Annotated in this window: 104 protein-coding genes, 1 tRNA gene, 2 pseudogenes and 1 riboswitch (2 of these 108 only partly in view); of the genes and pseudogenes, 46 read left to right on the top strand and 61 right to left on the bottom strand. The window is 74.5% G+C overall.

The features are described 5' to 3' along the window. From der to IEV86_RS02280, 16 genes and pseudogenes are all read left to right on the top strand, one after another. Nucleotides 1–620, top strand: partial view of a ribosome biogenesis GTPase Der gene (der, locus tag IEV86_RS02350; protein WP_043610026.1) — the 3' end only. The gene continues 898 nt to the left of window position 1, outside the view; only the last 620 of its 1,518 coding nucleotides appear in the window; the start codon falls outside the window, past its left edge; its stop codon occupies nt 618–620. After that, complete coding sequence (locus tag IEV86_RS02345; RefSeq protein WP_052426551.1) at nt 617–1,684, top strand: hypothetical protein; 1,068 nt, start codon at nt 617–619, stop codon at nt 1,682–1,684. Before der ends, IEV86_RS02345 begins: the two co-directional genes overlap by 4 nt. An 84-nt stretch (nt 1,685–1,768) precedes the next feature. After that, nucleotides 1,769–1,842, top strand: a tRNA-Pro gene (locus tag IEV86_RS02340). Between the two features lie 556 nt (nt 1,843–2,398). Continuing rightward, nucleotides 2,399–3,640 (top strand): annotated as a pseudogene (locus tag IEV86_RS02335) (IS256 family transposase). A 302-nt stretch (nt 3,641–3,942) separates the two neighbouring features. Beyond that, nucleotides 3,943–4,410, top strand: a complete 468-nt coding sequence (locus tag IEV86_RS02330; RefSeq protein ID WP_052426454.1) for a GNAT family N-acetyltransferase — start codon at nt 3,943–3,945, stop codon at nt 4,408–4,410. Nucleotides 4,411–4,445: 35 nt separating this feature from the next. Continuing rightward, complete coding sequence (locus IEV86_RS02325) at nt 4,446–6,113, top strand: class I tRNA ligase family protein (protein WP_161784074.1); 1,668 nt, start codon at nt 4,446–4,448, stop codon at nt 6,111–6,113. Further along, the gene (locus tag IEV86_RS02320) at nt 6,110–6,403 is read left to right on the top strand and encodes a cupin domain-containing protein (protein WP_043608710.1); all 294 of its coding nucleotides are present in this window, start codon (nt 6,110–6,112) and stop codon (nt 6,401–6,403) included. The genes IEV86_RS02325 and IEV86_RS02320 overlap by 4 nt, the downstream gene beginning before the upstream one ends. Further along, nucleotides 6,400–7,437, top strand: coding sequence for an NAD(P)/FAD-dependent oxidoreductase (locus IEV86_RS02315; protein WP_152605719.1), 1,038 nt, complete (start codon nt 6,400–6,402; stop codon nt 7,435–7,437). The genes IEV86_RS02320 and IEV86_RS02315 overlap by 4 nt, the downstream gene beginning before the upstream one ends. 26 nt (nt 7,438–7,463) lie before the next feature. Next, on the top strand, nt 7,464–8,864 hold the full coding sequence (locus IEV86_RS02310) for a SidA/IucD/PvdA family monooxygenase (RefSeq protein WP_161784073.1): 1,401 nt from the start codon (nt 7,464–7,466) through the stop codon (nt 8,862–8,864). Continuing rightward, a complete protein-coding gene (locus tag IEV86_RS02305; RefSeq protein ID WP_043608703.1) occupies nt 8,848–10,086 on the top strand; it encodes an ATP-grasp domain-containing protein in 1,239 nt (412 codons plus the stop codon). Before IEV86_RS02310 ends, IEV86_RS02305 begins: the two co-directional genes overlap by 17 nt. Continuing rightward, the gene (locus IEV86_RS02300) at nt 10,083–11,228 is read left to right on the top strand and encodes a GNAT family N-acetyltransferase (RefSeq protein WP_052426453.1); all 1,146 of its coding nucleotides are present in this window, start codon (nt 10,083–10,085) and stop codon (nt 11,226–11,228) included. Before IEV86_RS02305 ends, IEV86_RS02300 begins: the two co-directional genes overlap by 4 nt. Next, nucleotides 11,225–12,466, top strand: coding sequence for an MFS transporter (locus IEV86_RS02295; protein ID WP_052426452.1), 1,242 nt, complete (start codon nt 11,225–11,227; stop codon nt 12,464–12,466). The genes IEV86_RS02300 and IEV86_RS02295 overlap by 4 nt, the downstream gene beginning before the upstream one ends. A gap of 60 nt (nt 12,467–12,526) precedes the next feature. Further along, on the top strand, nt 12,527–13,171 hold the full coding sequence (locus tag IEV86_RS17795; RefSeq protein WP_052426451.1) for a histidine phosphatase family protein: 645 nt from the start codon (nt 12,527–12,529) through the stop codon (nt 13,169–13,171). Continuing rightward, nucleotides 13,168–14,316, top strand: a complete 1,149-nt coding sequence (locus tag IEV86_RS02290; protein WP_052426450.1) for a Rossmann-fold NAD(P)-binding domain-containing protein — start codon at nt 13,168–13,170, stop codon at nt 14,314–14,316. Before IEV86_RS17795 ends, IEV86_RS02290 begins: the two co-directional genes overlap by 4 nt. A gap of 82 nt (nt 14,317–14,398) precedes the next feature. Then, a complete protein-coding gene (gene eno, locus IEV86_RS02285) occupies nt 14,399–15,727 on the top strand; it encodes a phosphopyruvate hydratase (RefSeq protein ID WP_052426449.1) in 1,329 nt (442 codons plus the stop codon). A gap of 773 nt (nt 15,728–16,500) precedes the next feature. Then, a pseudogene (locus IEV86_RS02280) lies at nt 16,501–17,742 on the top strand (IS256 family transposase). Between the two features lie 23 nt (nt 17,743–17,765). Here the strand turns inward: IEV86_RS02280 and IEV86_RS02275 are convergent. From IEV86_RS02275 to IEV86_RS02265, 3 genes are all read right to left on the bottom strand, one after another. After that, nucleotides 17,766–18,143: a hypothetical protein gene (locus IEV86_RS02275; protein ID WP_152605702.1), complete on the bottom strand. Its 378-nt coding sequence runs from the start codon at nt 18,141–18,143 to the stop codon at nt 17,766–17,768. A gap of 332 nt (nt 18,144–18,475) precedes the next feature. After that, nucleotides 18,476–19,252 carry a formate/nitrite transporter family protein gene (locus IEV86_RS02270; protein ID WP_043608365.1) on the bottom strand — a complete coding sequence of 259 codons (777 nt, stop codon included), beginning with the start codon at nt 19,250–19,252 and terminating at the stop codon, nt 18,476–18,478. Nucleotides 19,253–19,377: 125 nt separating this feature from the next. Beyond that, complete coding sequence (locus IEV86_RS02265) at nt 19,378–20,151, bottom strand: hypothetical protein (protein ID WP_052426411.1); 774 nt, start codon at nt 20,149–20,151, stop codon at nt 19,378–19,380. A gap of 93 nt (nt 20,152–20,244) precedes the next feature. Here IEV86_RS02265 and IEV86_RS02260 point away from each other — a divergent pair, with 93 nt between their 5' ends. Further along, nucleotides 20,245–20,961 (top strand): MarR family winged helix-turn-helix transcriptional regulator, encoded by a 717-nt coding sequence (locus IEV86_RS02260; protein ID WP_052426412.1) that lies wholly within the window; start codon nt 20,245–20,247, stop codon nt 20,959–20,961. 48 nt (nt 20,962–21,009) lie between these two features. Here the strand turns inward: IEV86_RS02260 and IEV86_RS02255 are convergent, their stop codons facing one another. From IEV86_RS02255 to IEV86_RS02245, 3 genes are read right to left on the bottom strand one after another with little or no spacing between them, the layout of a single operon-like run. Then, nucleotides 21,010–21,870, bottom strand: coding sequence for an RNA polymerase sigma factor (locus IEV86_RS02255; protein WP_043608369.1), 861 nt, complete (start codon nt 21,868–21,870; stop codon nt 21,010–21,012). Further along, entirely contained in the window at nt 21,863–22,189 is a 327-nt protein-coding gene (locus IEV86_RS02250) for an antibiotic biosynthesis monooxygenase family protein (protein WP_043608372.1), read from the bottom strand. Before IEV86_RS02250 ends, IEV86_RS02255 begins: the two co-directional genes overlap by 8 nt. After that, a complete protein-coding gene (locus IEV86_RS02245; RefSeq protein ID WP_052426413.1) occupies nt 22,186–23,028 on the bottom strand; it encodes a helix-turn-helix domain-containing protein in 843 nt (280 codons plus the stop codon). The genes IEV86_RS02250 and IEV86_RS02245 overlap by 4 nt, the downstream gene beginning before the upstream one ends. Before the next feature lie 117 nt (nt 23,029–23,145). On the opposite strand from IEV86_RS02245, the gene IEV86_RS02240 reads away from it, so the two are divergent. Both IEV86_RS02240 and IEV86_RS02235 read left to right on the top strand, forming a co-directional pair. Further along, complete coding sequence (locus tag IEV86_RS02240) at nt 23,146–23,937, top strand: SRPBCC family protein (protein ID WP_043608376.1); 792 nt, start codon at nt 23,146–23,148, stop codon at nt 23,935–23,937. 10 nt (nt 23,938–23,947) lie between these two features. Then, nucleotides 23,948–24,595 (top strand): TetR/AcrR family transcriptional regulator, encoded by a 648-nt coding sequence (locus IEV86_RS02235; RefSeq protein WP_043608387.1) that lies wholly within the window; start codon nt 23,948–23,950, stop codon nt 24,593–24,595. A 19-nt stretch (nt 24,596–24,614) separates the two neighbouring features. On the opposite strand, the gene IEV86_RS02230 is transcribed toward IEV86_RS02235, so the two are convergent. The 3 genes from IEV86_RS02230 to IEV86_RS02220 form a co-directional block, all read right to left on the bottom strand. Beyond that, the gene (locus IEV86_RS02230) at nt 24,615–25,085 is read right to left on the bottom strand and encodes an ATP-binding protein (RefSeq protein ID WP_202595190.1); all 471 of its coding nucleotides are present in this window, start codon (nt 25,083–25,085) and stop codon (nt 24,615–24,617) included. Between the two features lie 252 nt (nt 25,086–25,337). Next, entirely contained in the window at nt 25,338–27,134 is a 1,797-nt protein-coding gene (locus IEV86_RS02225; protein WP_081978861.1) for a sodium:solute symporter family protein, read from the bottom strand. After that, nucleotides 27,131–27,409 carry a DUF4212 domain-containing protein gene (locus tag IEV86_RS02220; protein WP_043608379.1) on the bottom strand — a complete coding sequence of 93 codons (279 nt, stop codon included), beginning with the start codon at nt 27,407–27,409 and terminating at the stop codon, nt 27,131–27,133. Before IEV86_RS02220 ends, IEV86_RS02225 begins: the two co-directional genes overlap by 4 nt. Nucleotides 27,410–27,594: 185 nt before the next feature. Here IEV86_RS02220 and IEV86_RS02215 point away from each other — a divergent pair, with 185 nt between their 5' ends. Then, the gene (locus IEV86_RS02215; RefSeq protein ID WP_043608380.1) at nt 27,595–27,999 is read left to right on the top strand and encodes a hypothetical protein; all 405 of its coding nucleotides are present in this window, start codon (nt 27,595–27,597) and stop codon (nt 27,997–27,999) included. A gap of 64 nt (nt 28,000–28,063) precedes the next feature. Continuing rightward, nucleotides 28,064–28,969, top strand: a complete 906-nt coding sequence (locus tag IEV86_RS02210) for a DUF6910 family protein (RefSeq protein ID WP_043608381.1) — start codon at nt 28,064–28,066, stop codon at nt 28,967–28,969. A gap of 85 nt (nt 28,970–29,054) precedes the next feature. Here IEV86_RS02210 and IEV86_RS02205 read toward each other — a convergent pair whose 3' ends face one another. From IEV86_RS02205 to IEV86_RS02185, 5 genes are read right to left on the bottom strand one after another with little or no spacing between them, the layout of a single operon-like run. Continuing rightward, entirely contained in the window at nt 29,055–29,918 is an 864-nt protein-coding gene (locus tag IEV86_RS02205; protein WP_272913608.1) for an HpcH/HpaI aldolase/citrate lyase family protein, read from the bottom strand. Next, nucleotides 29,915–30,385 (bottom strand): MaoC family dehydratase, encoded by a 471-nt coding sequence (locus tag IEV86_RS02200; RefSeq protein ID WP_043608382.1) that lies wholly within the window; start codon nt 30,383–30,385, stop codon nt 29,915–29,917. Before IEV86_RS02200 ends, IEV86_RS02205 begins: the two co-directional genes overlap by 4 nt. Continuing rightward, on the bottom strand, nt 30,382–31,557 hold the full coding sequence (locus IEV86_RS02195) for an acyl-CoA dehydrogenase family protein (protein ID WP_043608383.1): 1,176 nt from the start codon (nt 31,555–31,557) through the stop codon (nt 30,382–30,384). The genes IEV86_RS02200 and IEV86_RS02195 overlap by 4 nt, the downstream gene beginning before the upstream one ends. Next, a complete protein-coding gene (locus IEV86_RS02190; protein WP_188484532.1) occupies nt 31,554–33,560 on the bottom strand; it encodes an acetyl/propionyl/methylcrotonyl-CoA carboxylase subunit alpha in 2,007 nt (668 codons plus the stop codon). The genes IEV86_RS02195 and IEV86_RS02190 overlap by 4 nt, the downstream gene beginning before the upstream one ends. Nucleotides 33,561–33,565: 5 nt before the next feature. Then, nucleotides 33,566–35,173, bottom strand: a complete 1,608-nt coding sequence (locus tag IEV86_RS02185; RefSeq protein WP_043610292.1) for a carboxyl transferase domain-containing protein — start codon at nt 35,171–35,173, stop codon at nt 33,566–33,568. Nucleotides 35,174–35,323: 150 nt separating this feature from the next. On the opposite strand from IEV86_RS02185, the gene IEV86_RS02180 reads away from it, so the two are divergent. Next, the gene (locus IEV86_RS02180; RefSeq protein ID WP_188484531.1) at nt 35,324–35,938 is read left to right on the top strand and encodes an SACE_7040 family transcriptional regulator; all 615 of its coding nucleotides are present in this window, start codon (nt 35,324–35,326) and stop codon (nt 35,936–35,938) included. 108 nt (nt 35,939–36,046) lie between these two features. Here IEV86_RS02180 and IEV86_RS02175 read toward each other — a convergent pair whose 3' ends face one another. The 3 genes from IEV86_RS02175 to pdhA are packed head-to-tail and all read right to left on the bottom strand — an operon-like array spanning nt 36,047 to nt 39,632. Further along, nucleotides 36,047–37,468, bottom strand: a complete 1,422-nt coding sequence (locus IEV86_RS02175) for a dihydrolipoamide acetyltransferase family protein (protein ID WP_229734438.1) — start codon at nt 37,466–37,468, stop codon at nt 36,047–36,049. Beyond that, nucleotides 37,465–38,487, bottom strand: coding sequence for an alpha-ketoacid dehydrogenase subunit beta (locus IEV86_RS02170; protein ID WP_043608644.1), 1,023 nt, complete (start codon nt 38,485–38,487; stop codon nt 37,465–37,467). Before IEV86_RS02170 ends, IEV86_RS02175 begins: the two co-directional genes overlap by 4 nt. Further along, the gene (gene pdhA, locus IEV86_RS02165) at nt 38,487–39,632 is read right to left on the bottom strand and encodes a pyruvate dehydrogenase (acetyl-transferring) E1 component subunit alpha (protein ID WP_043608646.1); all 1,146 of its coding nucleotides are present in this window, start codon (nt 39,630–39,632) and stop codon (nt 38,487–38,489) included. Before pdhA ends, IEV86_RS02170 begins: the two co-directional genes overlap by 1 nt. Nucleotides 39,633–39,928: 296 nt before the next feature. On the opposite strand from pdhA, the gene thyX reads away from it, so the two are divergent. Both thyX and IEV86_RS02155 read left to right on the top strand, forming a co-directional pair. Next, nucleotides 39,929–40,618, top strand: a complete 690-nt coding sequence (thyX, locus tag IEV86_RS02160; RefSeq protein WP_052426444.1) for an FAD-dependent thymidylate synthase — start codon at nt 39,929–39,931, stop codon at nt 40,616–40,618. Nucleotides 40,619–40,719: 101 nt separating this feature from the next. Next, a complete protein-coding gene (locus IEV86_RS02155) occupies nt 40,720–40,863 on the top strand; it encodes a hypothetical protein (protein WP_161784071.1) in 144 nt (47 codons plus the stop codon). A 90-nt stretch (nt 40,864–40,953) separates the two neighbouring features. On the opposite strand, the gene IEV86_RS02150 is transcribed toward IEV86_RS02155, so the two are convergent. The 7 genes from IEV86_RS02150 to IEV86_RS02120 form a co-directional block, all read right to left on the bottom strand. Then, nucleotides 40,954–42,219: a sensor domain-containing phosphodiesterase gene (locus IEV86_RS02150; RefSeq protein ID WP_043608650.1), complete on the bottom strand. Its 1,266-nt coding sequence runs from the start codon at nt 42,217–42,219 to the stop codon at nt 40,954–40,956. Between the two features lie 3 nt (nt 42,220–42,222). Continuing rightward, a complete protein-coding gene (locus IEV86_RS02145; protein WP_052426443.1) occupies nt 42,223–44,028 on the bottom strand; it encodes a M15 family metallopeptidase in 1,806 nt (601 codons plus the stop codon). 414 nt (nt 44,029–44,442) lie between these two features. Continuing rightward, a complete protein-coding gene (locus tag IEV86_RS02140) occupies nt 44,443–47,316 on the bottom strand; it encodes a vitamin B12-dependent ribonucleotide reductase (RefSeq protein ID WP_043608651.1) in 2,874 nt (957 codons plus the stop codon). 241 nt (nt 47,317–47,557) lie between these two features. After that, complete coding sequence (locus IEV86_RS02135) at nt 47,558–48,466, bottom strand: ECF transporter S component (RefSeq protein ID WP_081978876.1); 909 nt, start codon at nt 48,464–48,466, stop codon at nt 47,558–47,560. Further along, complete coding sequence (locus IEV86_RS02130; protein WP_043608652.1) at nt 48,463–50,127, bottom strand: ABC transporter ATP-binding protein; 1,665 nt, start codon at nt 50,125–50,127, stop codon at nt 48,463–48,465. The genes IEV86_RS02135 and IEV86_RS02130 overlap by 4 nt, the downstream gene beginning before the upstream one ends. Further along, nucleotides 50,124–51,236 (bottom strand): energy-coupling factor transporter transmembrane component T, encoded by a 1,113-nt coding sequence (locus IEV86_RS02125; RefSeq protein ID WP_188484530.1) that lies wholly within the window; start codon nt 51,234–51,236, stop codon nt 50,124–50,126. The genes IEV86_RS02130 and IEV86_RS02125 overlap by 4 nt, the downstream gene beginning before the upstream one ends. 1 nt (nt 51,237) lies before the next feature. Next, nucleotides 51,238–51,930, bottom strand: a complete 693-nt coding sequence (locus IEV86_RS02120) for a hypothetical protein (RefSeq protein WP_052425983.1) — start codon at nt 51,928–51,930, stop codon at nt 51,238–51,240. Nucleotides 51,931–52,279: 349 nt separating this feature from the next. On the opposite strand from IEV86_RS02120, the gene IEV86_RS02115 reads away from it, so the two are divergent. Together IEV86_RS02115 and IEV86_RS02110 are read left to right on the top strand one after the other, a co-directional pair. After that, entirely contained in the window at nt 52,280–52,828 is a 549-nt protein-coding gene (locus tag IEV86_RS02115) for a cob(I)yrinic acid a,c-diamide adenosyltransferase (RefSeq protein WP_043604078.1), read from the top strand. Between the two features lie 84 nt (nt 52,829–52,912). Beyond that, nucleotides 52,913–53,536, top strand: a complete 624-nt coding sequence (locus IEV86_RS02110) for a PilZ domain-containing protein (protein WP_043604077.1) — start codon at nt 52,913–52,915, stop codon at nt 53,534–53,536. A 6-nt stretch (nt 53,537–53,542) separates the two neighbouring features. Here the strand turns inward: IEV86_RS02110 and IEV86_RS02105 are convergent, their stop codons facing one another. Continuing rightward, entirely contained in the window at nt 53,543–55,399 is a 1,857-nt protein-coding gene (locus tag IEV86_RS02105; RefSeq protein WP_081978571.1) for a DEAD/DEAH box helicase, read from the bottom strand. Nucleotides 55,400–56,119: 720 nt separating this feature from the next. Between IEV86_RS02105 and IEV86_RS02100 the strand changes: the two genes are divergently transcribed. After that, nucleotides 56,120–57,463 carry a DUF6421 family protein gene (locus tag IEV86_RS02100; RefSeq protein WP_043604138.1) on the top strand — a complete coding sequence of 448 codons (1,344 nt, stop codon included), beginning with the start codon at nt 56,120–56,122 and terminating at the stop codon, nt 57,461–57,463. A gap of 51 nt (nt 57,464–57,514) precedes the next feature. Next, the gene (locus IEV86_RS02095) at nt 57,515–58,588 is read left to right on the top strand and encodes a threonine aldolase family protein (protein WP_052425982.1); all 1,074 of its coding nucleotides are present in this window, start codon (nt 57,515–57,517) and stop codon (nt 58,586–58,588) included. 6 nt (nt 58,589–58,594) lie between these two features. On the opposite strand, the gene IEV86_RS02090 is transcribed toward IEV86_RS02095, so the two are convergent. Beyond that, entirely contained in the window at nt 58,595–59,668 is a 1,074-nt protein-coding gene (locus IEV86_RS02090; RefSeq protein WP_043604133.1) for an App1 family protein phosphatidate phosphatase, read from the bottom strand. A 100-nt stretch (nt 59,669–59,768) separates the two neighbouring features. Here IEV86_RS02090 and IEV86_RS02085 point away from each other — a divergent pair, with 100 nt between their 5' ends. After that, complete coding sequence (locus tag IEV86_RS02085) at nt 59,769–60,746, top strand: TIGR03885 family FMN-dependent LLM class oxidoreductase (protein ID WP_043604074.1); 978 nt, start codon at nt 59,769–59,771, stop codon at nt 60,744–60,746. Further along, the gene (locus tag IEV86_RS02080) at nt 60,743–62,425 is read left to right on the top strand and encodes an alpha-amylase family protein (protein ID WP_043604072.1); all 1,683 of its coding nucleotides are present in this window, start codon (nt 60,743–60,745) and stop codon (nt 62,423–62,425) included. The genes IEV86_RS02085 and IEV86_RS02080 overlap by 4 nt, the downstream gene beginning before the upstream one ends. Before the next feature lie 29 nt (nt 62,426–62,454). Here the strand turns inward: IEV86_RS02080 and IEV86_RS02075 are convergent, their stop codons facing one another. Next, complete coding sequence (locus IEV86_RS02075) at nt 62,455–63,483, bottom strand: LLM class F420-dependent oxidoreductase (RefSeq protein ID WP_043604070.1); 1,029 nt, start codon at nt 63,481–63,483, stop codon at nt 62,455–62,457. Beyond that, nucleotides 63,483–64,142 carry a DUF4126 domain-containing protein gene (locus IEV86_RS02070; protein WP_081978570.1) on the bottom strand — a complete coding sequence of 220 codons (660 nt, stop codon included), beginning with the start codon at nt 64,140–64,142 and terminating at the stop codon, nt 63,483–63,485. Before IEV86_RS02070 ends, IEV86_RS02075 begins: the two co-directional genes overlap by 1 nt. Nucleotides 64,143–64,272: 130 nt before the next feature. Here IEV86_RS02070 and IEV86_RS02065 point away from each other — a divergent pair, with 130 nt between their 5' ends. The 9 genes from IEV86_RS02065 (at nt 64,273) to IEV86_RS02025 (ending at nt 73,476) form a co-directional block, all read left to right on the top strand. Then, complete coding sequence (locus tag IEV86_RS02065) at nt 64,273–64,887, top strand: CDP-alcohol phosphatidyltransferase family protein (protein ID WP_052425981.1); 615 nt, start codon at nt 64,273–64,275, stop codon at nt 64,885–64,887. Next, nucleotides 64,884–65,867: a DUF881 domain-containing protein gene (locus IEV86_RS02060; RefSeq protein ID WP_052425980.1), complete on the top strand. Its 984-nt coding sequence runs from the start codon at nt 64,884–64,886 to the stop codon at nt 65,865–65,867. Before IEV86_RS02065 ends, IEV86_RS02060 begins: the two co-directional genes overlap by 4 nt. Further along, the gene (locus IEV86_RS02055) at nt 65,864–66,196 is read left to right on the top strand and encodes a small basic family protein (protein WP_043604068.1); all 333 of its coding nucleotides are present in this window, start codon (nt 65,864–65,866) and stop codon (nt 66,194–66,196) included. Before IEV86_RS02060 ends, IEV86_RS02055 begins: the two co-directional genes overlap by 4 nt. Next, nucleotides 66,193–67,137 carry a DUF881 domain-containing protein gene (locus IEV86_RS02050; RefSeq protein WP_081978568.1) on the top strand — a complete coding sequence of 315 codons (945 nt, stop codon included), beginning with the start codon at nt 66,193–66,195 and terminating at the stop codon, nt 67,135–67,137. The genes IEV86_RS02055 and IEV86_RS02050 overlap by 4 nt, the downstream gene beginning before the upstream one ends. 85 nt (nt 67,138–67,222) lie before the next feature. After that, nucleotides 67,223–67,711 (top strand): FHA domain-containing protein, encoded by a 489-nt coding sequence (locus IEV86_RS02045; RefSeq protein WP_052425978.1) that lies wholly within the window; start codon nt 67,223–67,225, stop codon nt 67,709–67,711. Between the two features lie 77 nt (nt 67,712–67,788). Further along, entirely contained in the window at nt 67,789–68,502 is a 714-nt protein-coding gene (gene ftsR, locus IEV86_RS02040; protein ID WP_052425985.1) for a transcriptional regulator FtsR, read from the top strand. 131 nt (nt 68,503–68,633) lie between these two features. After that, a complete protein-coding gene (locus IEV86_RS02035) occupies nt 68,634–69,152 on the top strand; it encodes a bifunctional nuclease family protein (RefSeq protein WP_229734437.1) in 519 nt (172 codons plus the stop codon). A gap of 162 nt (nt 69,153–69,314) precedes the next feature. Continuing rightward, nucleotides 69,315–69,899 (top strand): MerR family transcriptional regulator, encoded by a 585-nt coding sequence (locus IEV86_RS02030; protein WP_043604066.1) that lies wholly within the window; start codon nt 69,315–69,317, stop codon nt 69,897–69,899. A gap of 178 nt (nt 69,900–70,077) precedes the next feature. After that, a complete protein-coding gene (locus IEV86_RS02025; RefSeq protein WP_043604063.1) occupies nt 70,078–73,476 on the top strand; it encodes a pyruvate carboxylase in 3,399 nt (1,132 codons plus the stop codon). Nucleotides 73,477–73,604: 128 nt separating this feature from the next. Here the strand turns inward: IEV86_RS02025 and IEV86_RS02020 are convergent, their stop codons facing one another. Then, the gene (locus IEV86_RS02020; RefSeq protein ID WP_043604062.1) at nt 73,605–73,868 is read right to left on the bottom strand and encodes a hypothetical protein; all 264 of its coding nucleotides are present in this window, start codon (nt 73,866–73,868) and stop codon (nt 73,605–73,607) included. Nucleotides 73,869–73,998: 130 nt separating this feature from the next. Between IEV86_RS02020 and IEV86_RS02015 the strand changes: the two genes are divergently transcribed. Then, the gene (locus IEV86_RS02015; RefSeq protein ID WP_043604113.1) at nt 73,999–74,493 is read left to right on the top strand and encodes a GNAT family N-acetyltransferase; all 495 of its coding nucleotides are present in this window, start codon (nt 73,999–74,001) and stop codon (nt 74,491–74,493) included. A 46-nt stretch (nt 74,494–74,539) separates the two neighbouring features. Here IEV86_RS02015 and IEV86_RS02010 read toward each other — a convergent pair whose 3' ends face one another. Then, the gene (locus IEV86_RS02010) at nt 74,540–75,223 is read right to left on the bottom strand and encodes a DUF8692 domain-containing protein (protein ID WP_043604059.1); all 684 of its coding nucleotides are present in this window, start codon (nt 75,221–75,223) and stop codon (nt 74,540–74,542) included. Between the two features lie 264 nt (nt 75,224–75,487). On the opposite strand from IEV86_RS02010, the gene IEV86_RS02005 reads away from it, so the two are divergent. From IEV86_RS02005 to IEV86_RS01985, 5 genes are all read left to right on the top strand, one after another. Continuing rightward, a complete protein-coding gene (locus IEV86_RS02005) occupies nt 75,488–75,838 on the top strand; it encodes a hypothetical protein (protein ID WP_043604057.1) in 351 nt (116 codons plus the stop codon). 148 nt (nt 75,839–75,986) lie between these two features. Beyond that, on the top strand, nt 75,987–77,309 hold the full coding sequence (locus IEV86_RS02000; protein ID WP_081978565.1) for an MFS transporter: 1,323 nt from the start codon (nt 75,987–75,989) through the stop codon (nt 77,307–77,309). Nucleotides 77,310–77,361: 52 nt separating this feature from the next. Then, nucleotides 77,362–77,892 carry a heme-degrading domain-containing protein gene (locus IEV86_RS01995; RefSeq protein WP_081978576.1) on the top strand — a complete coding sequence of 177 codons (531 nt, stop codon included), beginning with the start codon at nt 77,362–77,364 and terminating at the stop codon, nt 77,890–77,892. Then, nucleotides 77,892–80,033, top strand: coding sequence for an ABC transporter ATP-binding protein (locus tag IEV86_RS01990; RefSeq protein ID WP_081978575.1), 2,142 nt, complete (start codon nt 77,892–77,894; stop codon nt 80,031–80,033). Before IEV86_RS01995 ends, IEV86_RS01990 begins: the two co-directional genes overlap by 1 nt. Nucleotides 80,034–80,263: 230 nt before the next feature. Then, entirely contained in the window at nt 80,264–80,608 is a 345-nt protein-coding gene (locus IEV86_RS01985; protein WP_043604054.1) for an RNA polymerase-binding protein RbpA, read from the top strand. A gap of 191 nt (nt 80,609–80,799) precedes the next feature. On the opposite strand, the gene lnt is transcribed toward IEV86_RS01985, so the two are convergent. The 9 genes from lnt to IEV86_RS01940 all read right to left on the bottom strand — a co-directional run bounded on the left by lnt (nt 80,800) and on the right by IEV86_RS01940 (nt 92,162). Continuing rightward, on the bottom strand, nt 80,800–82,407 hold the full coding sequence (gene lnt / locus IEV86_RS01980; protein ID WP_052425976.1) for an apolipoprotein N-acyltransferase: 1,608 nt from the start codon (nt 82,405–82,407) through the stop codon (nt 80,800–80,802). A gap of 627 nt (nt 82,408–83,034) precedes the next feature. Further along, complete coding sequence (locus IEV86_RS01975) at nt 83,035–84,663, bottom strand: amidohydrolase (RefSeq protein ID WP_043604102.1); 1,629 nt, start codon at nt 84,661–84,663, stop codon at nt 83,035–83,037. Between the two features lie 70 nt (nt 84,664–84,733). Beyond that, nucleotides 84,734–87,535 carry a DEAD/DEAH box helicase gene (locus IEV86_RS01970; RefSeq protein WP_043604052.1) on the bottom strand — a complete coding sequence of 934 codons (2,802 nt, stop codon included), beginning with the start codon at nt 87,533–87,535 and terminating at the stop codon, nt 84,734–84,736. Between the two features lie 92 nt (nt 87,536–87,627). Beyond that, a complete protein-coding gene (locus tag IEV86_RS01965) occupies nt 87,628–88,545 on the bottom strand; it encodes a diacylglycerol/lipid kinase family protein (protein WP_306460058.1) in 918 nt (305 codons plus the stop codon). Next, a complete protein-coding gene (gene tatC / locus IEV86_RS01960) occupies nt 88,542–89,312 on the bottom strand; it encodes a twin-arginine translocase subunit TatC (RefSeq protein WP_043604096.1) in 771 nt (256 codons plus the stop codon). Before tatC ends, IEV86_RS01965 begins: the two co-directional genes overlap by 4 nt. Before the next feature lie 82 nt (nt 89,313–89,394). Continuing rightward, complete coding sequence (gene tatA / locus IEV86_RS01955) at nt 89,395–89,667, bottom strand: Sec-independent protein translocase subunit TatA (RefSeq protein WP_052425975.1); 273 nt, start codon at nt 89,665–89,667, stop codon at nt 89,395–89,397. 100 nt (nt 89,668–89,767) lie between these two features. Then, the gene (locus tag IEV86_RS01950; protein WP_043604051.1) at nt 89,768–90,088 is read right to left on the bottom strand and encodes a hypothetical protein; all 321 of its coding nucleotides are present in this window, start codon (nt 90,086–90,088) and stop codon (nt 89,768–89,770) included. 9 nt (nt 90,089–90,097) lie between these two features. Then, nucleotides 90,098–91,156 (bottom strand): helix-turn-helix transcriptional regulator, encoded by a 1,059-nt coding sequence (locus tag IEV86_RS01945; protein ID WP_081978574.1) that lies wholly within the window; start codon nt 91,154–91,156, stop codon nt 90,098–90,100. Further along, on the bottom strand, nt 91,149–92,162 hold the full coding sequence (locus tag IEV86_RS01940; RefSeq protein ID WP_043604049.1) for a helix-turn-helix transcriptional regulator: 1,014 nt from the start codon (nt 92,160–92,162) through the stop codon (nt 91,149–91,151). The genes IEV86_RS01945 and IEV86_RS01940 overlap by 8 nt, the downstream gene beginning before the upstream one ends. A gap of 35 nt (nt 92,163–92,197) precedes the next feature. Between IEV86_RS01940 and IEV86_RS01935 the strand changes: the two genes are divergently transcribed. Next, a complete protein-coding gene (locus tag IEV86_RS01935) occupies nt 92,198–93,340 on the top strand; it encodes a DUF3866 family protein (protein WP_043604048.1) in 1,143 nt (380 codons plus the stop codon). Nucleotides 93,341–93,346: 6 nt separating this feature from the next. On the opposite strand, the gene IEV86_RS01930 is transcribed toward IEV86_RS01935, so the two are convergent. The 22 genes from IEV86_RS01930 to IEV86_RS01825 form a co-directional block, all read right to left on the bottom strand. Further along, complete coding sequence (locus IEV86_RS01930; protein WP_229734435.1) at nt 93,347–93,844, bottom strand: PH domain-containing protein; 498 nt, start codon at nt 93,842–93,844, stop codon at nt 93,347–93,349. Nucleotides 93,845–93,860: 16 nt separating this feature from the next. Continuing rightward, nucleotides 93,861–94,709, bottom strand: coding sequence for an ATP phosphoribosyltransferase (hisG, locus tag IEV86_RS01925; protein WP_043604045.1), 849 nt, complete (start codon nt 94,707–94,709; stop codon nt 93,861–93,863). A gap of 106 nt (nt 94,710–94,815) precedes the next feature. Further along, on the bottom strand, nt 94,816–95,079 hold the full coding sequence (locus tag IEV86_RS01920) for a phosphoribosyl-ATP diphosphatase (RefSeq protein WP_043604044.1): 264 nt from the start codon (nt 95,077–95,079) through the stop codon (nt 94,816–94,818). A 62-nt stretch (nt 95,080–95,141) separates the two neighbouring features. Next, nucleotides 95,142–95,609: a 6,7-dimethyl-8-ribityllumazine synthase gene (gene ribH, locus IEV86_RS01915; protein ID WP_043604041.1), complete on the bottom strand. Its 468-nt coding sequence runs from the start codon at nt 95,607–95,609 to the stop codon at nt 95,142–95,144. Next, nucleotides 95,606–96,901, bottom strand: a complete 1,296-nt coding sequence (locus tag IEV86_RS01910) for a bifunctional 3,4-dihydroxy-2-butanone-4-phosphate synthase/GTP cyclohydrolase II (RefSeq protein ID WP_052425974.1) — start codon at nt 96,899–96,901, stop codon at nt 95,606–95,608. The genes ribH and IEV86_RS01910 overlap by 4 nt, the downstream gene beginning before the upstream one ends. Beyond that, complete coding sequence (locus tag IEV86_RS01905; RefSeq protein WP_043604040.1) at nt 96,898–97,497, bottom strand: riboflavin synthase; 600 nt, start codon at nt 97,495–97,497, stop codon at nt 96,898–96,900. The genes IEV86_RS01910 and IEV86_RS01905 overlap by 4 nt, the downstream gene beginning before the upstream one ends. Next, a complete protein-coding gene (ribD, locus tag IEV86_RS01900) occupies nt 97,497–98,723 on the bottom strand; it encodes a bifunctional diaminohydroxyphosphoribosylaminopyrimidine deaminase/5-amino-6-(5-phosphoribosylamino)uracil reductase RibD (RefSeq protein ID WP_188484529.1) in 1,227 nt (408 codons plus the stop codon). The genes IEV86_RS01905 and ribD overlap by 1 nt, the downstream gene beginning before the upstream one ends. An 89-nt stretch (nt 98,724–98,812) precedes the next feature. Then, nucleotides 98,813–98,948, bottom strand: a riboswitch (FMN riboswitch). 99 nt (nt 98,949–99,047) lie between these two features. Beyond that, nucleotides 99,048–99,722: a ribulose-phosphate 3-epimerase gene (gene rpe / locus IEV86_RS01895; protein ID WP_043610415.1), complete on the bottom strand. Its 675-nt coding sequence runs from the start codon at nt 99,720–99,722 to the stop codon at nt 99,048–99,050. A gap of 4 nt (nt 99,723–99,726) precedes the next feature. Then, the gene (locus IEV86_RS01890) at nt 99,727–101,397 is read right to left on the bottom strand and encodes an RsmB/NOP family class I SAM-dependent RNA methyltransferase (protein WP_188484528.1); all 1,671 of its coding nucleotides are present in this window, start codon (nt 101,395–101,397) and stop codon (nt 99,727–99,729) included. Further along, a complete protein-coding gene (gene fmt / locus IEV86_RS01885) occupies nt 101,394–102,338 on the bottom strand; it encodes a methionyl-tRNA formyltransferase (RefSeq protein WP_043610438.1) in 945 nt (314 codons plus the stop codon). The genes IEV86_RS01890 and fmt overlap by 4 nt, the downstream gene beginning before the upstream one ends. 9 nt (nt 102,339–102,347) lie before the next feature. Then, nucleotides 102,348–102,974: an HAD family hydrolase gene (locus tag IEV86_RS01880; RefSeq protein ID WP_229734434.1), complete on the bottom strand. Its 627-nt coding sequence runs from the start codon at nt 102,972–102,974 to the stop codon at nt 102,348–102,350. A 20-nt stretch (nt 102,975–102,994) separates the two neighbouring features. Continuing rightward, nucleotides 102,995–105,226 carry a primosomal protein N' gene (locus tag IEV86_RS01875; RefSeq protein WP_188484527.1) on the bottom strand — a complete coding sequence of 744 codons (2,232 nt, stop codon included), beginning with the start codon at nt 105,224–105,226 and terminating at the stop codon, nt 102,995–102,997. Between the two features lie 39 nt (nt 105,227–105,265). After that, nucleotides 105,266–106,468 carry a methionine adenosyltransferase gene (gene metK / locus IEV86_RS01870; RefSeq protein WP_043610147.1) on the bottom strand — a complete coding sequence of 401 codons (1,203 nt, stop codon included), beginning with the start codon at nt 106,466–106,468 and terminating at the stop codon, nt 105,266–105,268. Between the two features lie 9 nt (nt 106,469–106,477). After that, on the bottom strand, nt 106,478–107,758 hold the full coding sequence (gene coaBC, locus IEV86_RS01865) for a bifunctional phosphopantothenoylcysteine decarboxylase/phosphopantothenate--cysteine ligase CoaBC (protein ID WP_043610148.1): 1,281 nt from the start codon (nt 107,756–107,758) through the stop codon (nt 106,478–106,480). Nucleotides 107,759–107,783: 25 nt separating this feature from the next. Then, on the bottom strand, nt 107,784–108,047 hold the full coding sequence (gene rpoZ, locus IEV86_RS01860; RefSeq protein WP_043610152.1) for a DNA-directed RNA polymerase subunit omega: 264 nt from the start codon (nt 108,045–108,047) through the stop codon (nt 107,784–107,786). A gap of 142 nt (nt 108,048–108,189) precedes the next feature. Further along, complete coding sequence (gmk, locus tag IEV86_RS01855; protein WP_052426561.1) at nt 108,190–108,789, bottom strand: guanylate kinase; 600 nt, start codon at nt 108,787–108,789, stop codon at nt 108,190–108,192. A 1-nt stretch (nt 108,790) separates the two neighbouring features. After that, nucleotides 108,791–109,102: an integration host factor, actinobacterial type gene (gene mihF, locus IEV86_RS01850; RefSeq protein ID WP_034228230.1), complete on the bottom strand. Its 312-nt coding sequence runs from the start codon at nt 109,100–109,102 to the stop codon at nt 108,791–108,793. Nucleotides 109,103–109,196: 94 nt separating this feature from the next. Beyond that, complete coding sequence (pyrF, locus tag IEV86_RS01845) at nt 109,197–110,087, bottom strand: orotidine-5'-phosphate decarboxylase (protein WP_188484526.1); 891 nt, start codon at nt 110,085–110,087, stop codon at nt 109,197–109,199. Next, nucleotides 110,084–113,506: a carbamoyl-phosphate synthase large subunit gene (gene carB / locus IEV86_RS01840; protein ID WP_188484525.1), complete on the bottom strand. Its 3,423-nt coding sequence runs from the start codon at nt 113,504–113,506 to the stop codon at nt 110,084–110,086. Before carB ends, pyrF begins: the two co-directional genes overlap by 4 nt. Next, nucleotides 113,490–114,731, bottom strand: coding sequence for a glutamine-hydrolyzing carbamoyl-phosphate synthase small subunit (carA, locus tag IEV86_RS01835; RefSeq protein WP_081978893.1), 1,242 nt, complete (start codon nt 114,729–114,731; stop codon nt 113,490–113,492). Before carA ends, carB begins: the two co-directional genes overlap by 17 nt. Then, nucleotides 114,731–115,282, bottom strand: a complete 552-nt coding sequence (locus IEV86_RS01830) for a PH-like domain-containing protein (protein WP_043609091.1) — start codon at nt 115,280–115,282, stop codon at nt 114,731–114,733. Before IEV86_RS01830 ends, carA begins: the two co-directional genes overlap by 1 nt. Next, nucleotides 115,279–115,343 carry the end of a dihydroorotase gene (locus IEV86_RS01825; RefSeq protein ID WP_043609094.1) on the bottom strand. The gene runs 1,264 nt beyond the window's last position, so only the last 65 of its 1,329 coding nucleotides appear in the window; its start codon lies beyond the right edge, outside the window; it ends in the stop codon at nt 115,279–115,281. The genes IEV86_RS01830 and IEV86_RS01825 overlap by 4 nt, the downstream gene beginning before the upstream one ends.

Raw genomic sequence — 115,343 nt, 5'->3', positions numbered from 1 at the left:
CCGGCATCCGCCGGCGCGTCCACCAGACCAAGGGCGCGGACTTCTACGCGTCGCTGCGCACGCAGGCCGCGATCGAGAAGGCCGAGGTCGCCGTCGTGCTCGTCGACGCGAGCGTGCCCATGACCGAGCAGGACACGCGCGTGATCCAGCAGGTGATCGACGCGGGTCGCGCGCTGGTGATCGCCTACAACAAGTGGGACCTCATGGACGAGGACCGCCGCCCGTTCCTCGAGCGCGAGATCGAGCAGGACCTCGTGCAGATCCAGTGGGCGCCGCGCGTCAACGTGTCGGCGCGCACGGGCTGGCACAAGGACCGCCTGGTCCCGGCGATCGAGCGGTCGCTCGAGTCGTGGGACATGCGCATCCCGACCGGGCGGCTCAACGCCTTCCTCGGCGAGCTCGTCGCGGCGCACCCGCACCCGCTGCGTGGGGGCAAGCAGCCGCGCATCCTCTTCGCGACCCAGGCGGACACGCGTCCACCGCGGTTCGTGATCTTCGCGACGGGCTTCCTCGAGGCGGGCTACCGACGCTTCATCGAGCGGCGGCTGCGTGAGACGTTTGGGTTCGAGGGCACGCCGATCTCGATCTCGGTCCGGGTGCGGGAGAAGCGCAAGCGGTGACCGGGTCGCGCGCCTCGGTGGTCCGCGAGAGGCCGCTGCTGCTGCGCTGGGGGCTGCCGCGCGACCCGTCCGCCTCGCGGCACCTCGCGGGGTTCCTCGTCGCGGCGGTCGTGACCGTGCTGCTGACGCGCGCGCTGCTCGCCGCGTCGGGCTACCCGCAGCTCGGCGGCGACGGTCTGCACATCGCGCACGTGCTGTGGGGCGGTCTGCTCATGGCGGTGGCCTTCGTGCTGCTCCTGTCGTTCGCCGGGCCCGTCGTCCGTCCGGCCGGGGCGCTCGTGGGTGGTGTCGGCTTCGGGCTCTTCGTCGACGAGGTCGGCAAGTTCGTCACCTCCGACAACGACTACTTCTACGAGCCGACCGCGGCGCTCATCTACGCCACCGTGGTCGGGCTCGTGCTCGTCGGTGAGGCGTTGCACGGCCGTCGTGAGCACCGGCCCGAGGAGCGGGTCGCCGGAGCTGCGGACCACGCCGTCGCGGGGATCGTCGGCGGGATGACGGAGCGCGCCAGGACGGAGGCGCACGGCCTGCTCGAACGGACCGATGGCGTGCGCGGCGCGCGCGAGGTGCGCGCGCTGCTCGACGCCGTCGAGGAGGACGCGACCGAGCTGCCCAACCCGATCGACCGGGTCGCGGCCTGGGTGGTGCACGGTCTGCGACGGCTCGTGAGCGCGCGGTGGGTCCCGTGGGTGACCGTGGGCGTCCTCGTCGTCACGACCGCCCTCACCGTGAGCCGCGGCCTCGTGGCGTGGTTCCAGGGCGAGGACGTCCCCGGCTGGGTGGTGACGGCGCTGCTGGTGTCCGCGGCCGTGTCGGCGACGACGGCGCTCACGGGCCTCGCGGTGGTCAGGCGTGACCGCCCGCGCGCGTACCGGCTCTTCCGCCGGGCGGTCCTCGTGAGCCTCCTGGTGACCCAGGTCTTCGTGTTCCGCCTCGAGGAGTGGGCGGCGACGGCCGGCCTCGTCGCCGACCTGCTCGTGCTGGGCGTCGTCGTCGCCGAGCTGAGCCAGATGGAGTCCGACGCGCAGCGGGCGGCGGGACGGCGCGACCAGCGGAGGTCGTGAGACCTGCGGGACGGCGTGCCGCGGTCCGAGGTGCAGCGACCCGGCCTCGGTGCGGTAGAGTATCGGCGGCTCGCAAGGGCCGATCGGGATGTGGCGCAGCTTGGTAGCGCACTTGACTGGGGGTCAAGGGGTCGCAGGTTCAAATCCTGTCATCCCGACAGTGAAACAGCAGGTCAGAGGCCCGCACCGCTTCGGCGGTGCGGGCCTCTCGGCGCCCGGTAGGCCTATCGGTAGGCCTAACTACGCCCTGGACGAACATGGACGCTGACGGGCCGCCGGTGGACGGCGCGCAGGGCGGGCAGACCGCACGAGGGACCTCTTCCGTGTCAGGGCCCGGAACGGCGTTCGGTGGGGTCCGTGCTTGTCCGTCCGTACAGGTCAGCGTGTCGCGCTGATGTCGCCGGACGGGGGTGGACGCGCCCGTACACACCCGCGTTGGGGTACGGGTTGGGGTACGCGGGCGGGGACTCCTGTGCAGTTGGGCGGTTCCGTGGGTTCCTCAGGCATCGGCTCGAGTCACGGTCATGCCGATGAGCGCGCTAGGTCCTCGTGTGCCTCGCGACCAGTTCGACCATGTGATCCGGCGGCCAGAGTGGCGTCCCGCAGAGTGGTGTGCGAGCCCGGCCTTGATCGGGGCGTCGTCGTAGACGTGTAGGCGGTCACCGCGTGATTCTTCGAGAGACCTACCAAGTCGACTCGAGAGAAGGACCCGCGATGACCGCTGGACCCAGTCTGGACCCTGCCCGCTCCTTGCACGAGCACCTGAGTGCGGCTTCCCCGGATCTGCTTCGTGAGCTGCTGGGCGTCTTCATCGACACCCTGATGGGCGCCGAGGCCGACGCGATCTGCGGCGCGGAGTACGGCGCCCGGACCCCGGAGCGGACCAACACCCGCAACGGCTATCGGCACCGCGACTTCGACACGAGGGTCGGCACGATGGACGTGGCGATCCCCAAGCTGCGCGCCGGGACCTACTTCCCGGACTGGTTGCTGGAACGGCGCCGACGGGCCGAAGCAGCCCTGACCAGCGTCGTCGCGACCTGCTACCTCCTTGGCGTCTCGACCCGGCGGATGGACAAGCTCGTCGAGTCCTTGGGCATCACCCGGCTGTCGAAGTCGCAGGTCTCCCGGATGGCGGCCGACCTGGACGAGCAGGTGGCGGCGTTCCGGACCCGACCGCTCGACGCCGGCCCCTACACGTTCGTCGCCGCCGACGCCCTCACGGTCAAGGTCCGCGAGGGCGGGCGGGTGGTCAACATCGCGGTGATGGTCGCGACCGGGGTCAACGCCGACGGGCACCGCGAGATCCTCGGGATCGACGTGTCCACGGCCGAGGACGGCGCGGGGTGGTTGACGTTCTTTCGTGACCTGACCGCCCGCGGCCTGACCGGGGTGAAGCTGGTGACCTCCGACGCGCACTCCGGGTTGGTCGCCGCGATCGGCGCGACCCTGCCCGGCGCGACCTGGCAACGGTGCCGCACCCACTACGCGGCGAACCTGATGTCGACCTGCCCGAAGAGCTCGTGGCCGTGGGTCAAGACGATGCTGCACAGCGTCTACGACCAGGTCGACGTCGACGCGGTCCACGCCCAGTTCGACCGGCTCCTGGACGCCGTCGCCGACAAGCTCCCCGCCGTCGCGGACCACCTCGAAGCCGCCCGGGCCGATGTCCTGGCGTTCACCGGGTTCCCCAAGGAGGTCTGACGGCAGATCTGGTCCAACAACCCCAACGAGCGCCTCAACCGCGAGATCCGCCGGCGCACCGACGTCGTGGGGATCTTCCCGGACCGCACCTCGATCATCCGCCTCGTCGGCGCCGTCCTGGCCGAGCAGCACGACGAATGGGCCGAAGGACGCCGCTACCTCGCCCTGGACGTCCTGGGCCGATCCCGGCTCACCGCCGTCCCCCAACCGCAGGAGGTGAACTCCACCCAGCTCCCGACGCTCAGCGCCTGAACCCGAAGATCACGCGGCAGCCGTCACACACCACGTCCGGGGACTTGACCGCGACGGGGCGATGTAAAACGGTATCCGTCCCGAACGTGCCGCTCGGGAATGCGCATCCGCATTCCGGACAGATGGCCCCAAATATCACTCCGTGGACAAGCGGTCGAACTCTCCCGGAGGCCCCGCTACCGTCCGGCGAGCACACGGCCCGGCGGGTCCGGCGAGCGCGGCGATCCGCGCTCTGCTGATTCCCGGAGCGACGTTCGTGGAGCGCCTGCGGCTGTGCTGCGGGAACGAGCAGAGGGGCTTCAGTGGGGGATTGGACAGTTCGTCGTGCCATCAGGGGCGACCGCCCGGAATGGGCGCGCCTGTATGCGGGATATCTCGAGTTCTACGAGCGCGTCGCGTCGCCCGAGCACCTCGAGACGGTGTGGTCGTGGGTCGAGTCCGGCGAGATCGTGGCGCTCGTCGTCAGCGACCCGGACCGTCCTGACGCGCTCGTCGGCCTGGCGCACCTCCGCCCCTTCCTCAGGCCTGTCGCTGGTGTCGTCGCCGGGTTCATGGACGACCTCTTCGTCGACCCGGCCAACCGGGGGACCGGTGCCGTCCAGGAGCTGCTCTCCGCCGTCCGGCGGCACGCAGCCGAGGCCGGTTGGGAGCGGGTCCGCTGGATCACCGCGGAGTCGAACGACCGCGCCCGGGCGGTCTACGACCGGGTCGCCACGGCGACGCCGTGGGTCACGTACGACATGACCGACCTCAGCGCCCCGGTCTCGTGAGCGGCGGCACCGCACTCCTCTCCAACCTTGACCGGGTGGGCGAGGAGCACTTCCTCACGCCGGTCTGCCTCGTCCCGAACGGCCGGGCGCACCTCGGGCACGTCGCCGGACCCCTTCTGCGGATGGACGTCCTGCGGCGCATGCTCCGTTGGTCCGGGGCCATCACCACCATGATCGGGATGAGCGACGTCCACGAGTCCTACGTGACGCTGCAGGCCCACCGCGAGAGCTCGACCCCCCATGACGTCGCAGGTCGCTACCACCAGGCCATCCAGGCGGACCTCGCGGCGCTCGACATCGTGTACGACGACTTCCTCGACGTGCTCGACGACCCGGAGTGGCGGGACCGCTACGAGCAGCTCCAGCAGGGCCTGGTCGACGAGGTCGAGCGAGCGGGGCACGCCACGACGGTCGTCGAGCGCATGCCCCGGGTGACGAGCGCCCCGGCCGACGAGCGGTCCGTCGCGGCCATGGTCCCGCAGGCGGGCGAGATCCTGACGGGCGCGTGGCTCGCCGGCCGCTGCCCGGACTGTGGTGCGGGCCTCGGTGGCTTCTCCTGCGAGAGCTGCGGCTCCCTGACGTGGCCCGAGCAGATGCCCGACGTCGGCGCCGCCGACGAGCGGATGACGGTCGAGACGGACGACGTCGTGACGCTCCAGCTCGACATCCCCGGCGGTCCGGAGGCGGTGCTGGGCGCGGCGCATGCCGCCGGCGTGCGGCCCGACTTCCTCAGGCCGATCGAGCGCTACCTCGACCGCAACGGGGCACGCGTCCGCCTGACCGCGCCAGGGCGCTGGGGAGTCCGTCGGAGCGGACCGGGTCTCGACGACCAGCAGGTGATCTGGCAGGGTTCAGCGCTGCAGATCGGGTGCCATTTCCTGGCCGGCGAACGATGCGCGCAGATCACCGGTCGGGGGAACCCGCTCGCGGCGGGATCACCCGTCATCTCCCACATGTCGTTCGGTATCGACAACACCGTGCCGTACATGGTCGGTGGATTCGGGACGACGCTCGCACAGACGACGTTCAAGCCCGTCGACAACGTGCTGACGAACTACTTCTTCCGGCTCGACGGCGAGAAGTTCTCGACGAGCCGGCGTCACGTCATCTGGGCCGGCGACTCCGTGACGGTGGGCGGCGCGGACCCCGATGTCCTTCGCGCCTATCTCGCCTGGCGCAGCCCGGAGACGTCCTCGACGAACTTCTCCGTCGACGAGTTCCTCGCTTTCCACAACGCTCTCGTGCGCGACCTGGACGCGGTGATCGGGCGGGCGACGGCGAGCGCGGCGCAGGGCGCTGCGCTGGACGGCTCCTCGGTCGAGCGCCTGGGAGAGGCCTTGGCCCGGCTGGACGGCTCCCTCACGACCGCCGCCCACAGCCTGACGTCGGCGTACGGAGAGCTCCGCCGGTGGTTGGACGAGGCGGTCGTGCTGGCCGACGACCCCGCGACCGCCCTGGGTGCCCTGGCAGGCCTCGCGCACCTGGCCAACCCAGTCATGCCCCGGGTCGCGTCCGCGGTCTGGGAGGCCCTGACCGGCGAGTCCGAGCCCACGCTCGACGGGCTGCGGCGCTTCGTGGCGTCAGGCACGGCACCGCACCGGATCACCGTCCGCTGGCGACGCACCGCGGACCTGTCGGCCGAGACCTTCGGGCGGTGCGTCTCGCTCGCCCGCCCCGCGACCACGACTGGAGACGAGCGATGAGCGGCAGGTACACGACGAACCTCGAGATGGAGGGCGTCAGCGAGGGCATCAACTTCGGCGCCATGATGGTGACGGTCCCGCCCGGCGGGGCCACCGACGGCCACTCGCACGAGAGCGCCGAGATTTGGGTCGTCGACCGCGGCACCGGTTACGTCGAGCTCCCCAACAGGCGCATGACGCTGCGTCCTGGAACCCCCGTGGAGATCCCGGCGCGGACGGTCCACACGGCGTTCGCCGACGACGCCGAGCCGCTGGTCTTCCTCTCGCTGTGGTGGAAGCGCGTCGGATGAGGCTGGTCGTGATCGGCGGTGGTGTCGTCGGCATGGCCGTCGCGGAGGGCGCACGCAGCCGTGGTCTCGCCGACGGGGTGGTCGTCCTCGAGCAGGCGACGCTCGGTTCCGGCGCGAGCAGCTACGCGGGTGCGAGCGACCTGGCTCTCGGATGGAGCGACCGCCACCGCCGGCTCGTGGCGTCCAGCGCCGCCTGGCACGAGGCGGCCTCGCCGGCCGTGGAGTACCGGCGGTCGACGCCCACGCTCTGGGCTCTGGAGGACCCGGAGGACGCGGGGCGCCTGGCCGAGCTCGTGGACGAGGACGTGGAGCCCGCGCCCGCGGTTGGTTCCCTGCCTGCCGGGGCACGGACGCCCGGGCACGTCATCGACCCTCGAGGGCTCGTGAAGCACCTCCGCGCGGAGCTGCTCGCGGCAGGGGCGAGCGAGGTCGCCGAGGGTGAGCGGGTCACGGCGGTGCGCGTGGTCGACGGGAGCGTGGTCGTGTCGACCCCGCGGCGTGAGATCGAGGCGGACCGCGTCGTCGTGTGCGTGGGTCCGTGGGTCCTCGAAACGTGCCGTTCGTGGGGCCTCGAGCCGCCGCCCGTGCGCACCAAGCGGGTCTTCGGCTACCGGTGGCGGAGCAGGGACCGGCAGCCGGACCTGACCTTCGTCGACCTGCAGGAGGGCGTGTTCCTGTTCCCGCGGGTGTCCGAGCCGGGTGTCTACGCGATGTCCGTGAAGCACGACGTCTGGGACGTCGAGCCCGTTGAGGGCCCGTCGCACCCCACACCGGACGCCGTCGCCCGGCGCGCCGCGGAGCGCGTCCTCGGTGACGCCGAGCTCGTCGAGCGCAAGGTCTTCGTGGACACCTACACCGCCGACGACCAGCCCTGGGTGGCCCCTCTCGAGGCCACCTCGCGGGTGTGGTGCGTCACGGGCACGCACGGCTCGGGCGTGCGGCTCGGCGTCGGCCTGGCGCACGAGCTCCTGGACCTGATGTGGCCCGCGGCCGGTGCCGCGACGGCTCGCGTGGACGCCGTGCGCGCCGGATGACCACCCTGACCGGAGGAGCCGTACCTGTGGAGCACCTGAACCCGGGCTCGCCGCGCGCGTGCCATGAGGACGCGGAGCCGTTGGACCTCGTCTGCGTCGGTGCCGGCGCGAAGGGCGTCGCCGTCGCCGCCAAGGTTCACGCGCTCAACTCGTGCACGGACATGGGCCTGCGTGTGGCCGTCGTCGACGCGGTGGCGCCCGGAGCGCACTGGCGCGGGGACTCCGGGTTCACCAGCGGCCACGAGACGCTCGGCACGCGCCCTGAGAAGGACGTCGGGTTCCCGTACCGGAGCGAGCGCTCGTTCCCGCGCGTCCACGAGGCGCTCAACGACGAGATGATCCGCCTCAGCTGGGCGCGCTACCTCATCGACCGGACCGGCTACTCCGGATGGGTCGACGCCGGTGTCCAGGGGGTGACGCACCGGCGCTTCGCCGAGTACCTGAGCTGGGTCGTGGAGCGGGCCACGAACGGCATCTCGCACCTGACCGAGCGCGTCACGCGTGTGGACCGGGTGGACGACGCCCTCTGGACGGTGACGACGGTCGCCCCGGGTGGCGCGGTGCGGACCATCACGGCTCGGGCCGTGATGGTCACCGGTCCCGGCGCCGTCCGCGCCCTCGACGTCGAGCCCTCCGCGGCCCACCTCGTCCTGGACGCGCGCTCACCGCGGGACGCCCTGGCGGCCCTGGGCCGCGCCGGCGCGCGCGTCTGCGTCGTCGGTGCGGGGGAGAGCGCCTCGTCAGCCGCGCTCGCCATCGCCGCGTCCACCACGCAGCGGCTCCACATCGAGCTCATGACATCGGGCCTCGTGGCGTCGCGGGCGGAGTCGCCCGTGGAGAACCGGGTGTACTCCGACCCGGAGAGCGTGGACTGGTCCCGCCGCAGCGAGCACGAGCGCCGTCACTTCATCCGCCGTACGGACCGCGGAGTCATCAGCGGCGACGCCGTCGCGAGGCTCATGAACGACGACCGCGTCGTGCTGACGGAGGGCCGCGTGCTGTCCGTCTGGGAGCGCGACGGCAGGGCGGTCGTCCGGGTACGCCGGGGCGAGCAGATCAGTGACGTCCCGTTCGACGCGGTGGTCAACTGCACCGGGTTCGACGCCGCCGAGGGCGTACGGGCGCTCCTCGGGCCGACCACGGAGGTCGCGCTCGAGGCGATGCTGGAGGTCCCCCTCGCGGACGTCGCGGAGCACGGAGCCCTCGCGCACGACCTCGCGCTGCGGGGCGTGACGCCGCCCCTGTTCGTCCCGGCCCTCGCCGGCTTCGCGCAGGGCCCCGGCTTCGCCAACCTCAGCTCGCTGGGGCTCATGAGCGACCGTGTGGTCGCCGCCGTCGCGGCCCGGCGGGCGCGTCGCGGTGCCCCCGTAGGGGGCCTCGCCTCCGTCGACGCCCGGAGAGGGGTGGCCGATGCTGTTCTTCGTTGAGGCGGCGACGACGGGATCGGGGCTGCTCCTGGCTCGGCACGCCGAGCGCCAGGGGCATGACGTCGTGCTCGTCACGGCGGACCCGGACAAGTACGCGCACGCGCCCGGCAACGAGGTGCTGCCGATCCTTCGGGACTGTGGTCGTCTGCGCATCGAGGTGGACCTCGACCGGTACCGCAGCCCTGGCTGGCTGCGGGAGGTCGGTGCGGGACCGCACGGCGTCGTCTGCGCCACGGACCGGCACCTCCCGTACTCGGCGGGTCTCGCCGCCGAGCTCGGTGCGCCGTTCCTCTCGGAGGGTGCGGTCGCCGTGCTGCGGGACAAGCGCGAGGCGCGCGCCTGGTACGAGCGGCTCGGTCTGCCCGCCGTCCGGTGGGGCTCGCTGGACTCGCGGGAGGCGGCCGAGATGTTCGCGGCGGAGGTCGGGGGCCCCGTGGTCCTCAAGAACGTGCGCGGCACCGGCAGCATGCAGGTCCGCCTCGCGCGCTCACCGAGCGAGGCAGGGGAGGTGTGGACCGCGCTGATGGCCGGCGGACGGTACCTGTCCGGCGGTCTCATGGCGGAGGAGTACCTCGACGGACCGCTCGTCAGCCTCGAGACGCTCGTGTCGCGGGGCCGGGCGGTGCACCTCGGCGTGACGGACCGCCACCTGGGGGAGCACCCGTACTTCCCCGAGCTCGCCTACACGTTCCCCGCCCCGTGCGCGGCGTCGCACCGCGCGGACATGGAGGCGTGCGTCGACCGGATCGTCTCGGGCCTGGACATGGAGCAGGGCGCGCTGCACACCGAGTTCGCGCTCACCCCGGACGGCGTCCACCTCGTCGAGGTGAACGCCCGGCTGGCGGGCGCCCTCGTCACCCGCATGCTGGACGACTGCCTCGACGGGGGCTTCTACGGCCGGGTCGTGGACTCCGCGACGGGCGCCGAGCCACGCGCCGCGGTCCTCAACGGCGCGTACTCCTCCGGCGTCATCGTCTACGCGGACCGCCCGGGCCGGCTGCAGCAGGCACCGGACTGGGAGGCCGTGGCCCGCCTTCCGTGGGTGCGCGAGACCGTCCCGGCCGCCGCGCCGGGCGACGAGGTCGGCACGGCCCAGGACTACCGGGGCTCCCTGGGGCAGGTCCGGACCCTCGCGCCGTCGCCGTCGCTCTCGCTCGCGGCGGCCTACTCCGCCGCCTCGCGGGTGACCTCCCACGTCGACGACCTCGCGGTGGTCCGATGAGCGTCGAAGAGCTGACGGTCGCGTCGGCGTGCTCCCAGTTGGCGCAGGCCGGTCTGGCGGCGTCGTCGCTGTACGCGAGCCCGGAGTGGCTCCGTGTCTTCGACGACCCCTCCACCGCGCGGACCTCGGTCGTCGTCCACCGCACCGACGGCGTGCTGGACGGTGCTCTGGCCCGGCACCACATGCCGGACGGCTCGGCGAACAGCGTCTACGACCTCTTCGCGGTGACCCGTGGCTGGTTCTCCGGCTCGCCGGACGACTGGCGGCCGCAGACGCTCCTGGGAGCCCGAATCGGCCAGTGGAACGACGTCCCGACGGCCGGCGGTGCCGCCGGGGGGGAGGACGGGGCCGTGCTCGCCCGCCTGCTCGAGGCGGCGGCCCCGGACGGCCCGTCGGCGCTCCTGTACGCCGGCGAGGGGCTGGCTAGACGGGTCGTCGCCGCTGATCCGCGCTTCGTCCCGGTGCTCGCGGAGGTCGGGTGCGCCATCGACCTGACGTGCGAGGACTTCGACGGCTACGTGGCCGGCCTGTCGTCGTCACGCCGGGGCACGGTGCGCCGGGAGCTTCGTGATCTGAGCGGGAACCTGCGGGCGCGCTACCTCGGTCCGGACGCGCCGGAGCTCGAGCACTATGCGGAGCTCGCCGTCCATGTCCAGGAGCGACACGGCCAGCCCGCGTCGCGGGACCGGATGACGACGTACCTGCGCCGATGCGCGTCCGCGGGGCTGCCGACCGTGGCCTTCGAGCTGGTCGACGGCTCGGGCGCCGTCACGGCGTTCGCGCTCGGGATCGAGTACGGCGGCACGCTCTGGATGCGCCTCGTCGGCCTGACCTACGACGAGGTGGGAGGCACGGGCGGCGCGTACGGCCAGGTGCTCGTCTACGAGCCGGTGCGGCACGCGCTCCGGAATGGGCTGCGGACGGTGGACCTCGGTGCGGGCGTGTCCCATGCCAAGCGCCTCCGCGGTGCGGCCGCCGTCCCGCTGTGGCACCTCGTCCGCCCCCCGGACGGTGTCGCGCTCACGGTCGACCTGGACGGCCGGACCCGCGACCGCGCGCTGGAGCTGGGGATCGACCATGTGACGCGCCTGGGCACGACGCCTGCGCCGGACCACCCGACACCGCTGGAGGTGCGGTCATGAGCGGCACGACCACCGCACGGGGCGCACGTCCCCGCTCGGCGCCCCCGGCGCCCCGGTTCCACGTCTTCTGGGCCAGCCAGGCGCTCGCGCAGGTCGCCGGACAGACCGTCCTGGTCGTGATCCCGCTGCTGGCCGTGGCTCAGTTCGACGCGGGCACGCGCGAGGCAGGCCTCCTCACCTTCGCGCAGTACGTCCCGGTGCTCGTGGTCACCCCGTTCCTGGGCGCCGTGGTCGACCGGTCGCGCAAGCGTCCCCTTATGGTCGCCGGGCACGTCGGCCGGGGGATCGCGCTGACGGTGCTCGGCCTGGCGACCGGCGCCGGCGTCCTGAACCTCGCGGTCCTGGCCGCGGTCGTCCTGGTCGTCGGCGTCCTGGGGGCGGCGTTCGACGTCGCGCTCCAGGCCTACGTCGCCTCGGCCGTGCCGCGCGCCGAGCTCGTGCGCGCGAACTCCCGGCTCCAGGGAACCCTGTCCCTCGCTCAGGTCGTCGGCCCCGCCGTCGGCGGAGTGGTGGCGGGCGCGGGACAGCCGGCTCTCGGGCTGTTCCTCATCGCCGCCACGTACCTGCTCTCCGCGGCGCTGATGCGGCAGGCGTACGACGTCGCGACCGTGCAGGGCGTGACGGCGGGTTCCTTCCTCGCCCGCACGGCGGAGGGCTTCCGGTACAGCTGGGCCGACCCGCGCCTGCGGCTGCTGCTGACCGTCGGGACCTGGTTCAACCTCGCCGAGCAGGCGATGATCACGGTGTTCCTCGTGTACAGCGTCCGAGAGATGGGGATGAGCTCCGCCCAGGTGGGGACGGTCATGGGCGTCGGGGCCCTCGGTGCGGTGGCCGCCTCCGTGGTTTCCACAAGGCTGGCCGCCCGCGTCACACGGCGCACCGTGCTCGTGGTTTGCATGGGTCTGGCGTCCCTCGCCCCTCTGGGGCTGGCCGTGGCGCCACCCCGCTCGGTCGCCGGCTTTCTCGTGCTCGCCGCGGTCTTCTTCGCCTATGGCTGCGGCGTGACCGCGTACAACGTCCAAGCGATGTCCTACCGCCAGGAGCTGGCGTCGGCCGAGATGCAGGGGCGGGTCGGCGCGGTCTACCGGTTCTTCGCCTACGGCGCACTGGCGCTCGGCGGTCTGCTGGCGCCGGCTCTCGCCACGCCCCTGGGACTGCGTCCGGCCCTGCTCTGCCTCGCCGCCGTCCTCGTCACGGGCTGGGCCGCCTTCGTCGTGCGCTCCCGCGTCCTGCGCTGAGCCCTGCATCTTCCGCACTTGCTGCGCGGCCCGGTCGCTGCGCGCCCCGAAAGGACCTGCATGAGCGCCCTGCTGTACCTCGTCCGCCACGGCGAGACCGACTGGAACCGCGAACGACGTCTCCAGGGATGGATCGACGTCCCGCTCAACGACGTCGGACGCGCCCAGGCGGAGGAGACCGCGTCCCGCTTCGCGCGTCGACCGGTCGACACCGTCGTGGTCTCCCCGCTGAGCCGCGCCCGCGAGAGCGGCGCGATCATCGCGAGCCGTCTGGGTCTGGCGCTCCCGACGGTCGACAGCGGGCTCAAGGAGCGGTCCTACGGGGTCACAGAGGGACTGACCCACGCCGAGGTGGCGGCACGGTTCCCCCCACCGCAGCAGGTCCCGGGCCGGGAGACGCGTGAGCAGGTCCTCGAGCGGGCCGTCGCGGCGCTCGGCCGCATCGCGACGCGGTCCGACGGCGGCACGGCGGTCGTCGTCACCCACGGTGCGCTCATCCGCGCCGTCGTGACCGAGGTGGCCCCTGGCGTGGCGGACACCCTCGACGTGCCCATCGCCAACGGCTCCGTGCACTCGTTCGCATGGGACGCGGGCTGTGGCCGCGGCCGGTTGATCCGCTTCGACGACCCGGTGGACCTCGAGCTCGAGGAACTCGACGCCGAGGCGCTCCGGCTGGCCGAGCTGTCGACGAGCGTGCCGCGGTGAGCGCCGGACGCCCGTTCCTCTACCTCTCCCACGCGGACGTCGTCGCGGCCGGGGTGCTGGACGCGGCCAGGTGCGTCGACGTGTGCGAGGAGGTGTTCGGGCTGCTCGCGTCGGGGGACTACCTCATGGGCGGGCCCGGCAAGAACAGCCACGGCCTCGGCCTCGTGTTCCCGGCCTCGTCCCCGTTCCCCGGCATGCCGCTCGCCGGCCCGGACCGCCGCTTCGTCGCGATGCCCGCCTACGTCGGCGGCCGCTTCGACGTGTGCGGCAACAAGTGGTACGGCTCCAACCCCGCCAACCCGGGGCGTGGTCTGCCGCGATCCGTGCTCACCCTGACGCTCAACGACAAGGACACGGGGGAGCCCCTGTGCCTCATGTCCGCCAACGCCGTCAGCGCGGCCCGGACGGGAGCGATCCCCGCGCTCGCGAGCCGCTGCCTCGCTCCCGGGTCCCGCGTGCTCGCGGTCATCGGGTGCGGTGTGGTGAACCGGGCGGTCGTGGCCGCGGTCATGACCCAGCAGCCCGCTCTCGAGCACGTCGTCCTCCATGACGTCGACGCCGACGCGTCGGAGCTCATGGCCGCGTGGGTCCGCGACACGTACGGGGTGCGAGCCGACACCGCCCCCACCGCGGACGCGTGCGTCGCCGGGGCTGATCTCGTCAGCGTGGCCGCCTCGCGCCGCACGCCTCTGGAGATCGCCTCGGGGTCCTTCGCCGACGGCGCCACGGTGCTGCTCTCCGGCCCGATGGCATCCGACGACGCGTTCTGGTGCGACAGCCGGGTCGTCTACGACCACGTGCCCCTCCACCAGGAGTACGTCCGGGAGGCGGCCGCGGCGCCCGACCGCGGTGCTGCGTACGACGCGCTGATCGGCGGCCCGCTCTACCGGCTCATCGACGCCGGACGCGTGCCGCCGCTGGAGGGCTCGGTCGACCTCGGGTCCCTGCTCTCGGGACGCGTGCCCCGTCCCGTCGACCCCGACGCCCGGACCGTCGTCGTGGCCTGCGGCATGGCCGTCTTCGACGTCGCCCTCGGCCTCGACCTCTACACGACCGCTGTCGAGCGCGGGCTCGGCCGCGCCCTCGACCTGTGGGGCGACGAGCTCCCGCCGACGGCGGCCGACCTGCGCCCCACCCGCTCCTGAGCACCCGCTCCTGACAGCACCGCCTCAGACAGCGCCGCGCCCGTCCCGTCCCACCCGGCTCCCCAGAGAGGCTCACCCTTCCGTGACCAGGATCGCCAGCATCACGGCACGCCAGATGCTCGACTGCGGTGGTCGGCCGCTCGTCGAGGTGGACGTCCGCACCGACAGCGGCCACGTGGGCCGTGGGGCGGCACCGACCGGTCACTCGGTCGGTGCGCACGAGGCGTTCGTCCTCCGGGACGACGACCCCTCGCGGTACGACGGTCGCAGCGTGCACCGCGCCGTCCGAAACGTCGAGGAGGTCCTCGCCCCGGCGCTGGTCGGCAGGGACGTGTCGGACCAGGCCGCCCTCGACACGGTGATGATCGAGCTGGACGGGACGCCGCGGAAGACGCGGCTCGGCGGCAACGCGATCTACTCGGTCTCGATCGCCTGCCTGCGGGCGGCGGCGGCGTGCGCGGCGGAGCCCGTCTACCGGCACCTCGCCGCCGGTCCGCTGACGACCGTGCCCGTGCCCGCGTTCAACGTCGTCAACGGCGGCCGGCACGGAGCGCTGGTCCAGGCCTACAACGAGTTCCTCGTCGTGCCCCACGGAGCCGAGGACATCTTCGAGGCCGTGGAGATCGGCGTGCGCGTGTTCGAGGTGCTCGGCGGCGTGCTGGAGCGCAGGTTCCGGACGCGGCCCGGCGTCGGGAAGTCCTACGGGTTCGTCGCCCCGTCGTCGAGCCCCCGGGTGGTCCTCGACGTCCTCCGGGATGCGGCGGACGCGTGCGGCGTGCTGGACAAGGTCGCGTTCGCGGTGGACTGCGCCTCGAGCGAGATGTACGACAGGCCGTCCCGCACGTACGAGCTCGACGGTCGGCGCACCGACGCCGCCGGCATGGTCGAGTACGCCGCCGCCCTGACGGAGGAGTTCGCCCTCCTCTTCGTCGAGGACCTCCTGGACGAGGACGACTGGGACGGCTTCGCGCTGGCGGCCCGGGAGCTGACGCGCACGCTCGTGCTCGGCGACGACCTCGTCGTGACGAACAGCGCACGGCTGCGCAGGGCGATCGACGAGCGGGCCGTCGACGGCTTCCTCCTCAAGCCCAACCAGGTCGGCACGATCACGCAGGCGCTGGAGGCGTTCGAGGAGGCCCGACGTGCAGGGCTCGTCGTGGTGCCGTCCGGACGCTCCGGCGGTGTGATCGACGACGTCGTCATGGACCTGGCGGTCGGGCTGCAGGTCCCGTTCCTCAAGAACGGGGCGCCGCGCTCGGGCGAGCGCATCGAGAAGCTGAACTTCCTCATGCGCGCCGCGCACGACATCGAGGGCTGCCGTCTGGCCGACGTGTCGGCGATCGCGCGGTTCCCGGACCGGACGGCCGATGTGGCGGTGCGGCCGGCCGGCGACCTGGAGCCCGTCGCATAGAGTGTGCGGCGCGCGCCGGGGCCCTCGAGGGGGCGCATCGGTGAGAGCGAGCCCATCGACATCCACGCCCACCTGGGGGAGAGACCCTGCGCGCGGGCTGGTCGCCGCACGGTCGCCGACCAGACCGCCCTCGCCGAAGGCGGCGACGCCGAGAGCCGCTGGGCACGTCTCGCTCTGAGTGCCGCGACGACGGGAGGCGGGCTCTCCAGCGTCCGCCGGCTCGTGCGTGTCTTGGCAGGGACGAGAACGAGGGCGCCCGTCGGCGTGCGCCGAAGGCTTGCGGCGACGCTGATCGTGGGGTGCTTGCCCTTCACCTTCACCTGGTCCCACGTCAGGCCCGCGGGCTCGCCTGGGCGAAGTCCGAGTAGCAGCGAGATCGTCACGAGGTCGCCCAGCCGGTCATCGCCTGCGACCTCGAGCAGACGGCGGGCTTGCTTGACCGTGAGCCCGAACCGCTCCGCGGTCGGCCCCGCGAGCGGCCGGACCTTCGCGGCGACGTTGCGGTCCACGATGTCGCGGCGCATCGCGTAGTCGAGCACCCGCTCGGTCAGGTTGTGGGCGAGGCGCATGTACCGTGCCGACCGCCCCAGCTCCTGTAGGTCCAGCAGCATCTTCTCGATGTCGGTCGCGCGCCGCTGCGAGACCTGGGGAGTGGCGTCCCGCAGAGTGGTGTGCGAGCCCGGCCTTGATCGGGGCGTCGTCGTAGACGTGTAGGCGGTCACCGCGTGATTCTTCGAGAGACCTACCAAGTCGACTCGAGAGAAGGACCCGCGATGACCGCTGGACCCAGTCTGGACCCTGCCCGCTTCTTGCACGAGCACCTGAGTGCGGCTTCCCCGGATCTGCTTCGTGAGCTGCTGGGCGTCTTCATCGACACCCTGATGGGCGCCGAGGCCGACGCGATCTGCGGCGCGGAGTACGGCGCCCGGACCCCGGAGCGGACCAACACCCGCAACGGCTATCGGCACCGCGACTTCGACACGAGGGTCGGCACGATGGACGTGGCGATCCCCAAGCTGCGCGCCGGGACCTACTTCCCGGACTGGTTGCTGGAACGGCGCCGACGGGCCGAAGCAGCCCTGACCAGCGTCGTCGCGACCTGCTACCTCCTTGGCGTCTCGACCCGGCGGATGGACAAGCTCGTCGAGTCCTTGGGCATCACCCGGCTGTCGAAGTCGCAGGTCTCCCGGATGGCGGCCGACCTGGACGAGCAGGTGGCGGCGTTCCGGACCCGACCGCTCGACGCCGGCCCCTACACGTTCGTCGCCGCCGACGCCCTCACGGTCAAGGTCCGCGAGGGCGGGCGGGTGGTCAACATCGCGGTGATGGTCGCGACCGGGGTCAACGCCGACGGGCACCGCGAGATCCTCGGGATCGACGTGTCCACGGCCGAGGACGGCGCGGGGTGGTTGACGTTCTTTCGTGACCTGACCGCCCGCGGCCTGACCGGGGTGAAGCTGGTGACCTCCGACGCGCACTCCGGGTTGGTCGCCGCGATCGGCGCGACCCTGCCCGGCGCGACCTGGCAACGGTGCCGCACCCACTACGCGGCGAACCTGATGTCGACCTGCCCGAAGAGCTCGTGGCCGTGGGTCAAGACGATGCTGCACAGCGTCTACGACCAGGTCGACGTCGACGCGGTCCACGCCCAGTTCGACCGGCTCCTGGACGCCGTCGCCGACAAGCTCCCCGCCGTCGCGGACCACCTCGAAGCCGCCCGGGCCGATGTCCTGGCGTTCACCGGGTTCCCCAAGGAGGTCTGACGGCAGATCTGGTCCAACAACCCCAACGAGCGCCTCAACCGCGAGATCCGCCGGCGCACCGACGTCGTGGGGATCTTCCCGGACCGCACCTCGATCATCCGCCTCGTCGGCGCCGTCCTGGCCGAGCAGCACGACGAATGGGCCGAAGGACGCCGCTACCTCGCCCTGGACGTCCTGGGCCGATCCCGGCTCACCGCCGTCCCCCAACCGCAGGAGGTGAACTCCACCCAGCTCCCGACGCTCAGCGCCTGAACCCGAAGATCACGCGGCAGCCGTCACACACCACGTCCGGGGACTTGACCGACTGGGGTGCGTCCGATGGCACATGAGATCCGGCCGTGCAGCAGGGTCGCGTAGTTGGCCAGCGTCCCGTAGGACACGTGCCCCTCGACATCGCGGGAGAGCCACAGGTTCGCGACCTCGTCGAAGGTCACGTGACGGGAGCGGACGTCGATGCCCTGCCGGTTGGCCTCGACCAGCGCGGCCAACTTGTCCTTGACCTCCTGCCGGGTCTTGCCGACGACCTTGGGCCGGCGGCGTCGGCCATCGGCAGAGACCCCGAGGTCGACTTGCCCAACCCAGCGGCGGCGGGCGGCCTCGTAGTAGATCGCGCCGTCGCCGCGCTCGCGTTGTATCCGGACCATGTGGCCCACCGCCGTTCGCGGGGTGCCTAACCAGGCACTCTCGCGGTGGGCAAAGATGGACGCCTGTGGGCGGAAATGGACACTGACCTGCGAATACGCGACTCGGAGCGGCGCTTGGAAGCGGGGGAGCGCTCGCTGGGGGTCAAGGGGTCGCAGGTTCAAATCCTGTCATCCCGACAGTGAAAGAGCAGGTCAGAGGGCCGTTCCGCTGAGGCGGGACGGCCCTTCTGGTTGTCGTGGACGTTCAGGGGAGCATGACACACGCCCCCATGCCCGCGTCCCCAGCCCGTGCACGGCCCGGCACACGTCCTCGGCGACCATGGACGCCGAGGTCCCACAGCTCAGGCGCCCTTGACTTGTGCCGTGTGCGTGAACGTGATGAGCAGCAGGCCCCCGACGACGTTGCCGAGCGTGGAGAGTCCGAGGTTCGCCCAGAGGTCCCCGTACCCGACGACACCAGAGCTCCAGATGCCGAACAGCAGGTGCAGCGCCGACACGACGACGTGGTCGAACGGTCCGAGGGCGAGGAACACCCCGACCATGTACGCGACGAGGACCCTCGCGGCGACGCTGTCGACCGCGTTGAGCAGGTAGGAGAGCAGTGCGACGAGGGCCCCCGCCAGCACCGCACGGGCGAGGGTCGCCAGGGGGCTCTTGGCCGCGACCTCCTCCGCGACACGGTCGAGCACCGCGCCGGATCCCGCCGGCAGGGCTCCCTCGACGAGCATGACCGCGAGCAGGACGGCACCGCCGACCAGGTTGAGGACGAGCACCAGGACCCACAGCCACACGAGCCGGCCCCACACCTTCCTGCCTGGCCGGCGGACCGCGGCAGCGACCGGGTCGAACAGGTTCTCGCTGAACAGCTCCGTCCTGCCGACGACGAGGAAGACGATTCCGATGCCGAACGCCAGCGCCCCGGCGAGCGAGCCGAGCTCTCGACCCAGCGCCGGCTCCACGAGTGCCGCGGCGACCCCGAGGCCGACGATGCCGAAGACGATCGTCACCCCCGCGATGAAGGCGGTCGACACCGTCTCCAGCAGCGACATGGACAGCCGGCGCTCGCCCTCCTTCTCGGCGCGCTCGTAGATCTCCTCGGGGGAGGGTGCGACGCTCATCACCTCAACGTAGCCACCGACCCACGACGTGGCGCCCCGGGGCAGCAGCTCGGACCGGTGCCGGCCCGCGAGGGAGCGAGCGGCACCGGTCCGTGAGCCGCCTCAGTCGGCGGCCGCGCGTGAGGTCAGCGGGTGTGGGCCACTCCCGGCATGCTCAGGTCGCCGGAGGCGATGTCGAGCACGTCCTCCACGCGCAGGAGCGGGTCGTGCAGGTCGGCGTTCACCCGCAGCGCGGCGGTCACGCCGTCGAACGAGAACGTCTCGGGGAACGCGACGGCGTCGAGCGGGACGTCGATCCGCACGACGGGGCCGTGCAGGTCGACGTCGTACCCGGGGCTGTCGAGGAGCAGCGGCACACCGGGCCACGTCGCGGGGACGTCGGGCTCCTCTCCCTCGGGGATGCCCCTGACCATCAGGGCGCCGTCGCCACGGCTGTCGTCCGGCACGAGGACCACCCAGTGGGCGTGCCACACGACCCCGTCGTCGTCCGTCGCGCCGTTGCCGTCCTCGTCCTGCCGGGGCGTGTCGTCGAAGTCGGGGTGGCTCGTGGCGGCGAGGGCGAGGACTCCCGACCCGTCGGCGAACCCGACCGTGGCCGGGTCGAGCGACGTCGGCCAGACGTAGGACTGGACCGCGCTCCCGGCGAAGGAACCGATGGGCTCCGGCGTCGTGGCACCGGCCGTGCCGGTGACGCGGTGGCGGAAGACGAGCCCGTCTCCCTCCCGACGGACGGACGTCTCGACGAGGTCCGCGTCGGCGGCCACGCCCTGGTCCTTGGTGGCGGAGATGCGCGCGTCTCGGCCACTCGACGCGAGGGCGGGTCCGACGGCGACACCGACCGCGGTGACGGCGACGGCGCCGATCGACAGGGTGGCGAGGACGGATCGGCGACTGGTCATGGTTTCCTCCGTTATTTGGCAGTCCTAACTAGACTGGCGACGGTGAAACTAGTTGGCAGTGCCATAGGGTGTCAACCGACGAAGGAGAGGCCCATGGACGACGGCAGGCACGAGCCCGACGGCGGTGCGCAGGACGGCCCGCCGGGGGTCCCGGTGGCGGAGACCCCGGCGGGGGATCGGTCGACGGCGCGCGGCCCGAGCGCCGCCCAGGGGGCCGCACCGGTGCCGGGGCTCCCACCCACCGACCAGCTCCTGCTGGCCCTGTCCCGGCTCGGTCAGGCCATCCGGCTCGGGGCCTGGCGCAACGCCGGCCCGCACGGTCTCACCCCGCTGCAGGCCGACATCGTGACGTTCCTGGGCGGCGACGACCGGCCGCGACGTCAGACCGACGTCGTGCGGGCGCTGGCCTCGACCGCGCCCACGGTGAGCGACGCGGTCCGTGCCCTCGCCGCCAAGGACCTGCTCACCCGAGGCCGCGACGCGGACGACGCCCGGGCGGTGTCGCTGCGCCTCACCGATGCTGGGCGGACCGAGTACCGGCGCCTCGTGCAGGTCCCGGTCGAGCTGGCCGAGGCGACCGGCGTCCTGGGGGCCGAGGACCGCGGCGCGGTCCTCCGGTCGGCGGTCGCCATGATGGGTGTCCTGCAGGAGCGCAGGGCCATCCCCGTGTCGCGCATGTGCCCCACCTGCCGGTTCTTCCGCCCCGACGCGCACGACGGCGAGCTGCGGCACCACTGCGCATTCGTGGACGCGGCGTTCGCCGACGCGGAGCTCCGGGTGGACTGCCCCGACCACGCCACCCCCGACTGACCGTCGGATGCCGCCCGACCTCCGGCCGGTGCGGGACGTGGGCCGCCCTCACGCGCCGAGCAGGTCGGGGCACGCCGTCCGCAGACGGTGCAGCACGCCGTCGGGCGCGAGGAAGGTGGGGTCCGTCCGGTAGACCTCGGCCAACGCCTCGGCGAGGTCCAGCTGGTCGGCGGCACGGCGGACCGTCGTGGCGGGGATCGGGGCGTCGACGCCCGGGTGTCCGGCCCAGTCCCGACGAGCGGGGTCGAGGATCCCGTAGCGGATGCTGGAGTCGACCTGCCGGCTGCACCGGCACGGGTTCTCGGCGCGGACGAGCCCGCACCGGCCGGCGATGATCCCGCGCATCGTGCGGCGTGCGCGTGCGAGCCGCTGCCGGTAGGCGGCCGGGCTGATCTCCAGCGCTTCCGCGCCCTCGGTGTCCGGCAGCCCGACGAGGTCCCCGAGGAGGTAGGTGATCCGCAGGTCCCGGCTCAGGCACAGGAGCATCCCGTAGGTGCACGCGATCCGGACCTCCCCGCACAGCGCCTCGTACTCGGCCTGGTCGGCCACGTCGGGCTCCTCGGACGCCATGTTGCGGTCGATCCACTCAGCGAAGGCCTGCGGTCCGCGGACGCTGTCCTCGACCGCTCGGCGGCGCGTGGCGAGCAGGTGACGCGACGCGATCGTGTAGACCCACGTGGTCACCTTCGCGCGGCCCTCGTACGCGCTGAGGTGCGTGACCACCTTGAGCAGGATCTCCTGCGTGACGTCCTCCGCGTCCTCCCGCGAGGAGAAGAACCGCAGCGCGAGCCGGTAGACGACGTGCTGCAGGTGCCGGCAGAGCTCGGTCATCGCGTCCACGTCCCCGTCGACCGCCTGCGCGAGCAGGGCGCGCAGGCGGTCGTCCGACGGCGTCGAGTGGTCAGGCACGGACGGGCTCCTGCGCCGTCGTGCTCACGTGCGAGCCGGCCACGACCTCGCCGTGCTCCATGCCCACGACCTCCTCGATGAGCTCGAAGACGGCCGCGCACGCCGGCAGGCCCATGACGTCCTGCTGGGCGGCGAGGGCCGAGGCGAGGTCGGTCCACTCGACGACGTCGAGCCAGGTGCGCTCGTCGAGCCGGACCAGGCGCAGGCCGACGAAGCCGGGCACGTCGCGCAGGGCCGCCGCCATGGCGGGGCGCCGCGCGAGCATCTCGTCGGCGTCGTCGGGTCGGACGGTGAAGCGGGCGAGCTCGATGGCGGTCATGTCGTGTCCTCTCGGTGGGGGACGGGTCCGGATGACCCGTCCACCGAGATGAGTGCGTCACCGGCCGCCGACTGTGACATCGCCGCCGAGCGGAAGAACGCGTCGGCGTCGTCGTCGGCCGGGAAGACGAGCTCCACGCGCAGCTCGTCGAGCGTCACGTCGCGCGCCGAGCCGAAGCGCGCGACCACGCTCAGCGTGCGCACCACGGTGTCGCCGAACCGGAAGTGCGGGCACAGCACGAGCTCGTCGGATGCCTCGTCGGGCGCCTCGTCGCCGTCGCACGCGGCGCGGGCGTGCGCGAGGAGCTCACGCAGGCGGGTGTCTCCCGGGTGCCGCTGGAGCTCCGCCTCGAGACGTCGTACGCCGGCGGGGGCGAGTGCCGACCAGTTGTCGAGCAGCGGCTGCCACGTGCCGCCGTACACGAGGCGGACGAGGTTGCGCTCGCCGCCGACGAGAAGGCGACGTGCCGCGGCGTTGGCGTCCACGACGTCCCAGCGCCCGTCGACGACGAACGCGGGGAAGGGCTCGTGCTGCGCCAGGAGCCGGTCGATCGCGTCGCGGAACGGCGCCAGCTCGGCGGTGCCGAGGTCGGAGCGCGGGAACGCGGGGGCGAACCCGGCTGTCATGAGCAGGTCGTTGCGCGCGCGCAGCGGCAGGTCGAGCGCCGCTGCGAGGCGCAGGACCATCGTCCGGGTCGGTCGGGAGCGGCCCGTCTCGAGGAAGGACAGGTGGCGTGACGTCGTCGCGGCTGCGGTCGCGAGCTGGAGCTGGCTCAGGCGGCGGTGACCGCGCCACTCGCGCAGGCTCACCGAGAACGGGGCGACGTCGACCTGAGCCATGGGTGCAGTGTCCCGGCCCGCGAGGAGCCTCCGCCATTCCCTGCCGGGGAATCGACGCGCCGCGCGACGCGCCGCTTCGCTGACCTCGCCAGCAGATGCCAGAGGGAGGACGGCGCCATGAGGATCACACGCACCCGGCAGATCGACGCACCGGCCGACGCGGTGTGGCGCGTCGTCGGTCCGGGGTTCGCCGACGTCGGCGCGTGGGCGAGCGAGGTGGTCCGCTCGGCGGCCGTGCAGTCGGTGGGGCGTCCGGACGCCGTTCCTCGGGGCGCGCCCTGCGCCGGACGGGCGTGCTCGGTGACCACGCCCGGGTTCGACGGGGTCCGTGAGGAGCTCCTCGACTACGACGACGAGCGGATGTCCCTGACGTACCGCGCCGGTGGCGGGACGCCCGGCGTCGTCCGCGAGGCCCGCTCCACCTGGTCCGTGACGCGCCTCGGGCCCGACCGGTGCCTGGCGTCGATGACCACGCAGGTCGAGCTCGCGGGGGCCGGTCGCCTCGCCGGGCCGGTCCTCGCGTACCTGACCCACCGCCTCGGCCGGCGGACGCTCGCCGACCTGGACCACCACGTCACGACGGGGCGGCCCTCGCCCCGCAAGCGGCGCGCGGGACGGCGCCGCGGGACGGGGCCGCTGGGCCGGGTGGTGCGTGCCAACGCCGCCCTGCTCGTGCTCCTCGGTCGCAGCCCGATCACCGCGCGGACGGCCCGCGCGCTCGCCGCTCTCGACACCGGCTGGGTCGTGGCGAGCGGCGCCCTGCTCGCCGCCGCGGGCCGGCGGTTCTCGACGGGTGGGTGGGCCGCCGTCGTCGTGACGTCGTCGGTCGTCGCGACGTTCGGGGCGCTCCAGTGGTGGCACTCGCGTGCGGGCGGCGTGGTCACCGACCGATCAGCAACCCCCAACTAGTCTGGTGCTCATGGAACGACGTGCGGTCCGGCGCCCGCAGCGACCGCGCGAGACGACGGTGCGCAAGCGTGAGGAGATCCTGCGCGCGGCGACGGCGACGTTCGGCAACCGTGGTTACAAGAACGGGTCCCTCGCCGAGATCGCGGACCAGGTGGGCATCACCCACACCGGGGTGCTCCACCACTTCGGGTCGAAGGACCAGCTCCTGCTGGAGGTCCTCGCGTTCCGCGACCGCACGGACGTCGAGCAGCTGGAGGACGCGCACGTGCCGGGTGGCCTCGAGCTCTTCCGGCACCTCGTCGCGACCGCGCGACGCAACGCCGGTCGACCCGGCCTCGTGCAGACCTACACCGTGCTGTCGGCCGAGGCCGTCACCGACGGCCACCCCGGGAAGGACTACTTCCGCGAGCGCTACACGACCCTGCGTGGCCTGGTCGCGGACGCGCTGCGCGAGGTGTGCGCGGACGACGACCCGCCGCCGGACCGGGACGTCGACGCCGCCGCGGCCGCGGTCCTCGCCGTGATGGACGGCCTCCAGGTGCAGTGGCTCCTCGAGCCCGGGCGCGTCGACCTGCCCCACGCTTCGGCGTTCGCGATCGAGGCGATCCTCTCGGCCGCCGTGCACGGACGGCGGCGCGCGTCGCTCCTGGACCCCTGACGGCGAGGGGCCGCCGGGCTCAGCCGCCGAACTCGGCCCAGACCACCTTCTCGGCCGCGGTCCGGTACCACCCCACGTCCACGGCGAGCCGGCGCGCCACCTGGAGCCCGAACCCGCCGGCGCCGGGCGCGCGCGTCCCCGCGACCCGTGGCTCGGTCGAGGTGTCGTTGTCGGTGACGGCGAGCAGGAAGTCGTGGCCGTCCTGGCGCAGCTCGACCGTGGTGGGCGGCCGGCCGTGCTCGATGGCGTTCGTCGCGAGCTCCGACGCGACGAGCACCATGCGTTCGGCGACGGGCATCAGGGGGCGCTCGGCGTCCTCGCGCGCACGCTCGTTGATCTCGTGCCGGAGGCCCGCGCGGAAGTCGCGCAGCTCGGCGGACGAGTCGAGGACCCAGCGTCGCACGAGCGCGTAGCGCTCGGGCGGGCGCGCCGTCGGCAGGCCGGCATCCTCCTCGATCGAGGACGACTGGAGCTCGGCCGGCTGGTTCATGGTCATGACGGTACGTCCCGTGCCGTTCCTCAGCATGCTGAACGGGGGAGGGGCCGGGCGTCACGGGTCGCCGGGCGCGCACAGCCGTGTCGCACGCTGGGGCCATGACGGACGACGCACCGCTCCAGCCGCTCCCGGACCCTTGGGCGTCGGAGATGATCGACCGCCTCCAGGCACGGACGGGCCGCGGGGCCCGACGCCGACTGCGTCGCGGGGCGGGCCCTGCTCGAGGTGCCCGCCCCGCGACGCCCGTCACTCCTCCCGGGCGGCGCGGCGCGGCTCGCCGGGCGCCGCGCGGTCCGGCTCGCCGCCGCCGTGGTGGTCGGCGTGCCGGTGGTGCGGGTGGTGCTCGCCGTGCAGCGCGTCGTCCTCGATCTCGCCCGACGCGTGCGCCGCGACCAGCTGCGTGCGCCCGGGGTAGCGGACGTCCTCGACGAGCTGCTGCATAAGCGGCGTCGGCTTCTCGGTCACCTGCGAGACGAGGATCGTCACGACGAAGTTGATGATCATGCCGACGGTCCCGAAGCCCGTCTCGGCGATCCCGAGGATGCCCGCGCTGTTGCCGTAGATGTCGATGGTCCACAGCTGGTACGCGAGCGTCGTGACGAGGCCCGCGAGCATGCCCGCCGTCGCGCCCGCCGCGGTGCAGCGCTTCCAGAAGATGCCGAGCACGAGCACGGGGAAGAAGCTCGCCGCGGCGAGCCCGAAGGCGAGCGCCACGACCTGCGCGACGAAGCCCGGCGGGTTGATGCCCAGGTAGCCGGCCAGCACGATCGCACCGGCCATCGCGATCCGGCCGACGCCGAGCTGCCGCGCCTCGGTGGCACGCGGGTTGATGCGCTTGAAGTACACGTCGTTCGCGACCGATGACGAGATGACCAGCAGGAGGCCCGACGCGGTCGACAGCGCGGCGGCGAGTCCGCCCGCCGCGACGAGGCCGACGATCGGCGCGGGCAGGCCCGCGATCTCGGGCGTCGCGAGGACGACGATGTCGTTGTTGATGACGAGCTCGCTGCTCCCCGCCGCGCCGATGTCGATGACGCCGTCGCCGTTCGCGTCGTCGTGCGCGATGAGGCCGACCTCGCTCCACGACGTGTACCAGGACGGGACGTCGGCGACGGGAGTGCCCGAGAGCTGCTGAAGCACGTTGAGCTTGGAGAACGCGCCGATCGCGGGCGCCGTCGTGTACAGCAGGGAGATGAAGAACAGCGCCCAGAGCGCCGAGTAGCGCGCCGCGCGCACGTTGCGTGCGGTGTAGAACCGCACGATGACGTGGGGGAGACCCGCGGTGCCGAACATGAGCGCGCCCGTGATGAGCACCATGTTGAGCATGTTCGTCTGCGTGAACGCCTCGGTGTAGGCCGCGATGCCGAGGTCCTCCTGGAGCCCGTTCAGCTCGGCGAGGATCTGGCCGAAGCTGACCTGCGGCACCGGGATCCCGGTGAGCTGGAGCGAGATCGCGACCGCCGGGATGAGGTACGCGACGATCAGCACGCTGTACTGCGCGACCTGCGTCCAGGTGATGCCCTTCATCCCGCCGAGCACCGCGTAGAAGAACACGATGACCATGCCGATCAGGACGCCCGTCGTGGTGCCGACGCCGAGGAAGCGCTGGAAGACGACGCCGACGCCGGACATCTGGCCGGCGACGTAGACGAACGACACCGTGATCGCGCACACGACCGCGACGAGCCGCGCCGTCTCGGAGTACCGGTCGCCCACGAAGTCCGGCACGGTGTACTTGCCGAACTTGCGCAGGTAGGGCGCGAGCAGGAGCGCGAGCAGCACGTACCCGCCGGTCCAGCCCATGAGGTAGACCGACCCGGCGTACCCGTTCTGCCCGAACGCGATCAGGCCCGCCATCGAGATGAACGACGCCGCGCTCATCCAGTCCGCGGCGATCGCGGCGCCGTTCGCGGGCGCGGGGATGCCGCCGCCGGCCACGTAGAAGCCGGACGTCGTGCTGACGCGGCTCCGGTACGCGATCCAGATGTAGAGCGAGAACGTCACGCCGACGAAGACGAGGGTCCACAGCTGCACCGGGCTCACGAGTGGTGCACCTCCTCCTCGTACTCGGTGATCCCGAACTCGGCGTCGAGCCGGTCCATGCGCCACACGTAGACGGCGATGAGCACGACGAACGTGATGATCGAGCCCTGCTGGGCGAACCAGAAGCCGAGCGGCACGTCGAGGAACGAGACGGTGTTGAGCACGTCGACGAGGACGATCCCGGCCCCGAACGAGACGAGCGCCCAGATCGTCAGGAGCACGGCCATGAGCCTGAGGTTGCGGCGCCAGTAGGCGCGGCGCTGGACAGCGTCCATCCACCCCTCCCCCGGGGGTCGGTGGCTCTCCGCCCCGTCGCGGAGGGCCGAAGCGGACATGCAAGCAGCCGGGCCGGATGTGGTCAAGATCACAGTCCAGGCGGTGAACAAATCGGCTCGGGTCGTTGAGCCGGCCCGCTCGTGCCCTGGTCGCGTGGCGGTCGACGTGCCTAGAGTCACCCCCCATGACGCCGAGGACGCCGAGGCCGGCCGGTCGCCGCCGACCCGCGGGGCAGGCGCGGCTCCTCGGCGCGGCGGCGATGCTCGTGGTGGGTGCGCTTCTCCCGTGGCTCATGACCGCCGCCGGGCCCGTGGCGGGGATGCGCGGGCCGGGGGTGTGGACGCTCTACGCCGGGGTGCTCGCCCTCGCCGGTGGACTCGTGCCGCACCGCCGGGTCGCCGCGGTCCACGGCGCGGTCGTGGGCGCCGTGGGCGTCGGCCTCCCGCTGTGGCAGGTCGTCCACGTCCTCGGCCTCGTCGGCACCGCCGGCTGGGCGCCCGGGCCGGGGCTCGTCATGACGGCGGGCGGGGGCGTGCTGGCGCTGGCGGCCGCCGCCGCGCTGTGGCGCACCCCGGCCGTGACCGCCTGAGCGCTGGGCGGGTGCCCGCGCGGCGTCCGGTCTACCGTGACGGCGTCGGCGGACGGAGGTGCGTGTGCGCGTCGAGGTGCTCGAGGAGCGCGGCCTGCGTTTCACGGACGGCGTCCCGGTCCGGGCGGCGTCGGCGGTCGCGCGCCTGGGGGACGGCTGGCTCGTCGCGCAGGACGACGCCACGTTCGCGGCCTGGGTCCTGCCGCACGCGGTCGAACGCGTCCGCGTCCTGCCCCCGGTCCACGGGCTCGACACCTTCGAGGAGTCGCTCGGCACCAAGCGGCTGAAGCCGGACCTCGAGGCGGCACTCGGCTGCGAGGTCGACGGGCGTGACGGCGTGCTGCTCCTCGGGTCCGGCTCGTCGGACGCGCGCACGCGGGGCGCCGTCGTCGACGCGTCGGGGCGTGCGGTCGTGGCCGAGCTCGCGACGCTCTACGACCGTGTGGCCGACCTGCTGCGGCTCGACCGGGAGCTCCTCAACCTCGAGGGCGCGTGCCGTGTCGGCGACGTCGTGCGCTGGTTCCACCGCGGGGTGCCCGGGGCGGGCGACCCGACCCGCAGCGTCGACGTCGACGCGCGAGGCCTCGCCGCGGCCGTGCTGGGGCGGACGGACCCGGCCGGGGTCGGGCTCGGCTCGCCGCGGCGCTACGACCTCGGCGAGGTCGACGGGGTGGGGCTCGCCGTGACGGACGCCGTCCGCGTCGGCGACCAGGTCGTGGTGAGCGTCGCGGCCGAGGACACCGACGACCCGCGGCACGACGGGCCAGTCGTGGGGGCCGCGCTCGTGGTGCTCGAGGATGACCGGGTCGTGGCGAGCGCGCCGCTGCCGCACGTGCGCGGCCACGTGCCGAAGGTCGAGGGTCTCGCGCCGGTCGCGGTCACGCGGGCGTCCCTCACGCTGCTCGCGACGGTCGACGACGACGACCCGGACGCAGCGTCGGCCGCGCTCGTCCTGCGCCTCGTGCGCTGACCGCGTCCATGCGTGCACCCCGCGGGCCCGCCGTCGGGCCGTCGCCGCTCCCGCCGCGCTGCCCCCGCCGCACGCTGACGGCCCGTCAGCGAGCCCGCCGGAGGACCTCCTCCGCGTGGCGGAGCACCGGCCCGTCGACCATCCGGCCGTCGTGGCGGAACACGCCGCCGTGCTCCGCGCCGTGCGAGCGCGCCGCCTCGAGCACGTCGCGGGCCCACACCACCTCGGCGTCGTCGGGACGGTAGGCGCGCCGGACGACGGCGACCTGGGACGGGTGGATGCACGCGGTCGCGGTGAACCCGGACGCGACGGCGTCCCGCACCTCGGCCTCGAGCCCGTCGACGTCGTCGACGTCGAGGTGGACCGCGTCCACCGCCGCGCGCCCGTGCGCCCGGGCCGCGAGGAGGACAACCGAGCGCGCGTGGCGCGCGACGTCGCGGTACCGCCCGTCGGGCGTCCTGCTCGAGGTCCCGCCGAGGGACGCCACGAGGTCCTCGGCGCCCCACATGAGGGCCACGACGCCGTCGGCGGCGGCGACCGACGACGCGGCGAGCACGCCTGCCGCGGTCTCCACCAGCGCGCAGACCCGCGCGTCGGGCAGCACCTCGAGCACCGCCGCGACGTCCCGCGGTCCCGAGCACTTGGGCACCATGACGGTGCGGTACGACGTCGCGGCGAGCGCGGCGAGGTCCAGCGCACGGTCCGGCTCGGTCGCGTTGACCCGGACCACGGTCCGGCCTGGGTCGAGCCCGCTCGCGGCGACGGCCTCGCGGGCCGCAGCCTTGCTGTCGGGTGCGACCGCGTCCTCGAGGTCGAGGACGACGGTGTCGGACCGGTCCGCGGCCTTGGCGAAGCGGTCCGGCCGGTCGCCCGGGCAGAAGAGCAGCGCCGGACCGGGCAGCGCCGGACCGGGCACGGCGGGGCCCGGCGGCGCCCCGGGCTCGGTCACGGCGCGTCCCGGCAGCGCACGAGGACCGTCCGGGTCGCGGTCGCCACGACCGTGCCGTCCTGGTTGCGCCCGGTGTGCTCGAGCGAGACGACGCCCTCGCCGGGACGCGACGCGGAGAGACGCTTCGCCGCCACGACGGTCTCGGAGTACAGGGTGTCGCCGTGGAACAGCGGGTGCGGGAAGGCCACCTCGCCGAAGCCGAGGTTCGCGACGATCGTGCCCTGCGTGAGCTGGCCGACGGACTGCCCGACCATCGTCGCGAGCGTGAGCATCGAGTTGACGAGGCGCTGGCCCCACGACTGGTCCGCCGCCCAGGCCGCGTCGAGGTGCAGGGCCTGGGTGTTCATCGTCAGCGTCGTGAACAGGACGTTGTCCGCCTCGGTGAGGGTGCGCCCGGGGCGGTGGAGGTACCGCGTCCCGGGCTCGAGCTCCTCGTACCAGAGCCCCCGCTGCTCGACGTCCTTCACGCGACCCCCTCCGCGAAGCCCAGCTCACGGGCGATGATCATCAGCTGGACCTCGGTCGTGCCCTCGCCGACCTCGAGCACCTTCGCGTCGCGGTAGTGCCGGGCCACGGGGTTCTCGTTGAGGAAGCCGTACCCGCCGAAGATCTGCGACGCGTCGCGCGCGTTGGCCATCGCGGCCTCGCTCGAGACGAGCTTCGCGATGCTCGCGTCCATCTTGAACGGCACTCCCGCGACGATCTTGTGGGCGGCCTCGTAGGTCGCGAGCCGGGCGGCGTGCACCCGGGCCTGCATCCGGGCGAGGGTGAAGCCGATGTGCTGGTTGGTCCCGATCGGCCGGCCGAAGACGTGACGTCCGTGCGCCCACCGCATCGCCTCCTCGAGGCAGCCCTGCGCCGCGCCGGTGCACAGGGCCGCGAACGCGACGCGGCCCTCGTCGAGGTAGGTGAGGAAGTCCGCGTAGCCGCGGCCGCGCTCGCCGAGCAGGTTCTCCTCGGGCACCCGCACGCCGTCGAACTCGAGCGGGTGCGTGTCCGAGGTGTGCCAGCCGACCTTGTCGTAGCTGGGGCCGACGGTGAAGCCCGGGGTGCCCGACGGCACGATGATCGCGCTGAGCTCCTTCTTCACGGTGCCGTCGGGGCGGCGGCTCTCACCCGTGACGGCGGTGACCGTGACGAGGCTCGTGATCGCCGACCCGGAGTTGGTGATGAACTGCTTGGACCCGTCGACGACCCACTCGCCGTCCTCGAGGCGCGCGGTCGTCCGGGTGCTGCCCGCGTCCGAGCCGGCACCGGCCTCGGTGAGCGCGAACCCGGCGAGCGCCTCGCCGCGTGCGAGCGCGGGCAGCCACTCCTTCTTCTGCGCCTCGGTCCCGCGTCGGAAGATCGGCATGGCGCCGAGCCCGACGCCCGCCTCGAGCGTCACGGCGATGGACTGGTCCGCCCGCGCGAGCTGCTCGACGGCGAGGCACAGCGACACGTAGTCCTTGCCCTGACCGCCGTACTCCTCGGGGAAGGGCAGGCCGAAGAGGCCCATCTCGCCCATCGTCGCGATGATGTCGTAGGGCAGCTCGCGTCGCGTGTCGTACTCGTAGGCCGCGGGGGCGACGACCTCGTCGGCGAACTCCCTCACCTGGTCGCGGAGTCGGCGCTGCTCGTCGGTGAGCTGGTCGATCATGCGGGTGTCCTCTCGTGGGCCTCGGCGGTGACGGTGGCCACCACCTGGTCGAGCGCCACCCGGTCGGCCGGTCTGACCGTGAGAGTGACGACGCCGTCGGACGGGGCGAGGACCCGGTGCTCCATCTTCATGGCCTCGACCGTCAGGAGTGCCTGCCCGGTGCGCACGACGTCGCCGTCGGTGACGTCGACCGCGACGACCGTGCCGGGCATGGGGGAGCGGGCCTCGGGGACGCCGGGCCCGTCGTCGGCACGGTCGCGCACCCGGCGCTCGTCGAGCGGGCCCGCCACGGTCAGCGCGTGCGTGGCGCCGTCGAGCGCGACCCACGCGGTCGAGCCGTCGAGCGCGACGTGCACCGGACGGGTCACGCCCCCCAGGGTGAGCCCGCCCCGCGTGCCGTCGAGGTGCAGCGACGCGGGCACCGGGTCGCCGTCGCCGATCGCGACCTCGGCCGCCCCGGCCGTGCCGGAGACGCGCACGGACGTGCGGTGGTCGGGCCCGGACGCGACCGCGAGGGTGCGCGCCGCCCGGCCGCCCGGGCGCCAGCCGTCGCACCGCCACGGGTCGTGCGGCGCCGACGCCGCGCACGTGAGCAGCGCCGCGGCCGCGAGGTGCGCGTCGGTGGGCGGCGCGAGCTCGAGGCCGTCGAGGCGCCGCTCGACGAGCCCGGTGTCGAGGCGTCCCGCGCGCACGTCGCCGTCGCCCACGAGCACGCGCAGGACCTCGAGGTTGGTGCGGACACCGAGGACCGTGGTCGCGGCGAGCGCGGCGTCGAGCCGGTCCAGGGCCTGGGCGCGGTCCGCGCCCCACGCGACGACCTTGGCGAGCATCGGGTCGTAGTGCGCGCCGACGACGAGGCCCGCGCGCAGCCCGCTGTCGACCCGGACGCCGTCGCCCGCCGCCTCGGCGAGCGCCAGCACCGTCCCGGTCGTCGGCAGGAACCCGCGTGCCGGGTCCTCCGCGTACAGCCGGGCCTCGACCGCGTGGCCGACCAGGCGCACGTCGCCCTGTGCGACCGGGACGGGCCGGCCGGCCGCGACCACGAGCTGGCACTCGACGAGGTCCACGCCCGTGACGAGCTCGGTGACCGGGTGCTCGACCTGGAGCCGCGTGTTCATCTCCATGAACCACGCCTGCGTCGGGTCGTCGTCCGCGACGAGCAGCTCGACGGTGCCCGCGCCCACGTAGCCGACGCTGCGCGCGACGGTGCACGCGAGCTCGCCGAGGCGCTCGCGGTCCTCGGGCCCCAGGAGAGGCGACGGGGCCTCCTCGACGACCTTCTGATGGCGCCGCTGGAGCGAGCACTCGCGCTCGCCGAGGTGCACGACGGTGCCGTGCACGTCGCCGAGGACCTGGATCTCGACGTGGCGGGGACGCTCGACGAACCGTTCCAGCAGCAGGTCGTCGTCGCCGAACGCCGCGCGGGCGACGCGTCGCGCGGCGACGAGTGCGGCCGGCAGGTCCGCGGGGTCCCGCACGACCTCCATGCCCTTGCCGCCCCCACCCGCCGAGGGCTTGACGAGCAGCGGGAAGCCGACCGCTGTCGCCGCCTCGACGAGCTCGTCGTCCGTCATCCCTTGCCGCTGGGTGCCCGGGAGCACCGGGACGCCGGCGGTGGCGACGTGCGTGCGGGCGCGGATCTTGTCGCCCATGACCTCGAGCGCGCGGAGCCCGGGGCCGACGAGCACCACGCCGGCCCGCTCGCACGCGAGCGCGAGCGCGGGGCTCTCGGCGAGGAACCCGTAGCCGGGGTGCACCGCGTCGGCGCCCGTCCGCAGCGCGGCGTCGACGACGGCGTCGACGTCCAGGTAGCTGTGCTCGGCCGCTGCCGGCCCGATGCGCACCGCGACGTCGGCCGCCCGGACGTGCGGCGCGTCGGCGTCGGCGTCGCTGTGGACGGCGACCGAGCGGATGCCCAGGCGCCGCAGCGTCCTGATGACGCGGCACGCGATCTCGCCGCGGTTCGCGACCAGGACCGTGCCGAACAGGGGTGCTGTCGTCATCGCGCTCACATCCGGAACAGGCCGAGGCGGGGCTCGGGCAGGGGCACGCGCGAGCAGACGTCGAGCGCCATGCCCAGGACCCGGCGCGTGTCGAGCGGGTCGATCACGCCGTCGTCCCACAGCCGGGCGGTGGACCAGTAGGGGCTGCCCTGCGTCTCGTACTGCGCGCGGATCGGCGCGGTGAACCGCTCCTCGTCGGCGTCGGTCCACTCCTCACCGCGTCCCTCGGCCTGCTCGCGGCGGATCGTGGCCAGGACCGACGCCGCCTGCGGGCCGCCCATCACGGAGATCCGGGCCTGCGGCCACATCCACAGGAAGCGGGGGGAGTAGGCACGCCCGCACATCGAGTAGTTGCCCGCACCGAACGACCCCCCGATCACCACGGTGAGCTTCGGCACACGCGTCGTCGCGACGGCCGTGACCATCTTGGCGCCGTGCTTGGCGATGCCGCCCGCCTCGTAGTCGCGGCCGACCATGAAGCCCGAGATGTTCTGCAGGAACACCAGCGGGATCCCGCGCTGGTCGCACAGCTCGACGAAGTGCGCTCCCTTGAGCGCGGACTCGGAGAAGAGGACGCCGTTGTTCGCGACGACGCCGACGCGGTGGCCGTGGATGCGCGCGAACGCCGTGACGAGCGTCGGGCCGTACTCGCGCTTGAACTCGTGCAGCTCGCTGCCGTCGACGACACGCCGGATCACCTCGCGCACGTCGTACGGGGTCTGCAGGTCGACCGGGACGACGCCGTACAGGTCCTCGGCGGGCAGGGCCGGCTCGCGCGGCTCGGCGACGTCCCACACCGGGGCGGACGGACGCGGGAGCGTCGCGACGACGTCGCGCACGATGCGCAGCGCGTCCACGTCGTCGTCGGCGAGGTGGTCGGTGACGCCCGACGTGCGCGTGTGCAGCTCGCCGCCGCCGAGCTCCTCGGCCGTGACGACCTCACCCGTCGCGGCTCGCACGAGCGGGGGACCGCCGAGGAAGATCGTCCCCTGGTCGCGCACGATCACCGTCTCGTCGCTCATGGCCGGCACGTACGCCCCACCCGCGGTGCACGAGCCCATGACGCACGCGACCTGCGGGACGCCCGCGGCCGACATGCGGGCCTGGTTGTAGAAGATGCGGCCGAAGTGCTCCCGGTCGGGGAAGACCTCGTCCTGCATCGGCAGGTAGGCCCCGCCGGAGTCGACGAGGTAGACGCACGGCAGCCGGTTCTCGAGCGCGACCTCCTGGGCCCGCAGGTGCTTCTTCACCGTCATCGGGTAGTACGTGCCGCCCTTGACGGTCGCGTCGTTCGCGATGACGAGGACGTGACGGCCGTGCACGAGGCCGATGCCGGCGACGACGCCCGCCCCGGGCGCCTCGTCGTCGTACATGCCGGTCGCGGCCAGCGGCGCGAGCTCGAGGAACGGGCTGCCCGGGTCCAGGAGCGCGTCGACGCGGTCCCGCGGCAGGAGCTTGCCGCGCGCGACGTGCCGCGCACGGGACGCCTCGGGCCCGCCGAGCGCCGCGGTGCGCAGGCGCGCGCGGAGGTCCTCGACGAGCGCGCGCTGGGCGTCGGCGGTGCTGCGGTAGGTCGGGTCGGCAGGGTCCGCCGTCGTGGCCAGGAGGGTCACCGTTGACGCCTTCCGGGGTCGGTCGTGCGAGCACGATCTGAGTTAACGACTGCTAACTGAAAGGACGCTAGTGTGCGACGAGCGCCGTGTCCACGCGACGCACCCGCGCACGACGACGACCGACAGGTCGCCCGGGGAGGAGACGCACCCGTGCCCGACGCCGTCCGCGAGCGCCCGACCGCGCGCAGCCGCGCGAAGGACGACCGCCGCACCGCGCTGCTCGCGGCGGCGGCCCGGCTGTTCGCTCTACGCGGCTTCGACGGCGTCTCGATCGAGGACCTCGGCGCCGCCGCCGGCGTCAGCGGGCCCGCGGTGTACCGGCACTTCGCGAGCAAGCAGGCCGTTCTCGCGGCGCTGCTCGTCGAGGCGAGCGCGCGGCTGCACGAGGGAGGGCTCGCCGTCGTCGCGGACGCTGACGGCGACCAGGACGCGCTGCGCTCGCTCGTGCGCTTCCACGTCGACTTCGCGCTCGGCCGGCCCGACGTCATCCGCGTGCAGGACCGCGACCTCGAGTCGCTCGCCGACGACGAGCGGCGCACCGTCCGGGCGCTCCAACGCGCGTACGTCGAGCTGTGGGTGGGTGTCCTGGCGCGGCTGACGCCCGACGCCGACCCGGCGCGCCTGCGGGTCCGCGCGCACGCGACCTTCGGCCTGCTCAACTCCACGCCGCACAGCGCGGCGGGCGTCCCGGCCGCGGCCGTCCGGCCCCTGCTGGAGAGCATGGCGCTCGCGGCGCTCGGCCACGGCGGCCCGTCCGGCGGCTGATCCCGCCGGACGGGACCGCCGGTGGGCACGCGGGTGGGCCCGCGGGCCGGATGGAGGGAGGCCGGCGGGCCGGTCGGGCCCGTGCGACCCGACCGACCCACCCCGTCCTCAGACGAGCGCGAGCGTCGCACCCGGTGACGCGAGCACCGCGCCCACGTCCGCGAGGTACCGGGATGCCTGCTCGCCGTCGACCAGCCGGTGGTCGAAGGAGACGCTCAGCGTCATGACGCTGCGCAGCGCGATCCCGCCCTCGTGCTCCCACGGACGGCGGCGCACCGCACCGGTCGCGAGGATCGAGGCCTCACCCGGCACGAGGATCGGGGTCCCGGCGTCGACGCCGAAGACGCCGATGTTGGTGACCGTCGTCGTCCCGCCCACGAGCGCCCTCGGCTCGGTCGTCCCCTCCCGCGCTGCGGACGTCAGGTCGGCGAGCGCCGAGGCGAGCGCGAGCAGGTCCATCGCGTCGGCGTCGTGCACGACGGGCACGAGCAGCCCACGCGGCGTGGCGGCCGCGACGCCGAGGTGCACGTAGTCCCGCTCGACGACCTCGCCGGCCTCCTCGTCCCACCGCGCGTTGAGCGACGGGGTGCGACGCAGCGCGACGAGGACCGCCTTCGCGACGAGCGTCAGCAGGGTCACCCGGGTGCCCGAGAAGCGACGGTCCTGCCGCAGGCGCTCGAGGAGCTCGAGGCTCGGCGTGACGTCGACCGTGAGGAACTCGGTCGCGTGCGGCGCAGTGAACGCGCTCGCGACCATCGCCTCGGCCGTCCGCCGCCGCACACCCGTGACCGGGATGCGCCGTTCGCGCGCCGCTGGCTGCACGGGCGCGGTGTCACCGACGGCGTCGGTCCCTCCGGGCGTGCTGCGCCCCGCCCACGCGACGACGTCGTCGCGCGTGACGAGGCCGTCCGGACCGGAGCCCGGGACGGACGCCAGGTCGACCCCCAGGTCGTGCGCGAGCCGACGCACGGGCGGGTGGCACCGCGGGCGGCCCCCGCCGCCTGGTCGCGCGGGCGCCGGGACGGCCGGCGCCGTGGCGTGCTCGGCGACCCACCGCGCGCTCCGCGGACGGCGACGCGGACGGCCCGCGGTCTCGACCGCGGGTCCGTAGCCGACGAGGACCGAGGTCCGGGCGGCCGGTGCTGGCCGGTCGGCGCCGTCGGCGGGCTCGGCTCTCCCGACCTGTCCCGCCCCGTCGGCGCTCTCCGCCCGTGCCGCACCGTCCGCGGCCGTCGTCGCACCGTCGACACCGACCGCCACCGCGCCGTCGGGGTCCTCGACGCGAGCCGGCTCCGCGACGTCGACCGCGAGGATCGGGGCCCCCACGGGGACGACGGCCCCCTCCTCGACCTCGAGGCGCGCGACGACCCCGGCGAACGGGGAGGGCACGGACACGAGGGCCTTCGCCGTCTCGACCTCGGCGACCACCTGGTTGAGCTCCACGCGGTCGCCCACCGCGACGTGCCACGTGACGAGCTCGGACTCCGTCAGCCCCTCGCCGAGGTCCGGCATGGTGAACGCGCGGATCACGAGGCCACCCCCGCCCCGGCGGCGAGGCCGAGCCGCGAGTGCGGACGGCCCATGACGCGGTCGACCGCGTCGAGGATCCGGTCGAGGTCCGGCAGGAAGTGCTCCTCGAGCTTCGACGGGGGGTAGGGCACGTCGTACCCGGTGACCCGGACCGGCGGCGCCTCGAGGTGCTCGAAGCAGTCCTCCGTGACGCACGCGGCGAGCTCGGCGCCGAGCCCACCCGTGCGCTGCGCCTCGTGCGCGACGACGAGGCGACCCGTCCGGCGGACCGACGCCTCGACCGTGTCGAGGTCGAGCGGCGCGAGCGAGCGCAGGTCGACGACCTCGACGCTCACGCCGTCGTCGGCGGCCGCCGCGGCCGCGTCGATCGCGGTCGCGACGAGCGGGCCGTACGCGACGAGCGTGACGTCGCTGCCCGGGACGACGACGCGAGCGCGGTCCAGGGGCAGCACGTCCTCGGGGTCCTCGACGACCTCCTCCTTGACCCAGTAGCGCCGCTTGGGCTCGAGGAGGACGACCGGGTCGTCGCACGCGACCGCCTGCCGCACCATCGTGTGCGCGTCCTGGGGCGTCGCGCACGTCACGACCCGCAGGCCCGCGGTGTGGGCGAAGTACGCCTCGGGCGACTCCGAGTGGTGCTCGACCGCGCCGATGCCACCGCCGTAGGGGATCCGCACCGTGATCGGCATCGCGACGGCGCCGCGCGTGCGGCTGCGGAGCTTGGCGACCTGCGTGACGAGCTGGTCGAACGCCGGGTACACGAACCCGTCGAACTGGATCTCGACGACGGGCCGGAACCCGCGGTACGCGAGCCCCACGGCCGTCCCCATGATCCCGGCCTCGGCCAGCGGGGTGTCCATGACACGGTCCTTGCCGAAGTCGCGCTGCAGGCCGTCCGTCACGCGGAACACGCCGCCGAGCCGGCCGATGTCCTCACCCATGAGGAGCACCCGTGGGTCGTCCTCGAGCGCCCGGCGCAGGCCGCTGTTGAGCGCACCCGCCAACGTCGTCGTCGCCATCACGTCTCCTCGAACGTCGCGAGGTACGCCGCGAGCTCGCGACGCTGACGCTCGAGCGTCGGGGTCGGCGTCGCGTAGACGTGGTCGAACAGGGTGAGCGGACCGGGTGGGGTGAGCGCGTGGCACGCGTCGCGCAGCGCCGTCGCGGCGGCGTCGGCACGGTGGTCGACGTCGCCGCGGACGGCGTCGGTGAGGACGCCGCGGCGCTCGAGGTACCGCTCGACGCGGGTCAGCGGGTCCTTCTCGGCCCACCGGGCCCGGTCGGCCGGGTCGACGTACCGCGTCGGGTCGTCCGCCGTGGTGTGCGGACCCATCCGGTAGGTGACAGCCTCGACGAAGGTCGGCCCCTCACCCCGGCGCGCGCGGTCGAGCGCGACCCGCGTGACGGCGTGCACCGCGAGGACGTCGTTGCCGTCGACCCGCACGCTCGGGATCCCGAAGCCCGGCGCGCGGTCGGCCACCGGACGCACGGCCTGCAGGCCGACGGGCTCCGAGATCGCCCACTGGTTGTTCTGGCAGAAGAAGACGACGGGGGCGTGGAAGCTGGCCGCGAAGACCATGGCCTCGTTGACGTCACCCTGGCTCGTCGCGCCGTCGCCGAAGTACGCGACCGCGACGGCGTCGACGCCGTCCTTCGCGCACCCCATCGCGTAGCCCGTCGCGTGCAGGGTCTGCGCGCCGATGATGATCGCCGGCGTCGCCATCCCGACCTCGTAGGGGTCCCAGCCCGAGGCAGCGGTCCCACGCCACATGCGCAGCAGGTCGGCGGGCCCGACGCCCCGGCAGTGCGCGACGGCGTGCTCGCGGTAGCTCGAGAACACGAAGTCGTCGCGCCGCAGCGCGCGAGCGGACCCGACCTGCGCCGCCTCCTGCCCGAGCAGGGGCGGCCAGAGGCCCAGCTGGCCCTGGCGCTGCAGGGCGGTCGCCTCGGCGTCGAGGCGGCGGACGATCGTCATGTCCGCCCAGAGGCCGGTCAGGCGCTCGTCGTCGACGTCGCCGACCCAGCACTCGTACTCGGGGTCCGGTCGGCGCTCGCCGTCCGGGGTCAGCAGCTGGACGAGGCCGTCCGGTCCCTGCTCGTCGTGGTGCGAACCCTGCTCGTCGCGGTCGCGGAGAGGGTTCGGGGAGACGTCTGAACGCAACATGTATCGCTCCGTTGTCCAGCGGAGCCCGTGCTCTTGTGGAGCGTGGGCGCCGTTGCCCGATGTGCCGCCAGGCTACGACCAGGACCTAGGTCCTGCCGACCCTCCCGCCCCGGCGCGCCGCCGGGGGCCGCCGCGACGGCACCCTGCCGGTGCGCGCGGACGTGCGACGGTGCGTGCCCACGGCCTCGGTAGTCTCGTCGGGACATCCGCTCCGGCCGCTCACGGCGCCGGGGCCGACGCAGCCTGAGAGGACCAGCGTGGACGCAGAGCCGGCCGAGGTGGAGTTCCGCAGCGAGATGACCGTCGAGCTGGTCCGGCACTCGGCCGCCGACTCGGACGTGCTGTTCGCCGCACGCGTGTCGACGCAGGGTGACAAGACGCTCGACCACATCGGCGAGGACGCCGGGCGCTCCCGCGGGCTGATCAACTACCTCATGCGGGACCGCCACGGCTCGCCGTTCGAGCACAACTCGATGACGTTCTTCGTGTCCGCGCCGATCTTCGTCTTCCGGGAGTTCATGCGGCACCGCATCGCGTCGTACAACGAGGAGTCGGGGCGCTACCGCGAGCTCCGTCCGGTGTTCTACCGCCCCTCCCACGAGCGCCCGCTCGTCCAGGTCGGCAAGCCCGGCGCCTACACGTTCGTCCCCGGGTCGGCCGAGCAGCACGCGCTCGTGACGGGGGAGATCGAGACGGTGTGCCGCGACGCGTACGCGAGCTACCGGCGCATGCTCGACGCGGGCGTCGCCCGGGAGGTCGCGCGGGCCGTGCTGCCGCTGACGATCTACTCGTCGATGTACGTGACGATGAACGCGCGGTCGCTCATGAACTTCCTCTCGCTGCGCGTCCACGAGGAGGGCAGCACGTTCCCCTCGTTCCCCCAGGCCGAGATCGAGGCCGTCGCGCGGCAGATGGAGCGGCTGTGGGCCGGCCTCATGCCCCTGACGCACGAGGCGTTCGTCGCCCAGGGACGCGTCGCGCCCTGACGACGAAGATCGGCCTGAGGTGCGTCCGGCGCCGTCAGGCGTCATGATGCCGCCGTACGCACATGCGGCGTCATGCGGCGTCGTGCGAGAACGGAGATGCCATGAGCCTGCCCGACACCCAGGAGCGGTCGTCCCAGGGCCCCCGTCGGGCTGCCCGGTCCCAGGACTGGGACACGCCCGTCTACGACCAGGTCGTCGCCGAGCACGGTGAGCCGGGGGAGACGGACGCGCAGCAGGACCGCTGAGGCCTGACCCTCCTGAGCCGGACCGTCCAGCCCGCACCGTCCGGCCCGCACCGTCCCTCGGCGGTGGTCCCTGCGGATCCGGCGGGCGGCTCAGCGCCCGCCGAGCTGGCCCACGAGCGCGTGCGCGGACGCGGTGACGAGGTCGCGGTCGTGCGTGACGACGAAGTCGAAGGGCCGGTCGCCGTCGGCGCAGCCCGTCTCCCCGCAGTCCCGGGCCACCAGGGCGACGCCCTCGTGCGGACCGAGCATCACGACGGTCCACTCCGACGCGAGCGGGTCGTCCTCGCGGAGCGACCAGCCACGGACCCCGTCCGCCGGTGCGGCGGGCATCGCCACGCCGAGCGCCGCGACGAACGGCAGGCGTGAGCCGAGGGCCGAGTAGCGGCGGGCGGTGTGCGGGGTGAGTTGGGCGTGGTGCTGGAACGTGCTCGCCAGGAGCGGCGGGATGCGCGACTGCTCCGCGGCGAGCTCGACGGTCCGGGACAGCGGCAGGAGCAGCCGCTTCGGTGCGCGGTGGACGCGCAGCCGGCTGGCGACGACGTCGAAGGGCGTCGCGCACAGCGCCTCACCCACGGGGCGGGGTCCGAACCGCTCGGGCTCGTGCCCCGTGGGCCGCGGCTCCTCCGTGGGCCTGCCCCAGTGCCAGCCCTGGCCGAGCGTCGCGCCCACGACGAGGGCGCGTGCGAGGTCGTCCTCGGTCTCGACGCCCTCCGCCACCACCTCGGCACCCGTCGCCTCGGCGTAGGCGCGCACCGCACCCGCGACCGTGATCGTGGCCGGGTCCTCGACGGTCCGGAGCAGGCCGAGGTCGAGCTTGACGACCTCGGGTCGCAGGAGCGGGATGAACGCGAGCGACTCGGGCTCGACCCCGACGTCGTCGAGCGCGATCGCGCAGCCCACCTCCCGCAGGCGCTCGGCTCCGGCGAGCACCGCCGCGGGGTCCGCGGCGAGGGCTCGCTCGGTGAGCTCGACCACCACCTGGACCTGCGGCGCGCGGTCCGCGAGGACGCCGGCGAGCTCGGCGGGCCGGTCGCTCAGCGTGCTGGGCTCGACGTTGACGAAGAGGGTCGTCGGCGCGCCCGAGGCGGCTGCGGAGGCCAGCGACGAGCGCGCGGCCGCCAGGTCGAGATCGGCGGCCCGGCCGGCGGCGCGGGCGGCGGCGAGAAGGGGCAGCGGGAGCTCCCAGGCGGACCCGCGGGGCCCGCGCAGGAGCGCCTCGAGGCCGACGACGCGGCCCGAGGTGAGGTCCACGAGTGGTTGGTGAACCGTGCGGAGGGCTCCGGGGACGAGCACGGAGTCCCACGCGTCGTGCGCCCGCTGGTCCTCGGGCAGCCGGTCGGTCAGGTCGTCACGCATGGATCAGTCCGTCGTGCCGAACTCCCAGTGCCACGGCTCCTGCGGACCGCCGCCGCCGGGCTCCATGATCCGCGGGTGATACCAGCCGAACCGCTCGGAGTTGGCCTTCATCCAGCGGTAGTTCGCGGTGCCGAAGTTCCCGACGCCGCCGAAGTCGCCGAAGTCGACCGCGATGCCGAGGCCGTGGTTGGACGTCCCCGGCTGGGCCGCGAGGTATCCGCGTGCCTGCTTGGTGGTGACCTGCGCACCGTACGAGCGGTACGAGCTCACGACGTCGAGGTCACGGCCGAAGTCCGCGCGGTACGCGGCGTTGAGGGTCTCGAGCGCCGCGGCGGCGTCGCACCGCAGCTGCACGCCCGACGCGAACCCCACACCGCACAGCGCCTCCGCCGGGATCTCGCCGTTGTCGGCGGACCGGGCGAGGTCGACCTTGCGCTGGAGCTCGACCGCGGCGGCCTCGGCGGCGGCGCGTGCGGCCGCCTCCGCGGCGGCGGCGGCCTGGGCCTCGGCGATCTTCGCGTCGGCCGTGGCCTTGACCTCGGCGGAGAGCTGCGTGACCTGCTGGGCGGCGGCCAGGATCTGCTCGCTCACCTCGAGGTCGAGAGCGACGACCTCGCCGGCCTCCTCGTCGGGCAGCTCGGAGCGCTCGGCGCTGCGCGAGGAGCTCGCGCTGCGCCGGACCGACGTGGTCTCGTCACCGTCGGCCTCGGCGGCCTCGGCGGCGGAGTCCTCCGCCGCGGGCTGCTCGGTGGCGTCGGCGTCGTCGTCGGTCGGGTCAGCGGGGGCCTCGGGCTCGGTCGGCTCGGTCGACTCCACGGCCGCTCCGGTCTCCCCGGAGTCGCCGGGCTGCTCCGCCGCGGAGACGTCGTTCGACGTCGTGGTCACGTCGTCGGTCGACGGCACGGTCGTCTGCTCGTCGACGGGCACCGCGGTCTGCGCGAGGAGTGCCTCGAGCTCGGCTGCGGCCGCCTCGAGGGACGCGAGGGTCGCCTCGTCGACGACGGGTGCCGCGACCTCCTTGACGCCCTGGGCGGTCTGGACGGCGACCGACGCGGCCTCGACGGCCTCCGTGCGTCGCGCGGACGCGTAGGCAGCGGCCTGGGCGTTGAGGCGGTCCGTCGCGGCCTGCGACGCGCGGTCGAGGCGCGACTGCTCGGTCAGCGCCGCCTGCGCCTGCTCCATCGCGGTCCGCAGCACGCTCTGCTCCGCCTGCACCTGGCTCACGCCGGCGACCAGGAGACCCGCCGAGACGGCGACGACGGCCACGGGCCGCACACCCCCGCGGACGAGGGTCGCGAGCAGACCCGACGCGCGGTCGGAGAGCTGGCGCACGCCGTCGCGCGACGCGACGACGAGGGAGGGCACGAACGGCGGGCGGCAGGCAGCCGCACGGGCGAGGCGTGCGCGCTCGGCCTCGCGCTCCTGCTCCTGGCGCGCGCGCTCCTGCTCGGCGAGACGGATCTCGCGCCGCGTGAGGGGCCGGTCGCCCTGGGGCGTGCGGGGCTGGTCGTCGGCAGCGACGGGAGGCTCGACGGGGGTGCGTACGGCGTCGGCCGTCTCCGTCCGCGGGGCCGCGGCGACCGCGGGCCACGCCGGCTCGACGACGGGTGCGTCGGCGGACTCGCGCGGAGCCACCAGGACCGCGTCGCCGCCGAGGGCGGCGAGCTCGGCGAGGCGGATCTCGCGCCGCGTCCGCGGTGCGGTCGGGGTCGGGCTCGTGGCGTGCGGTGCGGCGTCACCCTGACCCCTGGGGGGCGCGGGCGCGCGCAGGGCGCGTCGCGTGAGCGGCGCCTCGACCTGCTGCGTCATACGTGCGTCGTCCTCGGTGTCGTGTGGTCGTCGGCCGGCTGCCGAGAGGGCCCGCGTCCACCAGGGCCTCCGTCTACCTGTCGGCCACCCTCACCCGAACTTGAACGGACCGGTGAACCGTGTGCACACGATCCACACACCAACCGCGCCGTTATCCGGTCGTAACCGAGTCGTCCCATGGGCCAGGTGATGCGCGCCACTCGGCGCCGTGACCTGCGACACCGTCCCGCGCCGTGCGCGGGCACCGGCGTCGGGGCCGAGCGCGACGCGATCCGGGGTGTCCGTGGTGGCCGGCATCGGCGCCCCCGGGCGGGCCAGGGATCACCCGGGTGAAACGCGTGCGCTGCGGCCGGACGGACGACGGAGCGGGCGGCCCCCCGAGGGGGACCGCCCGCTCCGTGGCGTACCGGTGGGTCAGCTGCAGCCGCTGGTGCTCCCGCAGCCCTCGCACACGTAGCACGAGCCCGACGGGCGCATCTTGATCCCGCAGTTCATGCACAGCGGAGCGTCCGCGGTCCGTCCGAGCTGCAGCTCGAGCAGCTCGGCCGACGAGTGCACGGACGAGACGTCGAGCGGAGTGACGACAGCCGTGGGCTCGGCCTCGACGGGTGCCGGCGGGGTCGGCTGCGTCGCGACGGCGGGCACCTCGGGCTCGTCGGCGTCGCCGAGCGACGCCGCCCCGCTGAGCGGCTCGTACGAGCCGGTCTCGAGCTGGCGGGCCCGCTCCTCGGTCGTGAAGATCCCGAGCGACGCACGCGTCTCGAACGGCAGGTGGTCCAGCGCGAGACGCCGGAACACGTAGTCGATGATCGACTGCGACATCCGGATGTCCGGGTCGTCGGTCATGCCGGCCGGCTCGAACCGCATGTTCGTGAACTTCTGCACGTACGTCTCGAGCGGGACGCCGTACTGGAGCGCCACCGAGACCGCGATCGAGAAGGCGTCCATGACACCCGCGAGCGTCGAGCCCTGCTTGCCGAGCTTGAGGAACAGCTCGCCGAGCCCGTCGCCCGGGTACGTGCCGGCCGTGATGTAGCCGTCCGCACCGCCGACCGTGAACGACGTCGTGACCGACTCGCGCTGGCGGGGGAGACGCTTGCGCGTCGCCCGGGCGGGCGCCGACGACTCGACGACCGGGGCCGGCGCGGGCTCGTCGGCCTTCTTGGCCTTCGCGTCGGACAGCGGCTGCCCCACCTTGCAGTTGTCGCGGTAGATCGCGAGCGCCTTGATGCCCATCTTCCAGGACTCGAAGTAGATCTCCTCGACCTCCTCGACGGTCGCCGTCTCCGGCATGTTGACCGTCTTGGAGATCGCGCCCGAGATGAACGGCTGCACCGCGGCCATCATCCGGACGTGACCCATGGGGGAGATGGCCCGCTCGCCCATCGCGCAGTCGAAGACCTCGTAGTGCTCGGACCGCAGGCCCGGCGCTCCGATGACGTGGCCCTTCTCGGCGATGAACTCGACGATCGCCTCGATGGTCTCCTCGGTGTAGCCCATCCGGCGCAGCGCACGCGGGATCGTCTGGTTGACGATCTGCATCGAGCCGCCGCCGACGAGCTTCTTGAACTTGACCAGCGAGAAGTCGGGCTCAACACCCGTCGTGTCGCAGTCCATCATGAAGCCGATCGTGCCCGTGGGGGCCAGGACGGACGCCTGCGCGTTGCGCCAGCCGTTCGCCTCGCCGATCCGGTTGCCCTCGGCCCACACCCGGGTCGCCGCGGTGTGGATCGAGCCGTCCATCGCGTCGAGCGTGCGGATGTCGTCGTTCGCGGCGGCGTGCTTGCGCATGACGCGCTTGTGCCCGTCCGCGTTGCGCGCGTAGCCGTCGTACGGCCCGACGACGCCCGCGAGCTCGGCCGACCGCTTGTACGCGGTGCCGGTCATGAGCGAGGTGATCGCGGCGGCGAGGGAGCGGCCGCCCTCGGAGTCGTACCCGTGGCCGGTCGCCATGAGCAGCGCGCCGAGGTTGGCGTAGCCGATGCCGAGCTGGCGGAACGCCCGCGTCGTCTCGCCGATCGCCTCGGTGGGGAAGTCGGCGAAGCAGATCGAGATGTCCATCGCCGTGATGACGAGCTCGACGGCCTTCTCGAAGCGCTCGACGTCGAACGTGTCGTCCTCGCGCAGGAACTTGAGCAGGTTGAGCGACGCGAGGTTGCACGACGAGTTGTCGAGGTGCATGTACTCCGAGCACGGGTTCGAGGCGTTGATCCGGCCCGACTCGGGGCTCGTGTGCCAGTCGTTGATCGTGCTGTCGTACTGCAGGCCCGGGTCGGCGCACTCCCACGCCGCCTGGGCGATCTTGCGGAACAGGCCCTTCGCGTCGACCTGCTCGATGACCGAGCCGTCTGAGCGGGCGCGCAGGCCGAACGACCCGCCGCTCTCGACGGCGCGCATGAACTCGTCGTTGACGCGCACCGAGTTGTTCGCGTTCTGGTACTGGACGGAGACGATGTCCCGGCCGCCGAGGTCCATGTCGAACCCGGCGTCGCGCAGCGCGCGGATCTTGTCCTCCTCGCGCGCCTTCGTCTCGACGAACTCCTCGATGTCGGGGTGGTCGACGTCGAGGACGACCATCTTCGCGGCACGGCGCGTGGCGCCGCCGGACTTGATGGTCCCCGCCGAGGCGTCGGCGCCGCGCATGAACGAGATGGGCCCGGAGGCGGTGCCACCCGAGGACAGCAGCTCCTTCGACGAGCGGATGCGGGAGAGGTTGAGCCCGGCGCCCGAGCCGCCCTTGAAGATCATCCCCTCCTCGCGGTACCAGTTGAGGATCGACTCCATCGTGTCGTCGACGGCGAGGATGAAGCACGCGCTGACCTGCTGCGGCGACGGCGTGCCGACGTTGAACCAGACCGGCGAGTTGAACGAGAACACCTGGTTGAGGAGCATCCACGTCAGCTCGTGCTCGAAGACCGTCGCGTCCTCGTCGGTCGCGAAGTAGCCGAAGTCCCGACCCGCCTTGGTGTAGGTGAGCACGACCCGGTCGATGAGCTGCTTGAGGCTCCACTCGCGCACGGACGACCCGACCGCGCCGCGGAAGTACTTGGTCGTCACGATCGTGGTCGCGTTCATCGACCACGTCTGCGGGAACTCGACGCCCTTCTGCTCGAAGATCGTCTCGCCGGACTTCCAGTTGGTCTGCACGACGTCACGGCGCTCCCACGCGACCTCGTCGTACGGGTGCACGCCCGGCGTGGTGAACACGCGCCCGACGGTCAGGCCGCGTCGGCGTCCCTTGGCGGCGCGCGCGGAGGTCTTGCCCGTGCTCTCCGACGTCTCTGTCATGTGGTTCCTCCAGGGGGCCGGCCCTCGTCGCGGACGGGGTCAGGTGGTTCGTGGATCGGTGCTCGTCGGCCGCCCGAGGTCGCCCCTCGGGGTCGCGCCGGCCGGTGCCCGCGTGCCGGCTCCGGCCACCCGGGGAGACCCGGTGGTGGGGCTGCGCGCGTCGCGACGAGAACCAACTTACACCGGTGCAACCACTAGATGTAGTGGCCTGTTCCCTTCGATCACCCCAGGGGTAGGGCGTTCATCCACAGCCGTCGGTATCCGCGCAGGTCGGCGCTGTGGACGCCGTCCCGGCCCTGTGGACGAGCGTCTCGGGCCCACGGCGTGTCGCGTCGACGGGCGTGTCGCGGCCGCGCGACGCATCCGGGACGAACCGGGCACGCGTCGCGGCGCGCCGGAGCACCGGCAGGAGGGGCCGTCCGAGCGCGAGGAGGACGAGCACCGTCGTCACGGCGCGGCCGACGTCCCAGCCCAGGGACGTGACGGCGCTGAACACGAGGAACCTGCCGAGGTTCTCGGTCACCGGGTCGCCCGCCACGAACGACAGCCCCGTGCCGGCACCGACCTGGAACGGCCAGAAGGTCAGGTTCATGAGCAGGCCGTAGGCGAGCGACGCGACCGCGCCGTACCCCACGAGGACCGCCGTCTCCGCACGCCCGCGCACGCGCGGCAGGAGGAGGCCCGCGCCCAGCCCGACCCAGGACGCCGCGAGCATCTGGAACGGCATCCAGGGGCCGACGCCCCCGGTCAGGAGCGCCGACGTGAGGATCGTCGTCGACCCGAGCGCGAACCCGAAGCCCGGTCCGAGGACGCGCCCGCCGAGGACGAGCACCGCGAACACGAGCTCGACGCCTCCCGTGCCCGCCGAGAGCGGGCGCAGCACCGCGCCGACGGCCGAGAGGAGGCCCAGCAGCGCGACCGCCTTGACGTCCACGCCGCCGTCGGCCACCGAGACGACGACGCACGCGAGCACCGCGACCAGCACGCCCGCCAGCACGAGCGGGGCGTCGACGGAGTGCTCGAGCGCGCTGCCGCGCTGCACGAGGAGCGGCCAGGTGAACGCGAGCAGCCCTGCGAGCCCGGACAGGACCAGGACCGCAGCGGTCCGCCCGCCGACCGGGATCGCGTCGTGCGCGGACCGCGCGCTCACGTCGACCGCCCCAGCGCGCGCGCGACCTCGGCGACGGTCAGGAGCTCGACGGGGTGCAGGATCCGCGCGACCTGCGGCGCGAACGTGGGGGAGGCGACGAGCACCTCGCGCGCGTCGCCGTCCGCGACGACGTCGCCGTCGGCGAGCACGACGACCCGGTGGGCGCACTCGGCGACGAACTCGACGTCGTGGCTCGACAGGAGCACCCCGCCCCCGGCGTCCGCATGGCTCGAGAGGGCCCGGGCCAGGCGCGCCTTCGCGGCGTAGTCGAAGCCGCGCGTCGGCTCGTCGAGCAGCAGGACCCCGGGCCCGGCCGCGAGCTGGACGGCGAGCACCAGCGCGAGACGCTGACCCTCGGACAGGTCACGGGGGTGCGAGCCGGGGTCCACCGCGCCGGCGAGGTCGGCGAGGAGTCCCGCCGTCGTCCCGGCCGGCGCACCGGCCTGGCGGTCGCCCGCCACGCACTCGTCGGCGACCGTGGGCAGGTAGAGCAGGCTCTGCGGCTCCTGCGGGACGAGTGCGACGTGGCGGCGCAGCTCGTGCGGCGCGAGCCGGGCGGGGTCGGTCCCGTCGGAGAGCGCGACGCGTCCACCGGACCGCTGGCCGGCGCCGTGCAGCGCCCACAGCAGCGAGGACTTGCCCGCGCCGTTGCGGCCCATGAGCGCGACGACCTCACCAGGACGGACCGCGACGTCGACGTCCCGTACGGCGACCGTGCGGCCGTGCCGTACCTCGACCGCGGCGCCCTGCAGGAGCGGGAGGTGTCGCGTCGGGTCGGCGCGACGCGCGGTCCCGGCTGCCCGGACCGCACGTCTTCCCTGGTCGTGGCGCTGCTGCGCGTCGGCGGCGTCCGCGAGCCGCGTGCGCAGCGCGGGGGCGAGGCGGCGCGCGTCGCGCACGCTCAGGGGGAGGGGGGACCAGCCGGCGAGCCGACCGAGCTCGACGATCGGCGGCGCGACCGGGCTCGCGGCGAGCACGTGGGCCGGCTCCCCGTCGCGTGCGCTCCCGTCCGCGTCGAGGAGGACGACGTGGTCCGCGTACTGCACGACGCGCTCCAGCCGGTGCTCGGCGAGCAGCACGGTCATCCCGAGGTCGTGCACGAGGCGCGTCAGCGCGGACAGCACGTCGTCGGCGGCGGACGGGTCGAGCGCCGACGTCGGCTCGTCGAGGACGAGGACCCGGGGGTGGCTCGCGAGCACCGCGCCGATCGCGACGCGCTGCTGCTCCCCGCCCGACAGGTCCGCGAGCGGCCGCGCACGCAGTGCCGCGAGCCCGAGGAGGTCCAGGACCTCCTCGACGCGCTTGCGCATGGTGGCCGCAGGGACGCCGAGCTGCTCCATGCCGTAGGCGAGCTCCTCCTCGACCGTGTCGGTCACGAAGCCCGCGGCGGGGCGCTGGAGCACCACGCCCACCACGTCGGCGAGGTCACGCGGCGCGTGCGTGCGCGTGTCGCGGCCGTCGACCGTCACGCGCCCCGTCAGCGTCCCGCCGGTGAAGTGCGGGACGAGTCCCGAGGCGGCCTGCAGCAGCGTCGACTTCCCGGCGCCCGTGGGACCGACGACCAGGCACAGCTCGCCCTCGGCGACGTGCAGGTCCACGTCGCGCAGCGCCGGCACGGGCGCGTCGGCGTAGGTCACACCGACCCCGTCGAACCGGATCACGACGCCCCCTCGCGCAGCGCGGGTCCGCCGTACGGCCGCAGGGCGCGGCCCGCGGGTCCCTGCGGGCCCCCGTCGACGGTGAGGAGAGCGGGCAGCACGGCGACCGCCGCCGCGAGGAGGGCGACGCCCGCAGCCGCCCATCCGCCCGTCGGCGACCCCGCGCCGCTCGCGCCGGCGGGCACGCCGAGGGCCGTGGTCGCCACGACCACGACGAGCGCTGCGGCCGCACCGCACGCCGCGACGACCGTCTCGGCGGCACCCCACCGGTCGGGCCGGTACCGCGTGCGCCGGACGCGCCGCCCCGCGAGCACGCCGCCCGCGACGGCAGCGGCGAGCCCGACCGCGAGGACGGGCGCACCGAGCCAGGTGGGCGTCGTGCCGTCGAGCAGGCCGTACGTGCCCAGGACGGCTGCCACGAGGGCGCCGAGCAGCAGCGCCCCGACGCGCGCGTCCGAGGTGCCGGGGACCGCGCGCGCGTAGCCGCGCGAGTCCATCGACGCCGCGAGCGCGAGCGACCGGTCCAGGGCGTCGGTCAGGACCGGGACGACGAGCGCGGGCAGACCGCGCACGCCGCGCGGCTCGTCGCCCCGGAGCCGCTGCGCCCGCCGGACCTCCTGGGCCGAGCGGACCAGCTGCGGCGTGACGCTCACGGCGACGACGACGGCCGAGGACAGCGGGTGCAGCGCCGACGGCAGCGACCGCAGCGCGCGCCGCGGGTTGGCGAGCGCGTTCGCGGCGCCGAAGCACAGCACCAGCGCCGCGAGGCGCAGGCCCTCCCACAGCGCGGGCAAGAGCCCCGTGAGCGTCACGGGACCGAGCAGGTGCACGCCCACCGCCCACGCGGGGAGCTCGACGCGCGGGAGGTCCAGGAGCACGGGCCCGGGCGGCTTGATCCCGACGAGCACGTGGAACGCGACGCGCACGACGACGACGAGGGCCGCGAGGCCGAGGTACCCCGTGAAGGCGCGCCCCCACGGGGTGGCCTGACGACGCGCGAGCACGACCGTCACGGTCGCCGCGACGAGCAGACCGCTGACCCAGGGGTCCGCCGTCCTCGTCACGGCCACCGCGACGCCGAGCGCCCACGCCCACCAGGCCAGGGGGTGCACGTCAGACCCGGTCGTCCGCGTGCTCGCGAGCCGCGGAGGGCGCGGTGCCGGTCGACCGGCCCGCGGACCGGCGCACGAGCACGACGCCGGCGACGAGCGCCACCAGGAGGGCCGCCGCGCCGCCCGCGAGCAGCGCCGTGGGCGTACCGGACGTGTCGTCGGCGGCGGCCGCCGTGCCGTCGGCGCCGTCCTCCGCGGACGCGGCCTCGTCGGCCTGCTCGGCCGACGCGGCCGACGCGCGCTCGACCGCCTCGGCCGGCGTGATCTCCGGCGGCGTCGTGCCGTCCGACCAGAACCAGCCCTCGGCGCCGCCGTCCGACGTCGTGGCCTCGTCCGCGCCGACCATCGACGCGGTCCACTCGCCGTCGGCGGGTGCCTGCCAGTACGCCCAGTACTCGCCCGTGAACTCCTCGGCGCACGGGTCCGGCAGCCCGCCGACGGCGCAGATCATGGACGCGTCGTCGCGGGTCACCTCGACCCCCGCGAGCTCGAGCGCCTCGGCGCCCGTGCCGCCGGCCTCGGGCGCGCACCGCACCTCGAGGTCGCCGCCGAGCGCGGTCGAGTCGACCACCACCGCCACGCCGGACGTCGCCGAGCAGGCGCCGTCGTCGGTCGCAGCGGCCGCCGGGAGGGCGGGCAGGAGGGTGAGCAGGGCGGCGGCGCTGAGCGCGGCCGCACGGTGACGCAGGGACACGGTGCCTCTTTCTGAGCGGTCCGCGACGGACCCGGCACCGGCGTCGACCGCGGAGCAGGCCCCGGGGTCGTGACGACGACCCGGGCTCCGTCCCGTATGCCTCGACGGTAGGAGCCTCTCGTCCCGCGCAGGTGCTCCGGCTCGCCGCGTGGGGGGCACGCGGCCTACGGTTGCGGGTCAGCGCCGGACTCGGACCGGCTTCCCCTGGTCGCAGGACGTGGTGAAGAGGTGTCGGCGACGAGCCGACGCGGGACACCGTACCGCCTGCCGCCCGGGACCACCCCCGAGGACCCGACCACCGTCCGACGCGCACCCGCGCGGACGGCACGCACGAGCACGAGGAGACCAGGTGCGGATCTACACGCGAGCGGGCGACGACGGCAGCACGGGCCTGTTCCTGGGCAGCCGGGTGTCGAAGGCGGACGTCCTGGTCGACGCGTGCGGCGACGTGGACGAGGCGGTCTCGGTGCTCGGTGTCGCGCGCGCGACGTGCGACGACGAGCGCCTGGCGACGCTCCTGCTCGGCCTCCAGCGCGAGCTCTTCGTCGTCGCCGCCGACCTGGCGACGAACCCCGCGCACCGCGACCGCCTCCGGCCGGGCGTGTCGACCGTCACGGAGGAGATGGTGGAGGGGCTCGAGCGGCTCGTCGACACCCTCGTCGCCGAGCGTCCGCTCCGGCCGGTCTTCATCGTGCCGGGCGCGACCGCCGCCTCGGCGACCGTCGACCACGCACGCTCGGTGGTCCGGCGCGCCGAGCGGCACGTCGTCCTGGCCGAGCAGGAGGGCCACGTCGTCTCGGCCCTCGTGCTGCGGTACCTCAACCGCCTCTCGGACCTGCTCTTCGTGGTCGCGCGCCACGCCGCCGGGGACGCCGAGGAGCCGGCGAGCCACGACTGAGCACTAGAGTCTGCGCGCGACGTCGGCACAGGTCGGCACAGGTCGGCAGGGGCCGGTGCGGTCGTCGGACAGGAGGGTTCCGCGGTGGGTCACGAGCTGGATGCGTGCCGTGTCCACGGCACCGACGGCGAGCTCCTCGCCGACGGGTTCGTGCGCGAGCACGAGGGCGGGACGCTGGTCGTCGCCGCCGAGCGCTTCAGCGGCCGGTGGCTCGAGGAGGGCGACCCGGTCGTCGCGCACGTGCTCGGCGAGGTGTCCGGGCAGTGCACCTACGACGCGGTCGTCGTGTTCGCGGAGGCAGGCCGGGTCGGCCTGCGCGACCTGCGCCTGCGCGAGCGCGTCCAGCACCGTCAGGCCGTCCGCGTCGCCGTCGAGCTCCCGCACCGCGTCACCGCGGTCGTCGGCGACGAGGGCCCGGAGCCGCTCGACCCCCCGCTCGACGTCGTCGTGATCGACGTGAGCGCGCACGGCCTGCGCTTCCGGTGCTCGGCGGAGATGGAGCTCGGCACGCGCCTGGTCCTGCCGTTCACGGCGACGCGCACGCCCGTCGACCTGCTGGTCGAGGTCGTGCGGCACCAGACCATCAGGACCGACGACGCGTACGGGTGCCGGATCGTGGGCGCGCCGGAGCGCGTGACCGACGAGCTCTTCCGGTTCGTCCTCGACGAGCAGCGCCGCCAGCTCGCGGAGCGCCGCGACGCGCGCTGACGCCCGTCAGCCGCGGCCCGGACGCCCCTGCTGCGGTCGTCCACCCGTGCGCGGTGCGGCGGACCGGGGACGGCTCGTGGAGCGCTCGCCGACCGCGCGCTCGGTCGGACGGCCACGGTCGGGGCGGTCCGTCCGCGAGGGCGCACGCCGGTCCGACCGGTCCTCGTGGCGCTCGTGGCCACGCCGGGCGTGGCCCGGGCGGTCGTGCGGCCGGTGCGTCCCCGGGTGCGACGTCGCGCTCGCCGCGGAGCGGGGCCGGGGCCCCTCGTCCGGGCGGATGGCGAGCCGCTGACCGGCGACGCGGGCGGCGGCGATCCGGCGCATCGCGTCGTCGCCGAGCTCGGCGTTGATCTCGACGAGCGTGAAGCCCGAGTGGATGTCGATCTTGCCGATGTCCTTGCCCGTCAGACCGCCCTCGCCCGTGAGGGCACCGACGACGGCGTCGGGACGCACGCCGTGGCGGTGGCCCACCGCGAGGCGGTAGCGGACGCCGTCGAGCGCGACGGGCTCCTCGAGCACCTCGGGCTCCTCGAGTGCGGCCCGGTCGTCGCCGACCGCGAGCGCTGCGAGGGCCGCAGCGACCTCCACGAGCTCGAGGCCCGACGACGCCACGTGCTCCTCGAGCGCCGCGCGGTACAGCTCGAGGCGACCGGCGGCGTGCCGCTCGGGCGTCTGGGCGAGGAGCCGCTCGACGCGGTGCTTGGACACGTCGGCGGGCGTGGGGAGCGGGACCTCCTCGAGGCGCTGACGCGTGGTCCGCTCGATCGCGCGGAGGCGGTGACGCTCCTTGGGGGTCACGAACGTCAGCGCGGTGCCCGTCCGGCCCGCGCGGCCCGTGCGCCCGATCCGGTGGACGTACGCCTCCGGCTCGGTCGGCACGTCGAAGTTGACCACGAGGCCGACGCGGTCGACGTCGAGCCCGCGCGCCGCGACGTCGGTCGCGACGAGGGTGTCGAGCGAGCCGTTGCGGAGGCGGTCGATGATCTTCTCGCGGTCCTTCTGCGCGACGTCGCCCGAGATCGTCGCCGCGGAGAGCCCGCGGGCGACGAGAGCGAGCCCGACCTCCTCGGCGGCGCTGCGCGTCCGCGTGAAGACGATCGCGCCCTCGGTGTCCCGCGTCGCGAGGACGCGCGCGAGTGCGCCGATCTTGTGCCGGTGCGGCACCACGGCGAAGGTCTGCCGGACGGCCGAGACCGTCGACGACTCGCGGTCGACGGCGACCCGGACCGGGTCGACGAGGTGCTGCGCGGCGACGCGCACGATGCCCGCGGGCATCGTCGCGGAGAACAGTGCGACCTGGCGGCGCTCGGGGGCCGCGCCGAAGATCCGCTCGACGTCCTCGGCGAAGCCCATGCGGAGCATCTCGTCGGCCTCGTCGAGCGCGAGGAACCGGATCGCGTCGAGCGAGAGCGTGCGCCGGTCGAGGTGGTCGATGACGCGTCCGGGCGTCCCGACGACGACCTGGGCGCCCGCGGCGAGCGCGCGCTGCTGGGGCAGGAACGGCGCCCCGCCGTACACCGCGACCACGCCGATCCCCCGGATGCGGCGCGCGAAGCCGGTGATCGCCTCGGCGACCTGCTGCGCGAGCTCGCGCGTCGGGGTCAGAACGAGGGCCTGGACCGCGCGCACGTCGGGGTCGACGGCCGCCAGCAGCGGGAGGCCGAAGGCCGCCGTCTTGCCCGTGCCCGTCTGCGCGACGCCCGTCAGGTCGCGCCCGGCGAGGAGGACCGGGATCGCGGCCGCCTGGATCGGCGTCGGGCGCACGAACCCCATGTCGAGCACGGAGTCCAGCAGCGCGCCCGGCAGGCCGAGGTCGGCGAGGTCGGGCTCTCGGGCGGGGTCGGACGTGGGGGCAGACGACATGGGTGTCCCGTCGGGTCGTGGGGGGCTGTGCGCCGGACGCACGACGCGATGGCCCCGAGTCTACGCGTCGGGCCCCTCCGACGGGGCGGACGTGACGTACGACGCACGCGCGGGCGGCGACCCGCGTCGTGCGCGTCCCTGCGCCAGGGGCCATGGTCACGAACCATTGACCAGTATTCGGACATCCCCGTACCGTGCGGTAACCCGCGGCACCGCCGCCCACCCCGCGGCCCCGCCGCCCGGCGAGAGGGACGACCTCCCATGCTCCTGACCCGGACCGACGTCCTCGTGCGCCGTCCCGACGCCGACCTGACCGCAGCGGACCGCGCGGCGCTCGACGACGGGGCCGGCCTCGTCGTCGTGGGCGCGGGACCGTGGTCCGACGACGTCCTCGGGCGCCTCGCCGCCGCGGGCCTGCGCGTCGAGGCGCGGGCCGAGGAGCCGACCGCGCTGCGCGCGGACCGCGAGCACGCGGCCCGGCTGACCGCCGAGGACCTCCTCGCCCGCGTCGTCGCACCCGAGGGCACGGTCGGCGCGCACGTGGGCGTCGAGGACGGGGGAGCGCTGCTGCGCGACCCCTCCGGCGCCGTCGTCGCCGCGGCCGCCGAGCGCTCGCGCGACGCGGTCCGCAGCCGCGTCGCCGTCGTCGCCGCCGACCTGCCCGACGCACCGTGGGCGGACGAGCTCGTGCGCAACCTCGTCGCATGGACCGCTCCCGCCGTGCGACCGGCCGGTGGGCCGCGCCGCGCGGCACTCGCCGAGGACCCCGCCTGGCACGCGCTCAAGGACGCGGTGCACGAGCTCCAGCCGCTCCAGGCCAAGGACGGGTCGGTGCCCGACCCCGCCGACCACGACCGGGCACGCGGCCTGGTCGGGCGCGTGGTCGACGGCGTGCGCGCGCTCGCACCCCGGCTGCCGCACGACGCCGCGTACCTCGAGGCGGTCGTCGAGGACCTGCGTCGCTGGTCCGACGCGGGGCTGGGCGTGCCCGACTTCCTCGACTCGCTCGTCGCGTTCCAGCCGCAGACCCAGCGCGTCGACGGTCTCCAGCACCTCGTCGTCTTCCCGATGTACACCCAGAACGGGAGCCCGGACCGGCACCTCGAGGCCGTCCTCGTCGAGGTCGTGTGGCCCTCGTTCGTGGCGGAGCTCGAGGCCGGCGCGTACTCCAACCGGCTCTTCGTGCCGATCCGGTTCGTCGACTTCACCGCGGGGTACGACACCAACTCGGCCGTCCTGTTCCCGGAGACCGTCGCGATGCGCGAGGTCCCGACGTTCACGTGGGGCGCGATCTTCTGCGACCGCGAGGCGGCCCGCTTCCGCCGCGTCGTGCGGGCGGCCGCCGACACCACGGGCCTCGCGCTCCCGCCCGACGCGGCCCGGCTGCTCGAGGACCAGCACCTCGCGGAGGAGACCTTCGTGATGTGGGACCTCATCCACGACCGGACCCACATGCGCGGTGACCTGCCGTTCGACCCCTTCATGATCAAGCAGCGGATGCCGTACTTCCTCTACGCGCTCGAGGAGCTGCGGTGCGACCTCACGGCGTTCCGCGAGGCGGTCGCACTCGAGGCGGAGGGCCTGCCGCACGCACGCCTGGTCCAGTACGCGGTCCTGTTCGACCGCGTCTTCCGCTTCCCGGTCACCGGGTCGCGCGTGCGCAACTACGACGGCCTGGGCGGCCAGCTGCTCTTCGCGTGGCTGCACCAGCACCACGTCGTGCACTGGACGGACAACCGGCTCTCGGTCGACTGGGAGGACGTCGCCGACGCCGTGCTCGCGCTCGGTCGTGAGATCGACGACCTGTACTGGCGCTCCATCGACCGGCCGAAGATCGCGCACTGGCTCGCGGCGTACGCCCTGGTGTCGGGGACGGTGACGCCGCACCCCGCGTCGACGTGGGCCAAGGGTCCCGACGCGCTGCCGCTCACCGCGCCGCTCAAGGAGATGACCGACGCGGTCCTGGCGGACGAGTTCCCCCTGTCGATGTTCTACGAGGCGCTCGCGCGACGGATCGGCGACGTGGTCGCCTCGACCGCCGGGATCACCGGTCACGACGCCTGACACCCGCACCGCGTCCGCGACCCGTCGGGTCCGGATGAGAGGATCGCCCGCGTGACCGCGCTGCACGACACCACGTCCCGTCCGACCACCGAGAACCGCGTGAGCTTCGCGTCCGACAACTACGCCGGGGTCCACCCGGAGGTCCTCGCGGCGCTCGCCGAGGCGAACGTCGGCCATGAGATCGCGTACGGCGAGGACCGGTGGACCGCGCGCCTGCACGACGTCATGGCCGGCCACCTCGGGCGTGCCGTCGAGGTGTTCCCGGTCTTCAACGGGACGGGCGCCAACGTGCTGTCGCTCCAGGCGATGCTGCCCCGGTGGGGTGCGGTCGTCTGCGCCGAGACCGCGCACGTCAACACCGACGAGAACGGTGCTCCCGAGCGGGTCGGCGGCCTCAAGCTGCTCACGGTCCCCACCCCGGACGGCAAGCTCACGCCCGACCTGGTCGACCGCCAGGCGTGGGGCTGGGGCGACGAGCACCGCGCGCAGCCGCTCGCCGTCTCGATCACGCAGACGACCGAGCTCGGCACGCGGTACACGCCCGACGAGGTCGCCGCGCTGGCCGAGCACGCGCACGCGCACGGGATGCGGCTGCACATGGACGGTGCGCGCATCGCCAACGCCGCGGCGGGGCTCGACGTCCCGCTGCGCGCGTTCACGACCGACGCCGGCGTCGACGTGCTCTCGTTCGGCGGCACCAAGAACGGGCTCATGGGGGCCGAGGCGGTCGTCGTCCTCGATCCCGAGGCGGCGACCGGGCTCCCGTACCTCCGCAAGATGAACATGCAGCTCGCCTCCAAGATGCGCTTCATCTCCGCGCAGCTCGTCGCGCTGCTCGAGGGCGATCTCTGGCTGAGGTCGGCACGCCACGCGAACGCGATGGCGCTCATGCTGAGGGACGCCGTGTCGGGTCTGCCCGGGGTGCAGGTCGTGCGCCCCGTCGAGGCCAACGCGGTCTTCGCGGTGCTGCCGCCCGGGGTCGCCGACCGGCTTCGCGCGCGCTTCCGGTTCTACGACTGGGACGTCGCGACCGGCGAGGTCCGATGGATGTGCGCGTTCGACACGACGGAGCGCGACGTCGAGGCGTTCGTCGCCGCGCTGCGCGAGGAGCTCGACCGGGTCTGACGCGCGTCAGCGGGGCGGCTCGACCTCGAGCAGCCCCGTGTCGATCATCGCCAGCGCGAGGGCGTTGCCGTCCGGCCCCGTCACCGTGGTCGTCTCGGTCGCGACGCGCCGCACCCGCTCGAGCGGCTCGGTCGTGCCGTGCGCGAGGACCTGCTCGGTCGGGGAGAGCTGTCGGATCGCGACGGCGTGGACCCGGTCGCCGTGGTCGTGCGCGAGCTCGCCGTAGATCTCGGGGTCGTGCTGGCCGTCGTCGCCGACGAGGAACCAGCGCATGCCCGGGTACTCCTCGAGCAGGCGACGCAGGGTCGCGTGCTTGTGCGCCTGCCCGCTGCGGAACCAGCCGGTGTTCGTCGGCCCCCAGTCCGTGAGCAGGAGCGGGCCGGGCGGGTACCCGTGGCGCTGCAGGAAGCGGCGCAGCGCGGGAGCGGCGTTCCAGGCCCCGGTCGACAGGTAGAAGGTCGGCGCGTCGGGGTGGGCCGCGGTCCAGCGGCGGTACATGCCCGCCATGCCGGGGACGACGCGCCGGGCGTTCTCGTGCAGCACGAACGCGTTCCACGCCGCGAGCAGCGGGCGGGGGAGCGCCGTGACCATCACGGTGTCGTCGATGTCGCTCACCATGCCGAGCTCCGCGTCGGGCGCCACGACGAGGACGGGAGCGGCCACCGAGGCGCCCCCGAGCTCGAGCGTGATCTCGTGCCAGCCGGGCTCGAGGTCGGCGTCGACCGCCGCGTCCACGTACCCGCCGCGGTCGGCCTCGACGACGTGGACCCGGTCCCCGACCCGGACCGTGACCTCGGCGCCGGGCAGCTGGGCCGTGACGAAGCTCCGCCAGCCCCGCACGCTCCGGTCCGCCGACGCGGTGTCGCGCTCGGCGGCCTCGGACGCGGCCGTCCCCGGAGCGGCGAGGACCGATCGCGCCATGACGCGGACCCAGCCGGGCGCCCCGTAGCCCGTGTAGGGCTCGACGCGCGGGACCCATCCGCGCGCCAGGAGCGTGGCGTTCAGGCGGGCGTGCAGCGCGTCCTCGGCGCGTGCTGCCCAGTGCGGTCGGCTCGACGTGCGGGCGGGTGTCGTCTCCACGTCCGGCAGTCTGCCGGGGTGCGGCGCGCCGCGCGCGACGACGTCCGCAGCGCCCGCCCCCGGGAGGCGCCGCCGCACGGCCCGGGGTAGGAAGGAGGCCGTGACGATCTTCGGCTTCCACGCCTCCCACGAGCAGGTCCACCCCACGGCGCTGCTGCGCGCGGTCCAGCGCGCCGAGCAGGCCGGGTTCGAGGCGGCCATGTGCTCGGACCACATCGCCCCGTGGAACACCATGCAGGGGGAGTCGGCCTTCGCGTGGTCGTGGCTGGGCGCCGCGCTCGCGACGACCCACCTGCGCTTCGGCGTCGTGAACGCACCGGGTCAGCGCTACCACCCGGCGATCGTCGCCCAGGCGATCGGCACGCTCGGCGCGATGTTCCCGGGCCGCTTCTGGGCGGCCCTGGGCTCGGGCGAGAACATGAACGAGCACGTCACGGGTGAACCGTGGCCGCGCAAGGAGCTCCGCGACGCGCGGCTCGTCGAGTGCGTCGACGTGATCCGCCGGCTCCTCGCGGGGGAGGAGGTCACCCACGACGGCCTGGTGCGGGTGGACCGCGCGCAGCTGTGGACGCTGCCCGAGGTGGCGCCCGCCCTCGTCGCGCCCGCGGTGACCGTCGCGACGGCGCGGCGCTCGGCGGCGTGGGCGGACGGGCTCATCACGATCAACCAGCCCCACGACGTCCTGCGGGAGATGGTCGCCGCCTACCGGGACGCGGGCGGACGCGGTCCGGTCGCGCTCCAGGTCCACCTGTCGTGGGCACCCGACCAGGCCGAGGCCGAGCGGCTCGCGTTCGAGCAGTGGCGGACCAACGTGTTCTCGCCGCCCCTGCCGTGGGACCTCGACACGCCCGAGGCCTTCGAGAAGGCCGCCGCGTTCGTCCGGCCCGACGACGTGCACTCGGCGGTGCGCGTGTCGTCGGACCTCGGCCGGCACGCCGAGTGGCTCGCGGAGTACGCCGGGCTCGGCTTCGACGAGATCTACCTGCACCACGTCGGCCCGCAGCAGGACGCGTTCGTCGACGCGTTCGGCGCCGAGGTCCTGCCTGCGCTGCGGGCCTCGGTGGGAGGTGCGGCGTGAAGATCACCGACACGAGCGACCTCTGGTGGCGCAACGCGGTCATCTACTGCCTCGACGTCGAGACGTACATGGACTGGGACGGCGACGGGGTCGGCGACTTCCCGGGCCTCGCGCAGCGCATCGACCACCTCGCGCAGCTGGGGGTGACGTGCCTGTGGCTCATGCCGTTCTACCCGACGGCCAACCTCGACGACGGGTACGACATCACCGACGGCTACGGCGTCGACGGCCGGCTCGGCACGCTCGGGGACGTCGTCGAGCTCGTGCGGACCGCGCGCGACCGCGGCATGCGCGTCATCGTCGACCTCGTCGTCAACCACACGTCCGACCGGCACCCGTGGTTCGTCGAGGCCCGCAAGAGCACGGACAACCCCTTCCGCGACTTCTACGTGTGGCGCCAGGACGCGCCCCCGGACACGTCGTCCGAGGTCGTCTTCCCCGACCAGGAGCACAGCATCTGGGAGCTCGACGACAAGACGGGGGAGTACTACCTGCACCGGTTCTACAAGCACCAGCCGGACCTCAACGTCGCCAACCCGAAGGTCCGCGACGAGATCGCGAAGATGATGGGGTTCTGGCTCGAGCTCGGCATCTCGGGGTTCCGGGTCGACGCCGTGCCGTACCTCATCGAGACGGTGGGCATGGACGAGAAGGACCAGACGCGGTATGCCGACCCGCACGCCTACCTGAGGTCGCTGCGGCAGTTCGTGACCCGCCGCTCGGGCAGCGCGATCATGCTCGGTGAGGTCAACCTCCCCTACCCGGACGCCCGGACGTACTTCGGCGACGGGCACGGCGACGAGCTGACGATGCTGTTCGACTTCGTCGGCAACCAGGCGATGTACCTGGCGCTCGCGCGGCAGGACGCCCGCCCGCTCCTGGAGGCCCTGAGCGCACGTCCCGAGCTGCCGACCGACTGCCAGTGGGCGACGTTCGTCCGCAACCACGACGAGCTCACGCTCGACAAGCTGTCCGAGGACGAGCGCGCGGAGGTGTTCGCGGCCTTCGGTCCCGAGGAGGACATGCAGCTGTACGGGCGGGGCCTGCGCCGTCGCGTGCCGTCGATGCTCGACGGCGACCCGCGCCGTGTCCGACTGGTCTACTCACTCATGTTCGCGCTCCCGGGCACCCCGACGCTGTTCTACGGCGAGGAGATCGGCATGGCCGAGAACCTCGAGGTCGAGGGGCGCCGGTCGGTCCGGACGCCGATGCAGTGGTCCGCCGAGGAGAACGGCGGCTTCTCGACCGCCCGCCCGTCGCGCCTCGTGCGGCCTGTGCCGAGCGGCGGCTTCGGCCCGGAGTTCGTCAACGTGAGCCACCAGCGCCGCGACCCCGACTCGCTCCTGTCGTTCGTCTCGACGCTCGTGCAGCGGTACCGCGAGTGCCCCGAGATGGGCTGGGCCCCGCTCGACGTCCTCGAGCAGCCGCACGACGCGGTCGTCGCGCTGCGCAGCTCGGTCGACGAGAACACGGTCGTCACGCTGCACAACCTGGGGCCGGAGCCCGTCGTCGTCCCGCTGCGCCTTCCCGATCAGGTCGACGGCGACCACCGCCTGGTCGACCTGCTCGAGGACGGCGAGGTGCGCATCGGCGGCGACGGCCGGGTCGACGTCCCGCTCGACGGGTACGGCTACCGCTGGCTGCGCCTCACCGAGCCCGGGTCGCGCGCGCTGCACTGACGTGCGCACGGCGCGCGGGACCCACGGCGTCAGTCCTGGAGCGCCGCCACCGTCCGGACGGCCGCGAGGTCGCCCTGCACGAGGATCGTCGTGACGACCGTCTCGCGCCACGCGTCGAGCCGGTCCGCGATCGCCGACGGCGGGCCGACGAGCGCGACGTCCTGGACCATCGCGGTCGGCACGGCCGCGGCCGCCTCGTCCCGCCGCCCCTGGGTCCAAAGGTCCGCGACCGTCGAGCACGCGTCGACGTACCCGAGGCGCTCGATCATCTCGCGGTGGAAGTTCGCGGTGCTCGCACCCATCCCGCCGACGTAGAGGGCGATGAAGGGCCGCACGACGTCGGCCGCCCGCTCGACGTCGTCGTCGATGACGACGGGCACGGTCGCGGCGACCTCGAACTCCTCGGGTGCGCGCAGGTCCGTCCCGCGGCGCGCGAAGCCCTCGGCCAGGGCCGCGCGGTAGAAGCCGTCGACGCTCGGCGCGTAGAACAGGGGCAGCCAGCCGTCCGCGACCTCGGCCGCGAGGGCGACGTTCTTGGGCCCCTCGGCCGCGAGGTGGATCGGCAGGTCGCTCCGCAGCGGGTGGACGGTCGATCGCAGGGCCCGGCCGAGACCCGTGCCGCCCTCGAGCGGCAGCGAGTAGAAGTCGCCCGCCGCGCGGACCGGCCCCTCTCGGCGCAGCACCTGCCGTACGACGTCGACGAACTCGCGCGTCCTGGCCAGCGGCCGCGCGTAGGGCTGGCCGTACCAGCCCTCGACGACCTGCGGGCCGGAGACGCCGAGCCCCAGGGTGAACCGGCCACCCGACAGGTGGTCGAGCGTGAGCGCCGCCATCGCGGTCGCGGTGGGGGTGCGCGCCGAGACCTGGGCGACCGCGGTTCCCAGCCCGATGCGCGACGTCCTGCCGCCCCACCACGCGAGCGGCGTGAAGGCGTCGGAGCCGTACGCCTCGGCGGTCCACACCGAGTCCAGGCCGAGGCGCTCGGCCTCGAGGACCAGCTCCTGCGCACCCGCCGGTGGGCCGGCGGACCAGTAGCCGGTGTGGAGACCGAAGCGCATCATCGCTCCTCGAGGGGTCGGGGGCCGTGGCCCGGTGGGGAGGCGGTGCGGTCGCCGGACGGGAGCCCGGGCTGCCCCGGCCGGTGACGCCGTCGTCGGCGTCCCATGAGCCGGACGGCCGCCCAGACGGCGAGCCCGACGACGACGACCACGAGGACCGGGACCAGGACAGCGGCGAGGGTGAGCACGACGCTCGTGACGTCCTCGACGACGCTCACGACGGGTCCGCCGACGCCCCCCGTGCTCGCGTTGACCACCGGGCGCGCGACGGCCTTCGCGCCGTGCACGACGAGCGCGAGCACGACACCCACCACCACGGGCACCCAGGTCGCGACGTCCGTGAACGTCGACGGGTCGGTGACCGCGGGCGTCTCGGCGCCGGCTCCGGCGCCGAACGCGAGACCGCCCGCCGTGGGCCGGACGACGGTCTGCACGAGGTCGTTGACGCTGTCGAGGCCCGGCACCTTGTCGGCGACGACGTCGAGCACGACGAGAACGGCGAGCACGACGAGGACCCAGTCCTGCTCGAGCCACGTCCAGCCCGCGGGGAGAGCGACCAGGTCAGTCCATCGCGCCAGCGCGCCGAGGAGGAGCAGCGGGAGCCCGGCGTTGAGGCCCGAGGCGGTCGCGAGTCCGGTCGCGGTGAGGAGCTCGAGCATGGCCCCAGCATGGCACCGACGCGCCCTGCGGACGGGACCGAGGTGCCCGGTGCGCCGCGACGCCACCCGTAGGATCGTCGCAGCGCCCGGCACGTCGCCGCGGCGTGGACGACGGACGAGCGGGGGACCGGTGACCGAGGTGGGCACGCCGGCCGACGGGCCCGGCGCTGCGGCGCAGGTGTCGTCACGGGTCCTCACGCTCCCGAACGTCATCAGCGCGGTCCGGCTGCTCCTGGTCCCGGTCTTCGCGGTCCTGCTGCTGCGCGGCGAGGACGCCTGGGCGCTCGGCGTGCTGGCCTTCTCCGGCGCCACGGACTGGCTCGACGGGACCCTCGCGCGGCGGCTCGGCCAGCAGTCACGGCTCGGCGAGCTCCTCGACCCGGCCGCGGACCGGCTGTTCATCCTCGTGACGCTCGTCGTCCTGACCGCGCGCGACGTGGTCCCGACCGGCCTGCTGGTGGCCGTGGTCGGCCGCGACCTGCTGCTCGTCGTCGTGCTCGCGGTGCTCATGGCGTCGCACGTCGGCCCCCTCCCGGTGCACGTCGTCGGGAAGTCCGGCACGTTCGCCCTGCTCTACGCCTTCCCGCTCCTGCTGCTCGCCGAGTGGTCCGGGACGGTCGGCCTCGTGGCGGGCGTCGTCGGCTGGGCGTTCGCGTGGTGGGGGATGGGCCTGTACTGGCTCGCCGGGGGCGTCTACGTCTGGCAGGCGTGGACGGAGCTGCGCCGCCGGAGGGCCACCGCGTGACGCCCGACCGCGACGGCACGCGGGGCTCGCACCGGGCTCCGGGCGGGTCCTCCCACGCGGCCCCGCACCGGGCGTCCCACGCCGCACCGCAGCACGTCGAGCCCCGTCCGTCGTCGCGCGAGCCGGGCCCGCCCGAGCGTGACGCGTCGATGGAGCTGCTGGGCGAGGTCATGTACCGGCCCGTCGCGCTCGCGCCCGCCGAGCGCGACGACGTGCGTGCGCCGACCCGGGGCGCGCGCGTGCGCAGGGACGCGCTCCACCTCCTCGTCGCCGGGTCGCTCGGGCTGCTGCTGGTCGCGGGCGTCGCGACGCTGCGGGCGCCCCAGCCCGCCGCCCTCGAGGGGCGCACCCTGCTGCTGGAGGAGATCTCGCAGCGCACGCGCGAGGCCGAGGAGCTCGCCGCCGCCAACCAGCGCGTGGGGGCCGAGATCGCGGCGCTGCAGGAGGAGGCGCTGCGCGTCTCCGACCCGGGGCTCGTCGCCGAGCTCGAGCGCTTCGAGCTCGCGTCGGGCGCGGTGCCCGTGCGGGGGGACGGCGTGGTCGTCGAGCTCGACGACCCCGAGGTGCGCGACGACCGGCAGCTCGACCCCGAGGAGCGCGTGCAGGACCTCGATGTCCAGCTCGTGGTCAACGGGCTCTGGGCTGCGGGCGCCGAGGCGGTCGCCGTGAACGACCAGCGGCTGACCGCCCTGAGCGCGATCCGAGGGGCGGGTGAGGCGATCCTCGTCGACCTGACCCCCCTCTCGCCGCCGTACCGGGTCGAGGCCGTCGGCGACCCGCGGGCCCTCCAGACCGGCTTCGCGCGCTCGAGCGCGGCCGCGCACCTCAGCGTGCTCGCGAGCGAGTACGGCATCACGTCGAGGGTCCGCGCCGCGGAGGACCTCGAGCTGCCCGGAGCAGGCTCCACGGTGCTGCGGCACGCGACCGCGGCGCCCGCTGTGACATCGTCGGGTGCTGACCCGGAGGAAGGGACCTCATGATCGCGCTGCTGGGACTCGTCGTCGGCGCACTCGTCGGGCTCCTCCTCGAGCCCACGGTGCCGACGGTCCTCCAGCCGTACCTCCCGATCGCGGTGGTGGCCGCCCTCGACGCGCTCTTCGGCGGTCTGCGGGCGCTGCTGGACGGGACGTTCGACGACCGGGTGTTCCTCGTGTCGTTCCTGTCGAACGTCGTCGTCGCGGCGGTCATCGTCTTCCTCGGCGACCAGCTGGGCGTCGGCACCCAGCTGTCGACCGCCGTCGTCGTCGTCCTGGGCATCCGGATCTTCTCCAACGCGGCGGCGATCCGGCGTCACCTGTTCCGCGCATGACGGCTGCACACCACGGACGTCACGACGGGGACGGCGACGTGCGGCCTCCCGGGCACGGCGGGGCCGGGGCCGGTGCGCGCCCCACGCCCGACGCGCCCGTCCCGGACACCCCCGAGGGGGGCCACGCACCCGTCCCGGACGCCCCTGAGGTCGACGCGACGGGAGGTGTGCGTGCGTCGTCGCCCGGGCCGCCGCCGCAGGCGCTGCCCGCCGTCGCGCACTCGTGGCGACGCATCGGGCGTGCGCTCGCGCCCCGTCCCACCCGGGCCCAGCTCACGGTGGCGCTGCTGTCCGGTCTGCTCGGCTTCGCGCTCGTCGTGCAGGTGCAGCAGAACCGGTCCGAGGGCCTCGCGTCGCTGCGCCAGGACGAGCTGGTCCGGATCCTCGACGAGGTCACGCAGCGGTCGGAGGAGCTCGAGGACGAGGCCGCGTCCCTGCGGGCCCAGCGCGCCGAGCTCGTCACGGGCACCGACACCGAGCGCGCCGCGCGCGAGGCCGCCCGGGCGCGCGCCGAGGTCCAGGGCATCCTCGCCGGCCGGCTGCCGGCGACCGGACCCGGGGTGCTCGTCAACATCGGCGACCCGGACGGCTCGGTGCCCGCGTCGACGCTGTACAACGTGCTCGAGGAGCTCCGGAACGCGGGCGCCGAGGCCGTCCAGCTGAACGACCTGCGCCTGACGGCGTCGAGCTACGTCGTCGAGGGGCCCGACGGCGTCGTGGTCGACGGGACGGAGGCCCGGGCGCCGTACCGCTGGCGGGCGATCGGCGACCCGGACACGATCATCCCCGCGCTCGACATGCCGGGTGGCGCGATGGCCCAGGTCCGCAACGCGGGCGGGACCGCGGACCTGCGCGCCGCCGAGACGGTCGCGGTCGACGCGACGCGCGACGTCAGCGAGCCCCGGTTCGCGACCCCGGCCCCGGATGCGGAGGACGGGTGACGGGCTGCCGATGGTCACGGGGAGTGCATAGGCTGTGTGCCTGCACGGCGGCGAGCCGGCCGGCCCAGCGACGCGAGGAGGAACGATGACCGCACACGACGGGTCGGAGCAGCAGTGGGCGGCGGCCGACACGACGATGTCGTTCGGCGAGGGTGTCGTCGTCCCGGTCGACCACGACGCACCGCCCGTCGGCCTGAGCGCCGAGGAGAAGGCCGCCGTCGCGGCGCTGCCGAGCACGTCGGCGCTGCTCATCATGCAGCGCGGGCCGAGCGCCGGTGCGCGCTTCCTGCTCGACGCCGACCGCACCGTCGCGGGCCGGAGCCCGAGCGCCGACATCTTCCTCGACGACGTCACCGTGTCCCGCAAGCACGTCGAGTTCGTGCGTGAGACCGAGGGTTTCGTGGTGCGTGACGTCGGCTCGCTCAACGGCACGTACGTCAACCGGACCCGGATCGAGCAGGCGCTGCTGCGTCCGGGTGACGAGGTCCAGATCGGCAAGTTCCGGATGACCTTCCACCCGAGCCCTTCCCGGTCGGCGGGTGCGGACGGGACGGCCCCGGGCGCCGCGTCGTGAGCCGCGGCTCGGCGGCCGGAGCGGCTGACCGGGCCGTCGCGTCGTCCGACCGCGGGGCCGTCGCGCCCGGTGGACCGGTGCTGGTCGAGCCGTGGCCGCACGGCGTGTCGCGCGAGCCGACCATGCGGATCTCCGACGTGCTCGCCGACCTCAGCGCGGACTTCCCGACCGTCACGCCGTCCAAGCTCCGGTTCCTGGAGGAGCAGGGCCTCGTGGAGCCCCGCCGGACGCCCGGCGGGTACCGCCAGTACAGCCCCGCCGACGTCGAGCGGATCCGCTACGTCCTGCGGCAGCAGCGTGACCGCTACCTCCCTCTGCGCGTGATCGGCGAGCAGCTCGCCGAGCTCGACTCCGGTCGCAGCGCGGAGCAGGTCGGTCCGCGCCTCGCGGCGAGCGACGGCGAGCGCACCGGCAGCGGGGCCCGGGCGCGGTACACGGCCGAGCAGCTCGCCGAGGAGACGGGGGTCGATGAGGCGTTCGTGCGGGCGCTGGTCGACGGGGGGGTCCTGGGCACGTCCGCCTCGGGCCACCTCGACCCCTGGGCCCGCGAGGTCGTGACGACGGCGGCCGCACTCGCCGAGCACGGCGTCGACGTGCGGCACCTGCGGTCCTTCCGCGCCGCGGCGGACCGGCAGGTCTCCGTGGTGGACCAGATCGTCGCGCCGCTGCGCGGGCAGCGGGCCCTCACGGCGCAGGCGCAGGCGTCGGCACTCGCGGCGGAGGTGGGCGAGCTGTGCGGCCGGCTGCACACCGCGATGGTGCGCGCGGGCGTCGCCGGGCTCGCACCCTGAGGGGCCTCCTCGGGACCGGGTGGTGGGCGGCGCAGCCCGCCGGGCCCCGGGTGGACGTGCCCGTGCCGGTGCGGGGACAGGCCGGGGTGCCCGGCGTGTCGCTCGGGCGCGATCGGACGTAGCGTGGAGGCGTGAGCGACGACGACCTGGTGGAGCTCGAGGTCCTGGGCGTGCGCAGGCAGGCGCCCCTGGACCAGGTCGTCGTGCTGCTCCTGGACCTCGAGGGGCGTCGGCTCCTGCCGATCGTGGTCGGGCTCACCGAGGGCACCGCGATCGCGGCCGGCCAGGCGGGCGTCGTCCCGCCGCGTCCGATGACGCACGACCTGCTCGTGTCCACCCTTGCGGCGACCGGCGTCGAGGTGGTCCGGTCCGAGGTCGTCGCGCTCGTCGACGGCGTGTTCCACGCGGCCCTCGTCCTCGACAACGGCGAGCGGGTCGACGCGCGCGCGTCGGACGCGATCGCGGTCGCGGTCCGGACCGGCAGCCCCGTGCTGTGCGCCCCGCAGGTGCTCGCGGAGTCGGGCCTCGCGGTCGAGGAGCGGGCCGAGGAGGACGAGGTCGAGGAGTTCCGGGCGTTCCTCGACCAGGTCAGCGCCGACGACTTCGTGACGGGGGAGGACCCGGGCCCACCGGGCGCCGGACCGTCATGATTCACCTTCGACCTGAGGTTGAGACACGCGGGAGCGACACGCCGTCCCGCGTGTCGCGGGGAGCGTCGTTGACGCTCCTGACCAGCACCCCTAGCGTGACCGGTGAACCTCCCGCCACCGCGGTGAGCGGATGACGGTGGGGAACGGACGAGGGGAGTTGCCGTGAGCGGCACCGGGGAGTCGGTCGAGAGCGCAGCGGGGGTTCCGCAGCGCGCGCAGGGTCTGCTCTTCGGCGACGAGCTGCCGGACCTCGACACCACGACGGGGTACCGCGGCCCGACCGCGTGCCGCGCCGCCGGGATCACCTACCGGCAGCTGGACTACTGGGCGCGGACGGGTCTCGTCGAGCCGAGCATCCGTCCGGCGACCGGCTCGGGCACCCAGCGTCTGTACAGCTTCCGCGACATCCTCGTCCTCAAGGTCGTCAAGCGGCTCCTCGACACCGGCGTCTCGCTCCAGCAGATCCGCACCGCGGTGGGACACCTGCGGGAGCGCGGCGTCGACGACCTCGCGCAGATCACGCTCATGAGCGACGGCGCCAGCGTCTACGAGTGCACCTCCGCCGACGAGGTGATCGACCTCGTCCAGGGCGGCCAGGGCGTGTTCGGGATCGCCGTCGGCCGGGTGTGGCGCGAGGTCGAGGGCACCCTCGCCGAGCTCCCGACCGAGCGGGCCGAGGACGGTGTGACGCAGCACGCCGGCGTCGACGAGCTCGCCGAGCGGCGCCGTTCGCGCACGGCCGGCTGACGCCGTCGGCCCACCCCAGCACGACCCGGGCGCGCGCGTCGTCGCGCGTGCGATCCTGACACGACCCTCGGCAGCCGACCTCGACGCGTGACCCGCCGTCCGCGAGGCGGACGGCGGGTGCGCCCGCGTCACCAGTCGATACGGTGCTGCCACCCCCTGCCTACCGTGAGGTGAGCCTGTGTTCTCCAAGGTGCTCGTGGCCAACCGAGCCGAGATCGCTGTGCGCGGGTTCCGCGCCGCCTACGAGCTCGGCGCGCGGACCGTCGCCGTCTTCCCGCACGAGGACCGCAACTCCGAGCACCGCCTGAAGGCGGACGAGGCGTACCCGATCGGGGAGCCCGGGCACCCGGTCAGGGCCTACCTCGACATCGAGGAGATCATCCGCGTCGCACGCGAGGCCGGTGCTGACGCGGTCTACCCGGGCTACGGCTTCCTGTCGGAGAACCCGGCCCTCGCACGGGCGTGCGCCGAGGCCGGCATCGCCTTCGTCGGACCGCCCGCGGAGGTCCTCGAGCTCGCGGGCAACAAGGTGACTGCGCTGCGCGCAGCGCGCGAGGCCGGGATCCCGGTCCTCGCGTCGTCCGACCCGTCGTCCGACGTCGACACGCTCGTCGCGGCCGCCGACGAGATCGGGTTCCCCGTCTTCGTCAAGGCGGTCGCAGGTGGCGGCGGGCGCGGTATGCGGCGCGTCGACCGCCGCGAGGAGCTGCCGGACTCGCTCCGCGCGGCGATGCGCGAGGCGGAGAGCGCCTTCGGCGACCCCACCGTGTTCATCGAGCAGGCCGTGCTGCGGCCTCGGCACATCGAGGTGCAGATCCTCGCCGACGCCTCGGGCGAGGTCGTCCACCTGTTCGAGCGCGACTGCTCGCTGCAGCGGCGGCACCAGAAGGTCATCGAGATCGCCCCGGCGCCGAACCTCGACCCGGCGGTGCGGGACGCGCTGTGCCGCGACGCGGTCGCGTTCGCGCGCAGCATCGGCTACGTGAACGCCGGCACCGTCGAGTTCCTGCTCGACACGGAGGGCGAGCGCGCGGGCAAGCACGTCTTCATCGAGATGAACCCGCGCATCCAGGTCGAGCACACCGTGACCGAGGAGGTCACCGACGTCGACCTCGTCCAGGCGCAGATGCGGATCGCGTCGGGCGAGACGCTCGCCGACCTGGGGATCAGCCAGGACACCGTGCGGGTCAACGGCGCGGCGCTCCAGACGCGGATCACGACGGAGGACCCCGCGAACGGCTTCCGTCCCGACACGGGCCGGATCATCGCGTACCGGTCGCCCGGTGGGGCGGGGGTCCGGCTCGACGGTGCGACGGCGTCGGCGGGTGCCGAGATCTCCGGCCACTTCGACTCGATGCTCGTCAAGCTCACGTGCCGCGGCCGCGACTTCCCGACGGCGGTGCGTCGCGCCCGGCGTGCGCTGGCCGAGTTCCGCATCCGCGGGATCCGGACCAACATCCCGTTCCTGCAGGCCGTGCTCGACGACGAGCAGTTCGTGGCCGGCAACATCGCGACGTCGTTCATCGACGAGCGACCCGAGCTGCTCGCGGGCAAGGAGAGCGCTGACCGCGGTACGCGCCTGCTCGCGTACCTGGGCGACGTCACCGTCAACCGACCGCACGGGTCGCCGGTGAGCATGCTCGAGCCGCAGGCGAAGCTTCCCGCGGTCGACCTGTCGACGCCCGCCCCGGACGGGAGCCGCCAGCGGCTCCTCGAGCTCGGGCCGGAGGCCTTCGCCGCCGACCTGCGGGCGCGGACGGCCGTGGCCGTCACCGACACGACCTTCCGCGACGCGCACCAGTCGCTGCTCGCGACGCGTGTGCGCACGTACGACCTCGCTGCCGTCGCGCCGTACGTCGCGCGGACCACGAGCGGCCTCCTGAGCGTCGAGGCCTGGGGCGGCGCGACCTACGACGTCGCGCTGCGCTTCCTCGGCGAGGACCCGTGGGACCGCCTCGCCGCGCTGCGCGAGGCCCTGCCGAACGTCGCACTCCAGATGCTGCTCCGCGGACGCAACACCGTCGGGTACACGCCGTACCCGACCGAGGTCACGAACGCCTTCGTCGAGGAGGCCACCGCGACCGGGATCGACGTGTTCCGGGTGTTCGACGCCCTCAACGACGTCGAGCAGATGCGTCCGGCGATCGAGGCGGTCCGGGAGACCGGGACGGCCCTCGCCGAGGTCGCGCTGTGCTACACGGGCAACCTCACCGACCCGGGGGAGGACCTCTACACCCTCGACTACTACCTGCGGCTCGCCGACCGCATCGTCGAGGCCGGGGCGCACGTCCTCGCGATCAAGGACATGGCCGGGCTGCTCCGGCCCCAGGCCGCGCGCACGCTCGTTGCGGCCCTGCGCGAGCGGTTCGACCTGCCCGTGCACCTGCACACCCATGACACGGCCGGCGGCCAGCTCGCGACACTCCTGGCCGCCGTCGACGCGGGCGTCGACGCGGTGGACGCCGCGAGCGCCGCGATGGCCGGCACGACCAGTCAGCCGTCGCTCTCGGCCCTCGTGGCGGCCCTCGAGCACACCGAGCGCGACACGGGCCTCAGCCTGCGTGCGGTGTGCGACCTCGAGCCCTACTGGGAGGCCGTGCGCCGCGTCTACGCGCCGTTCGAGTCCGGTCTGCCCGGGCCCACCGGCCGTGTCTACGACCACGAGATCCCCGGCGGGCAGCTGTCCAACCTGCGCCAGCAGGCCGTCGCCCTCGGCCTGGGGGACCGGTTCGAGGACATCGAGGCGATGTACGCCGCCGCCGACCGTCTGCTCGGGCGCCTGGTCAAGGTGACCCCGTCGAGCAAGGTCGTCGGCGACCTGGCGCTGCACCTCGTCGCGCGCGGTGCCGACCCCGAGCACTTCGCCCGCGAGCCGCGGGAGTACGACATCCCCGACTCGGTCGTGGGCTTCCTCGGCGGTGAGCTGGGCGACCCGCCCGGTGGCTGGCCCGAGCCCTTCCGGACGCGAGCGCTCCAGGGCCGCACGACGCAGCGCCAGCAGGTGCGGCTGAGCGAGCAGGACCGCGCCGAGCTGGCCGGGACGTCCGCGCAGCGGCGCGACCGGCTCAACCACCTGCTGTTCCCCGGGCCGACCAAGGACTTCGAGCACGTCCGGGCCACCTACGGCGACGTGAGCGTGCTCGACACCGTCCGCTACCTCTACGGCATGAAGCCGGCGACCGAGGTCGAGGTGCACCTTGACAAGGGTGTCCGGCTCCTGGTCGGCATGGAGGCGGTCGGGGAGCCCGACGAGCGGGGCCTCCGGACCGTGATGTTCACGCTCAACGGGCAGCTCCGGCCCCTGCAGGTGCGCGACCGCGGCGTCGAGGTCGACCAGGCCGCCACCGAGAAGGCCGACCCCGGTACGCCCGGCCACATCGCCGCACCGTTCGCCGGCGCGGTGAGCCCGGTCGTGCAGGAGGGTCAGCACGTCGAGGCCGGCCAGGTCGTCGCGACCATCGAGGCGATGAAGATGGAGGCGTCCATCACGACGCCCGTCGCCGGGACGGTCAAGCGCCTGGCGATCGGCCCGGTCCAGCAGCTCGAGGGCGGCGACCTGGTGCTCGTCGTCGCCTGACGACGACCGGGCGGTGCCGCCCCTGACGACGCCCCGGCGCGCCGGTCCCGTGCAGGACCGGCGCGCCAGGCCGTTCAGCGCGCGCGCTCAGCGACGGGGTGGAGCGGCGGCCGTTCGGTGGCGGGCGCTCAGCGACGGGGCGTGGGCGGTGCCGAGCGCGCGCGGTAGGCCGTGACGAGCAGCCAGAGGCCCCAGACCGCGACCACCGCACCGAGACCCGCGACGACCCAGGTGAGCGGCACCGCCTCACCGCGGGAGATCACCGGCCACTGGTAGCCCACCACGGCGCCGCCGAGGACGGCCCGGAACGTACCGGTCCACCACCACCGCTCGCGCACGTCGGGGCGGGGTTCGGGCTGGGGCGTGGGCTCGGGCGTCGATGCGTCGGACATGGGGGAGAGCCTTCCACAGGCCCGCCCGACACGGAGGGGAGCCCTCGTGTCACTCGACGAGCCTCTCGGGTCCCGTGCCCACGCGGCGCGCCTCGGCGGACGCGGGGACGAGGGCTGGGACGCTCACCGGATGCGCGTGGCACGGATCGACGAGGACGAGTGGGAGCGGCTGCGCGACGCGCGGCTGCGCGCCGTGACGGGTGAGCCCGAGATCTACGGCTGGGCCCTCGCCCGCGAGACGACCTTCCGTGAGCAGCACTGGCGCATGCGCCTGCGGGGAGCACCGTGGTGGGTGGCCGAGGAGGCAGGGGAGGACGTCGGGCTCGTCCAGCTCGTCGTCGAGCCCGGGGCGCCTGCCGACGAGCGGCACGTGCTGGCTCTGTGGGTCGACCCGAGCCACCGTCGGTCGGGGCACGGAGCGGCCCTCGTGCGCGCGGCCGTCGACGCTGCCGGCGCTGACGGAGCCGCCAGGGTCACCGCGTGGGTCCCCGAGGGGGACGGCGCGGAGGGGCTCGCGGCCGCGGTCGGCTTCGTGCGGACGGGGGAGCGGGTCCCGGCTCCGCGGCGGCCGGGTGTGGCCGAGGTCCGGTGGGTTCGGCCGGTCGTGGTACCACCGCCGTCGTGAGCCCTCGGGCCGTGCGCCGGGACACGGCGACGACGAGGTCGGCGGGTCAGGAACGCCAGGCGTGCACGGGTTCCGCGGGCTCGGCGTCGCGGGCCGCCGCCCAGCTCCGCAGCTCGTGCCCGACCGACGAGGGGCGCAGGTCGAGCCGGACGCCGGCACCCACGAGCGCGGCGGCGAGCAGCGCCGTCGCGGTGAGCATCTCGGTCGTGTCCTCGGCGGTCTCGAGCAGGAAGCGGCCGGTCCCGTCGACGAGCAGACCGGCCACGGTGGCGGTGACCTGCGAGGCCAGCAGGACCCCTCCGGCGAGTCTCAGCGGTCGACGGGCCGGCGCCCCGACCGCGTGGGCCACGACGAGCAGGAGGACGAGCACGGTGACCGCAGCGAGCGGCTGGGCGACCGAGAGCGTCGTCTCGGCGCCCAGACGTCGCCCGGCCTCCTCGTGCACCGAGGCGACCTCGTCGACGCTGAACGCGAAGGACAGCAGCGCGACGACCAGCCAGCCGAGACGTCCGGTGCGGCGCTCCGCCTGACCGGCGGCCCCGAGGCAGGCGACCGCGGCGAGCAGGAAGAGGCTGCTCGAGAACCACGTCGGCAGGTTGTTCTCACGGTCCATGTCGAGGAGCCGGCTCTCGAGCGTGACGGCGTTCACCAGGTGCACGACAGCGAACGCGAACGGACCCACGACGCCGACGAGCACCGCGGCGGAGAACGGGAGCGGCCGACGGTTCATCGTCCGAGCGTACGGTGAACTCCTGATGAACGAGACATGGCGGCCCGCGAGTGGGGCGGTCGGGACGGTGGGGCAGGCCCGGGCCTGAGGCGTAGTGACATAATGTCCATTATCGGCGTACCGGGTCCACCGTGGTCGATCGGGTGAAAAGTGGCCCCGGCGCTTCCGGCCCCACGCATGCCGAGGTCTAACGTGGGCGAATCGGACATACCGGTAGACCACCGGCCCCGAGGACCGACGAAGCCCCCCCGGAAGGACAGAGACATGTCACGCACCAGGACCGTCGTCACGACTCTCGCAACGACCGCCGTCGCCGTCGGCGCCCTCGCGGGCCCGGCCGCCGCAGCCCCGCCCGTGCAGCCCGCGACCCACTCCGCGGCGACCTGGGCCGCCATGCTCACCGAGCAGTACGGCTTCGACGTCACGTGCTCCAAGGAGGAGTTCGAGGACGGCCACATGTCGCACTGGGTCGGCGACGCGCTGTTCGTCTACGTCAAGGCCGGCACGGGCTACTCCACGCTCGACGACGCGGTCGACGGCTACATCACGCCCGGCAAGGACATCAGCTTCGTGATCACGTGCGACGGCGAGCCCGACTACCCGCCCATCTCCTGAGCACTGCGTACGACGGGGTCCCGACGAGGTCGTCGGGACCCCGTCGTCGCGTTCGGGCACGAGCGCTGGGCGCTCCGTGGCGGACGTCACGGTCGAATCGTTCCGATGCGGGGCGGCGTCACGTCGTCGGTGGCCCGATGATGTCCGGGTGCCCCAGCTCCTCATGGACCTCACACCGCTGAGGATCAGCGCGCCGTACCGGCGGATGTGGGTCGGCACGTCGCTCTCGGGCATCGGGACGGCGCTGACCACGGTCGTCGTCGGGCTCCAGGTGTACGACATCACCGGCTCGACGGCGAGCGTCGGCCTGGTCGGCCTCGTCGGCTTCCTGCCGCTCGTGCTGCTCGGGCTGTACGGCGGCGCCGTCGTCGACGCGCACGACCGCCGGACCGTCGTCGTCGCGACGGCCGCGGGCCTCCTGGTCGTGTCGCTCGGGCTCGCGGCCCAGGCGTTCGCCGGCGTCGAGGACGTCCGGCTCCTCTACGTCCTCGTCGCGGTCCAGAACGGCCTGTTCGCGATCAACTCCCCCGCCCGCTCGGCCATCGTGCCGAGGCTCGTCGGCCTGCCCCTGCTGCCCGCCGCGAACGCCCTCGCGAGCCTCTCGGGCGGCATCTCGATGACCGTCGGCCCCCTGCTCGGCGGCGTGCTCGTCGGCTGGGCGGGGTACGGGCCCGCGTACGCGGTCGAGGTCGTGATGCTCGGGGTCGCGCTGACGACGCTCGTCGCGCTGCCGCCGCTGCCGCCCGAGGGCGTCGTGCGGCGCGCAGGGCTGCGGTCGGTCCTCGAGGGGCTGCGCCACCTGCGCGGCGAGCCCGTGGTGCGAGGCACGTTCGTCGTCGACCTCACGGCGATGGTCCTCGCGATGCCACGCGTGCTGTTCCCGGCCATCGGGGCGGTCCTCATCGGCGGCGGTGCGACGACCGTCGGTGTCCTGACCGCGGGCATCGCGGCGGGCTCGATCCTCGCGGGCGTCTTCTCGGGACCGCTGGGCCGCGTCCACCGGCAGGGCACGGCAGTGCTGGTGTCGGTCGTCGGCTGGGGGCTGTCGGTCGCGGCGTTCGGCGTCGTCGTGGCGCTCGCACCCGGGCCCGTGCCCGGTGGCGGCGCGCACTGGACCCTGTGGCCCGCGACGGCGTGCATGGTCCTGGCCGGCACGTTCGACACGGTCAGCGCCGTCTTCCGCACCACGATCCTGCAGGCCGCGACACCGGACGCGCTGCGTGGACGCCTCCAGGGGGTGTTCATCGTCGTCGTCGCGGGCGGGCCGCGCCTGGGCGACGCGGTGCTCGGTGGCCTCGGCGCAGCGGTGGGCGAGGCGGGTGCAGCGCTGGCGGGCGGGCTCGCGTGCGTGGTGGGTGTCCTGCTCTTCACGCTCGCGCAGCCCGCGTTCCGCGCCTACGACGCGCGGCCCGGGGCCGCCGGCCACGGTGTCGAGCGTGGTGCCGAGCGTGGTGTCGAGCGTGGTGCGTGAGCAGCGCGAGCCCGTGTCGGTGGGGTACGGCAGGCTGTCCCCAGGAGGTCCCATGACGCACCACGAGAAGCACCACACTCACGACGACGCCTCGGGCGCGACGCCCGGCGCGTCGGCAGCCCACCTCGTGGCGGAGGTCGAGCAGCAGCAGGCCCGCCTGCAGCTCACCCGGTTCGACAACGACGACGCCTTCCGCCTGGGCATCCTCCTGGTCGAGATGGCGCGGGAGCGCCGGCTGCCCGTCACGGTGGACGTCCGCCGGCACGGGCACGTCCTGTTCCACGTGTCGTTGCCCGGGACGACGCCGGACAACGACACGTGGGTCGAGCGCAAGAGCCGCGTGGTCGACCGGTTCGGCGCGCCGTCCTTCCTCGTCGGTCTGCGGAGCAGGCTCAAGGGCCGCACGTTCGAGGAGGACAGCGGGCTGGCGGTGCAGGAGTACGCCGCGCACGGCGGGTCCTTCCCGCTCACGGTGCGCGACGTCGGCCCGGTCGGGACCGTGACCGTGTCGGGACTCCCCCAGGCCGAGGACCACGCGCTCGTCGTCGAGGCGCTCGAGGCCTTCCTCGACGGCCGGGCGTGATGCCTGCCGGACGCTCCCCCGCCGAGAGCTCCCCCGCCGGCGACCGCCCGGGCGGCACGCCCGCCGCCACGACCGTGCCCGTGCCCTCGGACACGCGCGCCCTCCTGCGGCGGATCGGCGGGCTCCTCGCCCCGCACCGGGCCAGCCTCGCGCTCGTCGCCGTCACCATCGTGGTCGGCGCCGGGCTCGGCATCACTCTCCCCTTCCTCACGCAGGCGGTCTTCGACCGCGCGCTCTTCCCGGCGGACGGCTCGGGGGTCGACGTCCGGCTGCTGACGCTGCTCGTCGCGGCGATGGTCGCGGTGCCGCTGCTCAGCGCCGGGATCGGTGTGGGCCAGACCTACCTGACGACGACGGTCGGCAACCGGGCCATGGCGGACCTGCGTGCACGGCTCTTCGAGCACCTCGAGCGCATGGAGCTCGCGTTCTTCACGGCGACGAGGACGGGGTCGATCCAGTCGCGCCTCGCGAACGACGTGGGCGGCGTGCGCTCGGTGCTCACCACGACCGCGGCGAGCATCCTGTCCAACGCCGTGACGGTCGTCGCGTCCCTCGTCGCGATGGTGCTCCTGTCCTGGCAGCTGACCGTCATCTCGCTCGCCCTGATGCCGCTCTTCATCGTGCTGCAGCGGCGTGTCGGTGCCCGGCGCCAGGTCCTCGCGCGCCGGACGCAGGAGTCGCTCGCCGACATGACCGCGATCACGGAGGAGGCGCTCAGCGTCTCGGGCGTCCTCCTGTCGAAGGTCTTCAACCGGGCCGACGCCGAGGTCGCGCGGTACCGCGAGGAGAACGAGCGCCAGGCGGAGCTCCAGGTCAAGCAGGCGATGGCGGGTCAGGGCTTCTTCGGCGTCGTGACCGCGTTCATGGCCATCACGCCGGCCCTGGTCTACCTCGCGTCGGGCCTCATGATCGACGCGGGGGCGGAGATCTCCGCCGGGACCCTGGTGGCGTTCTCGACCCTGCAGGCGCGGCTGCTCATGCCCATGCTGTCGCTCATGCGCGTCGCGCTCGACGTCCAGACGTCGCTCGCCCTGTTCCGCCGGATCTACGAGTACCTCGACCTCGTGCCCGCGATCGCCGACCGTCCCGACGCCGTCGCGCTCGACCCGAGCACCGTGCGGGGCGAGGTCGAGCTCGACGGGGTGTGGTTCGCCTATCCCCCTCCCCCACGTCTCAGCGCACCCCCGCCCGCTCCTCGCGGGACCGGTGGTGGCGGCATGGGCGGCGGTCGCGGGGCCCTCATGGCGTACGGCGTGGCGCCCGGGTCGCACCCCGGCGGCGGCGCTCGAGCCGACGTCACGGCGCGGACGACGTCGTCCGACGGCGCCGACCCCGGCCGTGCCGACGAGACCCCGGTCGGCCCGCCCGGGTCCCCCGGGCGCCCGTGGGCCGTCCGTGACGTCTCGTTCCGGATCCCCGCGGGCTCGCTGGCGGCCTTCGTCGGGCCGTCCGGCGCGGGCAAGACCACGCTGAGCAACCTCGTGCCCCGCCTGTACGACGTCGACCGCGGCGCCGTGCGCATCGACGGGACCGACGTCCGCGACATCGCCCTCGGGTCGCTCGCCGACGTCGTCGGGATGGTGACGCAGGACCCGTACCTGTTCCACGCGAGCATCGCGGACAACCTGCGCTACGCACGTCCCGACGCGACCGACGCCGAGCTCGTCGAGGCGGCCCGTGCCGCCAACATCCACGACCGGATCGCGTCGTCGCCCGACGGCTACGCCACCACGGTCGGTGAGCGGGGCTACCGGCTCAGCGGCGGCGAGAAGCAGCGGCTCGCGATCGCGCGCGTGCTGCTGAAGGACCCGCGCATCCTCGTCCTGGACGAGGCCACGTCGGCGCTCGACACCGCGTCCGAGCGTCTCGTCCAGCAGGCGCTCACCGAGGTGATGCGGGGTCGCACCACGATCGCGATCGCCCACCGCCTGTCGACCATCCGGCACGCCGACGTCATCCTCGTCGTCGACGACGGTCGCGTGGTCGAGCAGGGTGACCACGAGGAGCTGCTCGCCCGTGGTGGGCTGTACGCACGGCTGCACGCCGAGCAGTTCGGCGGCGGGCGGGTCGAGGCGCGGTTCTCCGACGGCGTGATGTTCACCGACGGCGTCGTGCTGGCGCAGCACCAGAGGCGTTCCTGACCCGGACCGCACGAGTTGCGGCTCCGAGGGGGTCACGAGAGTGTGAGGAGCGGTCCGGACCGGCGGACCTGCACCCACGACGACGACGTGATCACCGTCACGGCGAGACGTTCACGGGACCTTCACGGACGGGCGGAACACCGGACCGGACCGGGACGTTGTGCCAGTTGGACCACTCTCCGAGCGCGGCAACCTCCGCGCTCGCCAGCCGCCAGAACGGAGGCCTCACCATGGCTGACCGATCCCTGCGGGGTATGCGCATCGGCGCGAACAGCATGGAGTCGGAGCAGGGCGTCGAGTTCGCTCCTCGGCTCCAGGCGTACTACGACTGCCCCGACGGGCACACGATCATCCTCCCGTTCTCGACGGAGGCCGACGTCCCCGTCGTGTGGGAGTGCCGATGCGGCAAGGAGGCGCTCCTGCGGGACGCCAGCAAGCCCGAGCCCAAGTCCGGCAAGCCCCCGCGCACGCACTGGGACATGCTCCTCGAGCGGCGCACCGTGAGCGAGCTCGAGGACCTGCTCGCCGAGCGGCTCGAGCTTCTTCGCGCAGGCAAGCTCCGCCGCTCCGCCTGAACCCAGCAGCGCACGCGTGCGCTGCGCACGCGCAGCCGCCACGACACGGGACGGCCGCCACGACACGTGGCGGCCGTCCCGTCGTCTCTGCGACCGGCTGACCGACCGGGTCGACGGCCGATCTCCGGGCCGCCCGACGACGAGGGCGAGTCAGCCGGTCGACGGCCGATGCACTGGCCAGACCCCGTGCCTCAGCGGACCGCGGGCTGCCGGGACGTCGCGCGCGGACCGGCGGCACGCTGTCGTCCCGCGGACGCCTCACGACGCAGCCGCGCCGCGCCCGCCGCGCCGGCGACCACGACGACGACCGCGAGAGCGCGGAACGTCCAGGCGACGACGTCGCCGTAGCGCGTCGCCGGCGTGAGTCCGGTGCGCAGCGCCAGGTCGGCGACCATCGTGTCGGCCGTGAACAGGTCCGTGCTGCGCGTCACCCGACCGTTGGGCGTGATGACGGCGCTCACCCCGACCGTCGACACCTGGACCGTCGCGCGCCCGTGCTCGATCGCTCGGATCCGCGACATCGCGAGCTGCTGCGTCGACTCGTCCGTCACGCCGAAGGTCGCGTTGTTGGTGGGCACGACGACGATCTCGGCACCGGCCCGAACGCCCTCGCGCATGATGCCGTCGTACGCGACCTCGAAGCAGATCCCCACCCCGATCGGCACGATCCTGCCCAGGCGCTCCGAGGGCACCTCGACGAGGCCCACCTCGTCGCCGGGGAGCATGTCGCGACGCACTCGGTCGACGGCGTCGGAGAACCGGCGGGCGATCTCGCGCATGGGGACGTACTCGGCGAACGCCGCCGGGCGCTGCTTCGCGTACGCGGCGAGTGGCCCCTCCTGCGGGTCCCACAGCAGCGCGACGTTGTACCGCCCGCCGGTCGACGGGTACTCGAGCGTCCCGACGAGCACCGGGGCGTCGACCGCCTGGGCCGCACGGTCCACGGCGCGTCGAGCCCCCTCGTCCACGCGCGGGTCGACGTCCGAGCCGTTCTCCGGCCACAGGACCAGGTCCAGGGTCCCCGACCCGACCTCGTCGGCGAGGCGCTCGGTGCCGGCGACGTGGTTCTCGAGCACCTCGCGCTCCTGCGCGAAGGAGTCCAGGCCCCGGTTCGGCACGTTGCCCTGGACGGCGCCGACCGCGAGGGTCCCCTCCTCCGCCCGCGTGTCGAGAGGGACCAGGAGTCCCGAACCGACGACGGCGAGGCCGACCAGGACGGCTCCACTCGCGGTCCCCAGGTCCAGCCGCCGGACGGCCAGGACGGCCAGCGCGAGGCACACCCCGGCAACCACCACGACCGCGGACAGCAGGGGCACTCCCCCGGCCCAGGCCCACCGCGCCGTCACCGCGTCGGCCTGGGAGAAGGCGAGCCGACCCCACGGGAACCCGCCGAACGGCCACACGGAGCGCAGCTCCTCCACGCCCACCCACAGGATCGCGAACGTCGGCACCTGGAGGTGGGCGCGGTGGCGGATCGCGGCGCCGCGGCGCGCCCACGACCACCCCGCCGCGAACAGGCCGACGAAGCCGGCCTCCGCGATCGACAGCGCGAACCACGGCACCGGCCCGACCGCGTACTCGGCCCAGGCGATGTGGGGCAGGAAGAACGCCAGGCCGAAGAGGAAGCCGATGAGCGCGTTCCAGCGCGCCGAGTCCCGGCCGAGCGCGAGGAAGAGCAGCGCGACCCCGACGAACGCGAGCGGCCAGAGCCCGAGACCCGGGAACGCGGCGTCGGTGGCGAGGCCGCCGACGATCGCCGCGACGACGGTCGTGAGGCGGCGCGGCGTGGGCTGGAGCACCGGCTCAGGCTACCCGTGCCGCCCGCGACGCCCACGCGCGCATCCGCACGCACCGGACGGCACCGGCACGCGCGCGATCGTGGATGTCCTCCCCGGTGGCCGTCCCGTGCGTCGCTGGGGAGGAAGCACCCGGGGGTGGGAGCCCCTCCTGCGGACGAGGCCGGCCGAGACACCGGCACGTCCCGGCGGGGGCCACCGGGCGGTAGGCCCGCGTGTCCTTCGGACCGGACGTCGTCCCGGAGGTCGTCGTCCGTTGTCTACTGAACACGCGGGCCCAGCCGGCGCCCTCCGTCATGAGCGCGCCGCGCGAGCGGCGCCGCGATCTGCGGGGGGAACACGGCGAACATAGCGACTCCCGGGAACCAGTCAAGGGGCCGTTGGTCCAGGTCAGCGCCGTTCTCGCTGGTCACGGCGCCTGCTCTGGACGGCGTGTCCCATCGCGGTCTCGGCGTGTCGTCCGGCGTGTCGTCCCCTGGGTCCGCCTGCGGCCGTCGGACCGCTCGCCGGACGGCGGCCGCGCACCGACACGGCGTCGGACGACCGCTCACCGCGCAGCCAGGCACCGCAGCACCGTCGACCGTCAGCTCACCCGGTCGGCGCAGCGGGACCGCACCGTCGGCCGGCCACCTACCCCAGGGCGTCGTGCACGACGACCCCGTCGCGCAGCATCCGGAGGCACCGCGGGGCGGGGACGTCCGCCCCCAGCTCGGGGAGCAACGGCGTGCCGGCGCGCTGGTCGGTGCTCCACCACGCGCGACGCGCGTCCGGCGCCTGGACCGCGAGGCTCACGGCCTCCCAGACGGCGAGGTGGGCGGGCGCGCCGAGGCGCACCTCACCCGCACCCGTGCCGTCGAGGCCCGCGGCCCGCCAGCCGCCACGCGTGTGCGCGCGGAACGCGGCCCGGGCGGAGATCCGGTGCTCCGGGGTCCGGTGCGTCACGGCGGCGAGCACCGCCCCCCACGGGTCGAGGGGTGTCACCGGCGAGTCCGACCCGAGGGCCATCGGCACCCCGGCGGCAGCGAGCGCCGCGAACGGGTTCATGCGTGCCGCCCGTGCACGGCCGAGGCGCTGCGCGTACATGCCGTCCGGGCCACCCCAGCGGTGGTCGAACGCGGGCTGGACGCTCGCCGTCAGGCCGAGCGACGCGAGGCGGGCGACGCCGTCGTCGTCCAGCAGCTCCGCGTGCTCGACCCGGTGGCCCGCGCCGCGTACGCGCACGCCCAGGGGTCCCGCGGCGGCGGCCGCCGTGCCCGCGAGGACCGCGTCGAGCGCCCGGTCCCCGATCGCGTGGAACGCGGCGTGCGCCCCTGCGGCCGTGACGGCGAGGAGATGCGCCTCGACCGCGTCGGCGTCGAGCGACAGCGCCCCCGAGCCGGGTGCGTCGGCGTAGGGCTCGCGCAGCGCCGCGGTGCGCGACCCGAGCGAGCCGTCCACCGTCAGGTCGCCGCCGATCCCGGTCAGACCGGGCACGGCCGCGAGCAGCTCGCGCGCGTCCTCGACCGTGCGGCACGCCTCGGCGCGGTACCCGACGACGAGCGGCAGCGCGGAACCGGCGTCGGCGGTGAGCGCGAGCGCGAGGGCGAGGCCCACGCGGGTGTCGAGCGACGGGCTGCTGTGCTCGTGGACCGCGACGACGCCCGCCGCCGCGGCGGCGCCGAGCGCTCGCCGGTAGAGGCCCTCGCGCGCGAGGTCGCCGACGTCCCGGGTCGACGCGCGTGCGCGCTCGTGCGCCTGCCCTGTCAGCAGGCCGTCCTCGCGCCAGCCGGGCAGCCCGACGCACCCCGCGTCGTGCGCCATCGCCGTCGAGACCACGGCCGAGTGGACGTCGACCCGCATGAGGTGGACCGGGGCGCCGCCGGAGGCACGGTCGAGCTCCGCACGCGTGGGCGGGCGCCCCTCGGGCCAGGCCGTCTCGTCCCAGCCGTGCCCGAGGACCGGCACGCCGCCCTCCGTCCGCCGGGCTGCGGCGGCGACGAGGTCGAGCGCGTCCGCGAGCGACCGGACACCCGCGCCGACGCCGAGGTCCACCGTGCCGAGCGCGAGACCCGTCTCGAGCAGGTGCACGTGCGCGTCGACGAAGGCGGGGGTCACGAGGGCGCCGTCCAGGTCGACCACCTCGTCCGCACCGTCCAGGACGGTGTGCACGCTGTCCTCGGCGCCGAGCCAGGCCACGCGGCCGTCCGCGACGAGCACCGCCTCCGCGAACGGGTCCGCGGGCGAGTGGACGACACCGTTGCGGTAGAGCGTCGAGGTCACGCCGCGACGGTAGCCCACCCCGCCGACACGTCCGCGCTGTCGCTCCCCCGCGACGCGGGCACGGCGGCCGTCACACCGAGCTGTACGCGACGACCCCTCGGCGGAGCTGGTCGACCGCTCGGCGCGCGGCCGCACGTGTCGCGGGGGTCGGCGCCGCCTGACCGATCTGGTCGAGCAGGTCGATCACCTGCTTGCACCAGCGCACGAAGTCGCCCGCGGCGAGGTCGGTGCCCTGGAGCACCGCGCCGAGGCTCCGCCCCGACGCCCAGCGGTGCACGGGTTCGACGAGGCCCGTGTCGACGGGCCTCGTGGTCTGGAGCCGGTGCGCGAGCTCGAGGTCCTCGACGTGCGACCAGATGCGCACCGTCTCGTCGATCGCGCGGCCGAGCCGACCCTGCGGGCCACCCGGGACCTGCGGCGCGGTCTCGCGCTCCTCACGGCGTGCCTCGAACACCACCGTCGAGACGACGGCGGCGAGGCCGGGAGCGTCCAGGCCGTCCCACACGCCGCGCCGCAGGCACTCCGCGACGAGCAGGTCGCTCTCGGCGTACAGGCGGCGCAGCCACCGCCCGGAGTCGGTCACCCGCAGCCGGGGGCCCGCCTCGTCGTCGACCTCCTCGAGGTACCCGGACACGGTGAGCACGTCGCAGATGCGGTCGAAGACCCGTGCGATCGAGCTCGTCCGACCCTCGATCCGGCGGACCAGCGCGTCGTGCTCGCGCTTGAGCCGGTGGTACCGCTCGGCCCAGCGCGCATGGTCCTCACGCTCGGAGCAGCCGTGGCACGGATGGCTCCGCAGCCGGCGTCGCAGCCCGGCGAGGGTCGCGTCGTCGGCCGCGGGCCGTACCTCACGTCCGGTCCGGTCGCCGTGCGCGCCGCGTCCCGGGTCGGCGAGCGCGCTGCGCATCGCCGAGGCGAGGTCGCGCTTGTGCGCGGCGTTGCGCGGTGAGAACTGCCGCGGGACCCGCACGGTCGTCACGGTGCGCACACCGCGGTCCAGGTCGGTCGCGGAGAGCGTGCGCACCTGGCGCTCCGACGTGAGGACGGTCGGACGCGGGCCGTCGAGCCCCGCGTCGCGTCCCGGGTCGAGCACGACGGCGTAGCCCGCGCGCCGCCCCGCCGGGATCTCGACGACGTCGCCCACGCGCAGCCGCTGGAGGCTCGCGAGGGCCTCCGCGCGCCGCGCCCGCGCCGCCTCGCGCGAGAGGTCCTGCTCACGCTCGGTGAGCTGACGGCGAAGGCGGGCGTACTCCGCGAAGTCTCCGAGGTGACAGCGCATCGCCTCGGCGTAGCCGTCGAGCGCCTCCGCGTGCGCCTGCGCCTGCCGCGCGAGCCCCACGACGGCACGGTCGGCCTGGAACTGCGCGAAGCTCGTCTCGAGCACCTCGCGCGCGCGCTCGCGACCGACCTGCGCGACGAGGTTGACCGCCATGTTGTACGTCGGCCGGAAGCTCGACCGGAGCGGGTAGGTCCGGCGTGAGGCGAGGCCCGCGAGGGCCGTCGGGTCGAGCGCGCCGTGGTCGACGACGACGGCGTGCCCCTCGACGTCGATCCCGCGCCGCCCGGCGCGGCCGGTCAGCTGCGTGTACTCGCCGGGCGTGATGTCGACGTGGGCCGACCCGTCCCACTTGGTGAGCTTGTCGAGGACGACCGACCGTGCGGGCATGTTGATCCCCAGCGCGAGCGTCTCGGTCGCGAACACGACCTTGACCAGACCGCGCGAGAAGAGCTCCTCGACGGTCTCCTTGAACAGCGGCAGGAGACCCGCGTGGTGCGACGCGATCCCGCGCTCGAGCGCCTGGCTCCACTCCCAGAAGCCGAGGACCGCGAGGTCCTGCGCGGGCACCGCGGCGCACCGCTGCTCGACCACGCGGCGGATCTCCGCCTCCTGCTCCGCGGTCGTGAGCCGCAGACCCGCGCGGACGCACTGCTGCACGGCGGCGTCGCACCCGGCGCGCGAGAAGACGAAGAAGATGGCGGGCAGGAGCGCCTCGCGGTCCAGCACGTCCACGACGGCGAAGCGCGGTGCCGGTCGGCGGAGCCCCGTCGCGACCCGCCGCCCGCCGCGGCCGCGGAAGCCGCGGTCCCCCGCTCCCCCGCGGTGCGGGCCCTCGGCGCGCTCGAGCCGGCGCAGCGTCTGCGCCAGGTCGGGGTTGATGGGCGGGTCGACGCCCGGTGCCGTCGGGTCGACGTGGCCCGCGTAGAGGTCGAACAGGCCGTCACGCGTCATCACGTGCTGCCACAGCGGGACGGGCCGGACCTCGCTCACGACGACGGCGGTGTCGCCCCGCACCATCGTGAGCCAGTCGCCGAACTCCTCGGCGTTCGAGACCGTCGCGGACAGCGACACGAGCTGCACGTCGTCGGGCAGGTGGATGATGACCTCCTCCCACACCGGCCCGCGGAACCGGTCGGCGAGGTAGTGCACCTCGTCCATGACGACGTACGCGAGGCCCTCGAGCGCGGGCGACCCGGCGTACAGCATGTTGCGGAGCACCTCGGTCGTCATGACGACGACGGGCGCGTCCCCGTTGACCGTCGTGTCACCCGTGAGCAGGCCGACGTCGTCGACCCCGTGACGGCGCACGAGGTCGCCGTACTTCTGGTTGCTCAGCGCCTTGATGGGCGTCGTGTAGAACGCCTTGCGACCCTGCTCGAGCGCGAGGTGCACCGCGAACTCGCCGACGACGGTCTTCCCCGCACCGGTCGGCGCCGCCACGAGCACGCCGCGACCGCCCTCGAGCGCGGCGCAGGCCTCGCGCTGGAAGTCGTCGAGCTCGAACTCCAGCTCGCGGGCGAAGGTCGCGAGACGGGTCCGCTGCTCGGCCGCTCGACGTCGGGACGCGGCGTACCGCTCGGCTGGCGAGGACATGCGGTCAGCCTAGGCAGCCGGGGCGCCGCGAGCCCGTGGAGCGGCACGTGGCGGGAGGTGCGTGCCCGGGCGGCCGTCGCGGGTGCGAGCCGTCAGGCGAGCAGCCGCACGGCCCCGGGATGGACCTCGGCGAGCATCGGCAGCGGCCCGAGGCGCTCGCCGTCGGCGAAGGCGACGGGCGGCACGGGCCCGACCGGGCTGTGCTCGACGAGCACGCGGCGCGTGCGCAGCACCGTGCAGGCCGGGTGGTCCACGTGGGTCCCCGAGTAGACGCGGGGGAAGACGGCCAGGAGCTCGGCGCGGCTGAGCGGCCCGGCGACCAGGACGTCGAGGAGGCCGTCGTCCATGCGCGCCGCGGGCGCGATCCGCATCCCACCGCCGAAGCTCGGGGCGTTCGCGACGGCGACGAGCGACCCGGTCGACTCCCACGTCGTGTCGTCGAGCGTGAGCCGGTAGCCGTAGGGCCGGAACCCGCCGAGCACGGCGAGGAGCGCGCGGACGTACTTCGCGCGTCCCCTCGGCCACGCGAGGCCGTTCGCGTGCGCGTTCACGGCGGCGTCGATGCCGCACGACAGCACGCCGAGGTACCACTCGCGGGCCGAGTAGTCGGGTGGACCGACCGCGACGGCGTCGACGAGGCGTCCGCCCGACTCGAGTCCGCGCTCGACGGCGGCCAGACCGCCGTCGGCGTCGTGCACGGGCAGCCCGTGCACGCCCGCGATGTCGTTCCCGCTCCCGGCCGGCACGACGCCGAGCGGCAGGTCGGTCCCCGCGACGACGTTCGCCCCGAGGTGCACCATGCCGTCCCCGCCCACGACGACGAGCGCGTCGAGCCCGTCGACGACGGCCTGCCGTGCGTGCAGCACGGCCGTCGCTGCGTCGTCGGCCGACAGGTCGACGACCTCGTGCCCGCGGCCGCGTGCGGCGTCGAGGAGCCTCTGCCCGCGGGCCGCCCCGCGTCCCTGCCCCGCGGTGGGATTGACGACGACGCCGAGGCGCAGGCCGCTCACCCGTCGTCGCCGCGGCCGGTTCCCGCGAGGGGCGGAAGACCGTCGGCGATGCGCCGCGCGTCGCGGCGACGGTCACGCAGCGCGCAGACGCCGACCGCGAGGAAGTACAGCCCGACCATCGGCAGAGCCAGGAGGATCATCGTGATCGCGTCGGGGGTCGGCGTCGCGAACGCCGCGAAGGTGAAGACGAGGAGCACGGCCCAGCGCCAGCCGCGCAGCCACGTCGTCGCCCGCACGAGACCCGCGAACGTCAGCCCCACCATGACGACGGGCAGCAGGAACGCGACGCCGAACGCCAGCAGCACGCGCATGACGAAGCTGAGGTAGAGCTGCGCGTCGATGAGGTTCGCCGACCCCTCCGGCGTGAACTCGGTGAGCAGCGCGACCGCGTTCGGCAGCACGCGCCACGCGAGCCACGCACCGGCCAGGAAGAGCGGCGTCGCGGCGGCCAGGAAGGCGACGGCGTAGTGCCGTTCACGACGCGTCAGGCCGGGCGTGATGAACAGCCACAGCTGGAGCAGCCACCACGGGCTCGACACGAGCACGCCCAGGAAGAGCGAGACCTTGACCTTCATGTCGAACGACGTCGCGACGCCCGCGAAGTTCAGCGCGACGAGCCCCTCGCGCTCGACGGAGAGCAGCGGCTCCTGGAGGGCCGCCAGGACCGGGTCGTACAGGACCCAGCCGACGACGCCGCCCGCGACGAGCCCGAGCGCCGCGAGCACGGTGCGCCGGCGCAGCTCGCGCAGGTGCTCGCGCAACGGCATGCGCCCCTCGGGGTTCACCCCTCGCGGCGCACGACGGGGAAGCGCGGACGGCACGGACGGCACGGACGTTCGGCGGCCGGCCTCAGGTGCCGGGGCGGTCGCCGTCGGCGGACCTGCGCACCGAGGGGTCGACCCCGTCCCGCGCGTCCGTGCGGTGCGGGTCCGTGGAGGTGGCGGACGTGCCGCGCGCACCCGTGGACCCGTCCGCGGGGTCGTCACGCAGGTCCTTGACCTCGTTCTTGAAGATCTTCAGCGACTGGCCGACGCTCCGGGCGAGGTCGGGCAGCCTGTTGGCGCCGAAGAGGAGCACGATCACGACCAGCAGGACGACGATGTGCCAGCCCTGGATTCTCACGAGTGCCTCCTGCCGTGCGCCGCCGTCGGTCGGGCGGCCCGTGGTCCGATCGTAGTCCGGACGCCGCCGGCGTCCGAGCGAGGGTGGGTCGAGCCGGGCATCAGTGGGAGAACGCGCGCCACCGCGCGTACGCCGCCTCGTGCCGCGCCGCGCGCGCCGCCCGCCGACGGGCCCTCGCCTGCAGCGCGAGGAGCCTCCGTGCGCGCGCGGGCTCGGGATCGGTGAGGTCGACCGGGGCCGGCACGGTCAGCACGAGCTGCTCCTCGGCGGCGGCGCGCTGCGACGCCTCCGCGAGGGCTGCCGAGCTGCGCTCGAGCTCCGCGAGGAGGCGACGCGCCCGGCGGTAGAGGTCGCGCAGCAGGAGGAACGCCCCGACGAGCGTCCCGGCGACGAGCAGCGCCCAGACCGTGAACCACAGCACGGCGTCAGGCTAGCGTGCGGCGCGCCGTCGACCGGCCTCGTCCTCGGGCCCGCCCGCGCGCGGTCCGGCGGCGTCGGGCTCGTCACGGTCGGGCCTGTCTCGGTCCGGCCCGTCGTCGTACGCGAGCAGCGCACGACGGGCCGCCTCGGCGACCTCGGCCGCCACCGACCCGGGCCGGACCGCGCGGACGTCCGGCGCCAGCCGGAGCAGGAGCTGGTCGAGCCACGCACGGGACGCCACGCGCAACGTGACCCGGAAGCCGCCGTCGTCGAGGTCGAGCGTCTCCTCGACCGGAAGCTGCTCGGCCACCCAGCGGGCCCGGCCCGACAGGTCGATCGTCACCGCGGCGTGCTCGGGTGCCGGCCGGAAGACGGTCGGGTCGGGCGCCCGCGCGGGCCGCCGCGTCACGGGCTCGTCGAGCACGCGCAGGTCGAGGATCCGGTCGAGGCGGAAGAGCCGCTCGCCGCCCGCGCTGTGGCACCAGGCCTGCAGGTAGGACCGCTCGTCGCCCGTGACGATCTGCCACGGGTCGACGTCGCGCTCGCTCAGCGCGTCGGACGCGTCGACGTAGCGCAGGTGGACCCGCCGTCCGTCGCGCAGCGCGCTCCGGGCGGTGGCGACCACCTGCGGGTCCGCCTCGACCGCGAGCTGGACGTCGACCGTGGCGGCCGCCTCCCCCGTCGCGGCGGTAAGCACGTCGAGCGTGCCCGTCAGGACCTCGCGCTCGACGGGGTCCAGCGCGTCGCCGACCGCCTCGCGCAGGGCCCGCAGCGCGGCCACGAGCACCACGGCCTCGCGCGTGCCGAGGCGCAGCGCCCGTCCCATGCCGCGCGACTGCGTGAGCCGGACGACCCCCGACTCGAGCGACGCCGCGTCGAAGTCGATGAGGTCGTCGGGCCAGTACCCCGGCGTCCCCGACATCCAGAGCGTGTCGACGTCCTTGAGGACCTGGCCCGGGCTCACGCCGAAGTGCGCCGCGAGGTCCTCGACGGCGACCCCGGGGTGACGGTCGAGGTACGCGACCATGCCGAGGAGGCGGAGCAGCCGCTCCGGAGTGCGGTCAGCCACGGTCGTCCTCCGGTGCGACGCGTCCACCCATCGCGACCGCGGCGCGCAGGCGGTCGACGACGGCCGTCCGCAGCTCGGGCGGGTCGAGCACGACGACCGCGTCCGTGTAGCCGGTGATCTCGGCCGCGAGGTCGCTCGTGCGCTGGTACGGGACCGCGACGACGTCGGTGCCCGGCGGGACCCGCAGGTGCGACGGCGGCGCGGCGTCGGGCAGGGCCCGCGCGCGCAGCGCCCCCGCCCGGTCGGGTGCGACGGCGAGCCACGCGGTCCGGGCGTCGGCGCGCTGCGCCGACGAGATGAGCGCAGCCGGGTCGGCGTCGGGTGGGACCGTGAACACCCCGGCGGGACCCTCGGGGACGACGGGACCCTCGATCCGGTTGAGGCGGAACACCCGCGGCGCGTCGCGGTCGCGGTCGCGGCCCACGAGGTACCAGCCGCCCCGGCTCGCCACGAGGCGCCACGGCTCGACGTGACGTCGACGCACCTCCCCGGTGCTCGCGGTCCGGTAGGTGAAGGCGACGACCTGGCGGTCGTGCGCGGCGTCGAGCAGCGGCGCGAGCGCCGGTCCGGCCGGGTGCACGCGGGGTGCGAGACCGGCGATGGCGTCGGTCTCCGAGGGCGTCGCTCCGACGGCTCGCAGCTTGGTGAGCGCGCGGCTCGCGTCGGCCTGGAGCGTCTGGTCGGTCCAGAACGCCGCCGCGAGCGACAGGACGCCGAGCTGGGCGGCGCTGAGGTCCATCGGCGGGAGCGCGTACGCGTCGGTGTCGATCCGGTAGCCGAGGTCGTCGCCGTGCGCGGCGCTCGTGACCGTGACGACGGGGACGCCCAGCTGGCGCAGCGTCTCCTTGTCGCGCTCGAACATGCGCTCGAACGCGTCGGTGGCCGCCTCGGGGTCGTACCCGGCGACGGACGCGCGGATCTGCTCCTTCGTCATCCGGCCCGTGGTGTTGACCAGGGCGATCACGAGGTTCAGCAGCCGCTCGGCGGCGGGTGTCTGGGCAGGCATCAGTGCCCACGCTAGCGGCCCGGTAGCGTGCAGACGTGATCAGCTGGCGCACGGGCACGGTGGTGTCGCACGGGTCCGGGTGGCCGGGCGCGACGGAGCTCGTCGTCGACTCCGACGACGGCGTCACGAGGCGAGCCCTCGCGTACGACCGCCTCGTCGGACGCCCCGCCGTCGGCGACCGCGTGCTCCTCAACGTCGGCGCGCAGGCACGCGGGCTCGGGACGGGCGGCTACGCGTTCGTCGTCGGTCTCCCCGACCGCCCGCCGGCGGACGCGCCGGCCGGTCCGGGGCACCTCGTCAAGGCGCGCTACACCCCCGTGCAGTCGATGGTGCTCGGGGTCGACGAGCAGGAGTCGCCCCACCACGCGCTCCTCGAGGACGCCGACGACCTCGCGGGCCTGCCCGTCGTCGTCGCGGACCTGCACTCGGCGCTGCCCGCGGTGGTCGCCGGCGCACGCTGGGCGGCGGAGCACGCTGGCCGGCCGCTCCCCCGCGTCGCGTACGTCATGACGGACGGCGGCGCGCTGCCCGCGTGGTTCTCGCGCGCCGTCGCGGGCCTGCGCGAGGCCGGGTGGCTCGAGTCGTGCGTCACGGTGGGGCAGGCGTTCGGCGGGGACCTCGAGGCGGTGACCGTCCACACGGGTCTGCTCGCGGCACGACTCGTCGTGGGGGCGGACCTCGTCGTCGTCGCGCAGGGACCGGGGAACCTCGGGACCGGGACCCGATGGGGCTTCTCCGGGGTCGCCGCAGGCGACGCCGTGAACGCGGTCGGCACGCTCGGCGGCCGCCCCGTCGCCTCGCTGCGGGTGTCCGGTGCTGACCCGCGCGACCGGCACCGCGGCGTGTCGCACCACTCGCGGACCGCGTACGGCCGCGTCGCGCTGGTCCCGGCGGACGTGCCCCTCCCGGTCGCCGACCCGCTCGACGGCCCGCCCCCACCCGACCGGGCCGCGCTGCTGGCGCACGTGCGCGAGCAGGCGGTGGCGCTGTGCGCGCCGCACGGCCGGCACCGGCTCGTCGAGGTGCCGGCGGGCGGTGCGCTCCTCGAGGCGCTCGGTCGCACGCCGGTGCGCCTGTCCACCATGGGACGGGGCCTCGACGCCGACCCCGAGGGCTTCCTGGCCGCTGCCGTCGCCGGCGTCCACGCCGAGTCGCTGCGGGCGTCGTCCGGCGCCTGACGGGGTTCAGTCGTCGCGTGCGGTGCCCGAGTGCCGCGCGACGAGCGTCGCGAGCCGACGCGCCTCGCGCACGGCACGCGCGCCGTCCGACCGCTGGATGCCCATGACCGCGAGCGTCGTGCCGTCCGCCAGGTCGAGCTGGACCCAGGGGCGGCCGTGGCCGAAGCGCACCGAGACGACCTCGGCCCAGGTGACCCGGCGCGTCACCACCAGGTTGCGCACGACGAGGCCGTCGCGGTCGGGATCCGCCCGCACGCCCGCGTGCCGCAGGAGGAACCACGCGCCGGCCAGGCCGAGGACGACGAACGCCAGGCGGTCGAGCAGGGGTGAGGCGACCGCGGCCTCGCGCGGGACGACCAGCCCGAGCAGGACCATCGCGCCCGCGAACGACCACGCGGCGACCGTCGAGACCACCCGGGCCGACCGCGGGCGGAAGGGCCGGTACAGATCGTGGTGCGGGCCGCCGTCGTGGTCCGCGGCCGAGGCCGGCGGGCGCTCGTTCACCTCGGTGCGCTGCCCGTCAGATGCGGCACGCGTGGATCGACGTGACGAGGATCGCGCGCGCGCCGACGTCGTACAGGTCGTCCATGACGCGGTTCGTGTCCTCGCGGCGGACCATCGCGCGGACGGCGGACCACCCGCCGCTGTGCAGCGGCGACACCGTCGGGGACTCGAGCCCCGGGGTGATCGCGACCGCCTGCTCGACGAGGTGCGCGGGGACGTCGTAGTCCATGAGGACGTACTGCCGCGCGACGAGCACACCCTGCAGGCGGCGCGTGAGCACCTCGAGACCCGCGGGGACCGCCGTCTGCGACTGCGGGCGGATCAGGACCGCCTCGGACCGCAGGATCGGGTCGCCGAAGACCTCGAGCCCCGCGCCGCGCAGCGTGGTCCCGGTCGAGACGACGTCGGCGACGACGTCGGCGACGCCGAGCTGGACCGCGGACTCGACCGCGCCGTCGAGCCGGATCACGGTCGCCTCGATCCCCCGGTCGCGCAGGTGGTCACCGACGAGCACCGGGTAGGACGTCGCGACGCGGCGCCCGGCGACCTCGGCGAGCGACGTCACGCGGTCCGCGGGCGCGGCGAAGCGGAACGTCGAGCCGCCGAAGCCGAGCTCCATGTGCTCGACCGCCGACGCGCCGGAGTCCAGCAGCAGGTCACGACCGGTGATCCCGGCGTCGACGGTCCCGGACCCGACGTAGACCGCGATGTCGCGCGGGCGCAGGAAGAAGAACTCGATGTCGTTCGCGGGGTCGACCAGGACGAGCTCGCGGGGGTCGCGGCGCTGCCGGTAACCGGCCTCGCGCAGCATGTCGGTCGCGGGCTCGGACAGCGAGCCCTTGTTCGGGACGGCGATGCGCAGCACGGGAGTCCTCTGTCGTCTGGGGTCGTGGCCGGGGTTCACCGGCGAGGGAACGGGACGGGCCTGGCGGTCGGCGCGTGCGGGTGGGGCGTGCGACGTCGCGCCCGCGTCACAGGTGCGCGTACACGTCCTCGAGGGACAGGCCGCGCGCGAGCATGAGGACCTGGAGGTGGTAGAGCAGCTGCGAGATCTCCTCGGCGGTCCGCTCGTCGCCCTCGTGCTCGGCGGCCATCCACACCTCGGCCGCCTCCTCGACGACCTTCTTGCCGATGAAGTGGACGCCCCGGTCCAGCTCGGCGACCGTGCCCGAGCCCTCGGGTCGGGTCCGCGCCTTCTCGGCGAGCTCGGCGAACAGCGTGTCGAACGTCTTCACGTGACCAGAGCCTAGACGCGTGGCGCCCGCACCCGGTCCGGGTGTCCGTGCCGGCGCCACGCTCACAGGGTCCGCAGGGCGAGGACCGTCGCGACGGCGGCCTCCGCGGCCTCGGCGCCCTTGTCCTCGCGAGACCCCTCGAGCCCCGCCCGGTCGAGCGCCTGGGCCTCGTCGTCGCACGTGAGCACGCCGAAGCCGACGGGCGTCCCGGTGCGCAGCGCGACCTCGGTGAGCCCCTGCGTCGCCGCCTGGCAGACGAAGTCGAAGTGCGGGGTGCCGCCGCGGATGACCACGCCGAGCGCGACCACCGCGTCGGCTCCCGCCTGGGCGGCGCGCAGGGCCACGACCGGCAGCTCGAACGAGCCGGGTACGCGCACGAGCGTCACACGCTCGACGCCGGCCTTCTCGAGCGCGCGGTGCGCACCGGCGACGAGGCCGTCCATGACGACGTCGTGCCAGCTCGCTGCGACGACGGTCACGGCGAGACCGCGGCCGTCGAGGTCGAGGGTGGGTGCTCCGGCACCGCTCATCGGGGGTCCTCCTCCAGGTGCAGCAGGTGGCCCATCGCCACCGCCTTGGTGTGCAGGTACGCGGCGTTCTCGGTCGTCCGTCCTACCTCGTGCGGCACGACGTCGACGACGTCGACGCCGTGGGCCGTGAGGCCGGTGACCTTCGCCGGGTTGTTCGTCAGGAGCCGGATGCGGTCCAGCCCGAGGTCGGTCAGCATCGCCGCCGCGGCGCCGTACTCGCGCCGGTCCGCGGGGAGGCCGAGCTCGAGGTTCGCCTCGACGGTGTCGAGGCCCGCGTCCTGGAGCGCGTACGCGGAGACCTTCGCGAGCAGCCCGATCCCCCGGCCCTCGTGACCGCGCAGGTACACGACCGCGCCCCCCTCGTGCGCGGCGCGCTCGAGGGCCGCGTCGAGCTGGGGACCGCAGTCGCAGCGCAGCGAGCCGAACGCGTCCCCGGTCAGGCACTCCGAGTGGACCCGGACCACCGGGACCGCGGCCGGGTGCGCCGGGGCGTCGGCGACGAGCGCGACGTGGCCCGCTCCCGTGCGCAGGTCCCGGTACCCGTGGACGGTGAAGACACCGCGGCGGGTCGGCAGCCGCGCGCTGCCGGTGTGCTGGACCCGCGCCTCGGGCGCGAGCGGCGGCACGACGGCCGTGGTCACGTCGTCGTGCTCACGCCGCCACGCGACGAGGTCCTCGATCGTCAGGAGCACGAGGCCCTCCGACCGCGCGAGCTCGGCGGTCTCGTCGAGGCGCATCATCGAGCCGTCGTCGCGCACGAGCTCGGCGATCCCGGCGACGGGCTCGAGGCCCGCGAGGCGGCACAGGTCCACGGCGGCCTCGGTGTGCCCGGCCCGGTGCAGGACGCCGCCCGGGACCGCCCGCAGCGGCAGCACGTGCCCAGGTCGGATGACGCTGCGCGGACCGCTCGCCGGGTCGGCCAGCACGCGCAGCGTGTGCGCCCGGTCCGCGGCCGAGATGCCGGTCGTCACGCCGTCGGCGGCGTCCACGGTCACCGTGTACGCGGTGCGTCGCGGGTCCTGGCTGTGCGGGACCATGAGCGGGAGCTCGAGGGCATCGGCCCGCGCTGCCGGCATCGGGGCGCACAGGTAGCCCGACGAGTGGCGGATCGTCCAGGCGATCCACTCCGTCGTCGCCGAGCCGGCCGCGAGCACCACGTCGGCCTCGTTCTCGCGGTCGGGCGAGTCGGCGACCAGGACGGGCCGCCCCGCGCGCAGCGCCTCGAGGGCCTCCTCGACCGTGCCCAGCCGCGTCGGGCCGACCTCGTGCACCCCGGCGCCCTCGCGCGTCATCGCCGTCCCTCCGACCCGAGGAGGCGCTCGACGTACTTCGCGACGACGTCGACCTCGAGGTTGACGGGGTCACCGGGCCGCAGGCGACCGAGCGTCGTCGCGTCGAGCGTCGTCGGGATCAGGGACACGCCGAACGTGTCGTCACCCACGTGCGTGACGGTCAGCGAGACGCCGGACACCGTGACCGACCCCTTCTCGGCGACGTAGCGCGCGAGCTCGCGCGGCAGCCGGATCTCGAGGTCGTCCCAGCGCGCGCCCGGCGTGCGGGAGACCAGCTCGCCGACGCCGTCGACGTGACCCTGGACGAGGTGCCCGTCGAGACGACCGTCCGCCCGCACGGCGCGCTCGAGGTTCACGGGGGCGCCCGGCTCGAGGCCGCCGAGCGTGGTGCGCCGCAGCGTCTCGGGCATGACGTCGGCGGTGAACACCCCGTCCCCGCCGGACGACGTCACGGTGAGGCACACGCCGTCGACCGCGATCGAGTCGCCGTCGCGCACGCCGTCGGTGACCACGGGGCCGCGCAGCGTGAGCCGCGCGTCCTGCGACCGGTCGACGGCGACGACCGTGCCGACCTCCTCCACGATGCCGGTGAACATCAGGCCTCCGATGCGGGTTCTGGTGGGACGGGGTCCCCGGGCGGGGTGACCGCGCCCGGGGAGAGGGACGGTGGGACCTCGCGCGTCGGCCGGGTCGACGGGGCCGGCCGGGCGGGGCGGGCGACGACGAGGACGTCGGGGCCGACCTGGCGCGTCGTGCGCACCGACCACCGCGGCGCGTCGGCGAGCGTCGTCACGCCGAGGTCGCCGACGGCGATGGGACCCGCGCCGAGGAGCACGGGTGCGACGTAGGCGTGGAGCTCGTCGACGACGCCGGCCCGGAGGAACGCGGACGCGAGCGTCGGCCCGCCCTCGACCAGGACGTGCCGCACACCGCGCGCCGCGAGCTCGGCGAGCACCGCGTCGACGTCGTGCGTGCGCAGGTGGACGAGCTCGCCCCCGGGGCCGTGGAGGCGCGCCCCGTCGGGCACGGCACGGTGCCCGACGACGACGCGCAGCGGCGCGGGCGCGACGGCACCCTGCCCGGCGTCGTCCTCGGCACCGCCCTGGTCGGCACCGCCCTGGTCGGCACGGCCCTCGGTCGGGCGGGCGGCGTCGGCCCCGTGCCGCACGGTGAGGGCCGGGTCGTCGGCGAGCACGGTGCCGGTCCCGACGACGACCGCGTCGACCACGGCGCGCGTGCGGTGCGCGTCCGCGCGCGCCTCGGTCGACGTGATCCAGCGGCTCGTGCCGTCCGCCGCGGCGACGCGACCGTCGAGCGACGTCGCCGTCTTGAGCGTGACCCACGGCCGACCGCTGCGCACCGCGTGCAGCCACGTCTCGAGCAGCGCCTCACCCTCGGCGCGGCGCACCCCGCCGACGACGTCGACGCCCGCCGCGCGCAGCCTGCGCGCGCCGCCGCCCGCGGCCGGGTCGGGGTCGTCGACGGCGTGCACGACGCGCGCGACGCCCGCGGCAAGAAGGGCGTGCGTGCACGGCCCCGTCCGGCCCGTGTGGTCGCACGGCTCGAGCGTGACGACGGCGGTCGCGCCCCGGACGTCGTGCCCCGCTGCGCGCGCGTCCCCGAGGGCCGCGACCTCGGCGTGCGCGGTCCCGGCCCCCCGGTGCCACCCCTCGCCGATCGTGCGGCCGTCCCTGGTCAGGAGCACGCAGCCGACCCGCGGGTTCGGGCCGCGGACGGGGCCCCGGGCGGCGAGCTCGAGCGCGCGCAGCATCGCGGCGTCCTCGGCGGGCGTGGTCGCACGGACCTCGTCGCTCGCAGCCATCGTCCCTCCCCGCGGTCAGGCCCCGGGGTGGACGCGAGAGGACGCGTCGGACGCCCACGCCACGACGGTCGTGTCGCGACGTGCGGACGCCACGTGCTGCCTCCCATCCGGACTTTCACCGTCGGTCCCGGAGTTCCACCAGGTCAACCGTCCCGCCGTCAGGGCCGGGCCGGGTCGCGGACTGTCACCGCCGGTTCGGAATTGCACCGACCCCGGAGCACGTACGTGTTCGGCGTCAGTGTGCCACAGCGTGCGTGGACGCCCCTGCACGCGCCGGGCGGGTGGGACGGCCGGGCCGCAGGGACGGCCGCCCGGACGCCGCCGTCACGCGCGCGGGGCGTGCGTGTGGCCCGCGGCCAGGGTGCGGAGCTCCTCGATGCGCCCCGCCGCGTCGTCGCTGCCGTACACGGCCGATCCCGCCACGAACACGTTCGCGCCGGCGTGGGCCGCGCGCTCGATCGTCGCGGCGGAGACGCCGCCGTCGACCTGCACCCACACGTCGAGTCCGGCGGCCTCGATCGCCGCGCGCGCCCGCCGGATCTTCGGCAGCGTGCCCTCGATGAACGACTGCCCACCGAACCCGGGCTCGACCGTCATGACGAGCACCATGTCGACCTCGGCGAGCAGGTCCAGGAACGGCTCGACGGGCGTCGCGGGTCGCAGCGCGACCCCGGCGCGCGCGCCGAGCCGACGCAGCTCGCGCGCGAGGCGCACCGGCGCCTGGGCGGCCTCCGCGTGGAACGTCACGGACGCGGCACCCGCCTCGGCGAAGCCGGGGGCCCACCGGTCCGGGTCCTCGATCATGAGATGCGTGTCGACCGGGACGGGCGAGACCTGGACGATCCGCTCCACGACCGGCAGGCCGAGCGTGAGGTTGGGCACGAAGTGGTTGTCCATGACGTCCACGTGGGCGAAGTCCGCCGACGAGATCCGCCCGAGCTCGCGCTCGAGATTCGTGAAGTCGGCCGACAGGATGCTCGGGGAGATGACGACGTCCATGGCCTCAGTCTGTCGTGCGCGCGGACCCGGCCGCGTCCGGACCCGTCGACGCGCCGTCGTCGTCGGTACGACGCAGGAGCGCGAGGAACATCGCGTCCGTGCCGTGCACGTGCGGCCAGAGCTGCACGGCGGGCCCGTCCCCGAGCGGGATCGCGTCTCCCGCGACGGCACGCACAGCCGGACGTGCGTCGAGCTGCTCGACGTCGGGACGACGGCGCAGCACGTCCTGCACCACGAGCCGGGTCTCCGCCACGTGCGGCGAGCACGTCACGTACGCGACCAGACCGCCCGGGCGCACCGCGTCGAGCGCTGACCCGAGGAGGTCCCGCTGGAGGGCGCCGAGCTCGGGGACGTCGGCGGGTGACCTGCGCCAGCGGGACTCGGGCCGGCGACGCAGCGCACCGAGCCCCGTGCAGGGCGCGTCGACCAGCGCGCGGTCGAACGTGGCCGGCTCGTCCGAGCCCACGGTGCGTCCGTCGGCGCACCGCACGGTCACGACGCCCTGGGGCACCGCGGCGACGGACGCCTCCACGAGACGTGCCCGGTGCGGCTGGACCTCGGTCGCCACGACCGTCCCCGAGGTGCGGGCCGCGACGGCGCCGAGGAGCGCCGTCTTGCCACCGGGGCCGGCGCACAGGTCGAGCCAGCGCTCGCCGTCGACAGTGGGCGAGGCCGCGACGAGGGCGAGCGCGACGAGCTGGCTGCCCTCGTCCTGCACGCCCACCGCGGCGCGCTCGACGCCGACGACGTCGTGGGGGTCTCCCCCGCCGAGCACGACCGCGGCCGGTGACCACCTGCCGGGTGAGGCGCCCTCGACCGAGGCGAGCACCTCGTCGCGGTCGGCGAGGCCGGGGCGGGCGACGAGCGTGACGGCCGGTGCGGTGTTGTCGGCCTCGAGCAGCGCGGCGAGCTCGGCCGGGTCGCGTCCGTCGGCGACGAGCGCCTGGCGCAGCGCACGGACCACCCACGCCGGGTGGCTGTGCCGGACGGCAAGGGCCTCGATCTCGTCACCCGCCGCCGCACCGACCCGGTCGAGCCACACGTCGAGCGGGTCGGTGGACACGCGGCGCAGCACGGCGTTGACGAACTGGGCCGCACCCGCGCCGACGACCGTCCGGGCGAGCGCGACCGTCTCGGACACCGCCGCGTGGGCCGGGACGCGCATGCCCAGCAGCTGGTGCGCACCGAGGCGCAGCACGTCGAGGACCGGCGGGTCGATGCGCTCCGCAGGACGGTCGGCGGCGATCTCGACGACGGCGTCGTACCGCCCCCGCAGGCGCAGCGCGCCGTAGGCGAGCTCGGTCGCGAACGCGGCGTCCCGACCGCGCACACCGCGACGGCGCAGCAGCGGTGGAAGGACGAGGTTCGCGTAGGCGTCGGACGTCGCGACCTCACGGAGGACGTCGAACGCCGCGGTCCGGGCCGGGTCGCCGCCGCGTCGCCGCTCGGACGGCGCGAGCGCGCCGCGGGGACGAGCCTCCCCCGCCGCGCGCGCGGGGTTGCGCTGCCGTCCGCCGACGCGTCCCTCGCCGGACCCGCCACCCGGCCCGCCCCGGGGGCGTCGTCCGCCGGAGCCTCCCGAGCGGTCGGACCCGCCCGCGCCGCCGGGGCCTCCCGGACGGCCAGCGCCGCCGGGGCCTCGACCGCGTCCCGTGCCGCCGGCGCCGCCGGTCATCGGTCCTCACCCCCGCCGAGCCGTGCGTCCGCGGACAGCCGCGCACCCCGTGCCCAGTCCGCGGCCGCCATCGCGCGACGGCCCGCAGGGGCCAGCCGCGTGAGGGCGACCGCGTGCGTCGCCGTGCCGACCAGCACGTCGTCGCGTCCGACGCGCACCTCGCCCGGTGCGAGGTCGGTCACGTCCGGCCGCGGGCGGACGCGCTCGAGCTTGAGGCGCGACCCGTCCGGGGCGGTCGTCCACGCACCCGGGGCGGGCGTGCACGCACGCACGCGACGGTCGACAGCGGCTGCCGGGTGCTCCCAGCGCACGCGCGCGTCGTCGGTGCTCAGGCGGGGTGCGTGGCTCACGCCCTCGGCGGGCTGCGCGACGGCGACGAGCGACCCGTCCGCGATGCCGTCGACCGTCGCGACGAGGAGGCCTGCACCGGCCGTCGCGAGCCGCGCGAGCAGGTCCCCCGACGTGTCGGTCGGCCGGACGGTCTCGGTCAGCGTCCCGTAGACGGGACCGGTGTCGAGACCCTCCTCGATACGGAAGGTCGAGGCCCCGGTGACCTCGTCGCCGTGCAGCAGCGCGTGCTGGACGGGCGCTGCACCGCGCCACGCGGGCAGCAGGGAGAAGTGGAGGTTGACCCACCCGTGGCGCGGGACGCCGAGCACGGCGGGCGGCAGCAGCGCCCCGTAGGCGACGACGGGCGCGAGGTCGACGTCGAGCGCCCGGATCTGCTCGACGACCTCGGGGTCGCGCAGGCTCGTCGGCGTGAGGACGGCGATGCCGGCCGCCTCGGCCCGCTCCCGGACGGGGCTCGCGGACAGGCGTCGGCCCCGGCCCGCGGGCGCGTCGGGGCGGGTGAGGACGGCGACGACGTCGTGCGGCGACGCGATCAGCGCCTCGAGCGACGGGAGGGCGACCTCGGGGGTCCCCGCGAAGAGCAGACGCATCCGTCGATCCTAGGGCGGGGGCGCGGCTTCCTGGCCGGGCACCGGGACGCCCAGGTCGACGAGGTGACGGCGCAGGTCCGCGTGGCCGGTGAAGAGGTGGGCTCGGTAGCCGGTGGCGCGGGCGCCCTCCACGTTCCGTGCCGCGTCGTCGACGAACAGGGTGCGCCGCGGGTCGAGGCCGAACCGTGCCGCCGCGAGCTCGAAGATGCGCGCGTCCGGCTTGGCCAGACCGACCTCGCCCGAGACGAGGACGCCCTCCAGCCGCGCGATGACCGGCGCCTGACGGGGCGCGACCGAGTAGGTCTCCGCCGACCAGTTCGTCAGTCCGTGGGCGCGCAGGCCGGCGGCGAGGACGTCCGCGACGAGGGCGGACGCACCCGGGACCTCGTGCGGGACGGACTCGGCGAAGCGGCGGACGTACACGTCGAGCAGCGGGACGTGGTGCGGGTGCGACGCCAGCAGCTCCGCGCGAGCGTCGGCCCACGACCGCCCGGCGTCCTGGCGGTGGTTGAACGACGCGAAGTCGACGTCCGCGAAGAACCGCTCCACGTCGGCGCGCGGGTACCGCCCGGCGAACGGCAGGAACGGGTCCCACTCGACGAGGACGCGACCGAGGTCGAAGAGGACCGCGTCCACCGCGCGCCTCGGTCCGCGGCTCACAGCAGCCCCTGGGGCTCGAGCCGGAGACGGACGGTCCCGGGTTCGCGCCGTGCGCTGCGCGTGGCCTGCGCCGCGACGAGACGTGCCGAGACCGCGTCGGCCGACGCCCACGGCGTCCGGACGAGGGCGCGCACGGCCTCCTCGTGGACGAGGTCGAGCAGCGTGTCGGGCCCACGGGCGGGGTCCGGCCCGGGGCCCGCGGTCGCCGGGACGGGCAGGGGCCCGAGGACCTGGGCGGCGTCCGGGAGATCGGCCCGGCTCAGCAGGGCCTCGACGGCGTGACGCGCTCCCTCGAGCACCGCGACGTGGACCGCGGGTGGGAGCGAGAGGTCGCGGCGCTCGGCGAGCTCGCGTTCCGCGAACCCCGCGGGGTCCCAGCGCACGAGCGCCTGGACGGGACGAGGAGCGGCCTCCCCCACGACCACCACGGTGCCGCCCTCGGGTGCCGGTCGCACGAGCGCGCACGCGCGGGCCCACGTGCGCAGCGCCTGCTCACCGACGTCGAGGCTGTCCCGGCCCGTCACCACCGCTGCGTCGAGCAGGACCGCCGCGGCGTAGCCACCCTCCGCGGTCGGCTCCGCTCCCGGCGTCGCGACGACGAGCGCGCGCCTGGCCGGGACGCGCGCCACGACGCCGCCCTCGGCGCTGGCCCCGGAGACGCGGACCGGCACGCCGGGGAACGCGCGGCCCAGCTCCTCGGCCGTGCGGTCCGAGCCGACGCGGACCGACCTGAGGTGCTGCCCGCCGCAGTGCTCGCAGCGCCATGCCGTCGCGAGCCGACCGCACCAGCGGCACGACGGGACGCCCCCGGCGTCGGCGACCCGCAGCGGTCCGTGACAGGTCCCGCACCGTGCGACCTCGCGGCAGCGCGCGCACGCCACGACCGGGAGGTAGCCGGCCCTGGGCACCTGCACGAGGACCGGCCCGCGCTGCAGCCCGTCCTGGACGGTCCGCCACGCCGGTCCGGGCAGCCGCGCCGCGGCGGCCGGCCCCTCGCGCGCGAGCTCGGCGGCGTCCAGCCACCGCACGCGGGGCACGCGCTCGCGGACGGTGGCGCGGTCGGCCTGCACGGGGCGGGCGAACCCGTCCTCGACCCACCGCTGCGCCGCGGTCGACCGCACGTGGCCCCCGACGAGGAGCGCCGCACCCTCGTCCGTCGAGCGCATCCCGAGCACCTCGCGCACGTGGGGGTACGGCGCACGCGGCTCCGCGTGGAGCGGGTCCCCCTCGTCCCAGCACACGACGAGCCCGAGGTCCCGGACGGGCGCGAAGGCCGCCGCCCGGGTGCCGACGACGACGTCCGCCGTGCCGCGCACCGCCGCCAGGAACGACCGGTAGCGGGCGGCCGGCCCGTCGTCGGCGACCAGCCGGACCCACCCCTCGTCGGCGCCCGGCCGCCACGGCGCCACGCCGCGCCGCGAGAGCGCCGCGCCCACGGCCTCGACCTCGGCCGCGGTCGCGACCACGACCAGTGCGCCGCGGGACCCGGCCCGGGCTGCCGCGACCGCGTCGGCGATCGCGTCGGTCCAGTCCTGCCCCGGGCCGCCCGGCAGCGCCGACCAGACGGCGCGCGGCGCGCCACCCGACGCGACGTGCCGCAGGAAGGCCGTGCCGCCGACGTAGGGGTCCCAGACGGTTGCTCCGGCCCCGGCGGCGCCGGTCGCGCGGCCCGCACCGGCCACCCCGCCCGCCGCGTCGTCCGCGGACACCCCGGCGCCTGCAGGCTCCGCCGGTCCCGGAGTCCCGCCGGGACGCTCCTGCCTCTCCCAGGGCTCGGCCTCGGTCCGGGCGTGCCGCGGGGGGATCGCCAGCCGAAGGACGTCGGGCAGGGTGCCCGCCCACCGGGCCGCGACGCGCCGCGCGAGACCGAGCACGGGCGCGGTGAGGACGACCTCGCCGGAGACGACACGTCGCAACGGGACGAGCTCGCCGTCGTGCTCCGCCGCGTCGGCGCGCTCGACGAGGTAGCCGTCGACGTCCTGGCCGCCGAAGCGGACCCGCACGCGCACACCCGGGCGCGCCTGCTCGTCCATCGACGCCGGCACGGCGTACTCGAAGACGCGGTCGAGGTGCGGCACCGGGCGGTCGACGACGCAGCGGGCGACCGGCAGGTGCGCCGCGACGGGCCCCGCAGCACGCACGCGTCGCGTGCGCGGCCGAGGGAGGCCGTCGAGCACACCGTCCAACGCCGGCTGCGCGTCCGTACTGACCGCTCCGCGCTCCGTCATCTGGTCATCCCACCACGCGCCACCGACGCGCCGGCGGGGTCAGGACAACGCGCTGCGCAGGTCCATGACCCGGTCGGTGCGCTCCCACGTGAAGTCGGCCAGCTCACGCCCGAAGTGGCCGTAGGCGGCGGTGCGGGCGTAGATCGGACGCAGCAGGTCCAGGTCGCGGACGATCGCCGCGGGGCGCAGGTCGAAGACCTCGCGGATCGCGGCGGTCAGCCGGTCGACCGGGACGGTCTCGGTGCCGAACGTCTCGACGTACAGGCCCACCGGGTGCGACGCGCCGATCGCGTAGGCGACCTGGACCTCGCAGCGCCGCGCGAGCCCCGCCGCGACGACGTTCTTCGCGACCCACCGCATGGCGTAGGCGGCGGACCGGTCGACCTTCGACGGGTCCTTGCCCGAGAACGCGCCGCCGCCGTGCCGCGCCATGCCGCCGTAGGTGTCGACGATGATCTTGCGGCCCGTCAGGCCGGCATCCCCCTGGGGCCCGCCGACGACGAACTGCCCGGTCGGGTTGATGAGCAGGCGGTAGCCGGTCGTGTCGAGGCCGACGTCCTCGAGGACGGGCGCGACGACGTGCTCGGCGACCTCGGGCGCGAGGCGGCTCTCGAGGTGCACCCCCGGGTCGTGCTGCGTCGAGACCACGACGGTGTCCAGGCGCACGGCGCGGTCGCCGTCGTAGCCGATCGTGACCTGCGTCTTGCCGTCCGGGCGGAGGTAGTCGAGCGTGCCCTCCTTCCGCACCGACGCGAGGCGCTCGGCCAGGCGGTGCGCGAGCCAGATCGGCAGGGGCATGAGGGAGGGCGTGTCGTCGCACGCGTAGCCGAACATGAGCCCCTGGTCACCCGCGCCCTGGGCCTCGAGCGGGTCCTCGGCGTGACCGTCGTGCCGGACCTCCCACGCCTTGTCGACGCCCGCGGCGATGTCGGGCGACTGCTGCCCGATCGACACCGAGACGCCGCACGAGTGGGCGTCGAACCCGATCGTCGACGACGTGTACCCGATGCGGTTGAGCGTGTCCCGCACGACCTGCGGGATCTCGACGTACGCCTCGGTCGACACCTCGCCGGCGACGTGGACGAGACCGGTCGTGACCATGGTCTCGACGGCCACGCGCGCCGCCGGGTCCTGCGCGAGGATCGCGTCCAGGATGCCGTCGGAGATCTGGTCGCAGACCTTGTCGGGGTGCCCCTCCGTCACCGACTCGGACGTGAAGAGGCGCTGCGAGGCAGAGGTCATCCGGCAAGACTACTGGCGGGTCGCAGCCCCGCCGGACACGTCCGCCAGCCGGTCGACCACCGCGTCCCAGACGGCTCCGGCGACCTGGTCCTTGGTGCCCGCGGCGGTGGCGACCTCGTCACCCGCGGCGTCGAGGACGACGACCTCGGTCCCGACGGGACCGAAGCCGCGACCGTCGCCGACCGCGTTGACGACCAGGAGGTCGGCACCCTTGCGCTTGGCCTTCGCCCGCCCGTGGTCGAGCACCGACCCGCCCGCGTCACCGGTCTCCGCGGCGAAGCCGACGACGACCTGCCCGGTGCGCAGCCGGTCGTGCGCGAGCTCGGCGAGGACGTCAGGGTTCTCGGCGAGCTCGATCGTCGGAGGGCCCCCGTCCGCCGACTTCTTGATCTTGGCGTCGGACCGCGTGACCGGGCGGAAGTCCGCGACCGCCGCAGCCATCACGACGACGTCGGCGGCGGCCGCCTCCGCGCGGACCGCGGCGCGCAGCTGCGCGGTCGTCTCGACGGGCACGACGCGGACGCCGTCGGGCGCAGGCAGGTCCACGTTCGCCGCGACGAGCGTGACGTCGGCGCCGCGGGCCACCGCGGCGCGCGCGAGGGCCCAGCCCTGGTGACCCGTGGAGCGGTTCCCGAGGAACCGGACGGGGTCGAGCGGCTCGCGCGTCCCGCCGGCGCTGATGACGACGCGGCGGTCGGCGAGGTCCGCGTGCGGACGTGCGGCGGGGTGCCGCGCACCCGCGTCGGCGTCGGCCGACGACGCGCCCGACCCGACCAGCGCGAGCGCCGCCTCGGCGATGACCTCGGGTTCGGGGAGGCGCCCCGCGCCGCTGTCGGCGCCCGTCAACCGCCCGACCGCCGGGTCCAGTACGTGCGCACCCCGTTCGCGCAGGGTCGCGACGTTGGCGCGCGTCGCGGGGTGCTCCCACATCTCGGTGTGCATCGCTGGTGCGAGCAGCACGGGGCAGCGCGCCGTCAGCAGCGTCGCGGTCAGCAGGTCGTCGCTGCGTCCCGTCGCGGCACGCGACAGCAGGTCGGCCGTCGCGGGCGCGACGACGACGAGGTCGGCCCAGCGGCCGAGGCTCACGTGCTCGACCGCGGCGACGTCGTCGAAGACGCCGGTCGTCACGGGGCGCCCGGACAGGGCCTCCCACGTCGCGCGGCCGACGAACTCGAGCGACGCGGGGGTCGGCACGACGCGGACCTCGTGCCCCGCCTCGGTGAGCAGCCTGAGCAGGAGCGCCGCCTTGTAGGCCGCGATGCCCGCGGACACGCCGAGAACGATGCGCATGGCTGCTCCCCGGGCGGGCGGTGCGTCAGTCCTCGTCGGCCTTGACGGTCAGGAGGCCTGCGTTGATCTCGCGCATCGCGATGGACAGCGCCTTCTCCTGGTGGCGGGCCTCGACGAGCGGGCCGACGTACTCGAGCAGGCCCTCGTTGAGCTGCGAGTAGTACGCGTTGATCTGACGCGCGCGCTTGGCCGAGTAGATGACGAGCGCGTACTTGGAGTCCGCGGCGGACAGGAGGTCGTCGATCGGCGGGTCGGTGATGCCCTCGGGCTTGGCGACGGTTCCGGACATGTGCGTGCTCCCTGACAGGGTTGGTCGGGTGGGTCGGCGCGTCCGGCTGGCCGCGGCCGACGACAGCGCCCGCGGGCGGCCGTCCTCGTCGCCGACCGCACCCGGCCGGACGGACCGGCCGCACGGCGGCAACCGCCACATCCTACCGCCTGGCCAGACCCATCACGGTGACGAGCTCGTCGGTCGCACGCCGGACGTCGTCGTTGACGATCGTGTGGTCGAACTCCGGCTCGGCGGCGAGCTCGACGCGCGCGGTCGCGAGGCGACGCTCGCGCTCCTCTTCGTCCTCGGTCCCCCGGCCGACGAGGCGTCGGACGAGCTCGTCCCAGCTCGGCGGCGCGAGGAAGACGAAGCGGGCCTCGGGCATCGCGGCGCGGACCTGGCGCGCCCCGGCGAGGTCGATCTCGAGCAGCGCGGGCTCCCCCGCCCTGAGCCGCTCGACCACGGCGGCGCGCGGCGTCCCGTAGCGGTTGCGGCCGTGGACGACCGCCCACTCGAGGAACTCGCCCTCGGCGACCATGCGGTCGAACGTCGCGTCGTCGACGAACAGGTAGTGGACGCCGTCGACCTCGCCCGGGCGGGGCGGTCGCGTCGTCGCGGAGACGGACAGCCAGACCTCGGGGTACCGCGCGCGCACGTCGGCGGAGACGGTGCCCTTGCCCACGGCGGTGGGCCCGGCGAGAACGGTCAGCCGGGCACCCTCCGTGGCGTCGGGGCGGGGCGGCGTGGCGGCGGACGTCACCTCAGCCGAAGCGCTCGATGAGCGCCTGCGCCTGGTGCGGCCCCAGGCCACGGAGGCGGCGCGTCTCGGAGATGCCGATCTCGGCCATGATCGCGCGGGCCTTGATCTTGCCGACGCCGGGCAGGGACTCGAGCAGCGCCGAGACCTTGAGCTTCCCGATGACGTCGTCGGTCCGGCCCTGCTCGATCACCTCGGCGAGCGAGCCCTGCGAGTACTTCAGGCGGTTCTTGACCTCCGCACGGGCCTGCCGCGCAGCGGCGGCCTTCTCGAGTGCGGCAGCACGCTGTTCCGGGGTCAGCGGGGGTAGTGCCACGCGGGTCACCTTCTTCGCAGAGACGGGGGCGGACGGGTCGAACCTAGCGAGGCGAGGCCTCCGGAGGCAACGCGTGCGCGCGCACCGTCGCAGGTCAGCGCAGGGCCGCGCCGGCCTCGTCCGCCGCTGTCCGGGCGGCCCCCAGCAGGGCCGCGGGGTCCGGGCCGGCGGACAGCACGCCGCGGGACACCGACGCGACCACGGCACGGCGCGCGTCGCCGAAGACGTCGGCGAGCTCGGCCGGCCCCGCGCCCTGCGCGCCGACGCCGGGGGCGAGCAGCGGCCCGCGGACCGCCCCGAGGTCGATGCCGAGCTCGCGGACCGCGCCACCGACCGTCGCGCCGACGACGAGGCCCACCGAGCCGAGCGCCGCACCGGTGGCGGCGCACTCGGCTGCGTTGAGCGCGGCGGCCTCCGCGGCGACGACCCCGGCGACGCTGGGGCCCGCGAGGCCGTCGGCGCCCACGGTCCGTGCGTGCTGCACGGCGGCGCCCTCGGGGTTGGACGTGAGCGCGAGCACGAACAGTCCCCTACCGGTCGCGGAGGCCGTCCGCACCGCGGGCTCGAGCGAGCCGAAGCCGAGGTAGGGGCTGACCGTCACGGCGTCGCCCGCGAGGGGCGAGCCGTCGCGCAGGTACGCGTCCGCGTACGCCTGCATGGTCGAGCCGATGTCGCCCCGCTTGGCGTCGACGACGAGCTCGGTACCCGTGCCGCGCACCGCCGCGACGACCTCCTCGAGCACCGCGACCCCCGCGGACCCGTGCCGCTCGAAGAAGGCCGCCTGGGGCTTGATGGCCGCGACCCGGCCCGCCAGCGCCGTGGTCACGGTGTCGGCGAAGCGACGCAGGCCGTCCACGTCGTCGGTCATGCCCCACGCGGCGAGGAGCGCCGGGTGGGGGTCGATGCCGACGCACAGCGGGCCCAGGCGGTCGGCGGCCGCCGCGATACGGCTCCCGAACGCCGGCGTGACCGGGGCCGCGCTCACGCGCGCGCCCCGGTGGGCCGCTCGGCGCCCTGCGCGGACCCGTCACCCGCGCCGCCCGAGCCGGCCGCACCGTCGCGCGGTGCCGGGCGCGTGCGGTCGCGCAGCTCGAGCACGTGGTCCTGGAGGCTGCGGACCGAGAACGGCCCCGCGAGCAGGGACTCGATGCCCTGGACGGCGGCGGCCAGCTGCTGGACGGTCGTGACGATCGGCTTGTCGACCGTCACCGCGGCCGTCCGGATCTCGTAGCCGTCGGCCTTCGCGCCCTGACCCGAGGGCGTGTTGACGACCATGTCGACCTCGCCGGCCTCGATGAGGTCGACGACGGTCGGCTCGCCCGCGGGACCGCGGCCCTCGGAGTTCTTGCGCACGACCGTCGACGCGATGCCGTTGCGACGCAGCACAGCGGCCGTGCCCTGGGTCGCCAGGATCTCGAAGCCGAGCTCCGACAGCCGCTTGACCGGGAACGTGATCGAGCGCTTGTCCCGGTCGGCCACCGAGATGAACACGCGACCCGACGTCGGCAGCCCGCCGAAGGCCGCGGCCTGCGACTTGGCGAACGCCGTCGGGAAGTCGACGTCGAAGCCCATGACCTCGCCGGTCGAGCGCATCTCCGGCCCGAGCACCGTGTCGACCATCGAGCCCCGTGCGGTCCGGAACCGCTTGAACGGCAGCACGGCCTCCTTGACGGCGATGGGCGCGTCGAGGCCCAGGTCGCCGCCGTCGCCGTCAGCCGGGAGGACGCCGTCGGCGCGCAGCTGCGCGATCGACCAGCCGGCCATGACGAGGGCAGCGGCCTTGGCCAGCGGCACCCCGGTGGCCTTGGACACGAACGGGACGGTGCGGCTCGCGCGCGGGTTGGCCTCGAGCACGTAGAGCACGTCGGAGACGAGGGCGAACTGCACGTTGAGCAGCCCACGGACCCCGACGCCGCGCGCGATCGCCTCGGTCGAGACGCGGATGCGGTCGAGCTCGGCCGCCGAGACCGTGACGGGCGGCAGGACGCACGCGGAGTCGCCCGAGTGGATCCCGGCCTCCTCGATGTGCTCCATGACGCCGCCGAGGTACAGCTCGGTGCCGTCGAACAGAGCGTCGACGTCGAGCTCGATCGCGTCGTCGAGGAACCGGTCGACGAGCAGGGGCGGGATCTCGCCCGTGCCGCCGTTCGCCGCCGCCGCGGCGCCGAGCGCCCGCTCGACGTACTCCCCGAGCTGCCCGTCGGAGTAGACGATCTCCATGCCGCGCCCGCCGAGCACGTACGACGGACGGACGAGCACGGGGTACCCGATGCCGCGCGCCACCTCGGTGGCCTCGGCCAGCGAGCGTGCGGTGCCGAACGCCGGCGCGGGCAGGCCCGCGTCGGTGAGGACCGTGCCGAAGACCCCGCGGTCCTCGGCGGCGTCGATCGCGGCGGGCGGGGTGCCGAGGATCGGGATGCCCGCGGCCTCGAGGCGCTCGGCCAGCGCGAGCGGCGTCTGGCCGCCGAGCTGGACGATGACCCCCGCCACGGGACCGACCGCGAGCTCTGCCTGGTAGACCTCGAGCACGTCCTCGAACGTCAGCGGCTCGAAGTAGAGGCGGTCCGAGGTGTCGTAGTCCGTGGAGACGGTCTCGGGGTTGCAGTTGACCATGATCGTCTCGTAGTGCTCGCGCAGCGCGAGGGCCGCGTGCACGCACGAGTAGTCGAACTCGATGCCCTGGCCGATGCGGTTCGGGCCCGAGCCGAGGATGATCACGGCCTCGCGCTCGCGCGGCTCGACCTCGGTCTCGTCGTCGTACGACGAGTAGTGGTACGGCGTCCGCGCGGCAAACTCGGCGGCGCACGTGTCGACCGTCTTGTAGACCGGGCGGACGCCGAGCGCCTGCCGGACCTCACGCACGGTGCTCTCGGCGATACCGCGCAGCCGGCCGATCTGCTGGTCGGAGAGGCCGTGCCGCTTCGCGCGACGCAGCAGCTCGGGTGCGAGGTCGGGCGACGTGGCGACCTCGTCGGCGATGCCGTTGACGAGCACGACCTGGTCGAGGAACCACGGGTCGATCCCGGTCGCCTCGTACACCTCCTGCACCGACGTGCCGCCGTCGACGCCGACCGAGCGCAGCGCCTGCTGCACGTCGATCAGGCGGCCCTCGGTCGGGATCCGGATCGAGGCCATGAGCTCGGCGAGCCGCTCCCCCGTCGGGACGTCGCCGTCCCAGTGGAACACCGACCCGGCCTTGTCGATCGAGCGCATCGCCTTGCCGAGCGCCTCGGCGAAGTTCCGGCCCATCGCCATCGCCTCGCCGACGGACTTCATGGTCGTCGTCAGCAGCGGGTCGGCCGAGGGGAACTTCTCGAACGCGAAGCGCGGCACCTTGACGACGACGTAGTCGAGCGACGGCTCGAACGACGCCGGGGTCGACCCGGTGATGTCGTTGGGGATCTCGTCGAGCGTGTAGCCGACGGCGAGCCGGGCCGCGATCTTGGCGATCGGGAAGCCGGTGGCCTTCGACGCGAGCGCCGACGAGCGCGACACGCGCGGGTTCATCTCGATGACGACGACGCGCCCCGTGGCCGGGTGCACCGCGAACTGGATGTTGCAGCCGCCGGTGTCGACGCCGACCTCGCGGATCACCGCGATGCCGATGTCCCGCAGGCGCTGGTACTCGCGGTCGGTGAGCGTGAGGGCCGGCGCGACCGTGACCGAGTCGCCCGTGTGCACCCCGACGGGGTCCACGTTCTCGATCGAGCAGACGACGACGACGTTGTCCGCGTGGTCGCGCATGAGCTCGAGCTCGTACTCCTTCCAGCCGAGGATCGACTCCTCGAGGAGCACCTCGGTGGTGGGCGAGTAGTGCAGGCCCGCCCCCGCGATGCGCCGCAGGGCCTCCTCGTCGTGCGCGATGCCCGAGCCGAGGCCGCCCATCGTGAACGAGGGACGCACGACGACGGGGTACCCCAGCTCGTCGGCGGCCGCGAGCACCTCGTCGATCGAGTGCGCGATGACGCTGCGCGCGCTCTCGGCGCCCGCGCGCTCGACGACCTGCTTGAACGCCTGGCGGTCCTCGGCCAGGTGGATCGACTCGGTGTTGACGCCGATCATCTCGACGCCGTAGCGCTCCAGCACGCCCGCCTCGTCGAGCGCGATCGCGGTGTTGAGCGCGGTCTGCCCGCCGAGCGTCGGCAGGATCGCGTCGGGACGCTCCTTGGCGATGATCGCCTCGACGACCTCGGGCGTGATCGGCTCGATGTACGTCGCGTCGGCGAACTCGGGGTCGGTCATGATCGTGGCCGGGTTGGAGTTCACGAGGATGACCCGCAGGCCCTCGCTGCGCAGCACGCGGCAGGCCTGCGTGCCGGAGTAGTCGAACTCGGCGGCCTGACCGATGACGATCGGTCCGGATCCGACGACCAGGACGCTCGTGAGGTCAGTGCGACGGGGCATCGGTGGTCTCCTCGGTGGCGGTGGCGGGGGCGTCGCCGGTCGCCCGGTCCTCGACGCCCCCGGTCGTCATGAGCTCGACGAAGCGGTCGAACAGGTAGTCGGCGTCGTGCGGACCGGCCGCGGCCTCGGGGTGGTACTGCACCGAGAACGCCGGCAGGTCGAGGCACTCGAGACCCTCGACGACGTCGTCGTTGAGGGCGATGTGCGAGACGACGACGCGCCCGTAGCGCCCGTCGTCGTACGGCGCGGTCGACTCGCCCTCGACGGGCGCGTCGACGGCGAAGCCGTGGTTGTGGGCGGTGATCTCGACCTTCTGCGTGCGGCGGTCCAGCACGGGCTGGTTCACGCCGCGGTGGCCGTAGGTGAGCTTGTACGTCCCGTAGCCGAGCGCGCGTCCCAGGAGCTGGTTGCCGTAGCAGATCCCGAAGAACGGGATCCGGCGGTCGAGCACCGAGCGGAGCAGCTCGACCTCGTGCACAGCGGCGGCCGGGTCCCCCGGTCCGTTCGAGAAGAACACGCCGTCGGGCGCGAGCGCGAGCACGTCCTCGGTCGTGGCGGTCGCCGGCAGCACGTGCGTCCGCACTCCGCGCTCGGCGAGGCGCTGCGGCGTCATCGACTTGATGCCGAGGTCGATCGCGACGACGGTCGCGACGGCGTCGGTCCCGCTCGCGGGGCCGCGCCGCGGCTCGACGGTGTACGGCTCGGACACCGTCACCTCGCGCGCGAGGTCCGCACCGGCCATCACGGGTGCCGACGCCACCACGTCGAGCAGGTCCTGCTCGACGAGCAGGCGCCCGCCCGCGTCGCGCAGCGCGTCGCCCGAGAAGATCCCCGCGCGCATCACGCCGCGCTCCCGCAGGTGCCGCGTGAGCGCGCGCGTGTCGATGTCGCTGATGCCCACGACGTCGTCGGCGGCGAGCGCTTCGTCGAGGGTGCGTGTCGACCGCCAGCTCGACGGCCGGATCGCGGGGTCGCGCACCACGAAGCCCGCGACCCAGATGCGCGTCGACTCGGGGTCCTCGTCGTTGACGCCCGTGTTGCCGATGTGGGGCGCCGTCATGACGACGATCTGCCGGTGGTACGAGGGGTCGGTGAGCGTCTCCTGGTAGCCGGTCATACCGGTGTTGAAGACGATCTCGCCGACGGTCGAGCCGCGCGCCCCGAACGCGCGGCCCGTGAACGTGCGCCCGTCCTCCAGGACCAGCACTGCGGTGTCGTCGCTCATCAGGACTCCTCGGTGGGGGTGGACGGGGTCGCGCCCGCCGACGCGTCGGCGACGAGCGCGCGGACGGCGTCGGTCAGGACGGACCGGTGGGCGGGGTGGCGCAGGCGCAGACCGGTGTCGACCGGCTGCGGGCCCTCGGGCGTCGCGAGGCGCCAGCGGAGCAGGACGAGGCCCTCGCCGCCGACGTGCTTGCCGGCGACCCCCGACGCGCGGTGCGCGTCGACGAGGTCCGCGGTGGGGACGAAGAGGTCGGTCTCGCCCTCGCGCTCGACGACGACGCCCGCGTCGTGCACCCGCACCACGGCGGCGGAGCGCCGGCCGAGCCCGTGCCCCGGGACGCGCGTGAGCGGGTCGTCGGCGTCGACGGTCGAGACGTAGGTGCCCTCCATCGCCTCGGAGCGCGGCGTGCCGAGGTCCGCGGGCGCGGGCGTGAGGGTCGTGGCCGCGGTCGAGGCGGACTCGCGACGCAGCCACGACCGTGCCATCACGGCGACGACGCCGACGAACACCAGGACGAGCACCGCCACGGCGAGCACCTGCTCCGACGTCACCGGGTGACCGCCTCGGGCTCGACCGGGGCGCCCTCGAGCACCGTGGCGCGGCCGCGCAGGA

The sequence above is a fragment of the Cellulomonas carbonis genome (genome assembly GCF_014636275.1).
Classification (GTDB): Bacteria; Actinomycetota; Actinomycetes; order Actinomycetales; family Cellulomonadaceae; genus Actinotalea; species Actinotalea carbonis.
Note: the sequence above shows the minus strand (reverse complement) of the source record. Positions and strands in the feature narration are given on the sequence as shown.

Coding starts and splice junctions, on each gene's coding strand:
- IEV86_RS02320 (WP_043608710.1), top strand. CDS start 6,110: ATGAGCGGCAGGTACACGACGAACCTCGAGATGGAGGGCGTCAGCGAG.
- IEV86_RS02235 (WP_043608387.1), top strand. CDS start 23,948: ATGGAACGACGTGCGGTCCGGCGCCCGCAGCGACCGCGCGAGACGACG.
- IEV86_RS01940 (WP_043604049.1), bottom strand. CDS start 92,162: ATGCCTGCCCAGACACCCGCCGCCGAGCGGCTGCTGAACCTCGTGATC.
- thyX (WP_052426444.1), top strand. CDS start 39,929: ATGACCGTCGAGCTGGTCCGGCACTCGGCCGCCGACTCGGACGTGCTG.
- carB (WP_188484525.1), bottom strand. CDS start 113,506: ATGCCCCGTCGCACTGACCTCACGAGCGTCCTGGTCGTCGGATCCGGA.
- IEV86_RS02170 (WP_043608644.1), bottom strand. CDS start 38,487: ATGGCGACGACGACGTTGGCGGGTGCGCTCAACAGCGGCCTGCGCCGG.
- pdhA (WP_043608646.1), bottom strand. CDS start 39,632: ATGTTGCGTTCAGACGTCTCCCCGAACCCTCTCCGCGACCGCGACGAG.
- IEV86_RS02055 (WP_043604068.1), top strand. CDS start 65,864: ATGATCGCGCTGCTGGGACTCGTCGTCGGCGCACTCGTCGGGCTCCTC.
- tatC (WP_043604096.1), bottom strand. CDS start 89,312: ATGCCGTTGCGCGAGCACCTGCGCGAGCTGCGCCGGCGCACCGTGCTC.
- IEV86_RS02140 (WP_043608651.1), bottom strand. CDS start 47,316: ATGACAGAGACGTCGGAGAGCACGGGCAAGACCTCCGCGCGCGCCGCC.
- IEV86_RS02045 (WP_052425978.1), top strand. CDS start 67,223: ATGACCGCACACGACGGGTCGGAGCAGCAGTGGGCGGCGGCCGACACG.
- IEV86_RS02315 (WP_152605719.1), top strand. CDS start 6,400: ATGAGGCTGGTCGTGATCGGCGGTGGTGTCGTCGGCATGGCCGTCGCG.
- metK (WP_043610147.1), bottom strand. CDS start 106,468: ATGACCTCTGCCTCGCAGCGCCTCTTCACGTCCGAGTCGGTGACGGAG.
- IEV86_RS02190 (WP_188484532.1), bottom strand. CDS start 33,560: ATGACGACAGCACCCCTGTTCGGCACGGTCCTGGTCGCGAACCGCGGC.
- IEV86_RS01970 (WP_043604052.1), bottom strand. CDS start 87,535: ATGTCCTCGCCAGCCGAGCGGTACGCCGCGTCCCGACGTCGAGCGGCC.
- rpoZ (WP_043610152.1), bottom strand. CDS start 108,047: ATGTCCGGAACCGTCGCCAAGCCCGAGGGCATCACCGACCCGCCGATC.
- IEV86_RS02155 (WP_161784071.1), top strand. CDS start 40,720: ATGAGCCTGCCCGACACCCAGGAGCGGTCGTCCCAGGGCCCCCGTCGG.
- IEV86_RS02105 (WP_081978571.1), bottom strand. CDS start 55,399: ATGTCGTCTGCCCCCACGTCCGACCCCGCCCGAGAGCCCGACCTCGCC.
- IEV86_RS02260 (WP_052426412.1), top strand. CDS start 20,245: ATGGACGACGGCAGGCACGAGCCCGACGGCGGTGCGCAGGACGGCCCG.
- IEV86_RS02230 (WP_202595190.1), bottom strand. CDS start 25,085: ATGAACCAGCCGGCCGAGCTCCAGTCGTCCTCGATCGAGGAGGATGCC.
- fmt (WP_043610438.1), bottom strand. CDS start 102,338: ATGCGTCTGCTCTTCGCGGGGACCCCCGAGGTCGCCCTCCCGTCGCTC.
- IEV86_RS01875 (WP_188484527.1), bottom strand. CDS start 105,226: ATGACGGAGCGCGGAGCGGTCAGTACGGACGCGCAGCCGGCGTTGGAC.
- IEV86_RS02220 (WP_043608379.1), bottom strand. CDS start 27,409: ATGGACGCTGTCCAGCGCCGCGCCTACTGGCGCCGCAACCTCAGGCTC.
- IEV86_RS02300 (WP_052426453.1), top strand. CDS start 10,083: ATGAGCGTCGAAGAGCTGACGGTCGCGTCGGCGTGCTCCCAGTTGGCG.
- IEV86_RS02245 (WP_052426413.1), bottom strand. CDS start 23,028: ATGGCTCAGGTCGACGTCGCCCCGTTCTCGGTGAGCCTGCGCGAGTGG.
- IEV86_RS02265 (WP_052426411.1), bottom strand. CDS start 20,151: ATGACCAGTCGCCGATCCGTCCTCGCCACCCTGTCGATCGGCGCCGTC.
- IEV86_RS02215 (WP_043608380.1), top strand. CDS start 27,595: ATGACGCCGAGGACGCCGAGGCCGGCCGGTCGCCGCCGACCCGCGGGG.
- IEV86_RS02295 (WP_052426452.1), top strand. CDS start 11,225: ATGAGCGGCACGACCACCGCACGGGGCGCACGTCCCCGCTCGGCGCCC.
- IEV86_RS01890 (WP_188484528.1), bottom strand. CDS start 101,397: ATGACCGGCGGCGCCGGCGGCACGGGACGCGGTCGAGGCCCCGGCGGC.
- IEV86_RS02270 (WP_043608365.1), bottom strand. CDS start 19,252: ATGAGCGTCGCACCCTCCCCCGAGGAGATCTACGAGCGCGCCGAGAAG.
- IEV86_RS02075 (WP_043604070.1), bottom strand. CDS start 63,483: ATGCGCTTCGGTCTCCACACCGGCTACTGGTCCGCCGGCCCACCGGCG.
- IEV86_RS01905 (WP_043604040.1), bottom strand. CDS start 97,497: ATGTTCACCGGCATCGTGGAGGAGGTCGGCACGGTCGTCGCCGTCGAC.
- IEV86_RS02015 (WP_043604113.1), top strand. CDS start 73,999: ATGCGCGTGGCACGGATCGACGAGGACGAGTGGGAGCGGCTGCGCGAC.
- coaBC (WP_043610148.1), bottom strand. CDS start 107,758: ATGCGCATCGTTCTCGGCGTGTCCGCGGGCATCGCGGCCTACAAGGCG.
- IEV86_RS02195 (WP_043608383.1), bottom strand. CDS start 31,557: ATGATCGACCAGCTCACCGACGAGCAGCGCCGACTCCGCGACCAGGTG.
- IEV86_RS01995 (WP_081978576.1), top strand. CDS start 77,362: ATGACGCACCACGAGAAGCACCACACTCACGACGACGCCTCGGGCGCG.
- carA (WP_081978893.1), bottom strand. CDS start 114,731: ATGAGCGACGACACCGCAGTGCTGGTCCTGGAGGACGGGCGCACGTTC.
- ribH (WP_043604041.1), bottom strand. CDS start 95,609: ATGAGCGGTGCCGGAGCACCCACCCTCGACCTCGACGGCCGCGGTCTC.
- IEV86_RS02250 (WP_043608372.1), bottom strand. CDS start 22,189: ATGACCGCCATCGAGCTCGCCCGCTTCACCGTCCGACCCGACGACGCC.
- IEV86_RS02010 (WP_043604059.1), bottom strand. CDS start 75,223: ATGAACCGTCGGCCGCTCCCGTTCTCCGCCGCGGTGCTCGTCGGCGTC.
- IEV86_RS01985 (WP_043604054.1), top strand. CDS start 80,264: ATGGCTGACCGATCCCTGCGGGGTATGCGCATCGGCGCGAACAGCATG.
- IEV86_RS02240 (WP_043608376.1), top strand. CDS start 23,146: ATGAGGATCACACGCACCCGGCAGATCGACGCACCGGCCGACGCGGTG.
- IEV86_RS02305 (WP_043608703.1), top strand. CDS start 8,848: ATGCTGTTCTTCGTTGAGGCGGCGACGACGGGATCGGGGCTGCTCCTG.
- IEV86_RS01910 (WP_052425974.1), bottom strand. CDS start 96,901: ATGACGCGCGAGGGCGCCGGGGTGCACGAGGTCGGCCCGACGCGGCTG.
- rpe (WP_043610415.1), bottom strand. CDS start 99,722: ATGGACGTCGTCATCTCCCCGAGCATCCTGTCGGCCGACTTCACGAAT.
- ribD (WP_188484529.1), bottom strand. CDS start 98,723: ATGGCTGCGAGCGACGAGGTCCGTGCGACCACGCCCGCCGAGGACGCC.
- IEV86_RS02070 (WP_081978570.1), bottom strand. CDS start 64,142: ATGCTCGAGCTCCTCACCGCGACCGGACTCGCGACCGCCTCGGGCCTC.
- IEV86_RS02005 (WP_043604057.1), top strand. CDS start 75,488: ATGTCACGCACCAGGACCGTCGTCACGACTCTCGCAACGACCGCCGTC.
- IEV86_RS02150 (WP_043608650.1), bottom strand. CDS start 42,219: ATGCGTGACGACCTGACCGACCGGCTGCCCGAGGACCAGCGGGCGCAC.
- IEV86_RS02020 (WP_043604062.1), bottom strand. CDS start 73,868: ATGTCCGACGCATCGACGCCCGAGCCCACGCCCCAGCCCGAACCCCGC.
- IEV86_RS02050 (WP_081978568.1), top strand. CDS start 66,193: ATGACGGCTGCACACCACGGACGTCACGACGGGGACGGCGACGTGCGG.
- IEV86_RS02145 (WP_052426443.1), bottom strand. CDS start 44,028: ATGACGCAGCAGGTCGAGGCGCCGCTCACGCGACGCGCCCTGCGCGCG.
- IEV86_RS01990 (WP_081978575.1), top strand. CDS start 77,892: ATGCCTGCCGGACGCTCCCCCGCCGAGAGCTCCCCCGCCGGCGACCGC.
- IEV86_RS17795 (WP_052426451.1), top strand. CDS start 12,527: ATGAGCGCCCTGCTGTACCTCGTCCGCCACGGCGAGACCGACTGGAAC.